Below are 114569 nucleotides of genomic sequence, written 5' to 3'. Positions count from 1 at the left end.
GGCGCTGTCGGCCTGATCGGGGATGGAAGTGATCAGCGCCGGCACCTCGAACAGGCCGAACACGCTGATCGGCCGGCCATCGGCGGTGGAGATCAGGTAACCCGAGATCATCACCAGGAACAGGCCGAGGTACAGCAGGCTGTGACCAAGCCTGGCCGCGATCCGGGTCAGCCGCCCCTGACTCGCCAGCGGCGCCGGCGCAGGGCTGACGAAACGCCAGAGCACCCGCAGCAGCATGATCAGAAACAGCGCGATGCCAATGCTCTTGTGCAGGTCCGGCGCGGTGCGATACCAGCTGCTGTAGTAGTTCAGCCCAACCATCCAGAAGCCCAGGCCGAACAGACCGAATACGGCGATGGCCACCAACCAGTGCAAGGCAATGCTGGTCAGCCCATAGTTCGTTGAGGAGTTACGCCAGTGCATTGAGTCTTCCTTCAAATTCAGGCCTAGAAGCGTAGCCGGTTACCTATCGGAATAGAGCGCATTTTTTCGCTTTGAAACATCGAGTAAATCGATGACTGATCGCATAAGTCATGCCCCAGCGCTTCTGCTAGGCTTCGCGACTCATTGCGGAGGAGTAACGATGAGCCTGAACGACAGCTGGATGCAACGCGACCTTGCCGTACTCTGGCATCCCTGCACCCAGATGAAAGATCACGAGCAGCTGCCGCTGATTCCGATCCGCCGCGGCGAAGGCGTCTGGCTGGAGGATTTCGACGGCAAGCGATACCTGGACGCGGTCAGTTCCTGGTGGGTCAACGTCTTCGGCCATGCCAATCCGCGCATCAATCAGCGCATCAAGGATCAGGTCGACCAACTCGAGCACGTGATGCTGGCCGGCTTCAGTCATCAGCCGGTGGTGGAGCTGTCGGAGCGCCTGGTCGCCCTGACACCGGCCGGACTGGACCGCGTCTTCTATACCGACAACGGTTCGACCGGTATCGAAGTGGCGCTGAAGATGAGCTTTCACTACTGGCGCAACAGCGGACGTGGCCAGAAGCAGCGCTTCGTCACCCTGACCAACAGCTATCACGGGGAAACCGTCGCCGCGATGTCGGTGGGTGATGTCGCCCTCTTCACCGACACCTACAAGCCGCTGCTGCTGGACACCTTCAAGGTTCCGAGCCCGGACTGCTACCTGCGACCCGAGGGGGTGAGCTGGGAAGAGCATTCGCGGCAGATGTTCGCGCACATGGAACAGACCCTTGCCGAGCACTACCAGGACATCGCCGCGGTCATCGTCGAACCGCTGATTCAGGGCGCCGGCGGCATGCGCATGTACCACCCGATATATCTGAAGCTGCTGCGCGAGGCCTGCGACCGCTACGAAGTGCACCTCATCCACGACGAGATCGCGGTCGGCTTCGGCCGCACCGGCAGCATGTTCGCCTGCGAGCAGGCTGGCATCACGCCAGACTTCCTCTGCCTGTCCAAAGCCTTGACCGGCGGCTATCTGCCGATGGCCGCAGTGCTCACCACCGACCGGATGTACCGGGCGTTCTACGACGACTATTCGACGCTGCGCGCCTTCCTCCATTCGCACACCTACACCGGCAACCCGCTGGCCTGCGCCGCGGCACTGGCGACGCTGGATATCTTCGCCGAAGACAACGTGATCGAAGCAAACAAGGCGCTGGCCGCGCGCATGGCCAGCGCCACCGCACACCTGGTCGAGCATCCGCACGTGGCCGAGGTCCGCCAGACCGGCATGGCGCTGGCTATCGAGATGGTTCAGGACAAGGCCAGCCGCACGGCCTATCCCTGGCAGGAGCGTCGCGGCCTGAAGGTCTATCAGCACGCGATGGAGCGCGGCGCGCTGTTGCGCCCGCTCGGCAGTGTGGTGTATTTCCTGCCGCCCTATTGCATCACCGAGGAACAGATCGACTTTCTCGCGGCAGTCGCCACCGAGGGAATCGACATCGCCACCCGAGATGCCTCCGGGGGATCGGTCCCGGTCGGTCCATACCCAGGCTTCAGAGACCCGGGTTGATGTGGAGCATCGGCAGCCTGCGAGCCAGGCTGCCGATGCTTTAGACTTGCCGCTTCCAACTCGCCGCCTGCAGCTGCCTCCATGCGCCTATCCCGTTTTTTCATCGACGCCCCCCTTTCCCTTGGCCAGCACCCACTGCCTGACGCATCGGCCCACTACATCAGCAGGGTGCTGCGGCTTTCGGCCGGCAGCGCGGTTCAGCTGTTCGATGGCAGCGGCAGTGAATTTCGCGGCGAACTGCTGGAAGTCGGCAAGAAGTCCGTCACCGTCGAACTGCACGAACGCCTGACGGGGATGCCAGAGTCACCTCTACAGATCCACCTCGGGCAGGGTCTTTCCCGCGGCGAACGGATGGATTGGGCCATTCAGAAGGCCACCGAGCTAGGCGTAACGCAGATCACGCCCATCGTCAGCGAGCGTTGCGAAGTGCGCCTCAACGATGAGCGTGCCGACAAACGTCTGGCCCATTGGCGGCAGATCGCGATCAGCGCCTGCGAGCAATGCGGCCGGTCGGTACTGCCGGTCATCCACCCGCCAATCAGCCTGCGTGACTGGTTGCCTGTCGAGGCAGACCTGAAGCTCGTGCTGCATCCAGTGGCCGCGCCGCTGACGAGCCATGCCAGACCGCAGACACTGGCTTTCCTGATCGGTCCGGAAGGAGGCTTGAGTGAGAGCGAAGTCGAACAGGCGGCCAATCAAGGGTTTCAGCCTGCTCGACTCGGCCCGCGAGTGCTGCGCACCGAGACCGCTCCGGTGGTGGCGCTGAGCGTGGCACAGCAGCTCTGGGGCGATTTCTGACGACGTACCGGGTGGCGGCCTCGATCAGATCAGGCCAGCATCGGCGAGCTTCTGCTCCAGACCGATCAGATCGGGGATTCGCGGCTGCACGTCGCCAAGGTTGACCGCATCCAGTTCGAGCGGGGCAAGCGTGACATCCGCGCGCGCGAGGCTGGCGTCGACCTTGATCGAGTGCGGGATGCCCTGCACCAGCAGCGCGATGAACTTGACGTGGTCGCGCCCACCAACCGCGTTGAGCACGGCAACCCGCGCCGAACTGCCAACCGGTTGTGCCTGGCCGCTGGACGCGGCCTCGAACGACAGCAGTGGTAGGCTCAGGTCACGCCACTGCACCTGCCCGAGAAACCATGCGGGCATGCCCTGCACCGCTTGCGGAGCGCGATAGGGAATCAGCTCGGCGACGGCCACGTTGGGCACCAGCAATACGCGATCGGCGAGCGGCATCAGCAGCCCGGTGAGGCTTTCCGCCTCCGGAGAAACGACCATTTGACTCATGAGTTATCCCGTTGAAAAGACGTGGCGGGCGTACCGACCTGGCTGACCAGATGATTGACCAAGGCTTGCGCCAGCTCGCGAGGGTCACCGCTGTAGGAGCTGTAGCCACCTTCGCGAAGATTGTCCGGCATACTTGAGCAGGCGCAGGAGTCGGCGCGCTGCGTCCAGACCCTGCCACCCTGACGCAGCACATATGCGGCCGCCGCACTGCCGTCGCTTCCCATGCCACTGAAGGCAATGACACCGCAACGCTGGCCGAACTGCTGGGCCAGGTTCAGCATCATCTGGTCGATCGACGGGCTATACGGTTCAGGCCAGCAACGACCGTTCAGGCGGGTGCTGCCATCGGACTCGAACCCGAGTTCCTCTCCGATCGGCGCGATGATCACTTCTCCGCAGCGCACCGGCTGGCCAGGGCGCACCTGTTGAACTTGCCACTGACTATGTCGGCCAACGGCCTGGGACAACGCGGACTCGAAGCTGGCTTCGATATGCTGGGCATAGATGAAACCGACTGGCAGGCCGCCAGGCAGCGCGTCCAGGAAGGCCTTCACGGCTTCCGGCCCACCGAGCGAAGCCGCCAGCAGCCATACCTGGGTCGCCGCTTCACCGGCATGCAGCGCGCTATCAGCCAGCAGCGGCGGTAGCGTCAGGCGCTCGGGGCGTTGTCCTTCACCCTGCAGTACGTCCAGACGCGGCCCGACTGCCCGTGATGGGTCACCGATCAGGCGCTTCAGCTTGCTGAACAGGCTGCGCTCCCAACGTGGGTAGAACTCCGAATGCCGCTCCGGCGCATGCCCCTCACCGAACAGCACCCGCGTGGTGTCGCGCTCAAGCAACGCATCCACAAGAGGCGAATCTTCGGTCTGCGCCAGATCGACCAGCCAGAGATCGGCCTCGGTGCTATCCAGGTCTGCCGGCTCGAGGCGCGCCGGGTCATTGTTCAATACCACCTGATAGCCACTGCCGGTCAAAGCCTGCTGCAGCACGTGACGCTGCAGAGAGGTGTCGGCGAGTACCGCAATGCGGGCGCAGAGAACGTCAGACATCGGCGTGAACCAAGCGCTGAATGGCCTCGAGCAACACCGATTCCTGATAGGGCTTGCCAAGGTATTCGTTAACGCCGATGGTCAGCGCGCGATCACGGTGCTTCTCGCCGGTACGCGAGGTGATCATGATGATCGGCAGATCCTTCAAACGCTCGTCGTGGCGAACCAGCGTGGCCACCTCGAAGCCGTCCATGCGCGGCATCTCGATATCCAGCAGCATGATGTCCGGCTTGCGCTCCTGCAGCTGAGTGATGGCATCCACCCCGTCCTTGGCGGTCAGAACGTTCATGCCATTGCGCTCCAGCAGACGACTGGTGACTTTGCGCACGGTGACCGAATCGTCAACCACCATGACCAGCGTCGGCCGTTCGGTTTCGACCTCGACCGGCTCCTGCACCTGATCGATAAGGCGCGGCTGTTGCAGCTGAATGAGCTGGTGCGCATGGAGCACACGGATGGTCGCCAGCAGGTCCAGAATCACCACGACCCGGCCATCGCCGAGGATGGTCGCGCCGGAAATGCCATGTACGCCGGCGAACTGCAGCCCGAGGCTCTTCACCACGATTTCACGAGAACCGGCGAGGCTGTCGACCTGTACCGCAACGCTGTGTTCTTTCGAGCGCACCAGGATCACCGGCAGCGGCAGGCTCTGTCCCACCAGCTTGGGCTTCTGGCCGTTGTTCAAGAGATCGCCAAGATAACGCAGCTCGTAAGCCTGACCGGCATATTCGAAGCGCGGCGCATCCGGCTGGTAATAAGCTTCCAGCTCGTATGGCGAGACACGCACGATACCTTCGATGGTATTCAGCGGGATCGCATACAGATCCTCACCGGAATAAACCATCAGCGCGCGGTTCACCGACACTGTGAACGGCAGGCGAATCAGGAAGCGCGTGCCCTGACCGAGCGTCGACTCGATGCTCATCGACCCGCCGAGCTGCTTCACTTCCGAGTGCACCACGTCCATGCCCACGCCGCGTCCGGAGATCTGCGTGACGCGCTCCGCGGTGGAGAACCCAGCTTCGAGGATGAACTGCAGGATTTCATGCTCGGACAGGTCGCTATCGGCGGACATCAGCCCGCGTTCGATAGCCTTGCGCCGCACCGCGTCCAGATTGATGCCACCACCGTCGTCGGCCAGCGTCAGCACGATATCGCCACCCTCACGGGCCAGATCCAGGCGTATCACGCCCTGCTCGGGCTTGCCGGCAGCACGACGACGCTCGACCGGCTCGATACCGTGATCGACGGCGTTGCGCAGCATGTGCTCCAGCGGCGCAACGATTCGCTCAAGCACGCTGCGGTCCATCTCACCGGTGGCGTTGCCGACCATGAACTCGACCTGTTTGCCGAGCTCGCCAGCGACCTGCCGCACGATTCTGCGCAGGCGCGGCACCAGGCGCTCGAAAGGAACCATGCGGGTACGCATGAGGCCTTCCTGTAGCTCGGTATTGACCCGAGCCTGCTGCAGCAGCAGCGTTTCAGCGTCGCGATTACGCGCAGCCAGGGTTTCCTTAAGATCGAGCAAGTCGGACGCTGACTCGAACAGTGCGCGCGAAAGCTGTTGCAGCTGCGAATGGCGGTCCATTTCCAGCGGGTCGAAATCGTCATAGCCGGCGCGCTCGGCTTCAGCCTGGTAACGGCTGAGAATCTGCGCCTGGGTTTCGGTATCCAATCGGCGCAGCTGGTCGCGCACCCGCTCGATGGTCGCTTCCATCTCGCCAAGGGTGAAGCCGACGTCGCTGACCTGCTGCTCGACTCGACCGCGGAAGATCGATGTTTCGCCCGCCAGGTTGACCAGACCCTCCAGCAGTTCTGCGGGAACCTTGACCAGCTCCTGCGGTGCCCGCCGCGCAGCGGCTTCCTGAGCGGCCAGCTGTGCGCGTCGAATGAATGGCAGCACCTTCGCCGGGCTGGTACTCGGCTTCGGCAAGGTACTGGCCGCGACGATCGGTTGTTCCAGAGTCACCGGCTCGCGCGGCAACTCTGGCTCGAGCTCCGGCGACTCAGGTTGCGAAGCGTCGCTTCCGTCGCTCGCCAGGCCCGCCCGAAGCAGCTCGACATCCCTCAGCAGCGCGTCGTAGCCGTGCTGCACATCGAGAAACAGGCTATCCGGCCACGGGGCGCCCTGCTGCTGCGCCTCGCTCAACCGCTGCTCCAGATCGTGGGCCATGTTGCCCAGTGCGGTCTGCCCAGCCAGCCGCGCACCGCCTTTCAGCGTGTGCAGCACACGGAGCATGTCAGCCAACGGAGCGGCATCCTCGCGGCCGGCATCCCAGCGACCGAGCGCTGATTCCATTTCCTCCAGCAGGTCGTCAGCCTCCTCGACAAAGATGTCGAGAATTTCGGCTTCGGCAGACTGCTGCGCATCTTCCTGAGCGGCCTTCAGCGACACGCTGCTGGGAATGCTCAGTTGCTCATCGGGGTTGTTGCGAAAGTGGCGAATCGTCTCGATCAGCGCACCACCCGATGGCACCGGTTGGTGGGCCCGCACCGCCTCGAGCATTTCCGCCAGGCGGTCCTGGCAGGCCTGCAGAAGGCCGAACAATTCCGGGCTGGCCCGGTAGCTACCGGCGCACAGGCCTTCGTAAAGAAACTCGAGCTCGTGGGAGAGATCACCGATTTCACGGATATCAGCCATCCGGGCCCCGCCCTTGAGGGTATGCAGATCGCGCTGCAATGCCTCGAGTTCGAAGCTGTTGTCGACATCCGCCATCCAGCGTTGCAAACCACCCGCAGCACTCTCGATGAGGTCGAAACCCTCCTCGAGGAAGATCTCCACTAATTCGGGATCGCGCTCGACTGCGTCGTGCTCCTCGGCGGCCGGCACAGCTTCGAACGCTTCCGGCACCTCATCCAGCTCGGGAAGGCTGAGGTCGATCTCATCCAACTCTTCGCTGAACGGGATATCCGAAGCGCGGCTATCGTCCGCTGCAGTTTCGTTGTCGCCTTCATCCGCCTCGGCAGAAGTCTCATCGACCTCGAGCAGCGGCAAATCAAACGCATCGGCGCTCAGCGGCTCATCCAGCGATTGAGCAGAATCGTTCTCCGGTCGGATCAGGTCAGGACCCGCAGCCGCCTCGAGTAGGGAAGCATCAGTCGAATCAACGCCGTCGAATGCCGGCAGAGCCCCCTGACGGAAGGCTTTCATCGACTCGATGAGTGCATCAGCACTGCTCATCGGCATCTCGCCCTGCAGCTGCTCGAGCTGCAGCGCCAGATGATCGTGGCTACGCTGCAACAGCGCTGCAAGCGGGGCGGAATGGACGTAGCGACCGTCGGAGAGCCCCTCGTAAAGCGACTCCAGCTCATGGGCGAGGTCGCCGATCGGACGGATTGCTGCCATCCGGGCGCCGCCCTTGAGGGTGTGAAGGTCGCGCAGCAGAGCCGAGAGCGCCATCTGGTTGGCCGGATCAGCGAGCCAGCGATCAAGCGCATGGCCGGCGCTTTCCATCAGGTCGACGGCTTCGTCGAGAAAGATCTCAACCATTTCGTGATCGAGATCGTCCTGCGCCTCGTCTTGCGGGGCGTCTTCTTCGGGCCAGGCTTCGGCTTCGGCTTCGGCTTCGGCTTCGGCTTCGGCTTCGGCTTCGGCTTCGGCTTCGGCTTCGGCTGGCAATTCTGTCAGCGAAATCTCGCCAGGAGCAGCAACCGAAACTGGGTCGCCCGGCTGCTCCAGAACCAATGGGTCAATGGCTTCGGCGAGCAATGCTTCGAGCCGCGCCACCAACTCCGACTGCTCACTCACCTGCAGCGCGGCAGCTACCTGATCCATCATGCCGACCAGCGCTTCATGGCCCTGCTCGACGTCGTCGAAGAAGCGCTCGCTGACAGCCAGTCGCCCCTCCTCAACCACCGCGTACAAACGCAGCAGCACCTGGCACAACGCTTCCATCTGCGGCAGGTCGGCCATTTTCGCGCCCTGTCCGAGCGTGGTCAGCTCCTGCAGCAGAGCGGAGAGTTCCTGACGCTCGGCAGGATGCTCGCGCCAGCTGCGCAGCAAATCTTCGGCATCCAGCAGGATGTCCATGCCTTCAGAGAGGAACAGCGCGATCACGCTCGGATCGCGGGCCTCACCAGCATCGTTATGCTGGCGGGCGCCGGCTTCGACCAATCTGGCCTGATGCAGGGCGTGCACCTTGGCCAGGAACTCCGGGGCGCCTTCTATCGGCGCCAACGGTTCATGATCGAGATTGGCCAGCCCCTGGCGTAACAACAGCTCGGCCTCATGCAGCAGCTCGGCTTCGGCCAGATCCATCTGGATCAGGTTGGTCTTGAATTCCTTGACCATTTTCTCCAGAGGCGTTGCGATTTCCGCCACCGGCAGGATGCCGGCCATGTGCGCACTACCCTTGAGCGTGTGCAGGGCACGTTGCAGTGCATCGGTCACCGGCTGCGGCAGGCGCTGGGCGCAATCGGCGAGAAAGCTGACCAGCGTGGTCAGATGCGATTCGGCCTCGTTGCGAAAAATTTCCAGCAACTGGGGGTCCAGTGCGTCGTCATCGTCTTGCGGCGCCGCGGACGGGGCAGGCTCGTCCGCAATCGCAGCAGGCGTCTCAGCAGGCTGCGAAAGCACCACTGACTGCCCCTTGGCCAGGGCATGCGCTGCTGCCGCAAGGTGATCGACGTCATCACGCTGGCGCTGGGCCTTGGCTGCGAACTCATCGACGAGGGCCGGCATCAGCGCAACGACATCGCACACGACCTGCCTCACCGAGTCGGTCGGCTGGATGCTGCGATCGAGAACCCGATTGAGCAGGTTCTCGATGGACCACGCCAACTCGCCGATGACCAGTGCACGCACCATCCGCCCACTGCCCTTGAGCGTGTGGAATGCACGTCGCACTTCGCCCAGGGCATCCTTGTTGTCACTGTCGGCAAGCCAGAGTGGCAACTGCTCGCCAATCGCCTCCAGAACTTCTGCCGCTTCCTCGATGAAGACTTCCAGCAGGTCCTCGTCGACCGCTTCTTCGTCGGCAGGAGGTGGCAGGAGGCTAGGCGGTACATCCTGAGCAGGCGGGTTGATGGCTGCGACCGGCGCCGCCATGACTTCCTCAAGGCTGAGTACAGGCTCGACTTCCACCTGCAGGCTTTCAGGTTCGGAATAATCTGGCAGGCTCACTTCCGGAAGATCGAGCTCGGCGACCTGCGCATCGCTCCACTCGCCCAGGTCCGACTCATCTTCAAGTGAGTCTGGAGGCGTTTCGGGCGCCGGCATCTCTTCTGGCAGGTTGAAAATGATTTCTTCATCGCCGGACAGGTCTTCCAGCGTCCACTCGCTTTCCTCGGCCTCCGCCGCGATCTCCGCATCACGGCTCTCGAGTGGCGCTTGCGCCTCGCTTAAGAAATCAGGGTCCATCGGTGCCGGAGATTCTTCCTGGTCGACCGCAACGGAGTCGAACGCTTCCAGACTTGCGTCCGGCTCCTCAGGCAGCACTTCGATCTCGTCCAGCGGATCGGCGAATTCGTTCTCGAGCGCCGCGACCTTCATCGGTGCATTTGCATGTCCCAGCGAGTAGCCGAGGTTCTGCAGGCTTTCTTCGGCCACATCCAGAATCAGATCGCCCTGGGTGCCGCAATCCTCGGACAGTCGCTCGAGGTAATACTCGACGCTGGTGATCGCGTCAGCCAGGGTATCCAGGCTCTGCCAGTCCGGCACGGCCTGTCGCGCCAGAAGCTGATCCTGGATGTAGCCATTGCAGGCTTGCAGCAGGGACGCAGCACGCTCCAGGGGAATCATCGCCAGACCGCCGCGAACCTGAGTGAGCAGATCCGGCACCCGGGCCAGATGCTCGTGGTTCCATTGCGAGGCAATGAATTCGATGATTGCGTCCTTGGCCTGCTCCAGCCCGTTACGCGCTTCGCGAATGACCAACTGGTGAATCTGGGCAACATCGGTGGTCGGCAGGTGGCTTGCTTCGCTGCGCTCCTCCGCGGGACCGCCGACCATGCCGGCCAACGTAGCCTCGACATAGAGCAACGCACCGGCGATATCCATCAGGATGGCGTCGTCGGGCGCCTGCTGCCCCTGCGCTACGGACTGGACGAGGACGATCTGATCGAGAATGATCTTGCGCGGTTGAGCGAAGCCGAGCACTGCCAAGGTATCGGCGATCTGCTTGAGCGGGACCTCAAGGCTGGACAGCTCGGCAATGACCTTGCGATCGCTGCGCACGAACAGGTCCAGGCTGTCCTTTACCCGCACCAGCTCTTCACAAAGGGCAGCGACCACCGAGCGCATCGCGCCACGGTCGGGACCAGCCAGCTGAGCACGCTCCTGATCGACCACGGCGCTGTCCGGCAGCGCTTCGTCGAGACGGTAAAGCTGCTTTAACGCCTGGATACGGGGCGTCTGCCCCGGCGCCTTGGCGACGTAGAAGAGCAGGTTCTTGATCAGCTCATCGGGCGCAGCCTGATTTAGGCCATCAGCGCCTTCCTCGACCAACCGCTTGAGCTGCTTGTCTACCTGTCGCAACAAGGTGCGGACGGAGGTGCCGTTGCTCACGCCGCCACTGGCCAGACCTTCGACCATGCCCGAGGCGATCTGCCATAGCGCCGCCAGTGGCGCATCCTTGCAGAGCATTTCCAGGCGGGCGAATACCCGCGCCATGTAGCCGAGATTGGTCGGCAGGTCCTGGTTGCGAATCACCCCAACCAGCGCAACCTGCAGCATCTGACGCAGCTTGCGCAGCAGGGCCGGCAGCTCGTTCGTACGCAGTCGCTCGACCGACTCCTGGGAAAGCGCCGGCGTGCGTCCGGACAGGTCGGGTGAAAATAGGCTGGTTTCAGAAAGCAGCTTTTCACCGCGAGCGGCGCGCAGGTCGTTAAGCAGCGGCAGCACCACCATCGGCAGGTCGCGGCGCGCACTCTGAATGCGGTCCAGATAGGCAGGCAGCTGCAGGATGGCCTGCATCATCACCTCGAGCGCCTCGCCCTGATTGGCCACCCGCTCGTCGAGCAAGGCCCGCGCCAGCTGCTCCATTTCCTCGGCGAGCAATGCTGCGCCGAAGAACTCCACCATCTGCAGAGTGCCGTGGACCTGATGCACATAGGTCAGGCAAAAGCGCATCCGGGTCGAGTCCTGTGGGTTCTCGACGAACGCCTCCAGAGCCTGACGCGCCTGCTTAAGCGTCTCGGCAATCTCGCCTTTCACCCACTCCAGGGCGACATAATCGTGCCGATCACCCATAGCGACTCCGCTCATAAACTTTTCCGGGTAAAAGCCAGAACCTGATCGTTGGCCACCGGAAGCAATCCCGGATGCTGCCAGCCGACCACTTCACCTACACCGATCACCAACAATCCCCCCGGAGCCAGGCAATCTGCCAGGCGATTGAGGATTTCTCGGCGACGCCAGCGGCGGAAATAGATCAGCAGGTTCTGACAGAAAATAACGTCCATGCTGGAAACGGGCGAGTTCGCCAGTTCCAGCACATTGAGCCTTGCAAAGCACACACGTGCGGCCAGGCCGGGAATCACTTGAAAACGATCATCGGATAGCGACAGGAAATAACGCTCACGCAACGCCGGTTCGACCTGCTCCAGCTTGCGCGCGCTGTAGACCGCTGTTCGGGACTTGGCCAGCGCGCTCAGACTGATATCCGTACCGGTGACCCCGAAGCTGCCGTCGAATTCGCGTCCCGCCAGCACCTCGGCGGTGGCCATGGCTAGCGAGTACGTCTCTTCACCACTTGCGCAACCAACGCTCCACAGCGCCAGGGGTCGCTTGATCGACTCCTGCTCCAGACGCTGGCGCAAGTAGGTTTCGAGCAGATCAAAAGAAGCGGGATGACGGAAGAAACGTGTTTCCTGAACGGTCAGCCTGTCCATGAGGGTCGACCACTCGACAGCACCACGGGGGCCGGAGGTGACCTGCCGATAGTAGCTGGCATAGTCGGGAGCACCGACCTCGCGCATGCGAGCGCTCAGATTGGTCTGCAGGAAGCTGCGCCTGCGTTCGCTGACGACCATGCCGGAGCGCTCTTCGAGGAGCGTCTGCCAGTCATGGAATTCCGCCGGCGACATATCGGCCAAGGGCTCCAATGCCCAGTCAAACCTCGGCTGCATGCCCTGCCCCTCGCTCATGATCATCGGCGGCAGCCATCAGATGACTGCCGCACTGCTCAAGTCAGGCCTGATCCGGAGCATCCGGCAGGGTAAAGCCAGAAACGGAATGGCGCATCTCGTTGGCCATCTTGGCCAAATTACCGATGCTCTTGGCCGTAGCGGTGGTACCCGACGAGGTCTGCGAGGTGATCTCCTGGATCACGTTCATGGTGTTGGAGATGTGGCCGGCCGAAGAAGCCTGCTGGCGTGCCGCGTTGGAGATGTTCTGGATCAGCGCCGCAAGCGTCTTCGATACCTTCTCGATCTCTTCCAGTGCCACACCGGCGTCCTGCGCCAGACGCGCACCGCGCACCACTTCGGAGGTAGTCTGTTCCATCGAGATGACCGCCTCGTTGGTGTCGGTCTGAATGGTCTTTACCAGTGCCTCGATCTGCTTGGTCGCCGCGGAAGAGCGTTCAGCCAGGCGCTGTACTTCGTCCGCTACCACGGCGAAGCCGCGGCCTGCGTCGCCCGCCATGGATGCCTGGATCGCCGCGTTGAGTGCAAGGATGTTGGTCTGGTCGGCAATGTCGTTAATCAGGCTGACGATGTCACCGATCTCCTGGGACGACTCACCGAGACGCTTGATCCGCTTGGACGTGTCCTGGATCTGCTCGCGAATGTTGTCCATGCCGGTGATGGTGTTGTGCACCACCTCGTTGCCCTTGTTGGCAATGGCTACCGAACGTTCTGCTACCGCCGAGGATTCCGCGGCGTTGGCCGATACCTGGTCAATGGAAACCGCCATTTCGTTGATTGCAGCAGAAGCACCGGCAATTTCCTGGGCCTGGTGTTCGGAGGCCTCGGCGAGGTGCATTGCAGTCGCCTGGGTTTCCTGCGCAGCGCCCGATACCTGAACAGCGGTCTGGTTGATGGTGGCTACCAGTTCGCGCAGCTGGTCGATGGAGTAGTTGATCGAGTCGGCAATCGCACCGGTGAAGTCTTCGGTAACGGTCGCGGCCACCGTCAGGTCACCGTCTGCGAGGTCGCCGATTTCATCGAGCAGTCGCAGAATCGCAGCCTGGTTACGCTCGTTCTTCTCAGCGGTTTCGCTCAGGCGGCGGCGTGCTTCCTGAACCATTACCAGACCAATCAGGATGATCGAGGCCAGCGCAATGGCGCCCAGCACGTAACCGAGGATGGTGTTGAGGTAACGGGCATCGGCGCGGCTCTGCAGGCCTTGCGACAGCGCGGAGGTCTTGTCGAGCAGGGTCTGCGAAACCTCGAAGATGCTGTTCGCCGACTCGCGCACCTGGAACAGTTCAGGCGACGTTTCGAGAATTTCGTCCACCGATCCGGATACGAACTGGAAGAGCTCAGCGATCTCCGAGAGACGATCCAGCGCCTCTTCGTCGGCCACCGCAGTGATGCCCATGGCGACGTTGCCTTCGATCATCGCATTCAGGACTCGACCGAACAGACTGGCATCACGACCGAACATATCGGCCGCCTGTACCGAGTCCTGGTCACCGGACAGCACCTTGTTCACCGAACCGAGGATACGCTCGGCCAGCAGCGACTGGCGCTGGGCAACCGAAACCTGAGCTGCTGGCGCACCACTTTCCAGCAGGATGTCGACGACCTCCTCGTACTCGACCTGGAGCTGAGGAATGGTTTCGGCGAGGGTGCTGGCTACCTGGTGGAGCGACAGGACAGTCTGCTCACTGGCCAGGATGGCGTCGGTATCGCGACGCAGCGTGTTCCAGTCCTGCTCCACCGCGTTGACTTCATCGCGCAACGATTCGGGAACCGCCGGCAGACCGATGTCCTCGTTTCCTTGCGAGAGATAGGCCCAGCGCTGGTTGAACTCGTTCCGGGCCTGCTTCAGAGACGCGAACGCCTCCTGCGTGCCGGTCGCCGCTTCCACGGCATCCTTGGCGATCTGCTGGGACAGTACGCGCAGCTCTCCTGCGTGAGCGATGTATTCGTTATCGTGATCGGCCTGAGTGTTGACGTACGCGAAGTTCGCGAACAGCAGCACGATCGATACGATCAGCACGATAAACAAACCGGTGGTCAGCGTATTGCTGCGCACCCCGCTCAACAAAGCATTAGCATTCATTTTGATCATTATCCGGCCCCCGCCTGGACCCCCGTCGTTTCCATCCAAGAACCAAAAGGCCGACCTTGGTCGACCCACCTACAACTAAAACGCGACGTCCAGAAACGCCTGATGCGTAGCCAACGCGTGCGGGCTGAAGACCAGCCAGGGCTGCTCGCGCTGGAACACACCATGAATGAATGGCTGAATTGATGCCTCGATCGGAGGCAACTCCTCCGAGAAGGTTTCCACCGCGAAATGCTGCATGCCGAAGACTTCATCGACAGTCAGTCCGGCGAACACTTCCTGGTGATCCACCACCAGCACCCTGCGCTGCTTACGCAGTGCCGAAAGCTCAAGCCCGAAATACCCACAAAGGTCCATCACAGGCAACAATCTGCCGCGCACGTTCGCCACGCCCTTTACCCAACTCTTGACGCCGGGAAGCAACGTATAGCGCGGCTCATGCAGGATTTCGCCAACCTCCCCCATTGGAGCGACGAACAAGCGCCCCCCCATCCGAAAGCCGATCCCTCCCCAGGTTTGCACGGCTTCCTGCTGAGAAGGCAGGCCTGCCGCGTACGTGCGGCAACGTTTATCTAGCTCCAGCAACTGCTGAAACGGCGTTTGCATGTCAGGCATGCTGGCCACGTCCCTTTGTCCGAGTGTTGGCTACCGCGGCGTCAGCCCGCCAGAACGGCATTCAGGGTCTTCAGCAATGTGGCTTCGTCCACCGGCTTGGTCAGGTAATCCTTGGCGCCTTGACGTTTGCCCCAGACCTTATCGGTTTCCTGATCCTTGGTGGTGACGATGATCACCGGAATGTGACTGGTTTCAGAATCTTTGGTCAGTTGGCGCGTAGCCTGAAAACCATTCAGCCCGGGCATGACAATATCCATCAACACGGCATCCGGCTTTTCCTGACGAGCCAGAGCGACGCCGTCAGCGCCATTCTCTGCTTTAAGCACCACATGGCCATTCTTCTCAAGCATGGCGGTGAGCTTGTACATTTCGGTCGGCGAATCATCAACAATCAGAACGCGAGCCATGATTTCTCCATAGGAAGGCTTCAGCGGCAAACAATGCCGAACTTCAGGATGCTTGCTCCACCGGTGCGAAATCAGGGACATGCGCCTTGATCGCACCGAGCAGCTCTTCTTTGCTGAACGGCTTGGTAAGGTATTGATCGGATCCGACAATACGCCCTTTGGCCTTGTCGAACAGGCCATCTTTGGAAGACAGCATGATCACCGGCGTCGACTTGAAGGAACTGTTGTTCTTGATCAACGCACAGGTCTGATAACCGTCCAGCCTGGGCATCATAATATCGACAAAGATGATGCGGGGATGAGTATCCGCAATCTTGGCGAGCGCATCGAAACCGTCCACAGCGGTGATGACATCGCAACCTACTTTCTTCAGCAGGGTTTCAGCAGTGCGACGAATCGTTTTCGAATCGTCGATCACCATGACCTTCAAGCCCTCGGAGTGCTGTTCCATTTCGCCCTACCATCGCCTCGGTGAGTCGTAGTTTATCGTTATGTCAGTGCGCCGGAGGCCCTGCCACCGATGGGCTGCACCCAATCGCCGGACCTTTTTAGCACACTCCTCATGCACACGCTATCAACCGGAAAAGCATCCGGATTTTCCTTGACCCAGTGCACAACCACAGCCAATCTGCAGCGACATTTTGAGCCACTGGCGGCGCTTCGCCGCCCATTGCCGGAGAACACCCCATGACCGTTCGCGTCGGGATCATCATGGACCCTATCGCGCAGATCGCCTTCAAGAAGGACAGCTCGCTGGCCATGCTGCTGGCTGCCCAGGCGCGAGGCTGGACACTGTTCTACATGGAGCAGCGCGATCTATATCAGCTCGGCAATCAGGCCCGGGCGCGCATGTGCCCGCTGCGGGTATTCAACGACCCACAACATTGGTTCGAGAAGGATGGGGAGGTCGATGCGGCCCTGACTGATCTGGACGTGATCCTCATGCGCAAGGACCCGCCTTTCAACAGCGAGTATGTCTACGCAACCTATCTGCTGGAACTGGCGGAAAAGGCCGGAACGCTGGTGGTCAATCGACCGCAGAGCCTGCGCGACTGCAACGAGAAGTTCTTCGCCACCCAGTTTCCACAATGCACCCCACCGACACTGGTCAGTCGGCGCGCGGACATTCTCCGCGAGTTCGCCCGCGAGCACCGTGACATCATTCTCAAACCCCTCGACGAGATGGGCGGTGCATCGATCTTTCGTCATCGCGAGGGCGACCCGAATCTGTCGGTTATTCTCGAGGTTCTGACCGAGCATGGCAGCCGCCAAATCATGGCGCAGCGATACATTCCCGCGATCAAGGACGGCGACAAGCGCATCCTGATGATCGATGGCGAGCCGATCCCCTATTGCCTGGCGCGAATCCCCGCCGCTGGCGAGACGCGCGGCAATCTGGCCGCGGGTGGTCGCGGCGTGGCACAGCCGCTGTCGGATCGCGACCGCGAGATTGCAGCGATCGTCGGCCCGGAACTACGCAAGCGCGGCTTGCTGTTTGTCGGCCTGGATGTGATCGGCGACTACCTTACCGAAATCAACATCACCAGCCCGACCTGCATCCGCGAAATCGACAATGCCTTTGATACCCGCATCGGCGAACGGCTCATGGACGCGATCGCGGCGAAGCTGCAAGGTTGAACCAGCTAACAGCTTTGAGCTTGGAGCTTGCGACTCCAAGCTCAAAGCCGGCAGACTGCGCGGCACTTCGAGCCGACCCGACCTGCGATGAACGCCGCTATCCGCCACCCCGTGCCTGAAACTACCCGAGTCCGCCCGGCGGACAGGCTCGGCTTCACGCTTTTTCTGGCTACCGCATTGCATCTGGCCTTGATTCTCGGGCTTGGCTTTACCCTCTCCGAGCCGAAGCAGATCAGCAAGACGCTGGAAATCACCCTATCGACCTTCAAAAGCGAAGAGAAGCCCAAGGAAGCGGACTTCCTCGCCCAAGACAATCAGCAGGGCAGCGGCACGCTGGAGCACAAGGCCACGCCGAAAACCACCGAGCAAGCGCAGTTCCAGGATACCGAGGTACGCAAGGTGACCCCACCAGCAGCACCGCCTCGCAGCACCCGGCCGGAACCGGCGAAGACCGTCGTCACCACTCGCAGCCCACAGCGCGAAAAGGCCGACGTCAAGCAACAGACGCCACCGCAGCCCGAGCCGCAAGCAGCGCCGGCATTCGACAGCTCACAATTGAGCGCGGAGATCGCCAGCCTCGAAGCCGAGCTGGCACAAGAGGTCGAGCGCTATGCCAAGCGCCCCAGGGTCAGCCGACAGAACAGCGCCGCCACCATGCGCGACATCAGTGCCTGGTATCGCGACGAATGGCGCAAGAAGGTCGAGCGCATCGGCAACCTCAACTATCCCGACGAGGCCCGCCGCCAGCAGATCTACGGCAGCCTGCGCATGCTGGTGACCATCAACCGCGACGGCACCATCCAGGAGCTGCGCGTGATCGAGTCATCCGGCAAGCCGGTGCTGGACGATGCCGCGCTGCGCATCGTGCGACTGGCAGCGCCTTTTGCGCCCTTCACCGGCGAACTGGCACAGAAGTTCGACCAGGTGGAGATCATCCGCACCTGGCGTTTCGAGCGCGGCGACAGGCTTTCGAGTCGCTGAAATCGGCAGCCTGGCGAACCGTCGCACCTGTAGCCGGAACGCGGTGCAACGCTTAAGCTAACGCGCATGAAAAGCACCGCGCCCAGCTACCTCAAGCATCACTTCCTGATCGCCATGCCGCAGATGGCCGATCCGAACTTTGCCCAGACGCTGATCTACCTGATCGAACACGGCGCAGAAGGCGCCATGGGCCTGATCGTCAATCGCCCGAGCGGGCTGAGCCTGGCTGATGTGCTGGAGCAGCTGCGCCCGGACGAGCCGATCCCCCCACTCTGCCAGAGCCTGCCGATATTCTCCGGCGGCCCAGTGCAAACCGATCGCGGCTTCGTTCTGCATTCGCCCGACCAGCAATTCCAGGCCACCCTCTCCCTCGGCCCGCTGGGCATGTCCACATCGCAGGACGTCCTGTTCGCCATTGCGGACGGCCAGGGGCCTGCCCGGCACTTCGTGGCCCTCGGTTATGCCGGCTGGGAAGCGGGACAGCTGGAAGCCGAACTGGCCGATAATGCCTGGCTCAGCTGCCCCGCGGATACCGAGATCCTGTTCGACCTACCTTATGACCAACGCCTGAACGCCGCGGCAGCATCACTCGGCGTCGACCTGCGCCTGCTCAGCACCCAGGTCGGCCACGCATGAGTGCGCCGCGACTGCTGCTCGGCTTCGACTACGGCACCAAGCAGATCGGCGTCGCTGTCGGCCAGGTCATTACTGGGCAAGCACGTGAACTCTGCGTACTCAAGGCGCAGAACGGCGTGCCGGACTGGCAACAGATCGAAGCGCTGATGCGCGAATGGCAGCCCGATGCGCTGGTCGTCGGCCTGCCGCTGAACATGGACGGCACGCCCAGCGACATGAGTGCCCGGGCGGAAAAGTTCGCCCGCCGACTCAACGGTCGCTTCAACCTGCCGGTGCACACTCACGACGAACGCCTGACCACGTTCGAAGCCAAAGGCGAGCGTCTGCGCCAGGGCCAGCACGGCGGCTATCGCGATCGCCCGGTGGATGCCCTGGCCGCAGCCCTATTACTGGAAGGCTGGCTGAGCGATCACCCTGCCGCCTGATCCAGACCTGTAAGGAGACCCCATGATTCTGCCCAATCCCGAACAGCTGCTGCCCGAGATGGTCGCCACACTGAAGCAACACCTGATTGATCGCGACATCCAGGAGCCGCGCTTCATCGGTATCCGTACCGGCGGCGTCTGGGTGGCCCAGGCGCTGCTCGCAGCCCGCGCGCAGAACGAACCGCTCGGCATTCTCGACGTATCCTTCTATCGCGACGACTTCACCCAGAAGGGCCTGCACCCGCAGGTGCAGCCGTCGGAACTGCCTTTCGAGATCGAAGGCCAGCACCTGGTGCTGATCGATGACGTGCTGATGACCGGCCGCACCATCCGCGCCGCGCTCAATGAACTGTTCGACTACGGTCGTCCTGCCAGCGTAACGCTGGTCTGCCTGCTCGACCTGAACGCGCGTGAGCTGCCGATTCGCCCTGACGTGGTCGGCGCCACCCTGTCGCTGGCGCCCGAGCAGCGCATCAAGCTGATCGGACCGGAGCCATTGGCCCTCGAACAACAGATGGAAACCAGCGGCTCCTGAGCGAGCCGGCAAGTCCGCCCCACAGCCCCGCCAACCGAGATACTGCGATGACGCCCACCGACGCCAAGCGCCCGCTACAGCTGAACGACCAAGGCCAGCTGCGCCATTTTCTCTCCCTCGACGGCTTGCCGCGCGAGTTGCTCACCGAGATCCTGGACACTGCCGATTCATTCCTCGAAGTCGGCGCCCGGGCGGTGAAGAAGGTTCCACTGCTGCGCGGCAAAACCGTCTGCAACGTGTTCTTCGAGAACTCCACACGCACCCGCACGACCTTCGAACTGGCGGCGCAGCGGTTGTCGGCAGACGTCATCACGCTGAACGTCTCGACCTCCTCCACGAGCAAGGGCGAGACCCTGACCGACACGCTGCGCAACCTGGAAGCCATGGCCGCGGACATGTTCGTGGTGCGCCACGCCGACTCCGGTGCCGCCCATTTCATCGCCGAGCACGTCAGCCCGGAGGTCGCGGTGATCAATGGCGGCGACGGGCGCCATGCGCACCCGACCCAGGGCATGCTCGACATGCTTACCATCCGCCGCCACAAAGGCAGCTTCGAGAACCTCTCGGTCGCCATCGTTGGTGACATTCTGCATTCGCGGGTAGCGCGCTCGAACATGCTGGCGCTGAAGACACTGGGCTGCCCGGACATCCGCGTGATCGCACCGAAAACCCTGCTGCCCGAGGGCATCGAGCAGTACGGTGTGCGCGTGTTCAACGACATGAACGAGGGGCTGCGCGATGTCGACGTGGTGATCATGCTGCGCCTGCAGCGCGAGCGCATGCAGGGCGGCCTGCTTCCCAGCGAAGGGGAGTTCTACAAACTCTACGGTCTGAACACCCAGCGTCTCGCACTGGCCAAGCCCGACGCCATCGTCATGCACCCGGGCCCGATCAACCGCGGCGTGGAGATCGAGTCGGCGGTGGCCGACGGCCCGCAATCGGTGATCCTCAATCAGGTCACCTATGGCATCGCCATTCGCATGGCCGTGCTGTCCATGGCGATGAGCGGCCAGGCGGCCCAGCGCCAGATCGATTCTGAATCCGTATCCGAGGAGCAGCAGTGATGGTGGCAACCCGAATCCTCGGCGCACACGTGATCGACCCCGTCAGCGGGCGCAACGAAATCGCCGATATCTACTTGCAGCACAACAAGATCGCCGCCATAGGCCAGGCGCCAGCCGGCTTCGAAGCACAACAGACAATCGACGCACAGGGTCTGACCGCCGCACCCGGCCTGGTCGATCTTGCGGTAGCCCTGCGCGAGCCCGGCTACAGCCGCAAAGGCAGCATTGCCAGCGAGACCCTGGCCGCCGCCGCTGGCGGCATCACCAGCCTGTGCTGCCCGCCGCAAACGCGACCGGTGCTGGATACCGCGGCAGTGACCGAACTGATCCTCGATCGCGCCCGTGAGTCGGGCCATGCCAAGGTGTTCCCCATCGGCGCGCTGACGCGCAACCTGGCCGGCGAGCAGCTTTCCGAGCTGGTCGCGCTGCGTGAAGCCGGGTGTGTCGCGTTCGGCAACGGGCTTACCGAATTTGCCAGCAATCGCAACCTGCGCCGTGCGCTGGAATACGCCGCCACCTTCGATCTGACGGTGATCTTCCACTCCCAGGACCGCGATCTGGCCGAAGGCGGGCTTGCTCACGAAGGAGCCGCCGCCAGCTTCCTCGGCCTGTCGGGGATTCCGGAGACCGCCGAAACCGTGGCACTGGCGCGCAATCTGCTGCTAGTCGAGCGCTCCGGCGTTCGCGCGCATTTCGCCCAACTGACCAGCGCCCGTGGCGCGGAAATGATTGCCCAGGCACAGGCTCGCGGCCTGCCGGTGACGGCCGACGTGGCCATGTATCAGCTGATCCTCACCGATGAAGCGCTGCACGGTTTCTCCAGCCTGTATCACGTGCAACCGCCACTGCGCAGCGCAGCGGATCGCGATGGCCTGCGTGAGGCGGTGAAGGCGGGCGTCATCTCGGCGATTTCCAGTCATCACCAGCCACACGAGGCCGATGCCAAACTGGCCCCGTTCGGCGAAACCGAACCGGGCATCAGCAGTGCCGAAATTCTGCTGCCACTGGCGCTGACATTGGTGGATGACGGCTTGCTCGACCTGCCAACCCTGCTGGCGCGCCTGACCAGCGGGCCCGCTGCAGCACTACGCCTGCCGACCAGCACCCTGCAAGCCGGCCAACCTGCGGACCTGGTGCTGTTCGATCAACACAGTTCGACCCTGGTCGGCGAGCGCTGGTATTCCAAAGGTCGTAACTGCCCGTTCATGGGCCACTGCCTGCCGGGCGCGGTGCGCTACACCATCGTCGACGGCCACATCAGCTTCGAAGGCTGATGCGAAAGATCTGCGCAGGCTGGACATCAACCCGTCCATGCCTGCCAGATTTCTAAAGTGTTTCCTGCCCTACTCGTTCAGCTCCGCGCCAGATTGCGCTCGGATATCTGCGAGTTCAGCGTCCAGAAGTCGTAAAGCACACCGATAAAGAACAAGCCACCGGTGAACAGGTAAAGGATTCCTGTGATCCACTTACCCTGATACATGCGGTGTACACCGAATACGCCGAGAAAGGTCAGCAGTATCCAGCCGACCGTGTAGTCGATGGGCCCCGGCTGGAAGCGCATGTCCGCTTCACGATCCATCGATGGGATCAGAAACAGGTCGATGATCCAGCCGACAAAGAACAGGCCGAGGGTAAAGAACCAGATGGTGCCGGTGATGGGCTTGCCGTAGTAAAAGCGGTGGGAGCCGAGAAAACCGAATATCCACAGGAGATAGCCGATCAGCGTGCTATGGGTGTTCTGCTGCATCCGAACCTCGATGTGCGATTGATGAGTGGCGTCCAGCTTATCCGATAATGCGCCTGAACCGCCCCGCCAGACGGGCCTTGTCGCCATGCGCAACCGTGATACTGTATATACAAACAGTATCACGGTCACCACCATGCAACTGATCGACAAACTCAGCGTGCTCGCCGACGCGGCCAAGTACGATGTGTCCTGCGCCAGCAGCGGCGCGCCGAAGCGCAGTTCGAAGGGCAAGAGCGGACTCGGCGCCACCAATGGCATGGGCATCTGCCACAGCTTCACGCCGGATGGGCGCTGCGTGGCGCTGCTGAAGATCCTGCTGACCAACTTCTGCCTGTACGACTGCCAGTACTGCGTCAATCGTCGCTCCAGCGATGTGCCGCGGGCGCGCTTCACGCCGGAAGAAGTGGTCAGCCTGACGCTCGACTTCTACCGACGCAACTGCATCAGCGGCCTGTTCCTCAGCTCCGGCATCATCCGCTCGGCGGACTACACCATGGAACAGCTGGTGCGGGTCGCCAGGCTGCTGCGTGAGGAGCACGAGTTTCGCGGCTACATCCACCTCAAGACCATTCCCGACGCCGACCCGCTGCTGATCGCCGAAGCCGGCCGCTATGCCGACCGGCTCAGCGTGAACATCGAACTGCCGACCGAAACCAGCCTGATCCGCCTGGCACCGGAAAAGCAGGTGGTGACCATCAAACAGGCCATGCACACCATCCACCAGGGCGAAACCGAGGCCAGCGCCGAGCGGCGGGCGCCGCGCTTCGCACCCGCCGGGCAGAGCACGCAGATGATCATTGGCGCCGACAACACCGACGACAGCACCATATTGCACACCGCCCAATCGTTATACGGCAGCTATCGACTGCGCCGGGTCTACTACTCGGCCTTCAGCCCGATTCCGCACAGCCCCAACACCGTGCCTTTCGCGGCACCACCGCTGATGCGCGAGCATCGCCTGTATCAGGCCGACTTCCTCATGCGTGGCTACGGCTTCAAGGCCGACGAACTGCTCAGCGGGCCAGGCAACCTCGCGCTGGATATCGATCCGAAGCTGGCCTGGGCGCTGGCGCACCGCGACCAGTTTCCGGTGGACCTCAACCGCGCCGAACCGACGATGATCGCCCGCATTCCCGGAATCGGCATGCTCAGCGCGAAACGCCTGGTGGATCTGCGCCGACAGAAGCGCATCCGCTTCGAGGATCTGACCCATCTGCGCTGCTCGCTCGAGAAAGCCAAACCCTTCGTCATCACTCAGGATTACCGGCCAAGCCTGGCAGGACAGGAGTCGGCCATGCTGCGCCAGCATCTGCGCGACACGCCCGCACAACTGGCGCTCTGGTAATGGTCACGGTGCGTTTCGATGGAAGCTTCCAGGAGTGGCGAGTTCGGGCTCGCGCGCTGCTGCAGAGCTGCGTCGCACCACATGAGCTGAACTGGGCCAGCGACGATGAATCGACAGGGCTATTCGACGATCCCTCGCCGGCACCTTCAACGGAAGGCGGACCGCGCATTCGCGTCCCCCGACAACTGCTGGACGAACTCGAAATGGCCGCGCGCTATCGCACCGAGCAGCGCTGGAGCCTGCTGTATCGCGTGCTCTGGCGGGTCACCCAGGGCAATTCGAGTGCGCGAATGGTCGGCGACATCGATGGCAGCGAACTGCATGGGCGCATCAAGGCAGTCCGTCGTGAGGCCCATCATCTGCATGCCTTTCTTCGCTTCAGCCCACTGCAGAGCAGTGATGGACCGCGGCACGTCGCCTGGTTCGAGCCTGCGCACGACATACTGCCCTGGGCGGCGGGACACTTCGCCGAACGGATGGGCGGCAATAGCTGGCTGATCGCGACGCCGGAAGAAGGGGTTTGCTGGGATGGCCAAGACATGTACTACACCCGCCCCTGCCCGCCACCGTGGCGGCAGCTGGCGCAGAACGCAGCGGACCCCGGCGACGAGCTATGGAAGGCGTATTACGAAAGCACGTTCAACCCGGCCCGGCTGAACCGCGGCGTACTGGAGAGCAACCTGCCTGTGCGCTTCTGGAAGAATCTGCCCGAAGGCATGTTGATCCCGCAGCTGATGAGCCGCGCGCGAGCCGGTGCGCAGCGTGACGGCCAGGCCGAGCGCGTCGCCGCGAGAAGCGGAAAGCGCATCGGCCGGGATGCAAAACAGGCCGACTAGCGGAAGCTGCGGCCTGGATCGTCGTCACTGACCTCAAGGCTCAGGCCTTGAGACACGCTGGTCAGATGCTCGCCATCGGTTTCCGATCCCAGCTTGATCAGCAGACGCAAATCGTTGGCCGAATCGGCGTGCAGCAACGCATCTTCGTAGGTGATTTCACCCTGCACGTAGAGGTTGTACAGCGCCTGATCGAAGGTCTGCATGCCCAGCTCGGTGGAGCGTTTCATCAGCGACTTGAGCTCATGCACCTCGCCCTTGCGGATCAGGTCAGCCGCCAGCGGCGTATTGATCAGCACCTCGATCACCGCACGCCGTCCCTTGCCGTCAGGCGTCGGCACCAGCTGCTGGGCGACGATGGCCTTGAGGTTGAGCGACAGATCCATCCACACCTGGTTGTGACGGTCGGGCGGGAAGAAGTTGATGATGCGGTCCAGCGCCTGGTTGGCGTTGTTGGCGTGCAGGGTCGCCAGGCAGAGGTGACCAGTTTCGGCGAAGGCCACGGCATAGTCCATGGTTTCACGGGTACGGATCTCGCCGATGAGGATTACGTCCGGCGCCTGGCGCAGGGTGTTCTTCAGCGCCACTTCGAACGAGCTGGTGTCGATACCGACCTCGCGCTGAGTAACGATGCAGTTCTGATGCTGGTGGATGAATTCGATCGGGTCTTCGATGGAGATGATGTGCCCGCTGGAATTCTTGTTGCGGTAGCCGATCATCGAAGCCAATGAGGTCGACTTGCCGGTACCGGTGGCTCCGACGAACAGCACCAGCCCGCGCTTGGTCATCGACAGCTTCTTGAGGACGTCCGGCAGCTTGAGTTCTTCGATGGTCGGAATGTTGGTTTCGATACGCCGCAGCACCATGCCGGCGAGATTGCGCTGGTAGAACGCACTGACCCGGAAACGGCCGATACCGCGGGCGCTGATGGCGAAGTTGCACTCATGGTTCTCGGTGAACTCGCGGCGCTGCTGCTCGTTCATAACGCCGTGCACGGTCTCGCGGGTCATTTCCGGCGACATCGCCGTCTTGCTGACCGGCATGATCTTGCCGTTGACCTTCATCGAAGGCGGCACGCCTGCCGTGATGAACAGATCGGAGCCGCCCTTTTCCACCATCAGGCGCAGAAGTTTCTCGAATTCCATCGTCGTACTCGCAATCGTGGCAAGCGCCGCATGAGGCGGCGCCCGGTAGTTGTCAGGCGTTTAGAAGTTCTCTGGCTGCTTGGCCTTTTCCTTGGCGCTGTCTCGCGAGATCAGCCCTTTGGCGAGCAGCCCCTTGAGGCACGAGTCGAGGGTCTGCATGCCCAGCGAGCCGCCGGTCTGGATCGAGGAATACATCTGCGCCACCTTGTCCTCGCGAATCAGGTTACGGATCGCCGGCGTACCGATCATGATCTCGTGGGCCGCGACACGGCCGCCGCCAACCTTCTTCAGCAGGGTCTGCGAGATCACCGCCTGCAGCGATTCGGAGAGCATCGAACGGACCATGGACTTTTCTTCGGCCGGGAACACGTCGACCACGCGGTCGATGGTCTTGGCGGCGGAGGTGGTGTGCAGGGTGCCGAACACCAGGTGACCGGTTTCCGCAGCGGTCAGCGCCAGGCGGATGGTTTCCAGGTCGCGCATTTCGCCGACGAGAATGATGTCCGGGTCTTCACGCAGTGCCGAACGCAGTGCCTCGGAGAAGCCCAGGGTGTCACGATGGACCTCGCGCTGGTTGACCAGGCACTTCTTCGATTCGTGAACGAATTCGATGGGGTCCTCGATGGTAAGGATGTGGTGGTACTTGGTGTTGTTCAGGTAATCAAGCATCGCCGCCAGGGTGGTCGACTTGCCCGAGCCGGTCGGTCCGGTGACCAGCACCAGCCCGCGCGGCACATCGGTGATCTTGCGGAAAACCTCGCCCATCCCCAGGTCTTCCATGGTCAGCACCTTGGAAGGAATGGTCCGGAACACCGCGCCGGAACCGCGATTCTGGTTGAACGCGTTGACGCGAAAACGCGCCACGCCCGGCACTTCGAACGAGAAGTCGGTTTCCAGGAATTCCTCGAAATCCTTGCGCTGCTTGTCGTTCATGATGTCGTAGATCAGCGCATGCACCTGCTTGTGGTCCATGGCCGGCAGGTTGATTCGCCGCACGTCGCCATCGACGCGGATCATCGGCGGCAGGCCGGCGGAAAGGTGCAAATCCGACGCACCCTGCTTGGCGCTGAAGGCCAGCAGTTCTGTGATATCCATGGGACTCCCCAATTACAAGCAAGCAGGTAGAATGCCGCGCAGACCCAAGGCGGCGGCGCAAGTAATGTCCACGATAGAGAAGAATATTGCAAAGGTCGCAGCGCGCATCCGTGAGGCGGCGCAAGCTGTGGGACGCGACCCTGCTTCGGTCGGCCTGCTGGCGGTGAGCAAGACCCAGCCGGCCGCCGCCATTCGCGAGGCCGCCGAAGCCGGCATGCGCGATTTCGGCGAGAACTATCTGCAGGAAGCGCTGGACAAGCAGGCCGAGCTGAGCGAGCTGCCGCTGACCTGGCACTTCATCGGACCGATCCAGTCGAACAAGACCAAACCCATCGCCGAACACTTCGACTGGGTGCACTCGGTGGATCGCCTGAAGATCGCCCAGCGCCTGTCCGATCAACGTCCAGCCGAACTGCCGCCGCTGAATATATGCCTGCAGGTGAATGTCAGCGGTGAGGCGAGCAAATCCGGCTGCGCGCCAGAGGAACTGCCACAGCTGGCACAGGCCGTCGCCGCGATGCCGCGTCTGCGCCTGCGTGGACTGATGTGCATTCCCGCACCGAGCGAAGACCCCGCCGAGCAGCGCGCCGCCTTTGCCCGCCTGCGCGCATTGCGCGATGAACTGCCACTGACACTGGATACGCTGTCCATGGGCATGAGCCAGGACCTCGAAGCGGCGATTGCCGAAGGCGCGACCTGGGTCCGCATCGGCACCGCACTGTTCGGCGCCCGCGACTACGGACGCCCTCAATAAAGGAATCGCTATGACCTCACCCCGCATCGCCTTCATCGGCGCCGGCAACATGGCTGCCAGTCTGATCGGCGGGCTGCGCGCCAAGGGCGTCGCAGCGGACGCCATTCGCGCCAGCGATCCAGGCGCCGAGCAGCGCGCGAAAATCAGCGCCGAGCACGGCATCCAGACGTTCGCGCAGAACGCCGATGCACTGGCCGGCGCCGATGTGGTGGTGCTGTCGGTCAAGCCGCAGGTCATGCAGGCGGTCTGTCAGGATCTGACTCCTCATCTGGCCCACGGCCCCCTGATCGTCTCGATCGCCGCCGGCATCAGCTGCGACAGCCTGCAGCGCTGGCTAGGCCCGCGCCCTCAGGCGATCGTGCGTTGCATGCCCAACACGCCGGCCTTGCTGCGCCAGGGCGTCAGCGGCCTGTTCGCCAATGCCCAGGTCAGCGACACGCAGAAGCAGCAGGCCGAGCAACTGCTGTCGGCCGTCGGTATCGCGCTATGGCTCGAAGAAGAGCTCCTGATCGATGCGGTAACCGCCGTTTCCGGTAGCGGTCCTGCCTATTTCTTCCTACTGATCGAAGCGATGACGGCTGCCGGACAGCAGCTCGGCCTGCCCCGCGAGACCGCCGCGCAACTGACCATGCAGACCGCGCTGGGCGCAGCTCGCATGGCTTGCGAAAGCGACGTCGATGCCGCCGAACTGCGGCGTCGCGTCACCTCGCCGAACGGAACCACCGAAGCGGCGATCAAAGCCTTCCAGGCGGGCGGCTTCGAGCAACTGGTGCAGCAGGCGTTGAACGCGGCCGCACAACGCTCGGCCGAACTGGCCGAACAACTGGGTCAATAGGTCTGTTGACGCTTCGCTCGCGACGAAACAACAGCCTCTAAGGAGCATTCATGTCCCAACTCTCGCAAGCCCTGATCCTCGTCATCCAGACGCTGGGCAGCCTCTATCTGCTGATCGTGTTGCTGCGCTTCATCCTGCAGCTGGTACGCGCCGACTTCTACAACCCGCTCAGTCAATTCATCGTCAAGGCAACCCATCCCCTTTTGCGGCCGATGCGCCGCATCATTCCGAGCATGGGCACGCTGGATATTTCTTCGCTGATCCTCGCGCTGATCGTGCAGATGGTGCTGATGGCGCTGATCCTGCTGATCGCCTACGGCACCATCGGCAATCCCTTGCTGTTGCTGGTCTGGGCGCTGATCGGCATCACTGGGCTGTTCCTCAACATCTTTTTCTGGGCGCTGATCATCAGCGTGATCCTGTCCTGGGTCGCGCCGGGCAGCCACAACCCGGGCGCACAGCTGGTCAGCCAACTCTGCGAGCCGGTCCTGGCGCCGTTCCGCCGCCTGCTGCCAAACCTCGGCGGGCTGGATATCTCGCCGATCTTCGCCTTCCTGGCGATCAAGCTGCTGGACATGCTGGTAATCAACAACCTGGCCACCATGACCCACATGCCGAACATCCTGCGCATGCTCATCTGAGACGCCGTTCATGCTTTGCTGCCAAAGCGGCACCGAGGAGCCAAAAGCGCCTCGGAATGCCGCATGGCTGCACGTAGACTTCAACTTCTCGGCTTTTTCCATCCTGCCTCGTACTTTGCTGCGGGGTGTGAACGAGGACATCGACTCGAACCCGAACCGCCCATGACCGCCCATGCCGCCAGCAAGGCCGCTCGGTCACGTCAGGCTTCGATTGAATTGACCTTGTACCGGCGGGTCCGATAATTCGCCGAATCACACCTCCGGGAGCTGGATGAGCATGGAACGTCTCGATCGACAAGTGGACGCCTACGTCACCTGGAAGCGTGACCTCATTCGTGAGATCACCCGCTACCGCAGCTGGCTGGCGCATAATCGGCTTTCCAGCGAGGGCGTCGAGGCGCGCCTGGAACGAGCGCTGCGGGTGTTACGCACCGATCACATCACCCTGGCTTTCGTCGGCGAGTATTCGCGCGGCAAAACCGAGCTGATCAATAGCCTGTTCTTCTCCAACTACGGTCAGCGCATCCTGCCTTCACGGGCTGGCCGCACCACCATGTGCCCCACCGAACTGCTGTTCGATCCGCGTTCGGAACGCTCCTACATCCGCCTGCTGCCCATCGAGTCGCGCCTGGAAGACACCAGCATCGCGCAACTCAAGCGCACACCGCGACTCTGGCTCAATCTCCCGCTCGACCCGCATGACCCGGAAAGCATGGCCGAAGCCTTTGCCCAGGTCGCGTTGACCAAGGCCATGCCGGTGGAACAGGCAATTCAGCTCGGCTTTGACCCGGCCGGCCTGGAAAGCAGCAGCAGTGGCGATACCGTACTGGTCCCGGCCTGGCGCCACGCCGTGGTCAACTTCGACCACCCGCTGTTGCGTCAGGGCTTGCGCATTCTCGATACGCCCGGGCTGAACGCGCTGGGCAGCGAGCCGGAACTGACCCTGTCGATGCTGCCCAATGCCCAGGCAATCGTGTTCCTGCTTTCTGCCGACACCGGTGTCACCGCCAGTGACATGCAGATCTGGCAGCAGCACATCCGCCAGCTCGACGAAGATACGCAGAACAGCCTGTTCGCCGTACTGAACAAGATCGACGTGCTCTGGGACGATGTTGCCGGCGAGACCTTCGTGCAGAAGGCCATCGAGGATATCCGTGACAGCACCGCGCAACAGCTGGGCATTGATTGCGCCGACGTCCTGCCGCTATCGGCCAAACAGGCACTGATGGCGAAGATTCGCGGTGACCAGGCGCTGCTCGAACGCAGCCAGCTGGCACGGCTGGAAGAATTGCTCAGCCAGCGCATCCTCACGCAGAAGGAACGCCTGCTCGAAGACCAGGTGGTGCAGCAGGTGATGGCGCTGCTGCAGAACAGTCAGCATGCCCTCAAGCTGCGCCTGGAAAAGGTCATCGAGCAGCGCGATGTGCTGGCCAGTCATCAGGAAGGCAGCGGGCAGATGCTGCTCGAACTCACCGCGCGCACGCGGCACGATCACAACCGCCACCACAAGCGCCTGCTCGACCTGAAGACCAATCAGCGCCTGCTGCAACGCCAGGGTGAGCTGCTGCGCACGGCAATACGAGCCGAACGCCTCGAGGAGCACCTGACCCGGTTGCGACGCAGCCTGACCGGCAGCCTGACCACGCTGGGCATCAACTTGGCGATCCTGCACTTCTTCCGCTCGGTGGAACAGGACTTGGGCATCCTCGAGCAGGAGGCGGAAAGGGCCAACAAGATGGTTTCGGCGATCTACCGGCGGCACAGCGAAGAAAACCCCCTACAGGGTATCGACCCGCCGTTGTTCCAGTTGCTGCCTTATCAGCGCGAGCTGCGCAGCCTGCAGGGCAAGGCCGATCAGTTCCGCCTGCAGTTGAAGACCCTGCTCACCGAGCAGCGAACACTCACCAGACGCTTCTTCTCTACCCTGGTGCAGGAGGTCATCGGCATGCACCAGCGGCTGCGCCAGGAAGCCGAACAGTGGGCTGGCGATGCGCTGACGCCGCTGCTGCAGTTTTCCCTGGAACACAAGCAACAGCTGGAAACCCACATCCTGCAGTTGAAGAGTCTGGCCAGGGAGAGCCAGCAGAACAGCCAGCGCGGACAATTGCTGACGCGCTACAGCGGCGAACTGGAGCTGCAACTGGCACAGGCCGCAGAAATGCTCCGCGCGCTGCGCCGACCGGCGCCGCTGCGGCGGCAGGGCAAGGTGGTCAGCCTGACCAGCGCGCAGATCAGCTAAAGCTGTCGCCATTTCGTCGCAGCCCGCGAGGAAATGGCGAGAGCCCCGCTCGCCGTTGCATTTCAGGATGAATTGCAACGCGCATACCTTTAGACTTTGCCGCCTTCTTCAAGCAAGAGCCAGGGTCGATGCCCACTGCAATTCCCGCCGATTCCGTTGGCCTGGTGAGTCCGCAGGTCGCGCATTTTGCCGAACCACTGACACTCGCCTGCGGCCGTACGCTGGCCGATTACCAGCTGATCTATGAAACCTATGGCGAGCTGAATGCCGCGCGCAGCAATGCCGTGCTCATCTGCCATGCACTCTCTGGCCACCATCATGCCGCCGGCTACCACAGCATGGACGACCGCAAACCCGGCTGGTGGGATTCCTGCATAGGCCCGGGCAAGGCCATCGATACCGATCATTTCTTCGTCGTCAGCCTGAACAACCTGGGCGGCTGCAACGGTTCGACCGGCCCGAGCAGCACCAACCCGGCCAGCGGCAAGCCCTACGGTGCAGACTTCCCAGTGGTGACAGTGGAAGACTGGGTGCACAGTCAGGCACTTCTGGCCGACCGCCTTGGCATCGCCCAATGGGCAGCGGTGATAGGCGGCAGCCTGGGCGGCATGCAGGCCTTGCAATGGACCATCAGCTACCCTGAGCGAGTCCGCCACTGCCTGGCCATCGCCTCGGCTCCCAGGCTGTCGGCACAGAACATCGCCTTCAACGAAGTCGCGCGCCAGGCCATCCTGTCCGACCCGGAATTCCACGGCGGCCATTTCCAGGAGATGGGCGTGATTCCCAAGCGCGGCCTGATGCTGGCGCGCATGGTCGGCCACATCACCTACCTGTCCGATGACGCCATGGGCACCAAGTTCGGTCGCGGACTCAAGAGCGAGAAGCTCAATTACGACTTCAACAGCGTGGAATTCCAGGTCGAAAGCTACCTGCGCTATCAGGGCGAGGAGTTTTCCGGGCGTTTCGACGCCAATACCTACCTGCTGATGACCAAGGCGCTGGACTACTTCGACCCGGCGGCAGCCCACAACGACGATCTGGCCAAGACCTTCGAGGGCGCCCAGGCGCGCTTCTGCGTGATGTCCTTCACCACCGACTGGCGCTTTTCGCCGGAGCGCTCGCGGGAAATCGTCGACGCCCTGCTCGCTGCGCGCAAGGATGTCTGCTACCTGGAGATCGATGCGCCGCAGGGCCACGACGCCTTCCTGATCCCCAATCCCCGCTACCTGCAAGCCTTCCGCGGTTACATGAACCGCATAGCCGTATAAGGAACGAAGATGCGCGCCGATCTGGACATCATCCAAGAGTGGATTCCGGCCGGCAGCCGAGTTCTCGACCTCGGCTGCGGCAATGGCGAGCTGCTGGCCTGGCTTCGCGATCACAAGCAGGTCAGCGGCTACGGCCTGGAAATCGACCCGGACAACATCGCCGCCTGCATCGACAAGGGCGTCAACGTCATCGAGCAGAACCTCGACCTGGGCCTGGGCAACTTCGCCAGCGACAGCTTCGACATGGTGGTGATGACCCAGGCGCTGCAGGCCGTGCATTACCCCGACCAGCTGATGAAGGAAATGCTGCGCGTCGGCCGCCAGTGCATCATCACCTTCCCCAACTTCGGCCATTGGCGCTGCCGTTGGTACCTTGCGAGCAAAGGCCGCATGCCGGTGTCGGAGTTCCTCCCCTACACTTGGTACAACACGCCGAACATTCACTTCTGCACGTTCGAGGATTTCGAGCGGCTGTGCCAGGAAAGCGGTGCCAGGGTACTCGAACGCCTGGCAGTCGACCGCGATCATCGGCATGGCTGGGCCAGTCGCATATGGCCGAATCTGCTGGGTGAAATCGGCATCTACCGCGTCACCGGGCCATCCCGCTGAGCGGCTTCAACGCTGGAGGTAAGCACATGAAACGCATCCTGATCGGTCTGTTGGCCGCACTGCTCACATTGCCGGCGCTGGCCGAGCGCAAACACAGCGTCGGCGAATACGACGTCCACTACAGCGCCTTCAATTCGGGCTTCCTGCAGCCGGACATTGCCGCCGCCGCCGGACTCACGCGCAGCAAGACCCAGGGCGTAGTCAACGTCTCGGTGATCAAGGACGGCAAACCGGTCGCGGCGCAGGTCAGCGGCGTAGTGAAGAACCTGCTCGGGCAGGATCGCCCGCTGGGCTTCAAGCAGCTCAAGGAAGGTGACGAGGCGATCTATTACCTCGCGCAGTTCCCCTTCGACTCGCAGGAAACCCTGCGTTTCGCCCTCACCGTTCAGCCGACCGGCGCCGAGCCGTTCAGCTTCGAGTTCAACCAGGAATTCTTCCCCGACCGATGATGCCTTTTTCCGAACTGGTACTGGCCAGCCACAACGCCGGCAAACTCAAGGAGCTCCAGGCCATGCTCGGTGACGCGGTTCGCGTGCGCTCGGTGGCCGAGTTCAGCACCGTCGAGCCGGAGGAAACCGGTCTTTCCTTCGTCGAGAACGCCATTCTCAAGGCGCGCAACGCCGCGCGGATATCCGGTCTACCGGCGCTCGCCGACGACTCCGGCCTGGCCGTCGACGCCCTCGGCGGCGCACCGGGCATCTACTCGGCGCGCTACGCCGATGGCCAGGGCGATGCCGCCAACAACGCCAAGCTGCTGGACGTCCTGCGTGAGGTTCCGGATGCCGAACGCGGCGCGCAGTTCGTCTGTGCCCTGGCGCTGGTGCGCCACGCCGACGATCCACTGCCGATCATCTGCGAAGGCCTCTGGCACGGCCGCATCCTGCATGCAGCACGCGGCGAGCATGGCTTCGGCTACGACCCGCTGTTCTGGGTGCCGGAATGCGACTGCTCCAGCGCCGAGCTGCCTGCAGCGCAGAAGAACCAGCTCAGCCACCGTGCACGCGCCATGACCCTGCTCAAGCAGCGGCTGGGGATATGAAAGCGGCAAACTCAGCCCCGCTAAGCGCCAGCGAACGCAACCACGGCGCGCCGACAACGGCAGGCTTCGAATTGCCCCCGCTGGCGGCGTACGTACATATTCCCTGGTGCGTGCGCAAATGCCCGTACTGCGACTTCAACTCCCACGCGGCCGGACCCGAACTGCCCGAAGACGCCTATGTCGCCGCGCTGCTGGCCGATCTTCGCGCGGATCTTGAGCACGTCGGGGACCGCCGACTGACTTCGATCTTCTTCGGCGGCGGTACGCCAAGCCTGTTTTCTGCCAAGGCACTGGCGGCGATCATCGACGGGCTGGAACGGCTGGTCGGCTTTTCCGAGGACATCGAGATCACCCTGGAGGCCAATCCGGGGACGTTCGAACAGGCCAAGTTCCGCGACTACCGCCAGCTCGGCATCAACCGGCTGTCCATCGGCGTGCAGAGCTTCCAGGCCGAGAAGCTCAAGGCGCTCGGGCGCATTCATGACGGCGACGAAGCGATTCGCGCAGCGGACATGGCCCGCGCCGCCGGCTTCGACAACTTCAACCTCGACCTCATGCATGGCCTGCCGGACCAGAGCCTGGAGGATGCGTTGAGCGACCTGCGCATCGCCATCGCCCAGCAACCGACGCACCTGTCCTGGTACCAGCTGACCTTGGAGCCAAACACGGTGTTCTGGAGCCAGCCGCCGCAGCTGCCCGAAGACGATATCCTCTGGGACATCCAGGAAGCCGGCCAGACGCTGCTCGCGGAGCACGGCTATCGCCAGTACGAGACCTCCGCCTACGCCCAGCCCGGGCGGCAGGCGCGGCACAACCTGAACTACTGGACCTTCGGCGATTTCCTTGGCATTGGTGCCGGCGCCCATGCCAAGCTCAGCCACGCCGACGGACGCATCCTGCGCAGCTGGAAGACCCGCCTGCCGAAGGACTACCTCGATCCGGCCAAGGCCTTCCGTGCAGGCGAAAAGCTGCTGGCAGCGGACGAATTGCCCTTCGAATTCCTGATGAATGTGCTGCGCCTCACCGACGGCGTACCGGCCATGCTGTTCACTCAGCGCACCGGACTGCCGCTGGATGTGCTCGCCAAGCCACGGCGCGACGCCGAAGCGCGCGGCCTGCTCTCGGCTGACCCAGCGCGCCTGGTGGCGACGCCGAAGGGCCAGCTGTTTCTCAACGACCTGCTACAGAGCTTCCTGCCTTAAGGACACCGCATGGATTTGCTACTCGACCTGATCGTCACGCTGTCGCGCTGGAGCCGCAGCCACCTGTCGGATATCTCCCTGGCGCTGATGGCCACGCTCTTCGTACTGTTCGGCCCGGCAATCAATACCTGGGTAAAGGGCGCCGTCAGCAGCCTGAACTTCTTTTTCCGCACGCTGATTTTCGTACTGGTCTGCGCGGTGGGCTATGGCCTGGCGATCGTCTTCCTCACCCCGTGGATGACCCAGGGGCTGGCCCACCTGAACAACTACAGCCTGGCGCCGGTGCTGCTGCTGATCTTCTTCCTCATCGGCGTGATCGCCGACCGCAACTAGTGGCCTGGTTGGTAAGGTCAGTTGGTCGACTCCGGCGCCCATGGCCCCGATACTGTGTTGCTGCTCCTTGCCATAGCCCCGCTATGACGCGTCGCAGCGCCTTCTCGGAGCCATGTACATCCGAACTTGCCTTGACCAACTGACCGCACAAGCCACTTACGCCGCTCAGCCTTCGCGAAGAAATCGATCGAGATCGACGGCCTCGCCCGGCCGATAGCACAGCTGCCGGCGCAGATCCTCGAACAGCGGGTCGTAGATGCCGTGCAGGCCGAAGAGGATATCGGTGTCCACCGGCACACCGTGGCGACGCAGGCACTGACGGACGCGTTGCAGGAAGTTGCAGGCGACATCGCGGTGCATTCGAAACTGCTCGTCCACCAGAGTTGCTCCGGCCTCGAAGCGCAGGTGAAAACACGCCCACTGCGGCGCCTCCGGCGTGCCCTCGACACGATAGTCGAGCTGCAGGTGATAACCCGGTTTCCCGGAAGCGGAAAGGCTGTGGTACTCCAGTTGTCCCGGTCTGAACACGCGGCTCCCTCCTTTTGCGAATGACGTGGCTGCTTGCCCGGCTGCCGGGCCGCCTTTGCAGCGCTACGCAGGCGATCATCCCACTGCCGCGCCAGCCCACTCTTGAGCGAAGTCACTACCCGTGCTCGGCCCCGCCGAACAGGAGCAACCTTGTAGCCTCACACCGCCGCAGCGACGCGCGACGGCAGTTCTGGTGGTACAAAAAAGGGCGCCAGCGGCGCCCTTTCGTGCATCTTCTGTTTCTGTCCTTCGTCAGTTGCCGCGACGCAGCGCCTGCGGCGAGAAATCACGCGGGCCGAGCTTGACGTTGAAGTCGTACATCGGCTCGTTGTTGTCCAGCCCATCGACGAAGTAGTTGCCGTCCTTGAGGTGGTAGAGCGTTTCCAGCGTGCTGTTGAACATCGGCACGTCGTAATAGCTGATCGGATGGCTTTCCTGCAGGCCGATCAGCTCGCCCTTCTCGTCGTACAGGTCGACGGCAAGGATCGCCCAGCTGTCCTCGTCGATATAGAACCGACGCTTGTCGTAGAGGTGACTGAAGCCCTTGCGCAAAGTCGCCTCGACAACCCACACGCGATGCAGCTCATAGCGCAGCAGTTCCGGGTTCAGGGTGCGTGCCTGGACGATGCTGTCGTAGGGGAGGCCCTTCTGATGCACGGCATAGCTGTTGTAGGGCATCAGCATTTCACGCTTGCCGAGCAGCTCCCACTCGTAGCGATCCGGCGCGCCGTTGAACGAGTCGACCACATCGGCCGTGGCCAAGCCGCTGGTGTCGGGCTGCAAGGAGTCATAGGCCAGCGACGGCAGACGGCGCACGCGGCGATCGTCCGGGCTGTAGCGCCACGCCTTGCGAGTGGTCAGCACCTGGTCGAGCGGGTCCTGCACCACCAGTGCCGTACCGGACAGCTTGGCCGGCGCGGTGACACGGTACTTGTAGTACAGCACGGTGTTGTCCAGGTCCGCGTGAGTCATGCCTTCGCGGTTGTAGACGTAATAGATGTGCCGATCGCGCTTGATGTAGTTGGCCCGGCCACCGATCACCACTGCCTGGTTATTGATCATGTGGCTCTGGTCACCCTTGTAATGCAGGATGTGATTCCAGATCACCTCGATGCCGCTCTGCGGGATCGGGAAGGGAATGCCGGCTGCCGCGCCCTGGATACCGTTGCCGTTGGCGATGAGCTCGGCGCTGACGGCGTTGTAGCGAGTGGCATCATAGATCCGCTGCGGCACCGAGGCGCTGCGGCGGGTCGGAAATACGCGCAGGTGGTAGTCGGGATAACGCTCCAGCAGCGCCTTCATACCGCCGGAAAGCTGGCCGCTGTACTCGTTGATATTGGTGTGATCGACGCGATAGAGCACTGTATCGGCCGCATACGGGTCGGGATGGTGCATCCCGGGCTGGTAGCCGGCGGGTGCTGCAACGCCCCCGGCCCAGGGCGGGATCGTCCCCGCGGGATTGCCGCCGCGCTCCGCTCCCAGCGGAGTCAGGTCCTGCCCCAGTCGCGCGGCCTGCGTGCTGTCTACCTTCGCCTGTGCCGGTAACGCGGTACAGGCTGCCAACAGCAGAATTCCGATCTTTCCGTACATCGTCTACTCCCCCAATTGCGCACGATGCTGGGCACCGCGTGGCGAGCCCGACTATCGGCGTTGCATTGTTATATGGTGTGGGCAGGCATGCCGTCCTGGCAGCACTCTTCCCTGGCCGCTGCTGCGGCTCTCGATCTGGGTGTGGCAAGCGACCTGGCTGCCTGGCGCCGCTGATAGGGCAGCCGGGACTAGGTCGCGGGCGTTTCGCTTTTACTGACCGCGCTCAGTCGATGCGCTGGAATTTCAGGTCCCAGACGCCATGACCGAGCCGTTCACCACGACGCTCGAACTTGGTGATCGGTCGCTCCGCAGGCCGTGACACGCAACGTCCATCCTCGGCCAGATTGCGGAAGCCCGGGGCGACGTTCATCACCTCGAGCATGTATTCGGCATAGGGCTCCCAGTCGGTAGCCATATGCAGTACGCCGCCAATCTTCAGCTTGCTGCGCACCAGCTCGGCGAAAGCCGGCTGCACGATACGTCGCTTGTGATGACGGCTCTTGTGCCAGGGGTCCGGAAAGAACAGCAATACGCGGTCCAGGCTGGCGTCGGCCACGCAATCGCGCAGTACCTCCAAGGCGTCGCAACTGTAGACCCTGACGTTGTTCAATTTCTGTGACACAAGTCCGCTCAGCAACGCGCCGACACCAGGTTTATGCACTTCCACGCCAATGAAGTCCTGATCCGGCGCCGCGGCGGCCATTTCCAAGGTGGAATGGCCCATGCCGAAGCCGATCTCGAAGGTGCGCGGCGCGCTACGGCCGAACACCTCGTCGAAATCGCGCAGACCGTTCTCGATCTCCAGGCCGAACTTCGGCCAGCCTTGCTCCAGGCCACGCTGCTGGCCTTCGGTCATGCGCCCGGCACGCATCACGAAACTCTTGATGGTACGGCGGTGCTCGGTTTGCTGCGCTTCGGCCGCGGGGTTCTGCTCTGTCATGGTCTACCTGCGAGAAATAAAAAAGCCGGCCCCTGACACAAGGTCGGGGCCGGCCACGAATCGGTTCAGCGAATCAGCCCGTCCAGCGGCGACGAGGCGCTGGCGTAGAGCTTCTTCGGCATGCGGCCGGCGAGATAGGCCAGGCGGCCGGCCTCGATGGCGTACTTCATGGCCTCGGCCATCAGCACGGGATTCTGCGCATGGGCGATGGCGCTGTTCATCAGCACCGCTTCGCAGCCCAGCTCCATGGCGATAGTGGCGTCCGAAGCGGTTCCGACACCGGCATCCACCAGCACGGGCACGGTGGCTTCCTCGAGGATGATGCGCAGGTTGTAGGGATTGCAGATGCCCAGACCAGTGCCGATCAGGCCGGCCAGCGGCATCACCGCGATGCAGCCCATCTCGGCCAGCTGGCGAGCGATGATCGGGTCGTCGCTGGTATAGACCATGACGTCGAAGCCGTCCCGGATCAGTACTTCGGCGGCCTTGAGGGTCTCGATCACGTTGGGAAATAGCGTCTTCTGATCGGCCAGCACTTCCAGCTTGACCAGCTTGTGGCCGTCGAGGAGTTCACGGGCCAGGCGGCAGGTACGCACCGCGTCCTCGGCGGTGAAACAGCCGGCGGTGTTCGGCAGGATCGTGTAGCGCTCGGGGCTGATCACGTCGAGCAGATTCGGCTCGCCCGGATTCTGGCCAATATTGGTGCGGCGCACCGCGACGGTGACGATCTCGGCACCCGAGGCCTCAATGGCCGCACGCGTCTCCTCAAGGTCCTTGTACTTGCCGGTGCCGACCAGCAGGCGCGATTGATAGGTGCGACCGGCCAGGGTGAAGGGCTTGTCGTGCGGAACTGGGCGCATGGGAATTCCTCGTTCGGACGTGTTGCTGCGGACTGGGCGCCGCAAGGCGGCGTACTTCGGATGAACGCGACCGGCTAGCCGCCACCGATGGCGTGCACCACCTCGACGTGATCGCCTTCGCTGAGTTCGGTGGTCGCGTGCGCGCTGCGCGGCACAATGTCCCGGTTGAGCTCGACGGCCAGACGGCGTCCGGTCAGGTCCAGACGCACCAGCAGGTCGGCCACCGACTCGCCGGCTGGCAGCTCATAGGGTTCGCCATTCAACTGGATGTGCATGCTGTTCGCCGCCATTGCGAAAAGGGGACGGCATTCTAGCCCGAAACATCCACGCCACCAACGCGAAGCCCGCGGCCGTTCGTCCCGCTCAGCTGCGTATGCGCCAGCCGGCCAGCGCCAGGCAGAGCCAGCCTGCGAGAAAGGACGTACCCCCTAGCGGCGTGATCATGCCCAGCTTGCCGATTCCGCTGAGGGTGAGCAGGTAGAGACTGCCGGAGAACAACAGGATACCGGCGACGAACAGGGCACCTGCCGCAGTCAGCAGGCGGCCGGGCCGATGCAACGAAAGCAGCGCGACGCCAAGCAGTGCCAGCGCATGAAGCATCTGGTACTGCACGCCCGTCTGAAACACCGCAAGATAGGCTGCGCTCAGCTGGCTCTTGAGGGCATGGGAAGCGAAAGCGCCAAGCGCAACGCCGGTCAAGCCGAACAGCGCGGCAAGGACGATATAAGCACGAATCATTGCCATTTCCGGTCGATGGCCTTAGCGGCCGCTATAATGCCCGCTCTTTTCGCCCACGACCAAGTGCCATGTTGCGAAACCTGCTGCTGCGCCTCTCCAAACTGCTGCTCTGGCTGATCGGCCTCTCGGCGCTGCTGGTACTGCTGTTTCGCTGGGTGCCACCACCGTTCACCGCTTTGATGATCGAGCGCAAGATCGAGTCATGGCGCACAGGCGAAACTATCGACCTGACCCGCGACTGGCGGCCTTGGAAAGTACTGCCGGACGATCTGAAGATGGCGGTGATCGCCGCCGAGGATCAGAAGTTCGCCGACCACTGGGGCTTCGATGTCGCAGCAATCCGTGCGGCGCTCAGCCACAATGAGCGCGGTGGCTCGCTGCGCGGTGCCAGCACGCTGAGTCAGCAGGTGGCGAAGAATCTGTTTCTCTGGTCCGGCCGCAGCTGGCCGCGCAAAGGACTGGAGGCCTGGTTCACTGCGCTGATCGAGCTTTTATGGCCCAAGCAGCGCATCCTTGAGGTCTATCTCAATAGCGTCGAGTGGGGCGATGGCGTCTTCGGTGCGCAGGCGGCGGCACAGCATCACTTCGGCACTGGTGCACCGTACCTGTCGACCCGACAAGCCAGCCTCCTCGCCGCGGTGCTACCCAATCCGCGACAGTGGAGCGCTGGCAAACCGAACGGCCATGTGAACAATCGCGCCGCATGGATTCGGAAACAGATGCGCCAGCTGGGTGGCAACCACTACCTGCAGCGGATCAAACCGGACCACCCGGACTGGTGGCCGGGCTGGCTCTGAACCAGCATGCAGAACAGCCGGCGCAGCAGGATGCAGCACCTCCGGTGCGAGATCACGTGCCTCCCGCTCGGTCAGTGCGATGGGGTTTGACTATGCAGTATCTGGATCGGACCCGAGAGCAACCATGAACACCTACCTCGTCCGGCTGAGTCTGGGCTACTTCTGCCTGGCCATGCTGTGGATTCTCCTCGGCGACACACTAGTCGGCTACCTCGCTGCAGGCGATAGCCAGACCTGGCAGACGGGCAAGGGAGCCCTGTTCGTAGCGCTTACCACCGCGCTGATATTCGTGCTCGGCAGACAGCACTTTCGACGCTTCGACGAACAACAGCGCGCACATCACCTGCAGGAGACCAGCCTGAAGCAGGCCGCCGCAGTCTTCGACAGCACTCAGGAAGGCGTGCTGGTCACTGATCCAAGCCAACACATCGTGCACGTCAATCCGGCGTTCAGCCGCATCACCGGATACAGCACCGAGGAAGTCCTTGGACAGACCCCTAGACTCTTCGCGTCTGGAAAGCACGACGCAGCCTTCTACAACCAGATGTGGCTGGCGCTGAAAGAGCATGGCGAGTGGAGCGGCGAGATCTGGAACCGACGCAAGAATGGCGAGGTGTACCCGCAATGGCAGAACCTGCGCTGCATCCATGACAACCAGGGCCAGCTCAGCCATTACGTGGCGGTGTTCTCCGATCTCTCGGCACTCAAGCGCTCGCGCGAAGAGCTCGACCAGCTCGCTCATTACGACCCGTTGCTCAAGCTGCCGAATCGGCTGCTGTTCACCGAACGCGCCAAGCAGGATCTCGAGCGCGCCAGGGCCAACAGACGCAGCGGTGCATTACTTCTGATCGACCTCGATCACTTCAAGGACATCAATGAAAGCCTTGGCCACAGCCTGGGCGACGCGCTGTTGCAGGCTGTCAGCACGCGACTGGGCGAGTACCTGGAAGAAGGCATGACGCTTGGCCGACTCGGCGGCGACGAGTTCGCCCTGCTCTGTGAAGGCTACGGCGCGGAGAAGGCCACCTCGCTGGCGCTGCGCATTCTCGACCGACTGAACGAACCCTTCCATATCGCCGGCCAGGAGCTGTTCAGCAGCGCCAGCATCGGCATCGTGCTGTACCCCTATCCGACCGACGTGCAGAACGTCGAACAGCTGATGCGCAACGCCGACTCGGCGCTGTTCAAGGCCAAGAACAGCGGCCGCTCAACCTATGCGTTCTATTCCGAGGAACTGACCAGCCAGGCCCGCCAGCGCGTCGAACTGGTCACCGCATTGCGCCAGGCCCTCGAGCAAGGACAGCTGCGCCTGCACTTTCAGCCGATCTACGACCTGCGCGAGGGCACGATCACCGGTTTCGAGGCACTGGTACGCTGGCTACACCCGGAGAAAGGCCTGATCGCACCGGGCATCTTCATTCCCGTCGCCGAGGAAACCGGGCTGATCAGCGCGATCGATCACTGGGTGCTGGAGCAGGCCTGCAATCAGGCTCGAGAGTGGCTTGGCCAGGGTCGCCCGCTGGGCTTCATTGCGGTGAACATCTCCAGCCGCCTGTTCGGCAACGGCGAGCTCGACCTGCAGGTCGCCACCATTCTGGCCCGCTGCGGGCTAGAGGCGCACCATCTGGAACTGGAGATAACCGAAAGCGCGGTGATGCAGGACCCGGACGCCGCCCTGGAGCTACTGCAGCGCCTGCGCGCACTCGGCGTTCAGCTGGCGATCGACGATTTCGGCACCGGCTACTCGTCGCTCCAGCGACTCAAGCGCATGAACGTGCACAAACTGAAGATCGACCAGGGCTTCGTCCGCGGCCTGCCCAACGACCGCGAGGACGCCGCCATCACCCGCTCGGTCATCGGTCTGGCACACAATCTGGGCCTCAAAGTCGTGGCGGAAGGCATCGAGACTGCAGACCAGGCGGCGTTTCTGCTGACGCAGAATTGCGACTATGGCCAAGGTTACGGCTTTGCACGACCGCAGCCTGCCAGCGACGTCGATTGGTGCCCTGCCGAACTCCGCTACGGGCAGAGTTGCCGCTCGTCCGGAGCCTGATCAGGCGCATATATCAATAGGCCATTACGGCAGGTAAGCTGACAGAACGGTCAACCTCGCCGTCATGGAAGGCCGGGCAACCGGCTTTTCGGCATACTGGCTCGTCTGCCGCAGACTGGCACCGATTCCAGGCCTCCGGCGTCCAATTGGTCAACCACCGCGTACCGCAGCGAAGACAATGAGCGATCCAGCGATACACCACAATCAGCCTCACGGCCTGCGACAGCTGTTCAGCTGGAGAAACGGCGTTGCCTGGGGAATGCTGGCGTTCACCCTGCTGGTCCAACTGGTGGTCTGGCAGAGTCTGCGCACCAACGAGGATCGCGCTGCCCGGCAGCAGTTCCAGATGCTCGGCGAGAAGGTCACTGAAGCCATTCGCAAGCGGCTGCGGGACCATGAGCAGATCCTGCTCGGCGGCGCCGGTCTGTTCGATGCCGTGGAGAACGTCAGCCGCGAGCAGTGGCGCACGTACGTCGAGCGCTTGCTGCTACCAGACCGTTATCCCGGCATCCAGGGTGTCGGTTTCAGCCAGGCAATTCCGCAGGCCGAGCGCGATGCGCACGTCGCACGCATTCGTGCACAGGGCTACCCGGATTACGACATCCATCCACCTGGCCAGCGCGACCTCTACACCTCGATCGTTTTTCTCGAGCCGTTCCTCAGGCGCAACCTGGCCGCTTTCGGCTACGACATGTATTCCGAGCCGACTCGCCGGCGCGCCATGCAGCGCGCGGCCCAGTTGGGCGAAACGAGTATTACCGGCAAGGTAACGCTTCTGCAGGAAACCCACGGCAAGGTGCAGGCCGGTGTGCTGCTCTATGTCCCGGTGTATCGGCCGAACGCGCCACTAACGACACCGGAGCAACGCATGCAGGCGCTGCGCGGCTTCGTCTACAGCCCTTATCGCGTCGAAGATCTGATGCGCGGCATTCTGCGTGCGGCCGACCTGCCGCTGGCGCTGCATATCTACGCCAGCCCCGGTGAAGAGCCGGAACACCTGCTCTACGCGTCGCACGAAGCCCCCGAGCCCGGCAGTGCGGGCTTCAGCCAGTTGCAGCAGTTGGATCTGTACGGCCAGACCTGGACGCTGCGCATGGATAGCCGGCCCGAGTTCGACGAGCGTTTCCACTCCAACGAGGCGCTGGTGTTCGGCCTGGGGCTCGGCCTGAGCCTGCTGGTTTTTTTCCTGACCTCGTCGTTGGCGCTGCGCCATAGCCGAGCCCAGGCGCTGGCGAACGAGATGACCCGGCACATTCGCCAGAGCAGGCACGACCTGCGGCTGAGCGAAGAGCGCCTGTCGCTGGCGCTGAAAGGCAGCAACGACGGCCTGTGGGATCTCGATCTGGAAGCCGGCAGCATGTTCGCCTCGCCCCGCGCCTGGGAAATGCTCGGTTATCGTCCCAACGAGCTGACCTGCGACCTCAAACTGTGGGAGCGGTTGACGGTTGCCGAAGACCTAGCGCAGCAGAAGGCGCGCCTGGCCCAAACCATGCTTTCCAATGTCGACCACTTCACCACCGAATTACGCCTGCAACACAAGCATGGTCATGTCGTCCCGGTACTGCTGCGCGGCCATATCCAGCGTGACCCGCAAGGCATGGCCCAGCGCATCAGCGGCACGCTGATGGACCTCACCGAACGCAAGCGCGTCGAGCAGATGAAGAACGACTTCGTTTCCACCGTCAGCCACGAGCTGCGCACGCCACTGACCTCCATCAGCGGTGCGCTCGGACTGATCGTCGGCGGCGCGCTCGGGGCAGCGCCTCCAGCCATGCAGCAGATGCTTGAGATCGCCTACCGCAATAGCCTGCGCCTGGGTCATCTGATCAACGACCTGCTGGACATGGAAAAGATTGCCGCCGGCAAGATGTCGTTCGAACTGCGCGAACATTCGCTTGGCGACCTGCTCGAGGAATCGCTGGCGAGCAACCAGGCCCTCTGCGAGCAGCATGGCGTGCGCTGTACGCTCGAGCATCCGACCGATGTGCTGGTCTGGGTGGACGGCCTGCGCCTGCAGCAGGTGCTTGGCAACTTCCTCTCAAACGCCGTCAAGTTCACCCCCGAGGGCGGAGAGATTCGCCTGCACAGCTCCCTGCGTGGGACCAAGGTTCGTATCAGCGTTACCGACCAGGGCCCCGGCATTCCCGAGGCGTTCCGCTCCCGCGTGTTCGAGAAGTTCGCCCAGGCCGATGCCTCCGACAGCCGGCAGAAGTCCGGTACCGGACTCGGACTTGCGATCACCAAGGAGCTGATCGAACGCATGGGCGGTACGGTCGGCTTCGACTGCGTACCCGGCCAGGGCACCACCTTCTGGTGCGAGCTGCCGATCCAGATACCGCCAGCCGAATCGGACTGCCGCGACGGCCAGCCGCGAATCCTGGTCGTCGAAGACGAGCCTGACACCGGCCGTCTGCTGCATATGATGCTGCGCGAGGGCGGCTACGGCGTGGAGCGCGTGCAAAGCCTGCATCAGGCCCGTGAAAAGCTCGCTGCCAGCCATTACGAGGCCATGACACTGGACCTGCACCTGCCCGACGGCAGCGGCATGCAGCTTATCGACGAATTGCGCGATCAACCGGCGATGCAGGATCTGCCCATCGTCGTTATCTCCGCCGCGCACCAGTTCGAGCAGGCACAGTTCCCCGCAGGGATCGTCTGGCTGCACAAGCCGATCACCAACGCCCAACTGCTGGTCGCGGTTGAACAGGCGCGAGACAACATCCGCCAGGCCAGAAGCAAGCCTCGATAGCCGGGCGGCACCCCGAGCGAACGACAGGCAAAAAAAACCGCGGGAGCCAATGGCATCCCGCGATTCTTTTTCAGCTGACGAGCATCAGGCCTGAATCGAGCCCTTCAACTTGTTCATCGCATTCTTCTCCAGCTGACGAATGCGCTCGGCCGATACGTTGTACTTGGCAGCCAGGTCGTGCAGGGTCGCCTTGTCTTCGTTCAGCCAGCGTTGCTGGAGAATGTCCCGGCTGCGCTCGTCGAGCCCCTCGAGCGCCGTATGCAGGCTGGAAGTGGAACTGTCGCTCCAGTCGGCATCTTCCAGCTGGCGGGCCGGATCGTAGCGATGATCTTCCAGATAGTGCGCAGGCGACTGGTAGGCGCTGTCGTCGTCGGCATCGGCGGCCGGGTCGAAGGCCATGTCATGGCCGGTCAGGCGGCTTTCCATTTCGCGCACTTCGTGCGGCTCGACGCCCAGGCTATTGGCCACGGCGGTGACTTCATCGTTGTTCAGCCAGGCCAGACGCTTCTTCTGGCTGCGCAGATTGAAGAACAGTTTGCGCTGCGCCTTGGTGGTCGCGACCTTGACGATGCGCCAGTTGCGCAGGATGAACTCGTGAATTTCGGCGCGAATCCAGTGCACGGCGAAGGACACCAGCCGCACACCCATTTCCGGATTGAAACGCTTGACCGCCTTCATCAGGCCGACGTTGCCTTCCTGAATCAGGTCGGCCTGGGCCAGACCGTAGCCGGAATAGCTGCGGGCGATGTGAACGACGAAACGCAGGTGCGCCAGCACCATCTGCCGAGCCGCTTCGAGATCCTGATGATAGAAGAGGCGCCCGGCCAGCTCGCGCTCCTGCTCGACGGTGAGCAGCGGGAGGCTGTTCACGGTCTGCACGTAGGCCTCGAGATTCGCTCCCGGGACTAGCGCTTGAACAGGTTGCAGAGTAGTTGTCATGCAGTACCTCCAATGACGAAGCTGCAGCAGTTTAGCATTGCCGCATGAGACTGCAAGCCTGTGGAAAAGTTCCCTGACACAACTGCCAAGTGATTGTTTTCAAATGAAATTTTATCGAGGAGCCAGCTCGCTCAGATGCCTTGCGACAGCCAGCCAGGCACCGATGTAGCCGAGCAGCACCGCACCGATCACCAGCGATAACGCATCGCCGGCCGGAACGCCTCCCAGGCCGAAATCGCTGCCGTAGAGGCCCGCCAGATTCACCACGGCCTCGTTCAGCCAGCCCAGTCCATAGACCAGCAGCAGCCAGGCGATCAGGCCGGCGCCCAGACCGTAGAGGGCACCCATGTAGAGGAACGGACGGCGGACGTAACCATCGGTGCCGCCCACCAGCTTGACCACCTCGATCTCGGTGCGGCGGTTCTCGATGTGCAGGCGGATGGTGTTGCCAATCACCAGCAGCAACGTCGCCACCAGCAACAATGTCAGGCCGAAGACGAAGCGGTCGCCAAGCTTGAGAATAGCGGTCAGCCGCTCGACCCAGAGCAGATCCAGCTGAGCCAACTGCACGCCGGGCAGTTCGGCCAGCCGCTGACGCAGCGCTTCGAGCTTGTCCTTGTCCACCACTTCGGGTGTCACGATGACCACGCCGGGCAGCGGATTCTCCGGCAGCTCCTTGAGCGCTTCGCCAAGCCCGGACAGCTGCTGGAACTCGTCCAGCGCCTGCTCGCGGCTGACCCAGTCCGCCGCTGCCACGTCGGGCATGGCGGCAACCTCGTCACGCAGGCGCTCGCCAGCGTCGCCATCCACCTCAAGCTGCATGAACAGCGATATCTGCGCGGCACGCTGCCACGAGCCACCGAGCCGTTCGACGTTGTCCAGCAGCAGCGCCAGGCCCATGGGCAGACTCAACGCCACGGCCATCACCAGGCAGGTGAAGAAGCTGCCGATCGGCTGCTTGATCAGACGCCCGACGCTGTCGACCAAACTGGCGCGATGACTTTCCAGCCAGGCGTGGAACAGCGTCTTGAAGTCCGGCTCGTCGCCGCGCGGCTGCTCAGGCTTCTTCACCGAACCGCCGACGCGCTCTGCCGTGCTCGGGTTGGTCTTGGGATTGCGTTCGCTGCTCATCGGCTGGCCTCCCCGTCGCCGATCAGGCGACCACGTTGCAGGGTCAGCATGCGATGACGCATCCGCGCGATCAGCGCCAGATCGTGGCTGGCGATCAGCACGGTGGTACCCAGGCGATTGATGTCTTCGAACACGCCCATGATCTCCGCAGCGAGTCGCGGGTCGAGGTTGCCGGTCGGTTCATCGGCCAGAAGCAGAGCCGGCCGGTGCACCACGGCGCGGGCGATGCCGACACGCTGCTGCTGGCCGGTGGACAGGTCCGCCGGATACTGCAGCGCCTTGTCCTTGAGGCTGACGCGCTCCAGCGCAGTCATCACCCGCTGGCCGATCTCGCGCTTGTTGAGCCCGAGGATCTGCAGCGGCAGGGCGACGTTGTCGAATACGGTGCGATCGAACAGCAGCTGGTGGTTCTGGAACACCACGCCGATCTGCCGGCGCAGGAAAGGAATCTGCGCATTGGTGATGCGCGACAGGTCCTGCCCGGCCAGCAGCAGCTTGCCGCTGGTGGGACGCTCCATTGCCAGCAACAGGCGCAGCAGCGTGCTCTTGCCGGCGCCGGAATGGCCGGTGACGAAGAGGAATTCGCCACGGCGCACCTGGAAGGAAAGCTCATGCAACCCGATGTGGCCGTTGGGGTAGCGTTTGCCGACCTGTTCGAAACGAATCATGCGCCGTCCCGCTGGGCGAAAAGCGCCTTGACGAAGGCATCGGCCTCGAACGTGCGCAGGTCGTCGATCCCTTCGCCGACGCCGATGTAGCGAATCGGCGTGCCGAACTGCTTGGCCAGGGCGAAGATCACCCCCCCCTTGGCGGTACCGTCGAGCTTGGTCAGCACCAGGCCGGTCAGCTCGACCGCCTGGTTGAATTGCTTGGTCTGGTTGATGGCGTTCTGGCCGGTGCCGGCGTCGAGCACGAGCAGGACCTCGTGGGGAGCCGACTCGTCGAGCTTGCCCATCACCCGGCGGACCTTCTTCAGCTCCTCCATCAGGTTGTCCTTGGTGTGCAGCCGGCCAGCGGTGTCGGCGATCAGCACATCGATGCCCCGCGCCTTGGCCGCCTGCACCGCATCGAAGATCACCGAGGCGGAGTCGGCACCGGTGTGCTGTGCGATCACCGGAATGCTGTTGCGCTCGCCCCACACCTGCAATTGCTCCACCGCCGCGGCGCGGAAGGTGTCGCCAGCGGCGAGCATGACCTTCTTGCCTTCGAGCTGCAGCTTCTTCGCCAGCTTGCCGATGGTGGTGGTCTTGCCGACACCATTCACCCCGACCACGAGGATCACATACGGGCGCTTGCCACTGTCGACCACGAGCGGCTGCTCGACCGGCTTGAGCAACCCAGAGAGTTCTTCCTGCAGCGCGGTATAGAGCGCGCCACTGTCGGCCAGCTCCTTGCGCGACACGCGGCGCGTGAGGTTCTGCATGATCGCCGTCGTCGCCTCGACACCGACGTCGGCGGTAAGCAGGCGGGTTTCCAGTTCGTCGAGCAGGTCATCGTCGATGGCCTTCTTGCCGAGGAACAGGCTGGCCATGCCTTCACCGATGCTCGAGCTGGTCTTGGACAGGCCTTGCTTGAGGCGGGCGAAGAAGCCGAGCTTCGCCGGTGCTTCGGCGGGCGCTGCCGCGGCGACCGGCACCGGCGCTATTTCTGGCTCTGGCTCTGGCTCTGGCTCTGGCTCTGGCTCTGGCTCTGGCTCTGGCTCTGGGAGTATTTCGGCTTCGACGGGCGGTTCGGGCAATAGCCCGGAGGTGGTGATTGCCGGTTGCTCGCTCTCGGCCTCAGGCTGCTCGGCGTGCGACAGGCTGTCTTCCTGCGGTTCGGCGGCAGGCTGCTCGGCCACCGGCTGCTGCGGTTTCTTGCGCAGCCAGCCGAACAGGCCTTTCTTTTCGCCGGGCTCGGCCGGTGTCTTCTTGTCGTCGTTGGAACCAAACATGGAGAAGGTATTCTCAAGGATGCGATACGCCGGCAGCCACGCTGCCGGCCAAACGGGCTCTATCCTAGCACCTCGCAAAGCGGGTGCGCTAAGCACGGGTTCCGGCATCAGGGCCGGTTCGGCTGCGGATATCCCGGCTTTGCCTGATTCGCACGCGCCAGTACCATGGCTGCCGTGTTGCCGCCCTGCCAGTCTGCCGTGGCGGACACCAACTGGACGAGTCCCGACTATGCCTCTGATGTTACGCCGCGCCGCCGCCCTGCTGCTCGGAGCGTTCTATCTGCCCCTGCTGGCAGCAGCAGACAGCCAGCCCACCCACGAGTTCTTCCTCGACAACGGCCTGAAAGTGATCGTGCGCGAGGATCATCGTGCGCCGGTAGTGGTATCCCAGCTCTGGTACAAGGTTGGCTCCAGCTACGAGACGGCTGGCCAGACCGGCCTCTCCCACGCGCTGGAACACATGATGTTCAAGGGCAGCCGCAAGCTCGATGCCGGCGAAGCCTCGCGCATCCTGCGTGAGCTGGGCGCCGAGGAAAACGCCTTCACCAGCGACGACTACACCGCCTATTACCAGGTCCTGGCACGTGACCGCCTGGCCGTTGCGTTCGAGCTCGAAGCCGATCGCCTGGCCAGCCTCAAGCTGCCGCCAGACGAGTTCACCCGCGAGATCGAAGTGATCAAGGAAGAGCGCCGCCTGCGCACCGATGACAAGCCGAGCTCGCTGGCCTACGAGCGCTTCAAGACCATCGCCTACCCCGCCAGCGGCTATCGCAACCCGACCATCGGCTGGATGGCCGACCTCAACCGCATGCAGGCCGACGAGCTGCGCGCCTGGTACGAGCAGTGGTACGCGCCGAACAACGCTACCCTGGTGGTGGTCGGCGACGTGTCCGCCGATGAGGTCCGCGGACTGGCCGAGCGCTTCTTCGGCGACATCGAGAAACGCGAAGTGCCAGCAGCCAAGCGGCCACTGGAACTGGCCGAACCGGGCGAGCGGCGCCTCAAGCTGCACGTGAAGACCCAGCTGCCGACGCTGCTCATGGCCTTCAACGCACCGAGCCTGGCGACCGAGGAGAACGCCCGCCAGGTGCACGCGCTGCGGTTGATTTCCGCCCTGCTCGACGGCGGCTACAGCGCGCGCCTGCCGGAGCGGCTGGAGCGCGGTGAAGAACTGGTGACCAGCGCTTCGGCCTGGTACGACGCCTATGCCCGCGGCGACAGCCTGTTCGTCCTCAGCGCCGCGCCAAACATGCAGAAGGGCCGCACGCTGGAAGAAGTCGAAGCCGGCCTCTGGCAGGAACTCGATGCGCTCAAGCAGACACCGCCCTCGGCGGACGAACTCGAGCGCGTGCGTGCGCAGGTCATCGCCGGCCTGGTCTACGAGCGCGATTCCATCACCCAGCAGGCCACCACCATCGGCAAGCTGGAAACCGTCGGCCTGTCCTGGCGCCTGATGGACGACGAGCTGAGCGCGCTGGAAGCGGTCACGCCCGAGGACATCCAGCAGGCCGCCAGCATCTATTTCACCCGCTCCCGCCTGAGCGTCGCCCATGTTCTGCCCGAGGAAGCCCGTGATGAGTGATTGCAAAGCGCTGCGCAACGGCCTGTTCGGCCTGTTACTGGCAGCCAGCCTCGGCCTGGCGGGCTGCGATGAAGGCTCCACCGCTCTGCCACAACCTGGCGAGCCGGTGAAGCAGGATGTCGCCCGCGAGGCGACCCAGCCTGCCGTGCCGACCGCAACGCCGGAAAAACCTCGTCTGGAGTCGCTCGCCGAGCTGGGCGATCAACCCCTGGCCCGGCGCAAGCTGGACATTCAGAGCTGGCAGACCGCCGAAGGCGCCAAGGTACTGTTCGTCGAAGCCCGCGAGCTGCCGATGTTCGACCTGCGCCTGACCTTCTCCGCCGGCAGCAGCCAGGACGGCGACGTACCCGGCCTGGCACTGCTGACCAACGCCATGCTCAACGAGGGTGTCGAGGGCAAGGACGTCGGCGCCATCGCCCGCGGCTTCGAAGGCCTAGGTGCGGACTTCGGCAACGGTTCCTACCGCGACATGGCAGTGGTCAGCCTGCGCAGCCTCAGTGCGCCGGACAAGCGCGAGCCGGCCCTGGCGCTGTTCAATCAGGTCCTCGGCCAACCGAGCTTCCCCGAGGACTCGCTGCAACGGATCAAGAATCAGCTGCTGGCCGGCTTCGAATTCCAGAAGCAGAACCCCGGCAAGCTCGCTAGCCTCGAGCTGTTCGAGCAGCTCTATGGCGATCACCCCTACGCCCACCCCAGCGAAGGTACCCCCGAGTCGGTGCCGGCGATCAGCGTCGCGCAGCTGCGCGACTTCCACGCCCGCGCCTATGCGGCAGGCAACGCGGTGATCGCGCTGGTCGGCGACCTCTCCCGCGAAGAGGCCGAAGCCCTGGCCGCCGGCGTCTCGGCCGCCCTGCCGGAAGGCCCGGCGCTGCCAACGACGCCGACACCCGAGGCTCCGGTTGCCGGCAAGCACCACATCGACTTCCCCTCCAACCAGAGCCATCTGATGCTGGCCCAGCTCGGCATTCCGCGCGGTCACCCCGATTACGCGGCGCTCTATCTGGGCAACCAGATCCTCGGCGGCGGCGGTTTCGGCACGCGGCTGATGGAAGAAGTGCGCGAAAAGCGCGGCTTGACCTACGGCATCTATTCCGGCTTCAGCCCGATGCGTGCCGAAGGGCCGTTCATGATCAGCATGCAGACCCGCGCCGAACTCACCGATGGCGCATTGGATCTGGTGCAGCAGCTGGTCCGCGACTATCTCGCCGAAGGGCCGACCGAGGCCGAGCTGGAGCGCAGCAAGCGCGAGATCGCCGGCAGTTTCCCGCTGTCTACCGCAAGCAATGCCGACATCGTCGGTCAGCTGGGCAGCATCGGCTTCTACGACCTGCCGCTGACCTACCTGGAGGATTTCATGGGCGAGGTGCAGGCGCTGACAGTCGAACAGGTCAAGACTGCGATGAACAAGCATCTGCAGCAAGACGCCTTCGTCATCGTCACCGCCGGCCCCAGCGTCGAGCAGCAACCGCTGCCGCCGCCTACCGATAAACCAGTCGAACAGCCCAGCGGCGTTCCGGAGCACTGATGGCCAATCCACCCATTCGCCCCAGCGCCCACGGCGGCCAGGGCCAGTTGCGCATCATCGGCGGCGAGTGGCGCTCGCGCCGCTTCAGCTTCCCCGATGCCGAAGGCCTGCGGCCGACGCCGGACCGGGTGCGCGAAACCCTGTTCAACTGGCTGGCACCCTACCTATCCGGCGCGCGGGTGCTCGATCCGTTCACCGGCAGCGGCGCGATCTATCTGGAAGCCCTGTCGCGTGGCGCCAGCATGGCCCTGGCGCTGGACGTGAACGCCAACGCCATCGCCAGCCTGCGCAAGCATCTGGACACGCTGAACTGCGGCCACGGCCAGCTACTGCAGAGCGATGCCCTGCGCTATCTGGAAACCCAGACGCCGACCGCCTTCGACCTGGTATTCCTCGACCCGCCGTTCAACAAGAATCTGTTGCAACCGGCCTGCGAGCTGCTGGAGACAAAGGGTTGGCTGGCCGAGCACGCCTGGGTCTACACCGAAAGCGAGGCACTGCCGTCCAGCCTCGGCCTGCCGGGGAACTGGCGACTGCATCGGGAGAAGCAGGCTGGCAAGGTGCACTACGCGCTGTGGGAGCGCAGCGCACCGTCCGACGCCGCGGCGAGCTGAGACCGAAGGTATCAGTAGAAGTCGACGGTCTGGCCGTTGCAATCAAAGGCCAGAAAGCGGCCGATATTGCCGGTCTCGATGGCGCTGACCATCATCTTCAGTGGCTGCTCGGTCTCGTCGGCGTTCGGCGTGATACCGGCCTGGCCGGGCAGCGCCGCGGCGAATAGCAGATCCCAGGCCACGCCCGTGCGCTCGGACTCTTCACGCAGCGCCGCGAAGTCGCTCAGTTCCTCGGGCAGCTTGTCGACGCAGAGCACCGGTTTCAGCGAGCCTCCGGTATTTTCCTCGAAGCGCTGGCGCTCGGCCTCGGTGGCGTCCTCGGGCAGTTCGGCGCTGACGAAGACGAACAGCAGGCGCTGGGGTTCGCGCTCATGGCGCGCGGCAGCCAGCAGTTGATCGAAGGGGGTAAGCGTCATGGGCAGGGTTCCGGATAAGACTATCGCGTCACTCTCCACCCCTTAGGCGGCGCTGACCATATCCCCAAAGACATAAGTCGCCAGGCGGCCAGCATCATTCAAAGCCTGCATCGTGCTTTTCTTCCTGCCGCCGAGGCTCTAACGTCGGAGCAAAAGAGGAACCCAAGCAACCGTGTCCGAATCCTTCCAACCCGCCTGGTGGCTTCCCGGGCCGCACCTGCAGACCCTGTGGAACGCATTCTTTCGCAAGGCGCCGCGCCTCGAACGCCGGCGTGAGCGACTGTGGCTGGCCGATGGCGATTTCATCGACCTGGACTGGCACGGCCCGCATGAAGCAACAGCGCCGCTGGTCCTTGTGCTACACGGGCTGACCGGCTCGTCGAATTCGCTTTACGTGCTCGGTCTGCAGCAACAACTGAGCGCGCAGGGCTGGGCGAGCGTCGCGATCAACTGGCGCGGCTGCTCGGGCGAACCGAACCTGTTGCCGCGCGCCTATCATTCCGGCGCCAGCGATGATCTCGCCGAAGTGATCGGGCATCTGCAGGCCTGCCGGCCCATGGCGCCGCTGCATGCGGTCGGCTACTCGCTGGGCGGCAACGTACTGCTCAAGTACATGGGCGAAATGGCAGCCAGTTGTCCGCTGCGTAAGGCTGTGGCGGTGTCCGTGCCGTTCCGCCTGGACCAATGTGCCGATCGCATCGGCCTCGGCTTCTCCCGCGTCTACCAGGCGCATTTCATGAAGGCGATGGTCGCCTACGTGAGGGACAAACAGCAGCGCTTCCAGCGCGAGGGGCTGCTGAACCACCTCGGTGCCCTGCAGAGCCTCGGACCACTGCACGGCATGCGTACCTTCTGGGATTTCGACGGCCGCTTCACCGCGCCGCTGCATGGTTACAGCGACGCCCAGGACTATTACCGCCGTGCCTCCAGCCGCTACTACCTGCCGACGATCACGACGCCAACCCTGCTGATCCAGGCCGAGGATGATCCCTTCGTGTTCCGCCACAGCGTGCCGGAACCAGGCGAGCTGTCCGTCACCACCGCCCTCGAGCTGCACGCCAACGGTGGCCACGTCGGTTTTGTCGAAGGCACGCCGCGTAGGCCGCGCTACTACCTGGAGCGGCGTATTCCGCAGTGGTTGGCGGAAGCCTGACTCCTTTCAGTCAAATGGCAGCAAGTCATGCGGAAAACGAGCCTTCAGGCCGAGCCGGTCGATCCGCCAGCGCTCCGGCAGATCATCTACTCGCGCGACCACCCTCAAGCTGCGCGTCGGTGCGCTGAACGGCGGGCGCAACTCGACGGGCACCGATGCCGCGTCGTCCACGGTTTGCACCACCTGTGCCGGGCGCTTGCTGCCATCCGGAAAGACTAGCGTCAGCGACTTGCCGATGGCCGCGTCGGCGGCATGGCGGGGGTTGAGATAAACCCAGACCTGCGCCTCGCCGTCGCGCTCCAGCCGCAGCAGAGGCGTGCCCGGGCCGACATTCTCACCAGGCGCGACGAGGATCTCGCCAACCTTGCCGTCCTCCTCGGCGCGCAGTTCCAGTGCCTGCAGGCGGCTGTCCAGCCAGGCAAGCTCCAGCTCACGCTGGCGTTGGTCAGCGCTCACGGCAGGCCGCGTACGCTGCGCCAGTTGGTAGAGATCGCGCAGACGCCCGTCGCGCTGATCTACGGCCGACAACAACTCGCCCCGAGTCGCCGCGCCAAGGTCGAACAAGCCCTGCATCTGGTCGACCCGTGCTTGCGCGCGCGACAGCTGGCTTTCGAGCAATGCCCGCTCGCGCTCCAATGCTTCACGTTCAACCGCATCAGGCGCAACGGCGGGGGCCGTCAGCATAAAGCGGCGCGCACGCCACTCCGGGTTGCCCAAGCGAACCAGCACTTCTCCAGCCTTCACGCGCTGTCCCGGTTGAACCAGAACCTGATCGACCTGGGCGCCATCGCGCGCGCGCAGCTCCGCACTCGGCAAATGCAGCTGAGCCGGCGCCTCGATCAACCAGAGTGCCAGCGCCGAGCGTGCCACCAGCCAGAGCAGTGGGCTGACAACGGCCAGGAGAATGAGGTACCAACGCAACCGGAACGCCATGCGTTTGCCCGGCGCATAGAGCACCTGGAGCCCTTGCTCCTGGGTCGGCTGCTGCTCCTTGGCACTGGAAAATTTGATCTTCATGCGGTTCAGCTCAATGAGGGAAGTAGGACCAGTCCTGCCAGTCGATGCCGGTCACCGACACCGCCTGCAGGCGGTGTCGCCAGTTCGCGACCTGTTTTTCCAGCTGAAGTCGGGTGGCGTCCTTCCAGCTTTCCTGCGCAGACAATTGCGGCTCCACGCTCTGCGCCAGGCGAAACTGGAGCCCGGGCCAGCGCCGGGCAATGCCCTGCGCCAGTTCAGCACTGCGGTCCGGGTTGCGGGTGTAGATCATCAGGCTGACCTGGCGAACGCCGCGTTGCTGCAGGCGGCAGGGAACGCAGAACTCCCCGGCAGCAGGTTGAGCAAACCAGCGATGATGGCTCGACAATTCCAGCGGCCAAGGGCTGACCTGTGTCACGGCCTCGAGGGTGTCCATCCAATCGCGCAGACGGTCCGGCGGCACCGGCCAGCCGAGCTGCTCGACTTCGAGATCCAGATGCAGGGCATCGAAAGGCAGTGACGCCAGGGTTTTCAGCAACTCGATGAGCGCAAGGCGTGGCTCCGGCAGGATCCACTGCGGATCGCCGAGCAGAAGCGTTACCTCCAGCCCCCGCGCATGCGCGTCACGCAGAGCATCGGAAAGCTGACTGCGCAGTTTCGTGGGTTCGGCCACCTGGGCCGCGCTGAGACCGAGATGGACGCGCTGCATGCCGGCTGCTTGCAACGCCTGCAGGGCTTCGCTGCGGGTGTTTGGATCGAGCAGGATTCGGCTGTCCCAAACATAGACGCCCTGACGCCAGGCATCTTTCTGCACGGCGGTCGATTGGTCGGTGGTTTTGCCCTGGCCTGGCCAGTCCGCTTTCAACGGCCCCAGCAAGGCCGACGCCGCGCCAGTTTCCTCGACAAACAAGCGCAGCGCGGCCTCGCGCAGCCAGAGGCCGTGCCAGGCAGCGATCAGTCGCAACTCGGCATAACCCTGTTCGAGTTCAGCGGTAATCGCGCCAAGAAACGCCTGATCGATCTCACCTTCACGGCGCAGACGCTGTTCGTGTAGCGCCAGCGCAGCAGCTTCCAGCTGCCCGCGCGCCTGGGACATCTCATCGGCGGCCAACCGTTGGGCTCGTAGCGCCTGCGCCAGGGCTAGCACCATCTGCTCACGCTCGGCTTTAAGCTGTGCCTGTGCCGATTGCCGCCGGGCTTCACCCTCATCGCCTCGCGCTCGGCGATAGCCAAGCGGATCGAAGGGTGTCGATAGATTGATGCTGGCAACCAGACCGTTACCCGGCTTGCTACTGCCGTTGCGGTCCTCGTAGCTCTGCGCGACGCTGAAATTGGAATCGACCCCTGCATACCACGGCGACTCGCGGTTCTGCTCGGCGCGCCGCAACTGCTCGCGGCGCTGTTGTAGACGCGGGTGCGCTTCTAGCGACTGCAGCCAGGCGTCCACCGGCTGCGCAGAAAACGCGAGCGCCTCGGCACCCGCCTGATGCCGCGGCTCGATCGGTCGTCCGGCAAGCGCCTGCAGGCTGAAACGGGTTTCGTCCAGTACCAGTTGATTGCCAGCGCATTTCTGCTCAAGTGCTTGCCAACGAGCGTCCAGCAAACGCGCTTCCGAGGCCAGTAGCCAGCCACCGCGTACACGCTCCGCCAAACGAGAACGGGCCTGCTCGGCACTGCCGGCAATCGACCGACACCACTGTTGTTCCTGTTGCGCTCGCCACCAATCGGCATAAGCGCTGCGCAGCGCCAAGCGTTGTTCGAGGCGATACAGTTCGCGCCGCGCTTGCTGTTGCACACGATCGGACTCCACGTTGCGAACGGCGTCGAGCTGCCGGTGCAGGCTGCCCAACAGCGGGTGTCGCAGCCCGAGGGCCAGATCGCGCCCGTAGTAATCGTCACGCAGATCGTCCGTTACCAGCTCGCGGTAGTGCCCTGCCCCGGCTGAGGCGAACCATTGCCAGCCGGCCTCGGCTTCACGCTGCTGCTGCAGCGCCTTGAGCGCTGCAAGCTCTGCGTCCACGGCACGTACTGAAGCGCTGGCCTCGGCGCCTTCAAGCAACGTAGACAACGGCAACACCTCAGCCCGTGCGACGAGCGCCGTACAGAGCAACAGCACACTTGCACATGCCCTAAGCATCAAAACCTCTTCGCCTTGCGCAGCACCCACCAGGGTGCCATGGATGTTTCCTCATGACCGCGACGCAGCATCTCGTTGAGGATGGCGACCGCGCTCCAGCAACGCATGACAAACATAAACAGAGGAAATATCGGCACGGCCCACCACAGCCACAGATCCTGCCGTGGCCGCTCGGAAACCATTGTCAGCAGAACTATGTAAGCCAGTAGCGTATTGGCCAGGTAAACCAGGTAGACCAGAAGCGCGAGCACCATGAAGGTCGAGAAGGTCAGGGCGTAGAGACCCACCAGGAAATAGCCGACGATGATGAACGGCAGCACCAGCTGGAAGAAAAAGCCGCTCACCAGCACCACGATAAAGTTGGGCCAACCCAGCAGTCGCGGCGTAAAGCTGTGACGATGCTTGCGCACGTAGAGAAAGAACAGGTCGCCGTCCCAGCGCAGGCGCTGCATGAGGAACTGGCTGAAGGTCGCCGGTGCGTCGGTATGCCCAATTGCACAGGGTTCGAATGGAATGCGCAGCGGTTTGCGGCCGAAGTAGTTCTTGATGCGAAGCGTGAGGTCGAGATCTTCTGCTGTGTGCGTATCCCACCCGCCTATTTTTTCCAGGAAACTGCGCCGGAAGGCACCGAACGCGCCTGAGACGTTGTTCACTACGTTCCACTCGCTTAGCCCGATTTTCGCCATCTGGATCGACAGCAGGTATTCCAGCGCCTGCATCGCGGTGGTGAGCGACTTGCGCGTGTTGCGCACCCGCAGGCTACCCGCCACGGCAGGCACCTGTGGGTCCTGGAAGTGCCGCACGACGTTGACCACCATGTCGTTGTCGAAGGAGGTGTCGCCGTCCAGCGCCATGACGATCTCGCCGGTGCTGTATTCGAGCCCGGCATTGAGCGACGACACACGCCCCCCGCGCTGCCACTTGGCGATCGGTCGCAGAAAACGGTGCGGATACAACCGGCCATCCACGCGGAAGTCCCGCACGGCCTGCATTGTCGCGAGGTTGACGGCCGCACCGTCGACCACCGGGATCATCTCGATCTCACCGCGGTAGGTCTGCTCGCAAAGGCTGAGCAACGTGGTCTGAACGTCACGACCCTCGCTGTAGCAGGTGATGATGCAGGAGACTCGAGGGCGATAGCTGTTGCCTTCCGGCAGCTCGAACGGCTTGCGCACGAACCAGCGCAGTACGCCGAGCAACGTGATCAGGTTGAGCGGCACTTCCAGCAGCAGGAACGCCGGAAACAGCATCACCAGCAGATAGCCGAGCCCGTCGGGCTTGTCGATTTCACCCAGAATGCCGAGCCATTGCAGCCAGAAAGCGTCCATTTCAGCCCAACTCGCCATTGAGTCGAGCGATTAGCAAGGCGGCGTCTTCGTGCTCGAGCAGATCGGCCGGAGCCGTGAAACTTGCCTGGCGCAGCTGCAGCGAACCGATCTGTGCACTGGCCAGTTGCTCAGCGCCCTGTGCCAGTCGCTTGCGTACGACCTCGACGCCTTCCGCCTCAGTGTGCGGCATCATGATCCAGAGGATTTCTTCGCTGACCCGACAACAGCGATCCGTATCGCGGACGGCTTCCTGAAGCCGCTCCACCAAGCTGTCGACCAGCGCGTGGCCGCGCAGCTCGCCCAGCTCATTGATGGTCGCCGCCAGGTTGACGAAGCGAAGCCCCAGCAACGAAAACCCAGGCTTCTTGTAGCGTCGAACCATCTGCAACTGCCAGTTGAGCAGTTCATGAAAACTCTTCTGGCTCAACAGGTTGAGCTGGGCGAACTGGTCACTCTCGACGATGCTCGCACTGTAGCCCTGACGACACCGCAGGCGACCAGCCTCGGCCAGGCGATAGTTGCGTACCTCGCGAACCCGCAGTTTGTCGGGAGCATGGCCATGCCCACAGTCCAGGCAGCGGGCCTCTACTTCGGCGTCAACGAAAAATGCGTAGCAACTGCGGCAGCGGTAGTTTTCCAGCGGCCTGTCGTAGTCACTGCCGATATGGCGCAAACGGCTGAGACAATTCGGGCACAGCAGCAGGCCATCTTTCAGAAAATGCTCCTGAGGCCCGACGTGGCCGCATGTAAAACAGTGCAGCGACGGTTGCCGTGCAATTTCGAGTGTCTGGCATTCCGGGCAGACGTCGACGTAGTTCAGACGCCCCGAGCCGCAGCTGACGCACAGTCGCACGCGGTCGAGCAGCTCGGCTTCTTCAAACCATCCCTGCTGGGTCATCAACTGCAGCCAGGCGAACGCATTAGGCGTCTCGTCGTCTTCCAGCGCTTCCAGCAGTGGATAGCGGTAATGCTGGGCGACGCTCGAATCGCGTACGGCCAGCACGCTGCCACGCGGCCGCAGCCAAAGCCAGGCCAGCACCCTTGCCTCGAAGCGCTCTGGAGCACTGCCACGATTGAACAAACCGAACCGCTCGCACCACAGGCGCCACAATGGCACCAACGCGCTGAGATCAGGCGGCGGCGCACCATCGCCCAAAGCGACGCACCATGGGTCCTGGTCCTGGCAGCAATAGATCAGGCTGAATCGATAGCGCTTGTCCATCCGCAGGCTGCGTAGCGCCTCACCGGCGCGGGCGCCCGGCAGGTCAAGCAGAATCACGTCGTAGGTTGGCTCACCCTGCAATGCAAGGAGGTCGGCGTGCCGCTCGACGTCCACACCGGCCAACGGCAACGATGAAACACCTAATACGCCGACGCGCGGCATTGATGATGGCATGACGTCTGACAGCCCAAGTGACGATATTGAATTGCCATCATTGTAGTGTGTTTGTTGTCGCTATAGCTCCCCTTCCGTCAGCGCAGGACAGGATTTGTGCAGCTCAAGGACGCAGCGTTCGATCAGGGCAATATCTGCTCGCTGGCGACAAAATATCGCTGCTGCAGGGCGCGCACCGATTCCGCAGCGTCAGCGGCAACCAGGCCACTTTCCAACGCCAGCACTTGATAGATACCACGCCGCAGGTGCAGCCGATCGAGCTGGCCCGAGCCTGCGCCGGCTGTACCTAAGAAGCGCACCCAGGACGTCAGCACGATCCAGGCGTTGAGTGCCAGCGCGTCGATTTCCATTTCGTCAGCCAGCAATATGCCGGCCTCAACGAAACCCAGGTAAATGCTGCGGGCGTGCTGCAAACAGCGGCCTGCAAACAACCGGTAGCGCTCCGCAAGTTCGATGTCAGCATCCAGCAGGCCTTCCAGATCACGATGGAGAAATCGGTAATCCCACATCGCGCCCAGCAGCGCTTCGAGGTAAAGCGCTTTGTCCTGGACTTGCATTTCCCGCTCCGGCGGCAAGCGCAGGAACTGGTCGACACGCGATTCGTACTGCCCGAACAGCTCTGCGACGATCGCCTGCTTGTTGGGGAAGTGGTAGTACAGATTGCCCGGCGAGATGCCGAGATGGGCGGCGATGTGGTTGGTCGTAACGTTCCGCTCGCCCTGGGCGTTGAACAGCCCCAGGCTGGCTTCGATGATGCGGTCACGGGTCTTGGTGCGGGATGCCATGAGGCGGCGAGTTCTCGGCGGCGAAGCGAAGGAAGCAACGGTACACGCCAGCAGGCGGGTAAGCACGTCTCGTTGACAGTTTAGAGTAATTACTCTAGAAATCCTCCAGCACATCGCATCAGGAGCCCGCATGTCAGCCGAAATCCCGCAAGCGCTGGTCGCCATGGAGGCCCTGTTCGCCCGCCAGCGTTTGGCCTTCACCGCCGCACCGATGCCCTCGGAAGAGGATCGTCTGCGTTGGCTCGACGCCCTGCGCGATGTGCTGGCCGGCCATCAACCGGCGCTGATCGAGGCAATCGCTGCGGATTTCGGTCATCGTTCGGCCGACGAAACCCTGCTGGCGGAAATCATGCCCAGCCTGCACGGCATCCGTTACGCCAGCCGTCACCTGCGGCGCTGGATGAAACCCTCACGCCGGCATGTCGGCCTCGCCTTCCAGCCAGCCAGCGCACGGGTGGTCTACCAGCCGCTGGGCGTGGTCGGCATCATCGTGCCGTGGAACTACCCGCTCTATCTGGCCATCGGGCCGCTGATCGGCGCGCTCGCCGCCGGCAATCGCGTGATGCTGAAAATGAGCGAATCGACGCCTGCCACCGGGCAGCTGCTCAAGGAGCTGCTGGCGCAGATCTTCCCTGAAGATCAGGTAGCGGTGGTGCTCGGCGATGTAGAGGTCGGGCAGGCCTTCGCCCGGCTGCCGTTCGATCACCTGCTGTTCACCGGTTCGACGCACATCGGCCGCGAGGTGATGCGCGCGGCAGCGGAAAATCTGACACCGGTGACGCTGGAGCTCGGTGGCAAGTCGCCAGCGATCGTCTCGGCCAGCGTCCCGTTGGCCGATGCCGCCGAGCGCATCGCCTTCGGCAAGTGCATGAACGCCGGACAGACCTGCGTCGCGCCGGACTATGTGCTGGTGCCGCGCGAGCGTGTCGAGGGCTTCGTCGGTGCCTACCGTGAGGCGGTACAGCGTCTGTATCCGAGCCTTGCGGACAATCCCGACTACACCGCGATCATCAATGTGCGTCAGCTGACGCGACTGCAGGGCTACCTCGACGATGCGCAGGCCAAGGGCGCGCATGTCGTGCCGCTGTTTTCCGAGGCGCAGCAACGGCGCATGCCGCACTGCCTGCTGCTGAACACCACAGACGACATGCGCGTGATGCAGGAGGAAATCTTCGGCCCGCTGTTGCCGATCGTGCCCTACGACGATCTCGAAGAGGCGCTGGCCTACGTCAACACGCGCCCACGACCGCTGGCGCTGTACTACTTCGGCTACGACCGCAGCGAGCAGCAGCGCATGCTGCAAACCACCCACTCCGGCGGCGTGTGCCTGAACGATACCCTGCTGCACGTCGCCCAGGACGGCCTCCCCTTCGGCGGCATCGGCCCCTCCGGCATGGGGCACTACCACGGCCACGAAGGCTTCCTCACCTTCAGCAAGGCCAAGGGTGTATTCATCAAGCAGCGCTTCAATGCTGCCCGGCTGATCTACCCGCCCTACGGCAAGTGGTGGCAGAGGCTGATCTATGCGCTGTTCATCCGCTGATGCGTGGCTGAAGCAATGCACGACCTGTCTCTCAATCGCCGCGGCCTGCTCAAGGTCGGGCTACTCGGCGGCGCGCTCCTGGCCGGCGGCGGCTTGCTCAGCCGGACCCTCAGCGCCTCGGCGAACGGCGCGGCGAGCGGCTTCTTCGTGCTGCGTGACAGCGATCTGCCCATGCTGCGCCGACTAACGCCGTTGCTGCTGGAAGGCTCGACGGCGCCCAGTAACATGCCGCAGGCCGTGCAGACCACCCTCGTCAGCCTTGACCTGGGCCTGCACCACTTGTCGCCCGCGCTGCTAAGCCAGGTACGCCAGCTGTTCGACGTACTCAGCCTGCCACTGACCCGCGGGCCGCTGACCGGAATCTGGAGCGGCTGGGAGGTAGCCTCCGATGATCAAATACGCGCGTTCCTGCAGCGCTGGCAAAACAGCTCGCTCGCCCTGCTGCGCCAGGGCCTTGCCTCGCTGCTGCAGATGATCCTCATGGCCTGGTACGCCTGCCCCGCCGCCTGGGCGCACTGCGGTTATCCCGGACCGCCGAAGGTCTGACTGACAGGAGGCATCCGTGCCCGTTCCCGACTTGTTTGCTGCAGGCCTTGCCCGTGGCTGGACCACATACGACGGCTCGCGACTGGAGGACGATCTGACCCTGGAGGCCGACGTCGCCATCGTCGGCAGCGGCGCAGGCGGCGCCACAAGTGCGGAGGTGCTGAGCGCCGCGGGCTACAAGGTGCTGCTGATCGAAGAAGGCCCGCTGCGCACCAGCAACGACTTCGACATGCAGGAAGCCAGTGCCTACCGCTCGCTCTATCAGGAAGCCATCGGCCGCACGAGCAAGGACGGCGCCATCACCATCCTGCAGGGCCGCGCGGTCGGCGGCACCACGCTGGTGAACTGGACCTCGAGCTTTCGCACACCGCCGCAAACATTGCAGCACTGGGCCAGCGAGCATGGCGTCAGCGGGCTGTCGGTCGAGGCGCTGCAACCCTGGTTCGAACGCATCGAACAGCGCCTCGGCATCGCGCCCTGGGCCGTGCCGCCGAATGCCAACAACGCGGTGTTGCAGCGCGGCTGCGAAAGCCTCGGCCAGCACTGGGCGGTGATCCCGCGCAACGTGCGTGGCTGCTGGAACCTAGGCTATTGCGGCATGGGCTGCCCGACCAACGCCAAGCAGTCGATGCTGGTCACCAGCATTCCGGCGCTGCTGGATAAGGGCGGCGCACTGCTCTACCTCGCGCGCGCCGAACGCCTGTTGATGCAGGGCGAGCGGGTCGTCGGCCTGGACTGTCTGGGCATGGACGACCGCTGCGTGGAACCGAACGGGCGGCGCATCCACGTCGTCGCCAGGCACTACATACTCGCCGGCGGCGGCATCAACACACCGGCACTGCTGCTGCGCTCGCAGACGCCCGACCCGCACCAGCGCGTCGGCAAGCGCACCTTCCTGCACCTGACCAACTTCTCCGCGGCGCAATTCGACGAGCGCATCGACGCCTTCAGCGGCGCGCCACAATCGATCTATTCCGACCACTTCCAGTGGCGCGACGGGATTGCCGGGCCGGCGGGCTACAAGCTCGAAGTACCGCCCATCCATCCCGCGCTCGCGGCCACCCTGCTCGGCGACTTCGGCCCGGAGAATGCGCAGCGCATGGCCGAGCTGCCGCATACCCACGCGATGATCGCCCTGCAGCGCGACGGCTTTCATCAGGACAGCGCCGAGGGCACGGTCGAGCTGCGCAGCGACGGCAGCCCGGTGCTCGACTACCGCATGACCGACTATGCCTGGAACGGTATCCGCCGTGCCTTTCTGAGCATGGCCGAGATCCAGTTCGCCGCCGGTGCGCGCGCCGTGCTGCCCCTGCATGCCGACGCCCATTACGTGCGCACGCCCCGCGCCGCCCGGGAGCTGATCGAGGGTCTGGAACTTGCGCTGTACCGCACCCGTCTTGGCAGCGCCCACGTCATGGGCGGTTGCGCCATGGGTGATGACCCACGCCGGGCCGTCACCGACAGCCTCGGTCGGCACCATCAGCTGGCCAACCTGTCGATACACGACGGCTCACTGTTCCCCACCAGCATCGGCGCCAATCCCCAGCTGTCGATCTATGCGCTGTGCGCCAAACTCGCCACGGAACTGGGTGATCGCCTGCAGAAGTCCTGAGATTGACTGTCATTCACGACAGATCGCGGCATGGCATTCAGGCTTTACGCTGTCGACACCGAGCCGCTACCATCCACACCCCCACGCATGCGTCAGGACGCCGCGATGAATCGAGTGTTGTATCCGGGAACCTTCGATCCCATCACCATGGGCCACGCCGATCTGGTGGAACGCGCTTCGCGCCTGTTCGACGAGGTCATCATCGCCGTGGCGGCCAACCCCAAGAAGAACCCGCTTTTCCCGCTCGAGCAACGTGTGGCGCTGGCTCAAGAAGTCACCAAGCACCTGCCGAACGTGAAGGTCATGGGTTTCTCCACGCTGCTGGCGCACTTCGTCAAGGAGCAGCAGGCCAATATCCTGCTGCGCGGGCTGCGTGCGGTTTCGGACTTCGAGTACGAGTTCCAGCTGGCCAACATGAACCGCCAGCTGGCGCCCGATGTGGAAAGCCTGTTCCTCACGCCGTCGGAAAAGTACTCCTATATTTCCTCGACGCTGGTTCGGGAGATTGCCTCGCTCAAGGGTGACGTATCCAAATTCGTCCATCCGGCGGTGATGAGCGCGTTGCACGAGCGCTTCGGCCAGAACTGACGATGCCCGCCGGGCCGCGTCGAGTGCACGCTGGCCGGCGATGCGGCACAATTGACCGGTCGTAATATTGCTGTGCCGTGGTTCGAGCCACGGCAGGAGTTCGCTGGATGTCCCTGAAAATCACCGATGACTGCATCAACTGCGATGTGTGCGAGCCAGAGTGCCCGAACAGCGCCATTTCCCAGGGCGAGGAAATCTACGTCATCGACCCCAACCTCTGCACCGAATGCGTCGGCCACTACGACGAGCCACAGTGCCAGCAGGTCTGCCCGGTAGACTGCATCCCGCTCGACGAGAACAACGTCGAGAGCAAGGACGAACTGATGCAGAAGTACCTGATCATCACCGGCAAGGCGTGATGCTCTCGCGGCGACCGACCCGAAGGACCCGCCTGCTCAGGGGCCTCCAGGGTTGTCTCGCCGCCCTCCTGCTGCTGGCCTGCGCGGCCCAGGGCAACCCTCTTGCAAACGGCGCCGTCGCCACGGCCCATCCGCTGGCCAGTGAAGTTGGCCGGCGCATTCTCGAAGCCGGCGGCAACGCCTTCGATGCCACCGTTGCAGTCAGCGCCGCCCTGGCCGTGGTCGAGCCATACGGCTCCGGACTTGGCGGCGGCGGCTTCTTTCTGCTGCGCGAAGCCGGCGAATCCCCCCACCACAGTTTCCTCGACGCCCGCGAGCGCGCACCCGCCGCCGCCACGCCGGACCTGTACCTGCGCGAGGGCAAGATCCGCCGCGAACTTTCGCTGAATGGCCCGCTGGCCGCGGCGATACCTGGCACGCCGGCCGCACTGGTCGAGCTCGCGGAGAAGCGCGGCCGCCTGCCCCTGAAGACTACCCTGGCGCCGGCCATCGCCCTGGCCCGCGACGGCTTTGCGGTGGATGCCGTCTATCGCCAGCGCGCCGGCTGGCGCCTCGCGGCGTTGCGTGACGATCCGGAGAGCGCGCGGCTGTTTCTCCACGACGGCGACCTGCCAGCCGAAGGCCATCTGCTGCGCCAGCCGGAGCTGGCGCAAACCCTGGAGCGCCTGGCCAGGCACGGTCACGACGGTTTCTACCGCGGCGAGTTCGCGAAGAAATTGGTGCAAGGCGTGCGCACCGCCGGCGGCATCTGGTCGCTGGAGGATCTGGCCGACTACCACACCGTCGAGCGCGAGCCACTACGCTTCACCCTCGCCAATGGTCGTGAGCTGATCGGCGCACCACCGCCGTCAGCCGGCGGCATGATCCTCGCGCAGAGCCTGGGCATTCTCGAACGCCTGTCCTGGCGCGACGCCGAACCGCTGCAACGCAGTCACCTGGTGGTCGAGGCGTTGCGCCGGGCCTATCGCGACCGCGGGCAACTGGGCGATCCGGATTTCGTCGCGTCACCACTGCGACATCTACTTTCAGACCAGTACCTCGACCAGCTCGCCAGCTCCATCGACCCTGATCGGGCCACGCCGAGCAGCGCATTGCCGCCCGCGCCACGCTGGCGCGAGGGCGAGCACACCACTCACTTCGCGGTGATCGATGCCGAAGGCAATGCGGTGGCGGCGACGCTGTCGCTGAACATGATGTTCGGCGCCGCCTTCACCGTGCCCGGCACCGGTGTGCTGCTCAACGACGAGATGGACGATTTCGCCGCCGACATCGATGGCAGCAATGCTTATGGCCTGAAAGGCAGCAGCGCCAATGCCATCTCCGGCGGCAAGCGGCCGCTGTCGAGCATGAGCCCGACCTTCATCGAAAGCGCCGAGGAGTTCGCCGCCTTTGGCACGCCCGGCGGCAGCCGCATCCCGAGCATGGTGCTGCTTTCGGCACTGTCTTACCTGGATGGCGAACCGGTGCAGGCCTGGCCGGCAGTGCCGCGCTATCACCACCAGTACCTGCCCAACGTACTGCAGTACGAAGCCGATGCCTTCACCCCGGCGCAGCTGGACGCCCTGCGCGCGCGCGGCCACCAGCCCAGGCTGATCGAACGCGACTACGGCAACCAGCAGGTGCTCTATTGGCACAAGCCGAGCGGCACGGTCGAGGCGGCCAGCGACCCGCGCGGCATCGGCCAGGCACTGATGGTGCCGGCACGCCGCGAGCCGGTTACAGCTGCAGAATGACCGGGCCTTCGTCCTCAGCGAGCTGACGCAGCTGCCGCGTCAGCTCATGGCCCTCGCCGAGCAGCAAGGCGTTGCGCAGACTCTGGATGATACGGCTGGCGTAGCCCAGGTCGTTCATCAGCGAACTGCTCTGCAAGCCGTCCAGCTTCTGGTTGCGGATCGACTCGAACAGGCGCCGGCGAAACTCCGCATCGAACTTCGCAGCGCGCTCGTCCAGCCAGTTCAAGCGCTCGCGCCATAGCTCATCGGGCAGCTCCGAGTGGTTGAGCGCGCGGATCTCGCGCAACGACTCCAGCAAATGCCGACGCAGCTCGACATACGCCTGGCGCGCCGCGGAGTCATCGGTGCGCAGGTAGTGTCCGAGGTTCTTCTGCAGGTGCTTGGCATCCTTGACCGCGTCCACCAGCTGCAGCGCCGCAACCTGGCAGCTCAGCCAGAACGCCTGGTGGCTCTCGTCCAGCGGCAGCTCCAGACGCCCCATGAAGGTCAGCAGATCGGAATACACGCCCTTGATGTGCCGCTGATACAGCCGCTCGGCATCCAGGGCCTGGGCGTCGGGCTTCGCGTTGATCAGCGCCTCGTCAATCCGTCCCTGCTGGCGCAGCTGGTCCACCGGCAGATAGGTGGCATGGCAGATCACCTCGAGGCTCAGGCGCGCCAGATGCTGCAGCTCCTGCGCCACGGCGCTGGCGGCAGCATCCGCGGAGTCCAGCGCACGGTCATTCAGGTAGCGCGCGCGGGTCGGCTCCTCCGGTCTAGCAGGCGCAAGTTCGGTGATCAGCACCGTCGGTTCGACTCGCTCGGGCAACACGCGCAACAGCAGGTTTGCCAGCTGCGCCTGCCACGGCCAGAACAGCAGCACACCCATGGCGTTGAACAGCGTATGGAACAGCGCCAGCTGAATCAGGCGGTTTTCAGCCAGGCCCAGCGGCGCGACCAGCCACTCGACCAGCCAGGTCAACGGCAGCAGCAGCGCGATGGCCAGCACGGCGGTAGTCACGTTGAACAGTACATGGGCCAGCGCCAGGCGCTGACCACTGCGGTTGCCGCCGAGCGAGCCGACGAACGCAGTGGTGACGCTCGTGCCGACATTGGCGCCGATCGCCGTCGCCAGCGCCTGGCCGAGATCCAGCTGGCCGGTAGCCAAAGCGGTCAGCGTCAGCATCAATGTGGCATGGCTGGACTGCAGCACCACCGTGGCAAACAGGCCGATCGCGACGAACATCAGCTGCCCGGCCAGACCGCCAGCGTGATACTGCGACAGGTCCATGCCACCGAAGCTGGAGAAACCGGTCTTGATCTGATCGATGCCGAGAAAGATGAAGGCGATGCCGAGCACGATACGACCGGCCGCCTTGCCCTTGTCGCCGGTGAAGCTGGCCAGCACCCCGAAAACCAGCAGCGGCAAGGCCAGCGGACTCAGGCTGACGTTCTGCCCGGCCAGTGCCAGCAGCCAGATACCCGTGGTGGAGCCGAGATTGGCGCCGAACAGAATGGCGATACCGCCGGCAAGCTTGATCAGCCCGGTGCTGATGAACGCGATGGTGAGCAACGAGACCAGCGTGCTGGACTGCAGCAGCATGGTGCCGCTCATGCCGAACATCAGGCCCTTGAGCGGCGTCGCCGTACTGCGCGTCAGCAGCTGTTCGAGCTTGCTACCGGCCAGTTGGCGCAGCCCCTCTTCGAGGCATTGCATGCCGAACAGGAACAGGGCGAGTCCCGCGCACAGCTCGAGCCATCCGTCACTGGCCCAGAACGACCAGGACAACATCAACAGGCCCACGATGGGCAAAAATGTCTTGAAGAAGCGGCTGTTCAAGGAGGGGGCTTCGCGGCGCGGGATGGGAGGCGAAGCCTACTGCAGCAACACCGCGACCGGAAGGCTCAGGCCCTGCCAGTCGCGATGCGGATGACGTCGATCAACGCTGGGCGTTGTAACCGCTGGTGGTGCAGCCCAGGCAGCGTACGAACGCCGCTTTGCCCGGCTCGACGACCAGAGCCTTGCCAGCCTCGCCGACGTTGCCGCCCAAGGCGGTGAACGGCAGGCTGACAACGAAAACACCGGCGCCGATGGCAGTCGCGGCGATCAGCAGCGGGCGGGCGATGATCAGGTCACCGACCATGGAGTAGGCCTTGGGCGCTTCTACGGAGTACATCGGATCACCACTGGCGTTCTGCGGGACCGACTCCGCATGTGCCGGCAGCGCCAGCAGGCCAGTGGTCAGTGCCAAGACAGCAGCGGTAGAGCGGAACAGATTCATGGTGTGGTCCTTCAGATGTGCGAAACGCGGCAATTTTTAGTTGTGGCGGCCACTATAGCAGTGGCCGGGGCACGCTGAGCGTGAACGCCGTCAACGCATGCACAGTTCCGCCAGCCGCTCAACGCTGGCAGCGAGCGCAATACACGCTGGCGCGCTGACCGAGGCGAATCTCACGCAGCGTGCCGCCGCAGTTCTTGCAGAATTCGCCGGCCCGCCCGTAGACGAACAGCTCCTGTTGAAAATAGCCGGGCTTGCCATCGCCGCCGACGAAATCGCGCAAGGTCGTGCCGCCACGCTCGATGGCCATCGCCAGTATCCGCCGGATTTCCTCGCCCAGTTTCAGGTAACGCGCTCGCGAGATGCTCCCGGCCGGCCGCCGCGGATCGATCCCGGCGGCGAACAGTGCCTCGCTCGCATAGATGTTGCCGACGCCCACCACTACCGCGTTGTCCATGATGAACGGCTTGACCGCCATGCTGCGCCCACGCGACAGCCTATACAGACGGTCACCGTCGAAATCCTCGCCGAGCGGCTCGGGCCCGAGACTGGCGAGCAACACATGGGCGAGCGGCTCGTGGCTCCAGAGCATCGCGCCGAAGCGCCGCGGATCGGTGTAGCGCAGCGCCTGGCCGGACTCCAGCAGGATATCGACGTGCTCGTGCTTGGCCGCCGGCAATTCCGCGTCAACCAGACGCAGGCTTCCGGACATGCCCAGATGAACGATCAGCGTGCCGCTCTCGGCCTTGATCAGCAGGTATTTGGCACGACGCTCGACGGCTTGGATGCGTTGGCCGGACAGACGCACATCGAGGTCTTCCGGGATCGGCCAGCGCAACCGCCGGTCACGCACCAGCACGCGGCTGACACGCTGACCGACAAGGTATGGCTCGATACCACGGCGGGTAGTTTCGACTTCGGGAAGTTCGGGCATGGCGGGACGTTGGATACAGCGAAGGGATGCCGACCTTAGCAGGCCGGCGCCGGGCCGTCAGCCCACGCCAAGCTCGCGGATGCTTTCCTTGAGGCAGACGAAATCGTATTCCGACAGCCCGACGTACTCGAGCACCAGCTGCGACACGCTGTCCCACTCGTGATCGTCCGGCTGCGCGCCCAACACCCGATGACAGGCGCAGATGTGCTCGGCCATCTTGAGGATCGCCAGCAGCGTCTTGATCGGCGCGTCGCGTCCCGAGTCGTCGGCGAACAGCGACAGCGCGTTATGGTGATTGGCGATGGCATCGCACAGGTGCAGCGGCAGGTTCCACGATTTGGCGGTGAAGTAGCCGACCACCGCATGGTTGGTGCTGAGCACGCGATTCTCGATATCGACGATGCGCTGGCCGTCCCCGGTGCTGGCATAGGCCTCTTCCAGCACACTCATGTAGCCGGGGAAGCGCTTGAGCATCAGGGGGATGCCGCAATTGTGGAACAGCCCGAGGGTGTAGGCCTCGTCCGGCGACTGGTAGCCGATGCGCTTGGCCAGGGTCAGGCAGGCCATGGCCACGTCCTGCGCGCTGTCCCAGAAGCGGCTGAGCGTGACGATGGTCTCGTCGCTCATCTCGCCCTTGATTGACTGCGCGTTGATCAGGTTGATCACCGAGTTGCAGCCCAGCAGGTTCACCGCCTGCTGGATGGAAGCAATGCGGTTGGCCAGACCGAAATGCGGCGAGTTGACCAGCTTGAGCAGCGCCCCGGAAAGCCCCGGGTCCTGACTGATCAGCCGGGCGATGGCTTTCAGATCGGGCACCGGCATGACCTGTTCCATCTGCAGGTCGACCATGATCTGCGGTTGCGGCGGCACGCTGATGCCTTGCAGCACCCGGCGGATCTGTTCGGCGGAGAGTTCAACGGCCATGAGGGGTCGCTCGACGAGAAGGCAAAGTGCCATCGGCACGAAAGGGCGAACTTTGGCTGAGATGCGGGTCCCATTTCAAGTGACTCGCATTCGGCGAGCGTTACCGACAGACAGACGGAGGCATGCTCATGACCCACCCCCTCAACGGCAAGCGCGTGGCAATCCTGGTGACCGAAGGCTTCGAGCAGGTCGAGCTGACCGGGCCGCAGGAAGCGCTGGAGAAGGCCGGTGCGACAGCCCAGATCGTCTCCGCCAAGAATGGCGAAGTGACCGGCTGGAACCACACCACGCCGGCCAGCAAGTTTCACGTGGACAAGACCTTCGACGACCTCGATATGAATGACTATGACGCCGTGCTGCTGCCCGGTGGGGTGGTCAACTCCGACACCATTCGCACCGACGAAAGCGCACAAAAGCTGGTACGCGACGCCGCCGCGGCGAACAAGCCGATCGCGGTGATCTGTCACGGCGGCTGGCTGCTGATCTCGGCCGGACTGGTCAAGGGCAAGCGCATGACCAGCTGGCCATCGCTTACCGACGACCTGAAGAACGCCGGCGCCGATTGGGTGGACCAGGAGGTGGTGGTGGACGGTCAGCTGATCAGCAGCCGCAAGCCGGATGACATCCCAGCGTTCAGCCAGGCGCTGATTCAAGCCCTGTCCGCCTGACCGGACGATGCGCGGCAGGCGCTGCGAGGAATTTCCGGCAGCGCCGGCGCGCGTGGCCTGCCGCTCGTTTAGAATGCCCGTCTTTTTCCCGGAGCCCCGCCGATGACCCTGCCCAGCCTGCGCCTCAAAGCCAATGCCGATCGCCGCCTGCGCGCCGGCCATCTGTGGGTCTACAGCAACGAGGTGGACACCGCGGCCACGCCGCTGGCGGGCTTCGTTGCCGGGGATCAGGCCGTGCTCGAAGCCGCCGGCGGCAAGCCGCTGGGCATCGTCGGGGTATCGCCGAACAACCTGATCTGCGCGCGCCTGCTGTCACGCGATCTCAAGCACAGCCTGGATAAGTCATTGCTGGTGCATCGCATCCAGGTCGCCCTGTCGCTGCGTGATCGCCTGTTCGATCAGCCGTGCTACCGCCTGATCTATGGCGATTCCGATCTTCTGCCGGGCCTGGTGGTGGATCGCTTCCACGACCATCTGGTGGTGCAGCTGGCGTCGGCCACCATGGAGCGCAACAAGGATGCCGTGCTGGAGGCGTTGGTCCAGGTGCTCAAGCCGCGCGGCGTGCTGTGGAAAAACGACTCCAGCGCCCGCGATGCCGAAGGTCTGGAGCGTTACGTCGATACGGCGTTCGGCGTGGTGCCGGAGTGGGTCGCGCTGGAAGAGAACGGCGTGAAGTTCGAGGCGCCGGTGCTGCAGGGCCAGAAGACCGGCTGGTTCTACGACCACCGCATGAATCGCGCGCGCCTGGCGCCCTACGTGAAGGGCAAGCGCGTACTCGATCTGTTCAGCTACATCGGCGGCTGGGGCGTGCAGGCGGCGGCCTTCGGTGCCAGCGAGGTGTTCTGCGTCGACGCCTCGGCTTTCGCCCTGGATGGCGTGGAGCGCAACGCCGCACTCAACGGCATGGCGGAGAAGATGACCTGCGTCGAGGGTGATGCCTTCGAGGCGATGAAGGAACTGAAGAACGCCGAGGAACGCTTCGACGTGGTCATCACCGACCCGCCGGCCTTCATCAAGCGCAAGAAGGACATCAAGAACGGCGAGGCTGCCTACCGCCGCCTCAACGAAGCCGCGATGCGCCTGCTGAACAAGGACGGCATCCTGGTCAGCGCCAGCTGCTCCATGCACCTGGAAGAAGATCACCTGCAGAACATCCTGCTCGGCAGCGCGCGCCATCTGGACCGCAATATCCAGCAGCTCGAACGCGGCGCCCAGGGTCCGGATCATCCGGTGCACCCGGCGATCCCGGAAACCCGCTACATCAAGAGCCTGACCTGCCGCATCCTGCCCAACAGCTGAGGAACGGCACACGCGCCTACCGTATCGCCATGAAACCTTCGCCCGGCAGTGCGGGCGAAGGTTTCAACGTGCGGTGCTACTCGATGCCCTTGCGCTGATCGCTCCACAACAGGCTGGTGCACAACCCGCAGAAACGTCCGTAGAAGGTGCCACGCGCACTCTCGTCGTCCATCAGGTGATAACGGAACCAGGCCGTCGTCGGTCCGCGATAGGCCCCGCCATCACCCACTGGCTCGAAGTGGCTAACATAGCGCCTTTCCCCCCAGAAGATCGGCACATTGGCGCGGGTATAGACCGGCTGCGCATTCAGATAGGGGATGGCGATCGTGTCGGCACCGCCGGACATCAGGAACATCGGCCCGCGCTGATTGCGCTGCGACGACGAGTCATGGCCAAGACCGATGGTGTACGGCTGGATCGGCGCGGTGACCTTCACGCGATCATCCTGCCCGGCCATGATCGAGCCACCGCCACCCTGGGAATGGCCCGATGTGGCGACGCGTCCGGTGTTCAACACGCCGACGTAGGTGCCGTAGGTGCGATTGCTTTCCTGTACCAGGTAATCGAGGCAGGCCAGCATGTCGCGCCCGGTGCCGGCATTCGAAGTTTCCGCCGCGGCCACCACGAAGCCATGGCTGGCCCAGTGGGTCAGCAGCCCTGAATAAGTCGTCGGCCCGGTGCCGGTACCATTGCCCCAGAGGATGACCGGATGCCTGACGCCATCCTGGCCCAGCGTGCGTGGCCGGTAGATGCGGCAGCTCGGCCCTTCGCTCTGACTGGTGACGGCGTAGGGGCCGGAATTGTCGAAGCTCGAAACCGAGGGGAATGGCGCTCCGGGTGTGTCCGGCAGGGGTGCGGCGACGGCGGTTGCGGATAGGGCCACCAGAGCAGCGGCGCTCAGGTATCGACGTGTGAATTTGTGCATCTGCATTCCTCGTTCTTATCGTTGGTATAAGGACGCCTCGCCCATCATCGGCTGCCCGCTACTCCGCAGAACGCGCACCCATGGCGAGGCGACCGCTCGCTGGCCAGCGGCAAGACAAGGTGCAGTCACCAGCGAAACGGTCGGGTTTGGACTCTAGCGAGCGATCCTCGACCTGCCAGTCAAGTGGACCGGCGGTCATACGCCGAAAAAGGCGGCCGATGCGCAGGCCTCACGCCCGATCCAGCCGCTCCGGGCCGCTGGCATGCGGGGTAGCGCAGGACCGGCAATCGTCCCGCCTGGCCCGGCTGCCGGAACGTGCGTAGAATCGGTGATATCTCGCCATTCACCACACGGCGGACTCTGAGCCCAGGCCCTACGAGCGTCTACCCGCCTCGACCCGGCCCCTTCCGAACGCACGGTCATCCTCCGTTGCATCCGGCACAGGCGTTGCTCACCATACGCATACCTCCGATTACCTGATTAGCCGCAGGAACCGTCATGCCTGATTACCGTTCGAAAACCTCCACGCACGGCCGCAACATGGCCGGCGCCCGCGCGCTGTGGCGCGCCACCGGCATGAAGGATGAAGACTTCAAGAAGCCGATCATCGCCATCGCCAACTCCTTCACCCAGTTCGTGCCCGGCCACGTGCACCTCAAAGACCTGGGCCAGCTGGTCGCCCGCGAGATCGAAAAAGCCGGCGGCGTGGCCAAGGAATTCAACACCATCGCGGTCGACGACGGCATCGCCATGGGCCACGACGGCATGCTCTATTCGCTGCCTTCGCGCGAGATCATCGCCGATTCGGTGGAGTACATGGTCAACGCGCACTGCGCCGATGCCATCGTCTGCATCTCCAACTGCGACAAGATCACCCCCGGCATGCTGATGGCCGCGCTGCGCCTGAACATCCCGGTGGTGTTCGTCTCCGGCGGTCCGATGGAAGCCGGCAAGACCAAGCTGGCCAGCCACGGCCTGGACCTGGTCGACGCCATGGTCATCGCTGCCGATGAAAGCGCCTCGGACGAGAAGGTCGCCGAATACGAGCGCAGCGCCTGTCCGACCTGCGGTAGCTGCTCCGGCATGTTCACTGCCAACTCGATGAACTGCCTGGCCGAAGCCCTTGGCCTCGCCCTGCCCGGCAACGGTTCGACCCTCGCTACGCACAGCGACCGCGAGCAGCTGTTCCTGCGCGCCGGCCGCACCATCGTAGAGCTGTGCCAGCGCTATTACGGCGAGGGCGACGAATCAGTCCTGCCGCGCAACATCGCCAGCCGCCGCGCGTTCGAAAACGCCATGACGCTCGATATCGCCATGGGTGGCTCTACCAACACCATCTTGCATCTGCTGGCAGCGGCTCAGGAAGCCGAGGTCGATTTCGACCTGCGCGCCATCGACGCGCTGTCGCGCAAGGTGCCGCAGCTGTGCAAGGTCGCGCCGAACATCCAGAAATACCACATGGAAGACGTGCACCGCGCCGGCGGGATCTTCTCCATTCTTGGTGAACTGGCCCGTGGCGGCCTGTTGCACACCGACGTGCCCACCGTGCATAGCCGGACGCTTGCCGAAGGCATCGCGCAGTGGGACATCACCCAGACCCAGGACGAAGCGGTGCACACCTTCTTCAAGGCAGGCCCGGCCGGTATTCCGACGCAAACGGCGTTCAGCCAGTCGACCCGCTGGGACAGCCTGGATGACGACCGCGAAAACGGCTGTATCCGCAGCGTCGAGCACGCCTACTCGCAGGAAGGCGGCCTCGCCGTGCTGTACGGCAACATCGCACTGGATGGCTGCGTGGTGAAGACCGCCGGTGTGGACGAATCCATCCACGTCTTCGAAGGCACGGCGAAGATCTACGAAAGCCAGGACAGCGCCGTGAAGGGCATCCTCAATGACGAAGTGAAGGCCGGCGACATCGTCATCATCCGCTACGAAGGCCCGAAGGGCGGCCCAGGCATGCAGGAAATGCTCTACCCGACCTCGTACCTGAAGTCCAAGGGACTGGGCAAGGAGTGCGCCCTGCTCACCGATGGCCGCTTCTCCGGCGGCACGTCGGGCCTGTCCATCGGCCATGCCTCGCCGGAAGCGGCTGCTGGTGGCGCCATCGGCCTGGTGCAGGACGGCGACAAGGTGCTGATCGACATTCCTAACCGCAGCATCCAGCTGCAGGTCAGCGATGAAGAACTGTCCCACCGCCGCATCGAGCAGGACAAGAAAGGCTGGAAACCCGCCCAGCCACGCACCCGCAAAGTGACCACGGCGCTCAAAGCCTACGCCCTGCTCGCCACCAGCGCCGACAAGGGCGCGGTGCGCAACAAGGCGATGCTGGACGGCTGAGTCCAAACGGGCGCCAGCGCCCGGTAGAAAAAGCCGCGATCCCGATGGGGCTCGCGGCTTTTTTTTGCGTAGCGTATTCAGCCGCTAACGCCAAAAAACAAACAGGTAGCTAATCGCAGGTGACTGACGTAGGCAAGACAAGCACGCCGCGGAACACAGTATCCGGGAACGGAATATTGCGCCTAGAGCTCCAGCTTGTAGCCGACACCATAGATCGAGTGGATAAGCTCCTGTTGCGGCGCCACTTGTTCCAACTTGCGCCGCAGGTTCTTTACGTGGCTGTCCACAGTGCGGTCGGTGACCACGCGGTGGTCGTCGTACAGCCGATTCATCAACTGGTCGCGTGAATACACTCGGCCCGGAGTCCCCGCCAGGCAATGCAGCAGGCGAAACTCCACGGGCGTCAGGTCCAGCTCCACCCCTGCGTAGCTGGCACGGTAGGTCGCTGTATCCAACTGCAGGCCGCCGCTAGTCTGCGGTGGTCGGCGGCGCAGGATGGCACGCACGCGCGCCATCACCTCCCGCGGGCTAAAGGGTTTGCAGATGTAGTCGTCGGCACCCAGGTCCAGACCTAGTAGACGGTCTACTTCCTCGACACGCGCAGTGATCAGCATGATCGGAACCTCGCTGAAGCTGCGCAGCTCGCGGCAGATATCCAGGCCGTCGCGGCCGGGCAGCATGATATCGAGCAGGATCAGCTGCGGCTCGGCCGCTCGCACCGCTGGCACCACCGTCAGGCCGTCGTCCAGGCAGGTCACCCGGTGCCCGGCAGCCTGCAGGTAGTCGCGCAGTAGGACGGCCAGCTTGGGTTCATCTTCCACCACCAGGATGTCGGCGGGGTTCAGCTCGTCGTTGTTTAGCATCAGCGTGCTTCCCGCGGCAGACTCAATCGCAACCACAGCCCACCGAGCGGCGAAGGACGAGCTTCCAGTGTGCCGCCGTGAGCCTCGGCAATGCTGTGACAGATCGCCAGCCCCAGCCCCGAGCCGCCGCTGGCCCGACCGCGTGAGGTTTCGCCGCGGAAGAAACGTTCGAACAGGCGTGGCAGGTCGGCTTCGTCCACGCCCGGCGCCGAGTCGAGCCAGTCCAGCAGAATAAGACCGTGCTGCTCTTGCAGGTGGATGCGCAATTGCCCACCTGCTGCGGTGTAGCGCAGGCTGTTCTCCAATAGGTTGCCGAGCAGCTGACGTAGGCGTGCGCTATCGGCAAGTACGGGAATGGCCGTCAGGGGTAACTGCAGTTCCAGGCTCAGGCCCTGTTCCTGGCAACGCTCAGCGGCTCCGCGCAGGCTCTCATGCAGCAGTTCCACCAGATCCAGTGGCTGCTTGCGGTAAGTCAGCGCGCCGACGTCGGCCATCGACAATTCATAAAGGTCATCGACCAGTTGGGTGATCTGGCCTACCTCCTGCTGCAGCGAACGCAGAGAAGCGCGGTCGAGTGTACGGATCCCGTCTTCCAACGCCTCCAGCTCACCGCGCAGCACCGCCAATGGGGTGCGCAGTTCATGGGAGATGTCGGCCATGAACTCGCGGCGCATCTGCTCGTTGCGCTCCAGGGTATGAGCCAGCTGGTTGAAGTCGGCAGCCAACTGGCCGACTTCGTCGTCGCTGCTGACGCTGACCCGCTCGGCGTAATCGCCAGCTGCCAGACGATGAGTCGCCGCCGCCACTTGGCGCACCGGGGCGAGCAGACGGCGCGTCGCCCACCCTGCGATCAGCGCGGCCAGCAGCAGAGAAATCCCTGCGACCACCAGGCTGGCCAGCAACTGATTGCGCAGCAAGCGTTCGCCGCCGACCTCCGTGACGCTCTGGAACGGCGCCATGGCCAACCAGCCAACGGTCTTGCCGTCCACCTCTACAGGCATGCGTACAGCATCAGCACCCATCTCAATAAAGCCCATGACCTTGCGCTGTTGCATATCCAGCAAAGAGATGCGGAACACCGCACCAGTGAGGTCGGAAACCGGCAGATCCCAGGTCGCACCCGCGCGTATCTGGGCATCTTGCGGGTGAATCATGTGGAACCATTCATCGTGATCGTCCCGCAGAAAATCCCAACTGCCGTGGCTGCGATAGGCCTCGCTGAAGCGCGGCAGCACCACGGCCATGCGCTGCTCGGTCAGCTCGTTGATGTAGCCGATAAAGCCGCGCCCAAAGCTCCAGCCACCGGCCACGAACATGGCCAGGGCGACGAACAGGGCTGTACTGAGCACTGCAAGGAAGAGTTTGCGCGACAGGCTGAGTTTCATGATGGACCAGAGCAGCGGGCGAGGCGTTATTAAGGGCGACCACACCGAGGTATTCAACATACCTGCTGCAATCTCCAAATTCTCTGCACATTTGCTCCGCAGCATCTCCAGCCTATGGTCTGCCGTTGGTTGGAGAAAATGATGCTCAGCACGTTCAGTAAAGTCGTGGGTTGCCTCGCTCTGCTCGGGGCGCTTGTGCTCCTGGCTCTGTTTGCTCTGCCGCTGCACGCTCCGACCAAGGTTGATTTCATGCCTGTGTCAGCCGAAGTAGGCGTCATGACCCTGCAACCGCAGACCCAGCGCCTTACCAGCGAATTGCCAGGGCGCACCAAGGCCTGGCTGAGCGCGGAAATTCGCCCGCAGGTCGGCGGCATCGTGCAGCAACGCCTGTTTACCGAAGGTGCGCAAGTAAAGGCCGGCGAGGTGCTCTACGTGATCGACCCGGCTAGCTATCAGGCCGCACTTGATCAGGCCCGTGCTACTACCGCCGAAGCGCTTGCCGCGCTCGACTCGGCACGACTGAAGGCGACTCGTTACGCCGAACTGGTGAAGATCGACGCCATCAGCAAGCAGGACCACGAAGATGCCCAAGCTAGCCTGCAGAGCGCCCAGGCGGTCTATCAAGCGGCCCAGGCCGCAGAGAAAAGCGCGCGCATCAACCTGGCCTACACCCGCATCACGTCACCTATCACTGGGCGTGTAGAAAGCTCCAGCGTCACTCCAGGCGCGCTGGTTACTGCTAGCCAGGATACGCCGCTGACCACAGTTCAGCAGCTCGATCCGCTTTACGTCGACATCACCCAATCCAGCACCGAGGTGCTGCGTCTAAAGCGCGAACTCGCTGCGGGCCGCCTGAGCAAGGCTGGCGACGATGAGGCACGCATTATGCTGCGCCTGGAAGACGGCAGCGAATACAACCACGCTGGGCGTCTGCAGTTCAGCGGTGCAAGCGTTTCGCAAAGCACCGGCAGCGTCACCCTGCGCGCCGTGGTACCCAACCCGGATGGCCTGCTACTGCCGGGCATGTACGTACGCGCCGTGCTTGAGGAAGCGGTGGATAAAAAGGCGCTGCTGGTGCCGCAGCGTGCCGTGACCCGCGGGCACAGCGGCACCACAAGCGTGTTGTTGGCAGTCGATGGCAAGGTCGAACAGCGGCAGATCAACATCGGCCGCAGCGTCGGCAACCAGTGGTGGGTCGACTCGGGGCTCGCTACCGGCGACCAGGTGATAGTCGAGGGCGGACAGAAGGTGCGCGTCGGCGACAGCGTTCGCACGGTCGCCATCGAAATCCCGGTCGCCGCGGCGCCCCTGGCCAGTCACTGAGGAACTCGACATGGCACGCTTCTTCATCGACCGACCTATTTTCGCCTGGGTTATCTCTATCGTCATCATGCTCGCCGGCGGACTGTCCATCAGCCAGCTGCCGCTTGAGCAATACCCGGACATTGCCCCACCGACCATCAATATTTCCGCCACCTACACCGGTGCCTCGGCCAAGACCATCGAAGACTCGGTGACCCAGGTGATCGAACAGCAGATGAAGGGCCTCGATGGCCTGATGTACATGTCCGCCAGCAGCAGTTCGGCCGGTAGCGCCAGTCTCAGTCTGACGTTCGCCGCAGGAACCGATGCCGATGTGGCGCAGATGCAGGTACAGAACAAGCTGCAGCAGGCCGAATCGCGGCTGCCGCAAGCGGTGCAGAACCAAGGCATCACGGTGACCAAGGGCGGCGGCGACTTTCTGATGATCGTCGCCTTCGTGTCGAGCAGTCCGAGCGTAACCAATACCGATATCGGCGACTTTATCGACAGCCAGTTGCTGGACCAGATCAGCCGTGTCGACGGGGTTGGTGAAGTGCAAACATTGGGCTCCGGCTACGCCATGCGTGTCTGGCTGGACCCGGCCAAGCTCGAGCAGTACGCGCTGATGCCGTCAGATGTCAACAGCGCCCTGGAGGCGCAGAACACTGAGGTTTCCGCCGGCCAACTCGGCGCACTGCCAGCCTCGGCCGGGCAGCAGCTGAATGCGACCATCAGTGCACGCAGCAAGCTGCAGACGGTGCAGCAGTTCCGCGACATCGTGCTCAAGAGCGCTAGTGACGGCTCGCTGGTGCTGCTTTCGGACGTCGCTCGGGTCGAACTCGGAAACGAAAGCTACGATGTGGTCACCGCGCTCAACGGCATGCCTTCCGCGGCCATGGGCATCAAGCTGGCTACTGGCGCCAACGCGCTGGACGTGGCCGAGGCAGTCAAGCTCAAGCTCGCCGAGATGCAAGCCAAATTCCCAGACGACATGCAGCTGGAAATGGCCATCCCCTACGACACCACACCCTTCGTCAGCCTATCGATCGAGGCTGTAGTGCAGGCACTGTTCGAAGCGACCGTGCTGGTGGTGTTGATCATGTACCTGTTCCTGCAGAACTGGCGCGCCACCCTGATTCCCGCCATTACAGTGCCCGTGGTATTGCTCGGTACCTTCGGCGTGCTCGCGCTGTTCGGCTACTCGATCAACACCCTGAGCATGTTCGCCATGGTGCTTGCCATCGGCCTGCTCGTGGACGATGCCATCGTTGTGGTGGAGAACGTCGAGCGAGTGATGGCTGAAGAAGGGCTATCACCACTGGAGGCCACGCGAAAGTCGATGAACGAAATCAGCGGCGCACTTGTGGGCATTGCCCTGGTGCTGTCGGCAGTGTTTATCCCAATGGCCTTCTTCGGCGGCTCCACCGGGGAGATCTATCGGCAGTTCTCGGTGACAATCGTCAGCGCCATGCTGCTTTCGGTGCTGGTAGCAATGAGCCTCAGCCCGGCGTTGTGCGCCACTCTGCTCAAGCCGGTCGTCAGGGGCGAGGCGCATAAGGCCCGAGGTTTTTTCGGCTGGTTCAATCGCACATTCGAACGCAGTGCTGCGAGCTACCAACGTGGCGTTGCAAACGTACTGCGACGCGGCTCGCGCATGCTTGTGCTGTATGTACTGGTTCTGGTCGCGCTGGCAGTCGGTTATACAAACCTGCCTGGCGCCTTCCTGCCGGATGAGGACCAGGGCATGTTGATGGCCATGATCCAGCTGCCGGTCGGTGCTACCGACGAGCGCACCCAGGCCGCCACCCAGCAGCTCGTCGAGTACATGCTCACGCAGCCTGAGGTGGATTCACTGGTGACCATCACCGGTATGGGCATGGGCGGCAATGCGCAGAACTCAGGTCGTGCCTTTATCAAGCTGAAAGACTGGAGCCTGCGCGAAGGGACCGAGCAGAGCGCGGCAGCCCTGGCCCGGCGGGCCACCGGCGAACTGTCCGGCTTGCGCGATGCGAGCATCTTCGTGATGCAGCCGCCGGCTATCCGCGGCCTCGGCGACAGTTCCGGCTTCAACCTGCAACTCAAGGACGTCGGTGGCGTAGGCCACGAAGCGTTGGTCGCCGCCCGCGATCAGTTCCTTGCCCTGGCCGCGCAGAGCGACAAGCTGGTGGGCGTGCGCAGCAACGGCCTGGAGGATGCACCCGAATTCCAGATCGCCATCGACGATCGAAAGGCCGGCGCATACGGTCTGACCCCCAGCGATGTCAACAGCACCCTGGGCACCGCCATGGGCGGCAGCTACGTCAATGACTTCGTCTACAACGGTCGGGTGAAAAAGGTCTACGTGCAGGGCGAAATAGAGAGCCGCATGCAGCCCGAACATGTCGGTCGCTGGTACGTACGCAATGAAGCCGACGAAATGGTGCCGTTCAGCGCAATCGCCGGCAGTGCCTGGAGCTTCGCCTCGCCATTGCTGGAGCGCTACAACGGCAACGCCTCAATGGAACTGGTCGGTGACCCTGCAGACGGCGTCAGTTCGGGCGAAGCCATGGACGAAGTCGAGCGGCTGGTCGCTCAACTGCCGTCCGGCATCAGCTACGAGTGGTCCGGGCAGTCCTATCAGGAGCGGCTTTCCGGCTCGCAGGCGCCGCTGCTCTATGCGGTTTCCATCCTGTTCGTGTTTCTTTGCCTGGCAGCCTTGTATGAGAGTTGGTCGGTACCCTTTGCCGTGATGCTGGTGGTGCCGCTCGGGGTGCTCGGCACAGTGCTCGGCAGCTGGCTGGCGGGACAAAGCAACGATGTGTACTTCCAGGTTGGGCTGCTGACCACCGTCGGCATGGCCGCGAGGAACGCCATCCTTATCGTCGAGTTCGCCAAACAGTTGCACGAGCAGGGTCAGGACCTGGTCAGCGCGGCGATGGAAGCCTGTCGTCAGCGTCTACGGCCGATTCTGATGACCTCGCTCACGTTCATGTTCGGCGTGCTACCGCTTGCACTGAGCAGCGGTGCTGGCGCCGGTGGGCGTCAGGCCATTGGAACCGGCGTGCTGGGCGGCATGTTCAGCTCTACGGTGTTGGGCATCTTTTTCGTCCCGCTGTTCTTCGTTCTGGTGTCTGGCCTGGCTGCACGACGCGTGCCGGCTGAGACTGGCACAGGAGTAGAAGCATGATCCGTCCATCTCATCTGACCGCGCTGCTGGCGGCCCTGCTACTGGCAGGCTGCGTAAACCTGGCCCCCGATTATCAGCAACCCGAGGCGCCAATCCCCCAGCAATGGCCGACCCGCGCCGAGCTGGGCAGTGCATCCCCGCAGATCGGCTGGCAAACGTTCTTCCTCGATGCGCGGCTGCGACAGGTCATTGATCAGGCCCTGGCCAACAATCGCGACCTGCGCGTGGCCGCCCTAAATGTCGAGAAGGCCCGGGCCCTGTACCGGGTACAGCGCGCCGAGCAACTGCCGACCATCAATGCCAGCGGCAGCGGTACTCACAGCCGCACCCCAGCCGGTCTGAGCGGCACGGGCGACGCCAGCACCACGCACCAGTACAGCGCTGAACTGGGCCTGAGTGGCTATGAGCTGGACCTGTTCGGGCGTATTCAAAACCTCAGCGATGCCGCTCTGGAAGACTACCTGGCGCTGGAGGAGACCCGGCGCAGCACGCAGATCAGTCTGCTCGCGGAGGTGGCCAATGCCTGGCTGACCCTGGCCGCCGATCGCGATCTGCTCAAGCTGGCCGAGGACACCCTGACCAGCCAGCAGTCCAGCCATGAACTGCAGCAGCGCAGTCATGCTCTGGGCAACACCTCGGGTCTGGTTCTGGCTCAGGCGAAGACAACTGTGGAGTCGGCTCGGGTCGACGTGGCGGCCTACCAGAGCCAGGTGCAGCAGGACCTCAACGCTCTCCAACTGCTGGTGGGTGCCCCCTTGAGCGAGGAGTTATTGCCCAGTGGACTGACCGAAGACAGCGCCGAGCTGCTGGATGTCCCTGCCGACCTGCCCTCCAGCCTGTTGCAACAGCGCCCCGACGTGCTAGCTGCCGAACACGGCTTGAAGTCGGCCAACGCCGATATCGGGGCCGCGCGCGCAGCCTTCTACCCCAGCATCAGCCTGACCACCAGCGCCGGCACCAGCAGTACGGCATTGAGCGGGCTGTTCAAGGGTGGCAGTGGCGCCTGGAGCTTCGCCCCGAGCATCAGCGTGCCGATCTTCGACGCCGGTGCCAACCGCGCCAATCTGCAGGTCGCCGAGCACGAGCTGGACATACAGCACGCCACCTATGAAAAGACCCTGCAGAGCGCCTTCCGCGAGGTGGCCGATGTGCTTGCCGAGCGCGGCACCTTGCGCCAGCGCATGGAGGCGCAACAAGCGCTGACCGAGGCGACGGCCAGAAGCCAGCAACTTGCCGACGCGCTGTATCGCAACGGGGCCAGCAGCTATCTGGATGCCCTGGATGCGCAGCGCGAGCTGTATGCCGCGCAGCAGGACCTGATTAGCCTGCAGCTGACCGAGCAGAGCAACCGTATCGCGCTGTACCGAGTGCTAGGCGGCGGAATCTCCGAATGACGAGACATACAGCCCCCTCTTTCAGTTACCTCCGAGGAACAACAAGATGAATAAAAACCTGATTGCCAGTTTGACCATCGCCTTGCTATTCATTAGCTCGCTGCTATCGGCAGCACCGCAGGGCCACGATGAGATGCGCCAAGGCCGTAACGCGCAGAGCGGTGGCAAAGCCCCCAGCAACCAGTCGCAAAGTCAGAAACAAGGGCAGAGCAAAACAGGACAAACGCCGCAGAAAAGCCCGGCGAAGAGCCACGCCCAGCAACCGCCCAAAGACTTCAGCTCGGTACACCAAGCCTTCCATGAACGTCGTGAACAGATCGGCAGGGGCGGACCGCTCCCGGCCGAGATCAGAATTCAGCAAGGCAAGCCGCTACCCAAGGGATATGGCAAGCGTCTGGATGCCAAGGTGCTGAAAGGATTGCCGCAGTATCAGGGTTACGAGTGGCGTCGGGTCGGCAGCGACATCGTACTGGTCGCGGTAACCACAGGCATCGTCTATACCATTCTGCAGGGGGTGCTGAACTGACGTAACACCGCGATGATCGGCCGCCTGCACCTGAGGATGCCGGCCGAGAGATCACGGCCCTCAAGGCCTGCGCCCTGCTCGCCACCAACGCCGACAAGGGCGCGGTGCGCAACAAGGCGATGCTGGACGGCTGATCACCTGCCGCAGCCGCATGGAAAAGCCCGACCTTGTGTCGGGCTTTTTCATGCGCGCTATTCGGTAATCGCCGGCTCCAGCCGTATGCCGTCGATCTCCAAGGCATTGAAACGCGGCGCCACCACTCGCCAGGCACCGCGCTCGATCTGCTCCTTGAGGGTCTCGCCGTCGAGGGTCTGCTCGTCGGCGCTGCGAAGGTGGCCGATCCAGCGCCAGTTGCCGTTCGCCTCACGCCCCAGCACCGTCACGATCCGCGGCCGCGCACCGCGCAGCAGCAGCACCTCGGACTGGCTGTCGTCATCCAGATCGACGGCAAACAGGGAGCAGTCCTCGTCACAGCCCTGTGTCGCGATGGCCTGTGCCAGCGCGCCACCGGCATCCTCGAGAGGCTCGCCGATCCATGGCACGGGAGCGGTGTTGGCCATGTCGTGCGCGTGTCGCCAGTTCCAGTAGTTGTCCGCGCCGTCCAGTCGTTGCAGGTCCGCCTGCAGTTGCTCCCGACGCGCGTCGGCGACGCCCGGTTGGCTCAGGCGCTGGCGCAGTTTTTCGAGATGGTCGCGACCGGGTTGCCCCAGCTGAAAGCGCAGTGCGCCGAGATCGGTGCGTTCTGCCGGCACCTGCTCGTCGAGCAGGCGCTGGTACTGGTTGGCTGCGCTGAGCTGCAGCGGGCTCAACGGTGGCAGATGCATGAGCAGCAACAGCGCCACTGAAACCAGCGCCAGCAGCGGGTTGCTCCGGCGCAAGCCCGCCAACCAGCCATCCCGCCGTTGCAGCACCGCTGCCATCAGCGCCAGCGCATGCAGCAGGGCAACCAGCGTCGCACCGACCGCCACCACCCGATCAGGCGTGAGTCCGTACTGACCGATCCGCAGCCACAGTGCGTAAACCGCAAGACCAGCCAGAAGCGGCAGGCACAGGGAGCTGGCGTCGACCAGCACGCGCAGCGCACGCGGGTAATGCACCGCCTGCCGGCCATCCTGAATGACGCCGTTGAGCAGGGCGACATGGGCGAACACCATGGCCAGCAGGATCGGCGTCGCGTGGCGCGTTTCCCACAACGGCTGCAGACCGGTGAACGGCAGGCAGACCACGAAAATCAGCAGGATCAGCACCGTCAGCGGCAGCAGGAAGCGACACATCGCCTGCAGCACGTTGCGCAGCGCATCGACCACCTGGCCACGCTCGAGACCGATCCACAGCCCGATGGCGACGACCGTCGCGCTGGCCACCCAGATAAAGCCGGAGGACTCGAACAGCGTTGCGAAAAGCCTGATGCCGACCAGCTTGAACAGGCCGGCCCAGAGCCAGATCAGCAGCCAGAACGCCGCCAGCATAAGCAGCGCCATGAACAGCAGCAGGCCGTTGTTGATGGCATGCCGGTATAACGCGGCGTAGTCGACACGCCAGCGATGACCGATATCCCGCGCCTGGATGAAGGGTGTCAGCACATAGGCCAGGATCAGGTTGCTCCAGAGCAGCAGGGTGCCGACGGTTTCACCCAGGTAATACCAGCGCGGCTGCTCGAACTGCAACGCGAGACCGCCCGCCAGCACGGCCGGCAACGCGGCAGCGGCAAGCACCAGGCGCCAGCGTCCGGCCTCGCGCAGCCCGCCCCAGAGCAGCTGCACCTGCCAGCCGCCAATCACCGTGAAGGCCAGCAGTGCCGAGCACAGAACCCGCCAGCCAGCAGCGTGCGGCCACGCCTCGCTGGCCGCCCAGAGCGCCAAACCCTGGAGCAATCCGACCGCCAGATAGACTTTCAGCGGGCGGGCTTCGCCTGTCAGTTCCATGCACGTTCCTTTTGCCGGTGATGCGCCGTCCGATCGCGGCGGGTTGCAGTGTGCTACCCGCCTGGACGGGCCGCAACGTGGGGGGCGACAGCCCGTGATCAGGTTGCCAATGCCGTGGGCTCGAGCAGCCCAAGGACGTGTTCGGCAATCGCCAGGCAGGCAGTCAGGCCCGGCGATTCGATGCCGAACAGGTTCACCAGGCCGGCGATGCCGTGCTGCGCCGGGCCGTCGATGCGAAAGTCCGCGGCCGCCTCGGCGGGGCCGCTGATCTTCGGGCGGATGCCGGTGTAGGCCGGTTGCAACGAAGCGTCCGGCAACGCCGGCCAATAACGGCGGATCGCGGCGTAGAAGCCCTCGGCCCGTTCAGGCTCGATGCGGTAATCCAGATCCTCCACCCACTGCACGTCCGGGCCGAAACGCGCCTGGCCGGCCAGATCCAGGGTCAGGTGCACGCCGAGGCCGCCGGGCTCGGGTAGCGGATAGACCAGATGGCGAAACGGCGTGCGCCCGCTCAGGCTGAAGTAGCTGCCCTTGGCAAAGTACTGCCGCGGCCGCGCCACCGGGTCCAACCCCAAGGTGTTCGCGGCGAGGATGGGCGCGCCATGCCCGGCACAGTTCACCACGGTGCGGGCCAGCAGCTGCAGCGGATCGGCGCCGCCCACCTCGACCTGCAAGCCTTCGCTGCCAGCCGTGATCGCCGTTACCGGCGCGTTCAGCGCCAGCACCGCGCCGTGGCGCTCGGCATCGCCCAGCAGTGCCAGCATCAGCGCGTGGCTGTCGATGATGCCGGTGCTTGGCGAAAGCAGCCCAGCCACCGCATGTAGCTGCGGTTCCAGCGCCAGCACCTCGTGCCCATCGAGGTACAGCAGGTCGTCGACGCCATTGGCCTGCGCGTGCCGCTGCAATTGCTCCAGCGCAGCGATCTGGGCCTCGTCGGTGGCAACGATCAGCTTGCCGCAGCGGCGATAGGCCACGCCATGGCTGTCGCAGAAATCGTAGAGCTGACGGCGCCCGGCGACGCACAGCCGGCCTTTGAGCGAGCCCTGCGGGTAGTAGATGCCGGCGTGGATGACTTCGCTGTTGCGCGCGCTGGTAGCGGTGCCGAAAGCCGCCTCGGCTTCCAGTATCAGCACCTCGCGCCCAGCCAGCGCCAGCGCGCGTGCCACCGCCAGCCCGACCACTCCCGCACCCACCACCACGCAATCCACTCGATCCATGCCAGACTCCTCGACCCGAGGGTCCCAAGCCTGCCGCAACCACAGCGGCCGGCCAAGGGTCGGATGCCCTAACGATGTCTTTTCAAGGAAAACCGACATGCGCATCGGCCTGATCTCCGACACCCACGGCCTGCTCCGCCCTGAGGCGTTGGCGGCGCTGCAGGGTTGCGCGCAGATCATTCACGCTGGCGATATCGGCAAACCGCAGGTGCTCGACGGGCTGCGCGCCATCGCGCCGCTGGAGGCGATTCGCGGCAATATCGATACGGCTGACTGGTCGCTAGAGCTGCCCGAACGCCTCGACCTGCGCATCGAGGGCCTCACCCTGCACGTGCTGCACGACCTCAAGCAGATGGATATCGATCCGCTCGCCGCCGGCATCGACGTGGTGATCGCCGGCCACTCGCACAAACCGAAGGTCGAGCGGCGCGACGGCGTGCTCTACATCAACCCGGGCAGCGCCGGTCCGCGACGCTTCAGCCTGCCGATCAGCCTGGCGCTGCTGGAGTTGAACGACGGTGATGCACAGGTCGAGCTGATCAGCCTCAGCTGACGCCCATGTAGCGATCGGCGCGGTGATTGATCGCCAGCACCAGATTCAGCGCCACGGCGCCGAGTACCGACAGCAGCACCTTGTCCGCCGGCACGACGAACACCGCGGCCATGACGATCAGCGCGTCGATGCCCATCTGGAAGGTGCCGGCGCGCAGGCCGAAACGCTCCTGCAGGAACAGCGCGAGGATGTTCACCCCACCAAGACTGGCGCGATGGCGGAACAGGATCAGCAGGCCGATGCCGATGGCGAACCCGCCGAACACCGCGGCGTAGACCACATTCAGCTCGGCGAAGCGCACCCATTGCGGGGTCAGTTCGGCGAACAGCGAGACCAGCCCCACCGCGCAGACGGTGCGCAGGGTGAACTGCCAGCCCATGCGCCAGATCGCCAGCGCGTAGAACGGCAGGTTGAGCAGGAAGAACACTGGGCCGAACGACCAGCCGGCCAGGTACTTGAGCAGGAACGCCAGCCCAACGGTGCCGCCGGTAAGCAGCCCGGCATGGCTGTAGAAGGCAATGCCAAGGGCGACCAGTGCGGTGCCGGTAAGCAGCGCCAGACCATCCTCCCACAGCGGGTGGCGGACGAAGATCGCGGCAACGCGCTCGGCTTCCGGGGCGTCGGATTTGTCAGGTTGCATGAGATTTCTCGTTACGACAGCGACGGGCCAGCATAGAAGCTGCGGCCCGCGAAAGATTTGGCGCCGATCAAGCGAAGAGGGTGCCGGTCAGCTCTGTTTTTGCCAGGTTTCGAAACGGTAGCCTGGTGCCTCGCCCTCAGCCGGATGTGGCTGGCTTTCGACGCACTGCCACTCAGCCTCGTCGAAGGCCGGAAAGAATGCATCGCCTTCGGGAGACGCATCGATACGCGTGAGGTACAGCCGCTGCGCCTGCCCCAGCGCCTGGGCGTACAGCTGCGCACCGCCGATCAGCATCAGCTCGTCGACGCCCTGCTCACGCGCCCACTGCTCGGCACGCACCAGCGCGGCATCCAGGTCGGTGAAGGTTTCCGCGCCGTCGAGCTGCAGATCCGCCTGGCGACTGACCACCAGGTTGAGCCGCCCCGGCAGCGGACGGCCGAGCGAATCCCAGGTCTTGCGGCCCATGATGATCGGTTTGCCGAGGGTCATGGCCTTGAAATGCTTGAGATCGGCGGGCAGGTGCCAGGGCATGATGTTGTCACGCCCGATCACGTGCCGCTCAGCGAGAGCAGCGATCATGGCGAGGGGAAGGCGGGTCTGATTCATGGCGGCGAGAATATCAGAGGGCCGTGTCTTCCTGCAGCGCTGTTGGCCACATTGAGTCGAACAGAAATCGCAGCGTCAGCCGTTCGTCGGCTTCATCGCCTTGCAATACAAGCGGCACCGCAGCGTCAACGTCCGGTCATGCAAGTGCCTCAGGCTGTGACATCCAAACCGAGGAGATGCCGAAATGGCCCGCAAGACCACCGCTCCCCTTCGCCGCTGGCTCACCGCCTGCACCCTGCTGCTTCCACTGGCCGGCTTCGCTGCGGCGGATGAACACGCCGCGAAACACCAGGCCGCGCGCGGCGAGCCGACCCCGCTGGTGATCGCCCACCGCGGCGCCAGCGGCTACCTGCCTGAGCACACCCTGGCCGCCTATGCGCTGGCCGTTTTCCAGGGCGCCGACTATATCGAGCCGGACCTGGTGATGACCCGCGACGGCCAGATCGTCGCCCGACACGACAACGAACTGGGCCTGACCACCGACGTCTCGCAGCGCCCCGAGTTTGCCGATCGCAAGCGCACCCAGCAGGTCGATGGCGCGACCCTTACCGGCTGGTTCAGCGAAGACTTCACCCTCGCCGAACTGAAGACCCTGCGCGCCATCGAGCGCATCCCGGATATTCGCCCAGGTAACGCACGCCTCGACGGCAGCCTGGAAATCCCGACCCTGCAGGAGATCATCGACCTGGTGAAAACCCTGCAGCTCAGTCAGGGCCGGCGCATCGGCCTGTACCCGGAAACCAAGCATCCGACGCACTTCCAGCAGCTCGGCCTGGCGATGGAAAAGCCGCTGGTGCGCATCCTCACCCGCAACGGCTACGTCGGGCGGCAGGCGCCGGTGTATATCCAGTCGTTCGAAGTGGACAACCTCAAGACCCTCAGCCGCCTGACCCAGCTGCGCCTGGTGCAGCTGTTCAGCTCCGGCCAGCCGTACGACCAGCAGGTGCGCGGCAGCAAGCTGACCTATGCGCAGATGGCCACGCCGGCCGGGCTCAAGGACATCTCCCGCTACGCCGCCGGCGTCGGTCCGGAGAAGAGCTACATCATCCCGCGTGATGCCAACGGCAACCTCGGCACGCCGACCGGCTTCGTCGCCGCCGCCCATGCCGTCGGCCTCAAGGTCCACCCGTACACCTTCCGCGCCGAGAACGCCTTCCTGCCGGCCAATCTGCGCAGCAGCGACAAGCGCCACGAGCGTGGCGACAGCGAAGCGGAGATTCGTGCCTTCCTCGACGCCGGGATCGACGGTCTGTTCATCGACCAGCCGGACATCGCCGTGCGCGTACGCAACGTCGACTGACGGCCACAGCGGGGAGCCGCAACGACTCCCCGTTTTCCCGTTCCCCACGGCAGCGGTTATCCTCAGGGCACGACCCGCCAGCGAGATGCCGTGTGATAGCCCGCCCCGCCCCTGATCTCGATACGCTCGACCGCCTCTGGCTGACCGAAGCCGTGCGCCTGCGCGAAGAGCATGCCGGGCCGCTGGAGGATGACGAAGCCAACCGCCAGGCCCGCGCCCAAGGCGGCGATCTCCCCATGCTGATCGAGCAGCGTGCACTCTGGCTGGCGCGCCGTGACGGGCTGGTCGAAGCGCTCCTGCACTGGCATCAGGGCGCACGCCTGGGTGGCTTCGTGCTGGCGCTGCTGGCGGTCTTCACCGGTGCCGGCCTGGCCTTCACCGCGCTCGGCGACGGGCAGCGACCGGTCAACGTATTCTGGGCGCTCGGCAGCCTGCTTGGGCTGAATCTGCTGACCCTGCTCGGCTGGCTGCTCGGCCTGCTTTTCGCGCGCGACAGTGGCGGTGCGTTGGGACGCTTGTGGCTTTGGCTGAGCGAAAAACTCGCCCGCGATGCCAGCGCCGCGCAGCTGGCGCCGGCCTTGCTAACCATCCTGCACCGACATCGGCTGGGCCGCTGGCTGTTGGGCGTCGGCGTACACGGCCTCTGGCTGCTGGCCATGGCCAGCGCCCTGCTTACCTTGCTCGCCCTGCTGGCAACGCGGCGCTATGGCTTCGTCTGGGAGACCACCATTCTCGGTGAAAGCGCCTTCGTCGGCCTGACCCAGGCCCTGGGCGCGCTGCCGGCACTGCTCGGCTTCAGCGTGCCGGATGCCGGGCAGATCCGCGCCAGCGGCGCACTCGGCGGTGATCTGGAAGGTGCCCGCCAGCTCTGGGCCGGCTGGCTGGTTGGCGTGCTGCTGATCTACGGGCTGCTGCCGCGACTGCTATTGGCCGGCTTCAGCCTGTGGCGCTGGCGCCGCGGCCGTGCCGCGTTGAAGCTCGACCTGAACCTGCCGGCCTATCGTCTGCTCCGCGAACGCCTGCAGCCGCCGAGTGAGCGGCTAGGCATCAGTGATGCGGCACCGGCCCTGCTGCACGCGCCGAGCGCCGGCGCTCAGCTCGACGGCAGCGAGGGCGCCGTACTGGTGGCCATCGAGCTGGACGGCAGTCGCCCCTGGCCACCGGCTCTGTCCAAGGGCATCGCCGATGCCGGCATCCTCGACGACCGCGAGGGGCGCCGGCGCCTGCTCGATCAGCTCACCCGCTTTCCACCGGCGCGCCTGGCCATCGCCTGTGACCCCCGACGCTCGCCGGATCGCGGCACCCTGGCGCTGATCGGCGAGCTGTCGCGCTGCGCCGCAGCCACTCGCGTCTGGCTGCTGCAGGCGCCGCCGGGCGAGGCGCTGGACAGCGCGCGTCTGGATGACTGGCACCAGGCACTGGACAGCCTTGGCCTTCCCCACTCAAGCGCTGCGCCTCTGGGCTGGCTGGAGAGCGGACATGACTGAAGCCCTGAAGCTCGCAGTGGTCGGCCATACCAATGTCGGCAAGACCTCGCTGCTGCGCACCCTGACCCGCGACATCGGCTTCGGTGAGGTCTCGCACCGGCCGAGCACCACCCGCCACGTCGAGGGTGCGCGGCTGTCGGTGGACGGCGAGCCGCTGCTGGAGCTCTACGACACCCCCGGCCTGGAAGATGCCATCGCCCTGCTCGACTACCTCGAACGGCTGGAGCGCCCCGGTGAGCGCCTCGACGGCCCGGCACGCACCGCGCGCTTTCTCGACGGCAGCGAGGCACGCCAGCGCTTCGAGCAGGAAGCCAAGGTGCTGCGTCAGCTGCTGGCCAGCGACGCCGGGCTCTACGTGATCGACGCCCGTGAGCCGGTGCTGGCCAAGTACAAGGACGAGCTGGCGGTGCTCGCCGGCTGCGGCAAGCCGCTGTTGCCGGTGCTCAACTTCGTCGCCCAGCCGGGGCACCGCGACGAGGAATGGCGTCAGGCCCTGGCCCGCCTCGGCCTGCATGCACTTGTGCGCTTCGACAGCGTGGCGCCACCCGTGGACGGTGAGCGCCGGCTGTACGAAAGCCTGGCGCTGCTGCTGGAACAGGCGCGCCCCAAGCTGCAGCGGCTGATCGAGGATCACGAGGCCCAGGCTGCCGCACGCCTGGCCAGCGGCCAGCGACTGATCGCCGAACTGCTGGTGGATGTCGCCGCCTGCCGACGCAGCGTGGCCGCACAGCCGGAACTGGAGCGCGGCGCCATTCGTGAATTGCACGATGCCGTGCGCCGCCGCGAGCAGCGCTGCGTCGAGGCGCTGCTGCGCCTGTATGCCTTTCGCCAGGACGATGCAGCGGCCAGTGATCTGCCGCTGCTCGACGGGCGCTGGGGCGACGACCTGTTCAACCCCGAGACCCTCAAGCAGCTGGGCGTGAAGATCGGCGGCGGCATGGCCGCAGGTGCCGCGGCCGGTGCCGGGGTCGACCTGATGGTCGGCGGCATCACCCTCGGCGCCGCGGCGCTGCTCGGCGCCATTGCCGGCGGCGGCGCGCAGACCGCGCGGCACTATGGCAATCGCCTGCTCGGCAAGCTCAAGGGGCAGCGCGAGCTGAGCGTCGACGACGCCGTACTGCGCCTGCTCGCCCTGCGCCAGCGTCAACTGCTGGCCGTGCTCGCGACTCGGGGGCACGCCGCCACCGAGGCGATCCGCCTGGCCACGCCGCAGGATCAGGGCTGGCGCGAGGGCAAGCTGCCCGAAGCCCTGCAACGCTGTCGCGCGCATCCCGAGTGGTCCTCGCTCAACCCCGGCGCCCGCCTGCAGGATGGCGAGCGCCAGACGGCGCTGGACGAGCTGCAGACCGAACTGCGGCAGGGCTGACCAGCCTGTCGCCGTGCCTGCACGCTAGGCACGGGCCGGCGCACCATCGCCGGCCGTGCTCGGCGCCGGCTGGCGGCCGATGCCCAGGGTGCACAGCGTTGCCAGCATGATCAGCAACCCACCCGCCCAGCCCATCGGCCCCAGCCGCTCACCCAGCCAGAGACCGGCGATGATCGCGCCGAACAGCGGTTCGGAGCCCATCAGCAGCGACACCCGCGTTGCGCTGCTGCGCCCCAGCGCGCGGTTCTGCGCAAACATGGCGAACAGCGTGGCGAACAGCACCAGATACAGCGTGCCGAACCAGAAGCCCGGCTCCACCGGCAGCGCCGGCAGTCCGCCCGGCAGCGACACGGCGAGCAGGATGCAGCCCGCCGCAACGACTCCACTCTGCACCGCAGTCAACGCCAGTGCCGGGATTTCCCGGCCGGCCGTCAATCGCCGAGTCAGGCAGACCAGCACCGCGCGCAGCAACGCGGCGGCCAGCATCAGCGCATCGCCGAGATTGAGCGACAGCTGCGGCCCGCCGGTCAGCAGCCAGACGCCCGCCAGCGACAGCGCGCAGGCGAGGAACAGCGTGTTGTGCGGCCGCTGGCGCAGCAGCAGCCATTCCATGAACGGTGTGATCACCACGCACAGGCTGATCAGAAACGCCGCATTGCTGGCGCTGGTCAGCATCACGCCCCAGGTCTCGCAGAGAAAGATCGCCAGCATCACCAGCCCCAGCGGCAGGCCGGGACGCAGCGCCCGGCGACCGGCGCCGCGCAGTTGCGGCAGCAGCAGGACAAAGGTCAGGCCGAAGCGGATCGCCAGAAAACCCAGCACCGGGTAGAACAGCAGCGCCTGCTTGGCCACCGCATAGCTGCTGCCCCAGATCAGCGCCACCGTCAGCAGCATGCCATCGGCCAGCCACAGCCCCTGTCTCAACGTGCCTTTCATGTTCGAATCCCCGCACCAATCAGGCGCTGATTGTCGGGCCTGTCGCGGCAGTCGATAATCCAGCGAAACAGCACAGGACCTGTTCCGCATGGGAACGAATGACAGCGCAGCCCTGCTGCCCTACATGGCCGTGTTCGTGCGGGTGGTCGAGGCCGGCAGCTTCTCCGGCGCCGCGCGCCTGCTGGGCAGTACACCGTCGGCGGTGAGCCGCCAGGTGGCACGGCTGGAGCAGGCCCTGGCGCTGCGCCTGCTGGAACGCACCACACGCCAGCTGCGGCTGAACGAGGCCGGGGCGGAGTTCTACCAGCATTGCCGGGATATGCTCGATGCGGCCGACGCGGCCGTCGCCATCGGCGAACGGCTGATGCGCAGCCCACGCGGGCTGGTGCGCCTGAGCGTACCCAAGGCCTATGGCAAGTTCGTCGTCGGGCCGTTGATGCCGGCCTTTCTGCAGCGCTACCCCGAGGTCGATGTGCAGCTGCGGATCAGCGACCAGAGCCCGGACCTGATCGAGGACGGCTTCGACCTGCTGATACTGGTCACCGACAACCCACCCGAAGGCCTGGCCGGCAAGCCACTCGGACCGGTACGCCAGCTGCTCTGCGCCAGCCCCGAATACCTGCAGCGTCACGGCGAGCCGCAACATCCGCAGGACCTGCTGCGCCATAGCTGTCTGTATCTGGGGGAAACGGCGGGAGACAATCGCTGGCACCTGCGCCGCGGCGAGCTGCAGGAGACGGTGACGGTGCGTGGCCGCTACATCAGCAACCACAGCGAGGCGCGGTTACTGGTGGCGCTGGCGGGTCTGGGCATCACCTGCCTGCCGCATTTCACCGCCGCCCAGGCGCTGGCCGACGGGCAGTTGCGCGAGGTGCTGCCGCAGTGGCGCTACACCGGCTCCTACCAGGGCGCGGCCTGGCTGCTGTGGCGACAGAATCACCACCTGCCGCCGAAGACGCGGGCGCTGATCGATTATCTGAGCGAGGCGCTGATCCGCACCTGAGCGGCATCCGTGCGGGCGCACCGATGCCGGTGGATGGGTCGAGCCTCAACGCCAGCGGCGGCTCTGTCCGCAGATTTTGGCGCCGGGCGGACATCGCTGCCCGCCCCGCGACCGCGAATCAGCGCTCCTTCGAGCCTTCCACTTCCTCGGCCATGCGCGCCAGGCCCAGATGGCGCACGTCGGTGCCGCGCACCAGGTAGATCACCAGTTCGGCGATGTTGCGTGCGTGGTCGCCGATGCGTTCCAGCGAGCGCAGGGCCCAGATCACGCTGAGCACGCGGGAGATCGAGCGCGGGTCTTCCATCATGTAGGTGACCAGTTCGCGCAGCGCGGTCTTGTATTCGCGGTCGACGGTCTTGTCGTACTGCGCCACCGACAGCGCGAGGTCGGCATCGAAGCGGGCGAAGGCGTCGAGCGCTTCCTGCACCATCTTGCGTACCTGGTCGCCGATGTGGCGCACCTCGACATAGCCCTTGGGCGACTCGCCTTCCTCGCACAGCTGGATGGCGCGGCGGGCGATCTTGGTCGCCTCGTCACCGATGCGCTCGAGGTCGATCACCGACTTGGAAATGCTGATGATCAGACGCAGGTCGGAGGCCGCCGGCTGACGGCGGGCGAGGATGCGCACGCACTCCTCGTCGATGTTGCGCTCCATCTGGTTGATCTGGTCATCGACGTCGCGCACCTGCTGAGCGAGGCCCGAATCGGCCTGGATCAGGGCGGTCACCGCGTCATTGACCTGCTTCTCCACCAGCCCGCCCATGGCCAGCAGGTGGCTGCGCACCTCCTCGAGCTCGGCGTTGAACTGCTGGGAAATGTGTTGGGTGTGGCTATCTTTACTGATCATTGTTCTCGCTCCGAGGAGACTGCCGCTAGGCGGATCTGGTGCGCAGCGCACCCAGGTAGATTGAATACCACGCCAGCCCGTCTGGGCTTTGGCAGAGTGTGTCAGGCAAGGAGGCGGAACGCAGGCAGTACGATTTGTACGGCAAGTTCCGCCGACGCCGCCTGGCGCGCTCTGACATGGCCAGACTAGCCGTAGCGGCCCGTGATGTAGTCTTCCGTCTGCTTCTTGGCCGGGTTGGTGAACAGCGTATCGGTATCGCCGTACTCGATCAGTTTGCCCATGTACATGAACGCCGTGTAGTCGGAAACCCGCGCGGCCTGCTGCATGTTGTGGGTGACGATGACGATGGTGTACTTGGCCTTCAGTTCGTAGATCAGTTCTTCGACCTTCAGCGAGGAGATCGGGTCGAGGGCCGAACTCGGCTCGTCGAGCAGCAGTACTTCCGGCTGCACGGCGATGGTGCGGGCGATGACCAGACGCTGCTGCTGACCGCCGGAGAGGCCAAGCGCCGATTCGTGCAGACGGTCCTTCACCTCATCCCAAAGCGCAGCGCCCTTGAGCGCCCATTCGACGGTCTCGTCGAGCACGCGCTTCTGCTTGATGCCCTGGATGCGCAGGCCGTAAACGACGTTCTCGTAGATGCTCTTGGGGAACGGGTTGGGCTTCTGGAACACCATGCCGACACGGCGACGCAGGTCGGCCACGTCCTCGCCCTTGCGGTAGATGTTATGGCCGTCGAGGTTGATGGCGCCTTCGATGCGGCAGCCGTCGACCAGGTCGTTCATGCGGTTGAAGCAGCGCAGCAGGGTCGACTTGCCGCAGCCGGACGGGCCGATGAAGGCGGTCACGCGCTGCTTGGGAATGTTCATGCTGACGTTGAACAGTGCCTGCTTCTGCCCGTAATAGAGGCTCAGATCGGGCACTTCGATGGCCACGGCTTCGTTGTTCAGGCTCAGCGCTCGCTTTTCACGACCCAGCGCCGAAATGTCGATGGAATGCGTCTTTGCTTGTGACATGAGATGTCTCCGTATCGCTGGAGGCTAGAAGCGGGCCGCGATCGCGGCACCGGCCTCCAGCGTGTTATCGGCTGTTAGTGGTCGAGCGCTTTGTATTTTTCGCGCAAATGGTTACGAATAACGACCGCAGTCAGGTTCAAGATGGCGATCACCAGCACCAGCAGCAGCGCTGTGGCATAGACCAGCGGCCGCGCGGCCTCGACGTTGGGGCTCTGGAAGCCGACGTCATAGATATGGAAGCCCAGGTGCATGATCTTCTGATCCAGATGCAGATACGGGTAGTTGCCATTGAGCGGCAGGCTCGGCGCCAGCTTGACCACCCCGACCAGCATCAGCGGTGCCACTTCGCCGGCGGCACGCGCAACGGCAAGGATCAGGCCGGTCATCATGGCCGGGCTGGCCATTGGCAGCACCACCTTCCACAGGGTCTCGGACTTGGTCGCCCCGAGTGCCAGCGAGCCTTCACGCAGAATCCGCGGAATGCGCGCCAGGCCTTCCTCGGTGGCGACGATGACCACCGGCAGGGTGAGGATCGCCAGGGTCAGCGAGGCCCACATCAGACCTGGCGTGCCGAACACCGGTGCCGGCGCCGCTTCGGGGTAGAAGATGCGGTCCAGCGACCCGCCCAGGACGTAAACGAAGAAGCCCAGGCCGAACACGCCGTAGACGATCGAGGGAACGCCGGCGAGGTTGTTCACCGCGATCCGGATGATGCGGGTCAGCACGCCCTGCTTGGCGTATTCGCGCAAGTAGACCGCGGCGATCACGCCGAATGGCGTCACGATCACCGCCATGATCAGGGTCATCAGCACGGTACCGAAGATCGCGGGGAAGATGCCGCCCTCAGTGTTGGCCTCACGCGGCTCGTCGCTGACGAACTCCCAGAGCTTGGCAAAGTAGAAACCCATCTTTTCAGGCAACGACATCGCGTTCGGACGGTACGCTCGGACAACCTTGCCCAGGCTGATTTCCTTTTCCTGGCCGTCCATGGTGCGCATGGTGACGCTGTCGCGGTTGAACTCCCCGTACAGCGCGACCAGTTGGCTTTCCAGCTGTTTGTATTCGGCGTCCCACTCAGCACGCTCGGCATCCAGAGCGGCTTGTGCAGCCGCATCGAGCTGCCCATCCAGCTCAAGTTTGCGGGTCTTCAGACGCAGGCGCTCCAGACCGTGGTTGATCCGGCCGATGTCCACCGCCTCCAGCCGAGCGATCCGGGCATGCAGCTCGTCGATGCGGTCGATGCGCTGTTGAAGCTCGCCCCAGGCGGCCGCGCCCTCTGCAACCAGACTGCCCTCTTCCTTCACAGCGAGCAGCTCGCCATAGAAGTTTCCCCATTCGCGGCGCTCCAGCGCCACCAGATCGGCAGGCTTGCGCTGATTGCTCAACCACTCCCCGACGACCCAGGAGAAGTCCGCACCGTAGACTTCACGGTTACCAACCTTGAGCAGCTCGCGAGTCATGAACTCGCCGCCCTCGACGTCGACCGGAAGCCCGCTGGCTGCCAGACGTGCCCGCGGCACTTCTTCTACCTGCACCACCTCACCAGCCATCACGCGCGGCTCTGCACCGGGAATCTGGTAATCAGCCACAACAACGTCGGACGGCCAGAAATGCTCCAGACCACGCACCGCTATCACCGCCAGCAACCCGAGCGTCATGATCACAGCGATGGAAACGGCGCCAGCGTTCATCCAGATCCAGGGGGTGCCGCTCTTGATCCAGGTGTTCAGCGAATCCTTTTTCACGGATCGATACCTTTGTCGAAATCTTTCGTAGCCACATTCGGCTGCGTCTGCGCCCGAAGGCGCGGCTCTTGTTACAGGCTGGCGTACTTGCGGCGCAGGCGCTGGCGGATGACCTCAGCCAGCGTATTCATCACGAAGGTGAACATCAGCAGCACCATCGCGGCGAGGAAGAGCACGCGGTAATGCGTTCCACCTACTTCCGACTCAGGCATCTCCACTGCCACGTTGGCCGCCAGGGTGCGCATGCCTTCGAAGATGTTGGCCTCCATGATCGGCGTGTTGCCGGTGGCCATCAGCACGATCATGGTTTCGCCCACAGCCCGGCCCATGCCGATCATCAGCGCGGAGAAGATGCCAGGGCTGGCGGTCAGCAGCACCACGCGGGTGAGCGTCTGCCAAGGCGTGGCACCGAGCGCCAGGGAGCCCAGGGTGAGGCTCTTGGGCACGCTGAACACGGCGTCTTCGGCGATCGAATAGATGGTCGGGATCACCGCAAAGCCCATTGCCAGGCCGATGACCAGGGCGTTGCGCTGATCGAACGGAATACCCAGATCGTTGGACAGCCAATGACGCATGTCGCCATCGAACAGCCAGTTCTCCAAGTGACCGCTGGCGGCAATCGAGCCCCATCCAACCAGCAGGATCACAGGAATCAGCAGCACGGCTTCCCAGCCATCCGGAACGCTAAGCCGCAGACGCTCAGGCAGCCGACTCCAGGCCCAGCTGGCGAGTAGAACGCCGATCGGCGTCAACAGCAGCAGGCTGAAGGTGCCCGGCAAGTGGTTCTCCAGGAAGGGAGCCAGGAACAGGCCGGCGAAGAACCCGAGAATCACCGTCGGCAGCGCTTCCATCAGTTCGATGACCGGCTTGACCTTGCGACGCAACGTAGGCGCCATGAAGTAGGCGGTGTAGAAAGCCGCGCAGATCGCCAGCGGTGCGGCCAGGAGCATCGCGTAGAAGGCAGCCTTGAGCGTGCCGAAGGCGAGCGGCGAGAGACTCAGCTTGGGTTCGAAATCACCGTTTGCCGAAGTGGACTGCCAGACGTAATCCGGTTCCGGATAGCTCTCGTACCAGACTTTGCCCCACAGCGCGCTCCAGGAGATCTCCGGGTGCGGGTTGTCGATGACGAAGCGCTGCAGCTGGTCACCCGATTCCACCAGCAAGCGGGTGGCACGCGGTGACATCGCGGCAACAGCGGCGCCGTCAGCCACCTGTTCAGTCAATAGGGTGCGATGGGCCGTGCTATGGAAGATGCCCAAAGTGCCATCGCTGTCGAGGGCGAGGAAACCTTTACGTCGCTCCTCCGGAAGGATCTGCCTGACCGGCTGATCGGCCAGCTTGAAGTTGCGTACGTTCTTCAGCTCCGCCTGGCCATCGTCCCCGCGCACCATGAACCACTGGCCGATGCCACCGGAAGAGTCGCCGACCATCAGCGATATGCCACCGAGCAGCGAGGCTACCGTGGTGATTTCACCCGTGCCACCGAGCAGCTTGTAGCGGCCATTGAGTTGCTTGCGGCGCAGGTCGAAGACATCGACACTGGCCCGCCCGCTTACGGCGAACATCCACATGTGACGCGGGTCGATGCGCAACGCCTTGATCGGCTCCGATAGCTGGGGGAGCTCCATGCGCTCCTCTTCCAGCGTGACTTCGCCAGTCATCAGGTTTTCGCTTGAGGCGATCTTCAACGCGTGCAGCGCCACGTCGCTTGCCCCGGCGACCATAAGCGTGTCGCCGTTCAGGCTGATGGCGGCGTGCTCGATTGGCCGACCTAGCGGGTCCAGGTTCAGCGGTTCTTCACCAAAGGGGTAGTCCAACTGAGGCGTGATGGTTTTCTTACCGTCCGGATAGCTGACCTTGTAGTTGTGTTCGATAACCAGGACCTGGCCGTTGCTCAGGCCCAGCACCATGCGGCGGTTGCCTGGCGTGTCCTGGCCGACCGAAACAATCCGGCTGTCCGCTGGCAATGGCAGCTCGACGCTGCGTATAGCCTCGCCGGTTTTCACGCTGAAGAAGCGCACAGTGGCATCGCTGCCCAGGCGCATCGCAACCTGATTCTGCTCTTCCATGGCCAGGAGCAGCGGTTCGCCAGCACCGGCCAGCCAGGCAGGCTGTTGCGCGTCGCGCGCGTCCAGCTCGGCGCCCTGAAACATGGGCGTCACGACCTGAGCAAGATAAAAGAAGATCAGGCAGATCGCGCCGAGCACGGCGAGACCACCAATGGAGACATACCAGCGCGCCAAGTTATCTTTCAGCGCACGGATGCGACGTTTGCGCTGCAGAGCCGGGGTGTTGAAGTCCAGCCGTTGCACATCGGAATTCGCGCTCATGGTCTCTATATCGTTCATGCGAAGGTCCTGGCCGCTCGGGCCGCTTAACTGCGCTGCTTGGCGCGAGTCGTTTCCAGGCTTGATGGCCGGTCGGTCGCTAATTTAATGCAGCCGTGTGACAGAAAAATTACAGCCGGGTGACACGACGACGCCCGCCAGCGCATTAGCGTGGCGGGCGTCGGCTCAGCTCGTAGCTTGCGCCACGAGCCAGGCCTGGTCTCAGTTGAGGCCCAGATCCTTCAGCGTCTTCTCGACGACTTTCTTCGGCAGCGGGATGTAGCCATCCTTGACCACAACTTCCTGGCCCTGCTTGGAAAGCACCAGCTTGAGGAACTCGGCATCGATCGGGCTCAGCGGCTTGTTCGGCGCCTTGTTGACGTAGACGTAGAAGAAGCGCGCCAGCGGGAACTTGCCAGCCAGAGCGTTCTCTTCGTTGGCCTCGAAAGCCTCGCCACCCTTGGACAGCGGCACGGCACGGACGCTGGAGGTCTTGTAGCCGATGCCCGAGTAACCGATGGCGTTCAGGGTGCTGGAGATCGACTGCACCACCGAGGCGGAACCCGGCTGCTCGTTGACGTTGGACTTGAAGTCACCCTTGCACAGGGCTTCTTCCTTGAAGTAACCGTAGGTGCCGGATACCGAGTTACGGCCGAACAGCTGAATCGGCTTGCCGGCCCACTCGCCCGTCAGACCAACGTCTCCCCAGGTTTTGATGTCCTTCTCGCCACCGCACAGGCGGGTGCTGGAGAAGATCGCGTCGACCTGCTCGATGTCCAGCGACTTGATCGGGTTGTCCTTGTGCACGAACACCGCCAGGGCGTCGATGGCCACCGGCACTTCGGTCGGCTTGTAGCCATACTTCTCTTCGAAGGCCTGGATCTCGTTGTCCTTCATCGGGCGGCTCATCGGGCCCATGTTGGAGGTGCCTTCGGTCAGAGCGGGCGGTGCGGTGGAAGAACCGGCTGCCTGGATCTGGATGTTGACGTTCGGGTAGCTGCGCTTGAAGTCTTCGGCCCACAGGGTCATCAGGTTGGCCAGGGAGTCGGAACCAACGCTGGACAGGTTGCCGGAAACACCGGAGGTCTTCTGGTAGCTCGGCAGGGCCGGGTCTACAGCAGCGACCGCGCTCGCGGCGCCAACGCCAGCGGCTACAAAGGTCAGGGCCGCCATCAAACGATTCAGTTTCATACCTTGCTCCTAGCAGGTGTGTGCTCGAGTGTGTTGGAACGGGGGCCAGTATCTGCAGGCCGTGTGAACACTCTATGAAGCAAGTGTGACAATCTGATTACCAAGCGCACCGTTGACCTGGTTCGGTCGCTGTAGCGCAACACAGCCGCTATACTCGGCGCCGTCGCCCGTGCCAGAGCGGGCATTTCGCGCCAGAACAACAACGCGCCGCGAGTCCGACCGAATGAAAGAATACGAACAGGAAGATCCGATCCCGCAGGGCGACCTGGCCCTGCAGCTCACCGCATTACCGCGGGAAACCAATGGTTTTGGCGATATCTATGGCGGTTGGCTGGTGTCGCAGATGGATCTGGCCGGCACCGCGATGGCAAGCCGCGTGGCCGCTGGCCGTGTCGCCACGGTCTCCATCGATCGCATGGCGTTCATGGTTCCGGTAGCGGTTGGCGCGCAGCTGTCCTTCTATACCCAGACGCTGGAGGTCGGGCGCAGCTCGATCCGCATGCTGGTGGAAGTCTGGAGCGACGATCCGCTGTCCAGCGAGTGGCGCAAGGTCACCGAAGCCGTCTTCGTATTCGTCGCCATCGACGGCAGCGGCCGCACCCGCTCGGTGCCACCGCGCCGCTAAGCCATCCGCTAGTGAGGCTGTGGCTCGGGTCGCAGTAGCCCGGCCGCGACGGCAAAGCGATTCTTGCCACCACTCTTGGCCTGATACAGCGCGGTATCGGCGCAGTGATAGAGCTGCTCGGCCTGCTGGCCGTCCTGCAACGTGGCGATCCCGATACTGACCCCCACCCGCGCCGCTGGATCATGCGGATGTCTGATATCCAGCGCGGCCAGCGCGTTGATCACCTGACGGGCAATGCGCTGTGCAGCGGCGTTGTCGCAGTTGTACAGCAGCAGTGCGAACTCCTCACCGCCAACCCGTGCCGCCTCGTCCAGCGGTCGCCGTGCGAAGCCGGCGAGCAACTCGCCGAACGTGCGGATCAGTGCATCGCCGGCCGGATGGCCGAATGTGTCGTTATAGGCCTTGAAATCATCCAGATCGAGCAGCAGAAGGCTCAGCGGGCGCCGGTCTCGGCGGGCCTGGGCGATCCGCTGGGGCAGCGCGCGATCATGACTGCGCCGGTTGGCCAGACCGCTGAGCGCGTCGTGCTCGGCGACCCAGCCCAGCAGTTGGCGGGTGAGGAACTGGTCGCGCTGCGAGTACTCATGAACATAGCGACTGATCGCGCCGATGATCAGTAACAGCAGGTAGTAGCTGACGGCGATCCAGTGTTCCGGCATCTGCTCGGCCGACAGGATCAGGCTGGCCATGCACACGTCGGCCAGCACGATCAGCACCGCGCACAGCAGCGCCCACCAGAAGGTCACGCCGAGAAAGAAGAACGACGCGACGATCAGCAGCCCGGCGCCGTAACGGAAATTCAGCTCCGCATCGAGCGTTTCGAAGCGGATGTCGATCAACGCGGCCAGCATGCCGACCATCACCAGCAGCACCGGAAATATGCGGTTGGCCTGCGCGCGAAACCTGCGGCTGTAGAAGGTCAGCACCAGCACGACGACGCCCGGCAGAATCTGCAGGAGGCGCAACAGCGTCAGCGTTGTCAGCCAGCCGGTATCGGCAAGATCGAACAACCGGTGTTCGCAATACAGATAACCGCTGACCGCGAAGATCAACAGCAGGGCGGCGAGGCGTTGCGATAGCCGCGCATGACGATCCAGATAGCGCCGAAACTCCCTCTCCAGCTCCGGCGCGAAGCGCAGCAGACGGAACCCGCCATGCAACTGCCGGCCATAAGGCGTATCGCGGAAGTCCTCGGTAGAGGCCTGGGGGGATATATGGCGCATCGGAAGCTCGCAGGTTCGATGGCGGATGATATCACCAAGCCACCACGCAACAGACAGCCGTCCGACCGACGTAGCACCGCTGCTGCCACGCCAGCTCGAAGATGAAGGTTGCACTGAACGTTGGCAGCATCGAAGATCGCGCTACATGCACTGTTGGATGTATCCGTGACCGCCCTGCTACTCGCCCTCTGGCCCCTGTTCGCCCTTATCGTCGCCGGCTATTTCCTGCGCCTGCGCGCCTTTCCCAGTGCCGAATTCTGGCCCGGCGCCGAGCGCATCAACTACTTCATCCTCTTCCCCGCTCTGCTGTTCAGCAGCCTGGCAACCGCACCGCTGGATAACCCAGCACTGCCGCGCCTGGCCGGTGCCGTGATGCTCGCCCTGGGCCTGGCCTGGATCGGGCTGCTGATCGCCAAGCGGGTGCGCGGCTGGTCTGCCGGCCGCTTCGGCGCCATCACCCAGGGCGTGCTGCGTTTCAACACCTACCTCGGCCTGGCCGCGGTGGGCAGCCTGTTCGGCAAGGAAGGTCTGGCGCTGGCCGCACTGATGCTGGCGCTGATGGTGCCGACGGTGAATGTGATGTCGGTGTGGGCGCTGACCGCCGAGCGCGGCGTCAGCGTGCGCGGTCTGCTGCTGCCCATCGCCAAGAACCCGCTGATTCTCGCCTGTGTCGCCGGCGCGCTGGTCAATCTGTCGGGCCTGGGTCTGCCCGGCGGCACCGACCGCCTGCTGAGTCTGCTCGCCGCCGCCAGCCTGCCGTTGGGCCTGCTCTGCGTCGGCGCGGCGCTCAAACCCCAGGAGCTGGGCGGGGAAATCCCGGCGCTGGGCTGGAACAGCGCGGTGCGCCTGCTGGCCGTTCCGCTGCTCGCCTACGGTGTGGCGATGGTGCTCGGCCTGCCCGATATGGAAACCACCATCCTGGTGCTGTTCTTCGCCCTGCCCACCGCCCCCACTGCCTACGTGCTCACCCGCCAGCTCGGCGGCGACAGCCATCTGATGGCGGGCATCATCACCTTGCAGACCCTGCTCGCGGCGGCCAGCCTGCCGCTGGTGCTGACGCTGCTCAACGGCTGATCAGCGCGCGACCTGCCCGCGTAGCAGACGCAGCAGCATCAGCGCCATGCCGACACCTAGCGCGCCGAGCACCAGCAGCGGGCCGAGATAACCGAGGGCGTCCTGCAGCCAACCGAGCAGCAGGTGCAGCCATTCGGTGTGCAACGAGGCTTCGACTGCAACGTAACCGCCCTGCTCCCAAATCTGGTAGGCGGCGTACAGCGGAATTAGCGTCAGCGGCAGCAGGATCAGGCACAGCCAGTAGCCGCTGCGCCGGTACGCACCCAGCAGCCCCCATGGCAGGTAAGCAGCACGAATCAGCTGGAAGAAGCAGACGATGTAATAGACCACCAGCAGCAGGGCGAAACCGCTGGCCACGGACGGCGCGAGCCAGAGTTCACGCAGCGCCGCGGTGCTGATGAACAGGCTGAGCGCGCCCCATAGCAGAAGAAAGAAGGTTCTCATCGCAAGTCCCGGTGTCGGCTTTTGGCGAAAGCGCATCGGAACAGAATTCCGAGCGCCATACGCACAACCGCTTCACGAAACAGGCGGCGATGAGCAGCGATCATGCCGGCTTCGAGCAGGCGCGCACGGTTTAGAACAGGCTGAGCTGATCGCTTTTTGGCTCATCTGGCTTGGCCTCCGGCACTGCCTCTGTGGCTCTGGTCTGAGCGCAGGGGAGCGCCAATCGCTCGGCCAGTCCTGCGGCGCGCTCGGCGCGGGTATTGACCGCTTCGGCCAGCCGCGCCGGCAGCGCCCAGATCTCCACCTTGCGCTTGGCGCGGGTGATGCCGGTGTAGAACAGCGAGCGCGTCAGCAGCGGGCTGGGCTGTTCCGGCAACGCCAGCAGCACCTCGGTGAACTCCGAGCCCTGGCTCTTGTGCACGGTCATGGCGAAGGCACTGTCATGACTCGGCAACCGTGCCGGGGCAAAGCCGCGATAGCCCTCGTCGCCCTCGAAGAACACCCGCAGGCCCTGCTCGGTTTTCAAGCACAGGCCGATATCGCCGTTGAACAGGCCCAGGGCGTAGTCGTTCTGCCGGACCATCACTGCGCGGCCGGGGTACCAGCGTTCGCGGGCGGGCACACCGAGGCGGCGCTTGAACCGCGCTTCCAGCGCCTCGTTGATGCCGGTGACGCCAAAGGCACCCTCGCGCTGGGCAGTCAGCGCGCGGAAGCCGTTGAAGGCCTCGAAGGCAGCCTCCGGATCGCCTTGCCGTGCAGCCTGCAGATAAGGCGAATAGCCCTGCTCCAATCGCTCGATCAATGCGGCGGACGTTGGCGTGGCATTCCAGGCAAGATCGGCGCGCCCTTCCTGCAGCAGCGCGATCGTGCCCTTGGCATCGCCACCATTGATTCGCCGCGCCAGCTCGCCGATCCCGCTGTCGCCGGCGAAGCGGTGGCTGTGGGTGAGCAGCACAACCGCATCGCCGAGGCGCGAGCGCGGCGTCTCGACCGGTACGGCCTGCCCGGTAATGCGTTGCAGATCGGTCGCGGCCTGACTATCGAAACCGCGCCCTTCACAGAGTTCGGCGAACACCGCACCAGCTTCCACGGCGGCCAGCTGGTCCTTGTCGCCGAGCAGGATCAGCCTCGCCTTCGGCGGCAGCGCGGCGACCAGCTTGGCCATCAGTGCCAGGTCGACCATCGATGCCTCGTCCACCACCAACACGTCCAGCGCCAGTGGATGGGCCGCGTCATGCCGCACCTTCGGGCTGTCACCGCGGCTGCCGAGCAGGCGGTGCAGCGTGCGCGCCTCGTCCGGCAGGGCGTCCTTGACGGCATCGCTGACCGGCAGATCGGCCTTGGCGTTGCGGATCGCTTCGGCCATGCGCGCCGCGGCCTTGCCGGTGGGCGCGGCGAGGCCGATGGCCAGGCGTTCGCCGCCGGGCTGCTCCAGCAACGCCGCCAGCAGGCGTACCACAGTGGTGGTCTTGCCGGTGCCGGGACCGCCGGAGATCACTGCCAGTCGCCGGCGTACCGCCTGAGCCGCGGCGAGGCGCTGCCAATCGGGGCTTTGCTGATTGAAGGCGAACAAGCGCGCCAGGCTGTCGCTCAGCTGAGCCTCGTCGACATCGGGTGCGTCCGCTGCACGAGCCAGCAGCTGTTCCGCCAACTGCTGTTCATAGGCCTGGTAACGGGCGAGGTAGAGCCGTTCCCCGACCAGAATCAGCGGTGCGTAATCCCCCGGCGCACCGATCAGCGATGAGGCGTTCAGCTGCGCTCGCCAGGTCGCAAGCGGCGGCAGGCTGAAATCCTGATCCGGCCATGGCCGCTTGCCGGCTAACCGACCCAGCGGCAGGCAGACGTCGCCGGAGGACAGGACTTCACAGCACAGCGCGGCGGCGAGCAGCACCGGCTCGGACGCATGCGGGTCGAGGCGCTGCAGGCTGGCGACAAAGGCGCGCTCCAGTGGGCCGAGGGGCAGATCGGCAAGGGTCATATGTCGCTCCTGAAATGCATGAAGGCGCCGCTAAGCCCACATTCGCGGTCAAGACCGCTAAACCGCGTCATCAATGCCCCTCCTCGAACAACCGATCCAGCGCATCGAGCAACGCATCGTCCGGCCGGGCGAAATACACTCCGGCCTCCGGCATGCCGCGCAGGAACAGGTAGAAAGCGCCGCCGAGCTGCTCGTCTTGAAAATCCGCCAGCCGCTGGCGCAGGAAGCGGCGCAGCGCTACCAGGTAGATCAGGTATTGCAGGTAGTAATGCTCGCCTGCCAGCGCCTGCAGCAGCCGTTCGCCGCCGTAGTAACTGGCATCCGGCCCAAGCCAGTTGGATTTGTAGTCGGCGATATACCAGCGGCCGTCGTGCTCGAAGGTCAAATCGATAAAGCCCTTGAGAAAGCCCTTGAGACTGTCGAACTCCAGCCGCGCCGCCGCTTCGCGCAACGGTTCGGCGAGGCCGTTGGCCGGATCGACCAGGAGGCTGCGCAGCCGCGTCACGTCGAGGTCCCGTACCGGGAAGGTGAAGCCGAGTTCGGGCAGGCGTCTGGCCGATTGCAGCGCGGCGAGGGTTAGGCCGGCGCCATCCATATCGGTGTCGAGCACCTTTTGCAGATGGCTGATGGCGATTTCCTTCCACTCCAGCGGCAGACCGTAGGCCTGCAAAGCGGGTTCGACCAGCACCTCCAGATCGCCTTTGCCTCGCGCCCAGTCTTCGAGGATCGCGTGCAGGCAGGTGCCGGCCCGCGCACCCCGGGGAAACGCGAAGAAGCCGCTGCCCGGCTCGCCGGCATCGGGGATGGCCAGGGCGTCGCGGTCGGGCGCTTCCATATGCATGCCGGCTGCAAGACCGGAAAAGCTGCCGATACGCCAGGCACTGTGCAGGCTGCGATTGAGCTGCGACAGCCGCTGAGGCGGCGCGGCGCGGCCGGGGCCCTGTGCATTGGCTTCGCGCGACTCCAGCGGAAGGCAGGCCATATGGCCGTCGCTTCCCTGCACCAGTCGCTCGATGGCCAGGCGAAGGCTGCCGCCGTTGAGGTCGGCCAGATGATTGCCCAGTTCACTCAACGGTTGCTCGCCAGGCAGTTCGCGGCCGTGTAGTAGCCAGGCCAGGGCGCTGCTGTGCAGACCTTCGTCCGCTAGGCTGCCATCCTTTTTTGGTTTGCAGAGATTCACGGGCCCCCAGTGCAACCAGAGCCGGTCGCGCGCGCGAGTCAGGGCCACATAGGCCAGGCGCAGCTGCTCGGCGAAGACCTCCTGACGGGCGCGTTCGAGGTTGTCTTCCAGCTCGCCGCTGCCCAGGTCCAGCAGCGGCTGGCCATCGGCATCGTGACAACGGGCACTGTCGCGGTTCTTGCCGAGCAGCTTGCCGTCCCAGAGGAAAGGGCAGAACACCAGCGGGTATTCCAGGCCCTTGCTGGTGTGGATGGTGACAATCTGCACCCGCTCGGCATCGCTTTCCAGGCGCAGCAGGGCTTCTTCGCCGGCGCCTTCGCTGCCGCGCTGCAGGTTGAACCAGGCGAGCAGCGGCTCAAGACCCGGGCGCAGCTGGCTTTCGGCTTGCAACAGTTCTCCCAGATGCAGGAGGTTGGTCAGCCGACGTTCGCCATCGACACGCGCCAGCAGCCGTTCGGCCACCGCCTGCTCGTCGAGCCAGGCACGGAATACGCGCATGAACCCCTGCTGCTGCCAGAGCTGGTGATAGCGTTCGGCGGCTTCGCGCTCTGCGTCCCACTGCTGCTGATCGTCCTGGCAGCGGGCCAGATCGGCGGCGCTGCGGCCCAGTAGGCGCGTGGCCAGTGCATAGCGCAGCAGACCTTCGCGACCGGGCTCCGCATAGGCGGCCAATACCGCGGCGAGTTCTGTAGCCTCTTCGCTGCGCCAGACACTGTCGCGCCCGCGGCGCACGCTGGGCACGCCTCGCGCCGCCAGCTCGTCGGCGATCATCCCCGCCTGTCGATGGTTGGCGACCAGCACGGCAATGTCACCGCCCTTGAGCGGGGTAAACACGCCGTCCTTGTCGAAGCCAGCACGGCCCTCGGCGGCGCCCGCCAGTTGCAGGGCGATACGCCGGGCGGTGTCGCTTGCGGCCAGCTGCGCGGCTTCGCCCTTGCCCAGCGGATCGTCACCCAGCCAGACGAGCGACAGCGGCGCCGCCTCGCCCTCCTCCACCAGCCGCAAGCTCGCACGCGGCTTGTCGGCCGCGCCTACTGCTGGATAGCGCAGATCAGGTTGGGCGAACGGCTGTGGATGATCGAACAGCTGGTTCAGCGCAGCGATCAGCTCGGGCGTCGAGCGGTAGTTGATCGGCAGGTTGAAGGGCTCGCGATCGGCCTGCTGCTTGGCCGTCATATAGGTCGCAAGGTCCGCCCCGCGGAAGGCGTAGATCGCCTGTTTGGGATCGCCGACAAAACACAGCGACGCCTCGCCCGCCTTGGCATAGATGCGGTTGAAGATGGCGTACTGGATCGGGTCGGTGTCCTGGAATTCGTCGATCAGCGCCAGCGGATAGGTGGCGCGCAGCGAGGCCGCCAGGTCTTCGCCGACCGGGCCTTTCAGTGCCAGATCCAGGCGATTGAGCAGATCATCGAAGGCCAACAGCCGCTGCGCCGCCTTGCGCTCCGGCAGCTCGCGGTTGAGCCGTTCCAGCAGCGCGACCTGCAGGGCGATCAGCCGTTGCTTGCCCGCTGGCAATGCCTCGGCCACCTGATCGGCCAGCTCGTCCAGCGCATGGGCCAACTCGCACACCGGCGCGTCGAAGCCCTTCTTGCAGGCCTTGCTCAAGGCGCGCACGCCGAACTTGGCCGCGCCATCGGGTAGATCGAACATCACGGCCGGGTCGGCAAAATAGGCGTCGAGCTCGCTCCGCCAGGGCTCGAACTTAATGCCTTTGTGGGTGCTTTGGCTGAGCCCACCGTGGGCCTGAAGCTCGGCGATCCAGGCGGTACCCGCTTCTCTCCACAGATCGGCGGCGCGTTGCCAGGCGGCCTCGACCGGACGCAGGTCGGCGGCAACCGGCGCACCCTGCGGTTCCACGCGCAAGTAAGGCTTGCCCAGGTGACTGCGCAGCCGCTGGCGCAGCCACACCGGTGTGATGCGGCTCTTGGCCAGGAAGCGCGCCCAGGCCGGGTCGGCATCGGCCAGCTCGCTGCGCCAAGCGTCGGCGAGCAGCGCATCGATCATCTCGCGGTCATCGGCGGTCAGCTCGCTGTCGAAATCGCCCCCGGCCTCGAAGGCGGCGTCCTGCAAGGCGCGCTGGCAGAAGCCGTGAATGGTGAAGATCGCCGCCTCGTCAAAACCGTGCACGGCCAGCAACAGGCGCCGCCGCGAGGCTTCGTCGGGATAGCGGGCGTGTAGGCGGTTGAGGAAATCGTCGCTGCTCGGCGTGCCTTCATAGACGGCCAGCAGGTCGGCCAGCCGCGCCCGGATACGCTCGCGCAGCTCGGCGGTGGCGGCGGTGGTGTAGGTGACCACCAGGATCTGCCCCACCGACAGCTGCCGCTCCAGCAGCAGGCGGGCGTAGAGCGCGGTGAGCGTCCAGGTCTTGCCGGTGCCGGCGCTGGCCTCGATCAGCGAGCGGCCGTCGAAGGGCGAATCGAGCAGGTCGAGTTTCATGCTTCCTCCTCGTCTTGCGCCAAGGCATCCAGCGCAGGGCCGATCAATTCCTGAGCCAGCGTTTCGAAACGCTCGTCCAGCGGATCGCGGTCGCAGAAGGCCAAGGCGTTCCAGGGGTCTTCGGCCTCGGCGGCGATGGGGCTGAATTCCGCGCCGAGCCAGGCCTCTCGGGCGCGTTTACGGGCGCAGTCGAGCGGTTCACTGCCGCGGGCCGGCTTGCGATAGCCCTTGGCGAAGGCATGGCTGCTACGCGGCAGCAACGGCAGCGGCTCACGAATCGCACAGCGATAGGCCGCCAGCCAGGGTTCGAGGAGCTGCGCGGCATTGGCCAGCGGCCCCAGCTGCCAGTCACCGGCGGGCGATAGCATCAGGCTCTGGCGCTCGATACCGGGCGTGGCGGACAGGTTGAGCAGCAGATGGCGCAGCCAGAATGGTGGCAGGTCCCATTCGCCGAGGCGGCCGAGCTTCCAGCCGAACAGCCCGGCCGGGGTCACGCCGTCGAGCCAGCCATGCACGCGCACGCCGGCCAGGGTGATATCCACCGGCAGCGGCTCGGGCACGGCGTCCGGGCGCAGTTCGAACAGGCGCGGCGCGAAGGCACGCACCGGCCCGCGCAGCTTGCCCCACAGTGCCTGGCCCAGCTCGCCCGTCGGCAGCCAGCCGGCCGCACAAGCCATGCGCCGTTCGTCTTCATCGCTCCAGCCGTGCTCCATGGCCTGCAGCGACAGCCGACGCAGGCCGTTCCAGGCTGGCATCTCCAGATCGAACGGCTCATCACTGGCGAGCGATTCCTGGTCATCGGCCAGACGCAGACCAAGGCGTTGCTCGAGCAGGAAGCGCGCCGGGTGGCGGAAGCACTGCAGCAGCTGGGAGGGTTCGATGGTCAGCCAGGCCTCGTCGGGCTCTGCGAGCAGGCTGGCAAACGGCTGCGGCTGAGTCTGCGGCGTCTCGGCCAGACGCCCGGCGGCGCGAAACCACGGCAGCGAGAAACCGGCGCACAGCCCGTCGCCGAAATTGCGCGGCG

The 114569-nt window shown here is 64.2% G+C and carries 98 protein-coding genes and 1 pseudogene (2 of these 99 cut by a window edge); 49 read left to right on the top strand and 50 right to left on the bottom strand.

Going from position 1 to position 114569, the window contains the following annotated elements:
• On the bottom strand, positions 1-423 hold the 5' portion of the coding sequence (locus LLJ08_RS01570) for a cytochrome b (protein WP_023446062.1). 132 nt of this gene lie to the left of the window's left edge; only the first 423 of its 555 coding nucleotides appear in the window; it begins with the start codon at positions 421-423; the stop codon falls past the left edge of the window.
• A 160-nt stretch (positions 424-583) separates the two neighbouring features.
• Here LLJ08_RS01570 and LLJ08_RS01565 point away from each other — a divergent pair, with 160 nt between their 5' ends.
• Complete coding sequence (locus tag LLJ08_RS01565; protein WP_228208029.1) at positions 584-1990, top strand: adenosylmethionine--8-amino-7-oxononanoate transaminase; 1407 nt, start codon at positions 584-586, stop codon at positions 1988-1990.
• A gap of 81 nt (positions 1991-2071) precedes the next feature.
• Positions 2072-2788 (top strand): 16S rRNA (uracil(1498)-N(3))-methyltransferase, encoded by a 717-nt coding sequence (locus tag LLJ08_RS01560; RefSeq protein ID WP_023446064.1) that lies wholly within the window; start codon positions 2072-2074, stop codon positions 2786-2788.
• Positions 2789-2812: 24 nt separating this feature from the next.
• On the opposite strand, the gene LLJ08_RS01555 is transcribed toward LLJ08_RS01560, so the two are convergent.
• From LLJ08_RS01555 to pilG, 8 genes are all read right to left on the bottom strand, one after another.
• Positions 2813-3283 (bottom strand): chemotaxis protein CheW, encoded by a 471-nt coding sequence (locus tag LLJ08_RS01555; protein WP_031298038.1) that lies wholly within the window; start codon positions 3281-3283, stop codon positions 2813-2815.
• Entirely contained in the window at positions 3280-4332 is a 1053-nt protein-coding gene (locus tag LLJ08_RS01550; RefSeq protein WP_023446065.1) for a chemotaxis protein CheB, read from the bottom strand. Before LLJ08_RS01550 ends, LLJ08_RS01555 begins: the two co-directional genes overlap by 4 nt.
• The gene (locus LLJ08_RS01545; RefSeq protein ID WP_228208889.1) at positions 4325-11521 is read right to left on the bottom strand and encodes an Hpt domain-containing protein; all 7197 of its coding nucleotides are present in this window, start codon (positions 11519-11521) and stop codon (positions 4325-4327) included. The genes LLJ08_RS01550 and LLJ08_RS01545 overlap by 8 nt, the downstream gene beginning before the upstream one ends.
• Before the next feature lie 11 nt (positions 11522-11532).
• Positions 11533-12399: a CheR family methyltransferase gene (locus LLJ08_RS01540; protein WP_101275430.1), complete on the bottom strand. Its 867-nt coding sequence runs from the start codon at positions 12397-12399 to the stop codon at positions 11533-11535.
• 61 nt (positions 12400-12460) lie between these two features.
• Positions 12461-14509: a methyl-accepting chemotaxis protein gene (locus tag LLJ08_RS01535; protein WP_014818753.1), complete on the bottom strand. Its 2049-nt coding sequence runs from the start codon at positions 14507-14509 to the stop codon at positions 12461-12463.
• Between the two features lie 75 nt (positions 14510-14584).
• Positions 14585-15121 carry a chemotaxis protein CheW gene (locus LLJ08_RS01530; RefSeq protein ID WP_023446068.1) on the bottom strand — a complete coding sequence of 179 codons (537 nt, stop codon included), beginning with the start codon at positions 15119-15121 and terminating at the stop codon, positions 14585-14587.
• Between the two features lie 41 nt (positions 15122-15162).
• Positions 15163-15528: a twitching motility response regulator PilH gene (gene pilH / locus LLJ08_RS01525; RefSeq protein ID WP_003303135.1), complete on the bottom strand. Its 366-nt coding sequence runs from the start codon at positions 15526-15528 to the stop codon at positions 15163-15165.
• Positions 15529-15571: 43 nt separating this feature from the next.
• Positions 15572-15979 carry a twitching motility response regulator PilG gene (gene pilG, locus LLJ08_RS01520; RefSeq protein ID WP_003282729.1) on the bottom strand — a complete coding sequence of 136 codons (408 nt, stop codon included), beginning with the start codon at positions 15977-15979 and terminating at the stop codon, positions 15572-15574.
• 236 nt (positions 15980-16215) lie between these two features.
• On the opposite strand from pilG, the gene gshB reads away from it, so the two are divergent.
• The 7 genes from gshB (at position 16216) to LLJ08_RS01485 (ending at position 22081) form a co-directional block, all read left to right on the top strand.
• On the top strand, positions 16216-17166 hold the full coding sequence (gene gshB, locus LLJ08_RS01515) for a glutathione synthase (RefSeq protein ID WP_023446069.1): 951 nt from the start codon (positions 16216-16218) through the stop codon (positions 17164-17166).
• Positions 17167-17253: 87 nt separating this feature from the next.
• Positions 17254-18147 carry an energy transducer TonB gene (locus tag LLJ08_RS01510; protein WP_031298040.1) on the top strand — a complete coding sequence of 298 codons (894 nt, stop codon included), beginning with the start codon at positions 17254-17256 and terminating at the stop codon, positions 18145-18147.
• Positions 18148-18213: 66 nt separating this feature from the next.
• The gene (locus tag LLJ08_RS01505) at positions 18214-18783 is read left to right on the top strand and encodes a YqgE/AlgH family protein (RefSeq protein ID WP_044315557.1); all 570 of its coding nucleotides are present in this window, start codon (positions 18214-18216) and stop codon (positions 18781-18783) included.
• Positions 18780-19208: a Holliday junction resolvase RuvX gene (gene ruvX, locus LLJ08_RS01500; protein ID WP_003297208.1), complete on the top strand. Its 429-nt coding sequence runs from the start codon at positions 18780-18782 to the stop codon at positions 19206-19208. Before LLJ08_RS01505 ends, ruvX begins: the two co-directional genes overlap by 4 nt.
• A 22-nt stretch (positions 19209-19230) precedes the next feature.
• A complete protein-coding gene (gene pyrR / locus LLJ08_RS01495; protein ID WP_023446072.1) occupies positions 19231-19743 on the top strand; it encodes a bifunctional pyr operon transcriptional regulator/uracil phosphoribosyltransferase PyrR in 513 nt (170 codons plus the stop codon).
• Positions 19744-19790: 47 nt separating this feature from the next.
• Complete coding sequence (locus tag LLJ08_RS01490) at positions 19791-20807, top strand: aspartate carbamoyltransferase catalytic subunit (protein ID WP_042927198.1); 1017 nt, start codon at positions 19791-19793, stop codon at positions 20805-20807.
• Positions 20807-22081, top strand: coding sequence for a dihydroorotase (locus LLJ08_RS01485; protein WP_023446074.1), 1275 nt, complete (start codon positions 20807-20809; stop codon positions 22079-22081). Before LLJ08_RS01490 ends, LLJ08_RS01485 begins: the two co-directional genes overlap by 1 nt.
• A gap of 77 nt (positions 22082-22158) precedes the next feature.
• On the opposite strand, the gene LLJ08_RS01480 is transcribed toward LLJ08_RS01485, so the two are convergent.
• Positions 22159-22554 carry an NINE protein gene (locus tag LLJ08_RS01480; protein WP_003282737.1) on the bottom strand — a complete coding sequence of 132 codons (396 nt, stop codon included), beginning with the start codon at positions 22552-22554 and terminating at the stop codon, positions 22159-22161.
• Positions 22555-22687: 133 nt separating this feature from the next.
• On the opposite strand from LLJ08_RS01480, the gene LLJ08_RS01475 reads away from it, so the two are divergent.
• Together LLJ08_RS01475 and LLJ08_RS01470 are read left to right on the top strand one after the other, a co-directional pair.
• Positions 22688-23899 carry a putative DNA modification/repair radical SAM protein gene (locus LLJ08_RS01475; RefSeq protein WP_042927256.1) on the top strand — a complete coding sequence of 404 codons (1212 nt, stop codon included), beginning with the start codon at positions 22688-22690 and terminating at the stop codon, positions 23897-23899.
• Positions 23899-24735 carry a TIGR03915 family putative DNA repair protein gene (locus LLJ08_RS01470; protein WP_228208028.1) on the top strand — a complete coding sequence of 279 codons (837 nt, stop codon included), beginning with the start codon at positions 23899-23901 and terminating at the stop codon, positions 24733-24735. Before LLJ08_RS01475 ends, LLJ08_RS01470 begins: the two co-directional genes overlap by 1 nt.
• Here the strand turns inward: LLJ08_RS01470 and LLJ08_RS01465 are convergent.
• Positions 24732-25877 carry a PilT/PilU family type 4a pilus ATPase gene (locus tag LLJ08_RS01465; RefSeq protein ID WP_014818747.1) on the bottom strand — a complete coding sequence of 382 codons (1146 nt, stop codon included), beginning with the start codon at positions 25875-25877 and terminating at the stop codon, positions 24732-24734. The two genes, LLJ08_RS01470 and LLJ08_RS01465, sit on opposite strands and share 4 nt — an antisense overlap.
• Before the next feature lie 60 nt (positions 25878-25937).
• A complete protein-coding gene (pilT, locus tag LLJ08_RS01460; RefSeq protein WP_003303153.1) occupies positions 25938-26972 on the bottom strand; it encodes a type IV pilus twitching motility protein PilT in 1035 nt (344 codons plus the stop codon).
• Positions 26973-27036: 64 nt separating this feature from the next.
• Between pilT and LLJ08_RS01455 the strand changes: the two genes are divergently transcribed.
• The 10 genes from LLJ08_RS01455 to LLJ08_RS01410 all read left to right on the top strand — a co-directional run bounded on the left by LLJ08_RS01455 (position 27037) and on the right by LLJ08_RS01410 (position 35892).
• Positions 27037-27726: a YggS family pyridoxal phosphate-dependent enzyme gene (locus LLJ08_RS01455; RefSeq protein WP_228208027.1), complete on the top strand. Its 690-nt coding sequence runs from the start codon at positions 27037-27039 to the stop codon at positions 27724-27726.
• 10 nt (positions 27727-27736) lie between these two features.
• A complete protein-coding gene (gene proC / locus LLJ08_RS01450; protein ID WP_228208026.1) occupies positions 27737-28561 on the top strand; it encodes a pyrroline-5-carboxylate reductase in 825 nt (274 codons plus the stop codon).
• 50 nt (positions 28562-28611) lie between these two features.
• Positions 28612-29202, top strand: a complete 591-nt coding sequence (locus LLJ08_RS01445) for a YggT family protein (protein ID WP_041015113.1) — start codon at positions 28612-28614, stop codon at positions 29200-29202.
• Positions 29203-29473: 271 nt separating this feature from the next.
• The gene (locus tag LLJ08_RS01440; protein ID WP_041015112.1) at positions 29474-31441 is read left to right on the top strand and encodes a dynamin-like GTPase family protein; all 1968 of its coding nucleotides are present in this window, start codon (positions 29474-29476) and stop codon (positions 31439-31441) included.
• Between the two features lie 128 nt (positions 31442-31569).
• The gene (gene metX, locus LLJ08_RS01435; RefSeq protein ID WP_014818742.1) at positions 31570-32709 is read left to right on the top strand and encodes a homoserine O-succinyltransferase MetX; all 1140 of its coding nucleotides are present in this window, start codon (positions 31570-31572) and stop codon (positions 32707-32709) included.
• A 9-nt stretch (positions 32710-32718) separates the two neighbouring features.
• Positions 32719-33318, top strand: coding sequence for a methionine biosynthesis protein MetW (metW, locus tag LLJ08_RS01430; RefSeq protein WP_023446081.1), 600 nt, complete (start codon positions 32719-32721; stop codon positions 33316-33318).
• Positions 33319-33344: 26 nt separating this feature from the next.
• The gene (locus tag LLJ08_RS01425) at positions 33345-33767 is read left to right on the top strand and encodes a DUF4426 domain-containing protein (RefSeq protein ID WP_023446082.1); all 423 of its coding nucleotides are present in this window, start codon (positions 33345-33347) and stop codon (positions 33765-33767) included.
• Complete coding sequence (gene rdgB / locus LLJ08_RS01420; protein WP_228208025.1) at positions 33764-34357, top strand: RdgB/HAM1 family non-canonical purine NTP pyrophosphatase; 594 nt, start codon at positions 33764-33766, stop codon at positions 34355-34357. Before LLJ08_RS01425 ends, rdgB begins: the two co-directional genes overlap by 4 nt.
• Positions 34354-35559 (top strand): radical SAM family heme chaperone HemW, encoded by a 1206-nt coding sequence (gene hemW / locus LLJ08_RS01415; RefSeq protein ID WP_228208024.1) that lies wholly within the window; start codon positions 34354-34356, stop codon positions 35557-35559. Before rdgB ends, hemW begins: the two co-directional genes overlap by 4 nt.
• A 9-nt stretch (positions 35560-35568) precedes the next feature.
• Positions 35569-35892: a DUF3392 domain-containing protein gene (locus tag LLJ08_RS01410; RefSeq protein WP_003303164.1), complete on the top strand. Its 324-nt coding sequence runs from the start codon at positions 35569-35571 to the stop codon at positions 35890-35892.
• A 165-nt stretch (positions 35893-36057) separates the two neighbouring features.
• On the opposite strand, the gene LLJ08_RS01405 is transcribed toward LLJ08_RS01410, so the two are convergent.
• From LLJ08_RS01405 to LLJ08_RS01380, 6 genes are all read right to left on the bottom strand, one after another.
• The gene (locus tag LLJ08_RS01405; protein WP_173425583.1) at positions 36058-36420 is read right to left on the bottom strand and encodes a DUF5064 family protein; all 363 of its coding nucleotides are present in this window, start codon (positions 36418-36420) and stop codon (positions 36058-36060) included.
• Between the two features lie 252 nt (positions 36421-36672).
• Positions 36673-38010, bottom strand: a complete 1338-nt coding sequence (locus LLJ08_RS01400) for a DUF1329 domain-containing protein (RefSeq protein ID WP_044314787.1) — start codon at positions 38008-38010, stop codon at positions 36673-36675.
• 223 nt (positions 38011-38233) lie between these two features.
• Positions 38234-38950, bottom strand: coding sequence for a tRNA (guanosine(46)-N7)-methyltransferase TrmB (trmB, locus tag LLJ08_RS01395; protein WP_179485472.1), 717 nt, complete (start codon positions 38948-38950; stop codon positions 38234-38236).
• Between the two features lie 65 nt (positions 38951-39015).
• Positions 39016-39810 (bottom strand): thiazole synthase, encoded by a 795-nt coding sequence (locus LLJ08_RS01390; RefSeq protein ID WP_014818734.1) that lies wholly within the window; start codon positions 39808-39810, stop codon positions 39016-39018.
• Positions 39811-39884: 74 nt separating this feature from the next.
• Positions 39885-40100: a sulfur carrier protein ThiS gene (thiS, locus tag LLJ08_RS01385; RefSeq protein WP_023446088.1), complete on the bottom strand. Its 216-nt coding sequence runs from the start codon at positions 40098-40100 to the stop codon at positions 39885-39887.
• 73 nt (positions 40101-40173) lie between these two features.
• Positions 40174-40548, bottom strand: a complete 375-nt coding sequence (locus tag LLJ08_RS01380) for a DUF423 domain-containing protein (RefSeq protein WP_014818732.1) — start codon at positions 40546-40548, stop codon at positions 40174-40176.
• Positions 40549-40616: 68 nt separating this feature from the next.
• On the opposite strand from LLJ08_RS01380, the gene mtgA reads away from it, so the two are divergent.
• The 3 genes from mtgA to LLJ08_RS01365 all read left to right on the top strand — a co-directional run bounded on the left by mtgA (position 40617) and on the right by LLJ08_RS01365 (position 46147).
• On the top strand, positions 40617-41345 hold the full coding sequence (mtgA, locus tag LLJ08_RS01375) for a monofunctional biosynthetic peptidoglycan transglycosylase (protein WP_228208023.1): 729 nt from the start codon (positions 40617-40619) through the stop codon (positions 41343-41345).
• Between the two features lie 124 nt (positions 41346-41469).
• Positions 41470-43398 carry a phosphodiesterase DibA gene (gene dibA, locus LLJ08_RS01370; protein ID WP_228208022.1) on the top strand — a complete coding sequence of 643 codons (1929 nt, stop codon included), beginning with the start codon at positions 41470-41472 and terminating at the stop codon, positions 43396-43398.
• Between the two features lie 178 nt (positions 43399-43576).
• Positions 43577-46147 (top strand): hybrid sensor histidine kinase/response regulator, encoded by a 2571-nt coding sequence (locus LLJ08_RS01365; RefSeq protein ID WP_228208021.1) that lies wholly within the window; start codon positions 43577-43579, stop codon positions 46145-46147.
• Positions 46148-46231: 84 nt separating this feature from the next.
• Here LLJ08_RS01365 and rpoH read toward each other — a convergent pair whose 3' ends face one another.
• The 4 genes from rpoH to ftsY form a co-directional block, all read right to left on the bottom strand.
• Positions 46232-47086: an RNA polymerase sigma factor RpoH gene (rpoH, locus tag LLJ08_RS01360; protein WP_031298050.1), complete on the bottom strand. Its 855-nt coding sequence runs from the start codon at positions 47084-47086 to the stop codon at positions 46232-46234.
• A 111-nt stretch (positions 47087-47197) separates the two neighbouring features.
• Positions 47198-48217, bottom strand: a complete 1020-nt coding sequence (gene ftsX, locus LLJ08_RS01355; protein WP_023446093.1) for a permease-like cell division protein FtsX — start codon at positions 48215-48217, stop codon at positions 47198-47200.
• Entirely contained in the window at positions 48214-48885 is a 672-nt protein-coding gene (gene ftsE / locus LLJ08_RS01350) for a cell division ATP-binding protein FtsE (protein WP_003297174.1), read from the bottom strand. The genes ftsX and ftsE overlap by 4 nt, the downstream gene beginning before the upstream one ends.
• Positions 48882-50150, bottom strand: a complete 1269-nt coding sequence (gene ftsY, locus LLJ08_RS01345; protein ID WP_228208020.1) for a signal recognition particle-docking protein FtsY — start codon at positions 50148-50150, stop codon at positions 48882-48884. The genes ftsE and ftsY overlap by 4 nt, the downstream gene beginning before the upstream one ends.
• A gap of 229 nt (positions 50151-50379) precedes the next feature.
• Between ftsY and LLJ08_RS01340 the strand changes: the two genes are divergently transcribed.
• From LLJ08_RS01340 to rsmD, 3 genes are read left to right on the top strand one after another with little or no spacing between them, the layout of a single operon-like run.
• On the top strand, positions 50380-51732 hold the full coding sequence (locus LLJ08_RS01340) for a M16 family metallopeptidase (protein ID WP_228208019.1): 1353 nt from the start codon (positions 50380-50382) through the stop codon (positions 51730-51732).
• Entirely contained in the window at positions 51725-53257 is a 1533-nt protein-coding gene (locus tag LLJ08_RS01335; RefSeq protein ID WP_228208018.1) for a M16 family metallopeptidase, read from the top strand. Before LLJ08_RS01340 ends, LLJ08_RS01335 begins: the two co-directional genes overlap by 8 nt.
• Positions 53257-53871: a 16S rRNA (guanine(966)-N(2))-methyltransferase RsmD gene (gene rsmD / locus LLJ08_RS01330; protein WP_041015101.1), complete on the top strand. Its 615-nt coding sequence runs from the start codon at positions 53257-53259 to the stop codon at positions 53869-53871. The genes LLJ08_RS01335 and rsmD overlap by 1 nt, the downstream gene beginning before the upstream one ends.
• A gap of 11 nt (positions 53872-53882) precedes the next feature.
• On the opposite strand, the gene LLJ08_RS01325 is transcribed toward rsmD, so the two are convergent.
• Positions 53883-54287, bottom strand: a complete 405-nt coding sequence (locus tag LLJ08_RS01325) for a ribonucleotide reductase subunit alpha (protein ID WP_228208017.1) — start codon at positions 54285-54287, stop codon at positions 53883-53885.
• Positions 54288-54459: 172 nt separating this feature from the next.
• Here LLJ08_RS01325 and LLJ08_RS01320 point away from each other — a divergent pair, with 172 nt between their 5' ends.
• Positions 54460-55440 (top strand): hydrolase, encoded by a 981-nt coding sequence (locus LLJ08_RS01320; RefSeq protein ID WP_228208016.1) that lies wholly within the window; start codon positions 54460-54462, stop codon positions 55438-55440.
• Positions 55441-55446: 6 nt separating this feature from the next.
• On the opposite strand, the gene LLJ08_RS01315 is transcribed toward LLJ08_RS01320, so the two are convergent.
• The 5 genes from LLJ08_RS01315 to LLJ08_RS01295 all read right to left on the bottom strand — a co-directional run bounded on the left by LLJ08_RS01315 (position 55447) and on the right by LLJ08_RS01295 (position 62061).
• Positions 55447-56457, bottom strand: a complete 1011-nt coding sequence (locus LLJ08_RS01315; protein ID WP_228208015.1) for an HlyD family secretion protein — start codon at positions 56455-56457, stop codon at positions 55447-55449.
• Positions 56458-56467: 10 nt separating this feature from the next.
• Positions 56468-58492: a TolC family protein gene (locus tag LLJ08_RS01310; protein ID WP_228208888.1), complete on the bottom strand. Its 2025-nt coding sequence runs from the start codon at positions 58490-58492 to the stop codon at positions 56468-56470.
• A gap of 59 nt (positions 58493-58551) precedes the next feature.
• Complete coding sequence (locus LLJ08_RS01305) at positions 58552-59880, bottom strand: glycosyltransferase family 2 protein (protein WP_228208014.1); 1329 nt, start codon at positions 59878-59880, stop codon at positions 58552-58554.
• A 1-nt stretch (position 59881) separates the two neighbouring features.
• On the bottom strand, positions 59882-61264 hold the full coding sequence (locus tag LLJ08_RS01300; RefSeq protein WP_419585754.1) for a TackOD1 domain-containing metal-binding protein: 1383 nt from the start codon (positions 61262-61264) through the stop codon (positions 59882-59884).
• Positions 61265-61398: 134 nt separating this feature from the next.
• Entirely contained in the window at positions 61399-62061 is a 663-nt protein-coding gene (locus LLJ08_RS01295; protein WP_228208012.1) for a TetR/AcrR family transcriptional regulator, read from the bottom strand.
• A gap of 130 nt (positions 62062-62191) precedes the next feature.
• Here LLJ08_RS01295 and LLJ08_RS01290 point away from each other — a divergent pair, with 130 nt between their 5' ends.
• The 6 genes from LLJ08_RS01290 to ggt all read left to right on the top strand — a co-directional run bounded on the left by LLJ08_RS01290 (position 62192) and on the right by ggt (position 68442).
• Entirely contained in the window at positions 62192-63604 is a 1413-nt protein-coding gene (locus LLJ08_RS01290) for a coniferyl aldehyde dehydrogenase (protein WP_228208011.1), read from the top strand.
• Between the two features lie 15 nt (positions 63605-63619).
• A complete protein-coding gene (locus tag LLJ08_RS01285) occupies positions 63620-64150 on the top strand; it encodes a twin-arginine translocation pathway signal protein (protein ID WP_221103535.1) in 531 nt (176 codons plus the stop codon).
• 16 nt (positions 64151-64166) lie between these two features.
• The gene (locus LLJ08_RS01280) at positions 64167-65762 is read left to right on the top strand and encodes a GMC family oxidoreductase (protein ID WP_228208010.1); all 1596 of its coding nucleotides are present in this window, start codon (positions 64167-64169) and stop codon (positions 65760-65762) included.
• A 105-nt stretch (positions 65763-65867) separates the two neighbouring features.
• Positions 65868-66350, top strand: coding sequence for a pantetheine-phosphate adenylyltransferase (coaD, locus tag LLJ08_RS01275; RefSeq protein WP_014818712.1), 483 nt, complete (start codon positions 65868-65870; stop codon positions 66348-66350).
• Positions 66351-66457: 107 nt separating this feature from the next.
• On the top strand, positions 66458-66709 hold the full coding sequence (locus tag LLJ08_RS01270) for a YfhL family 4Fe-4S dicluster ferredoxin (RefSeq protein WP_003303200.1): 252 nt from the start codon (positions 66458-66460) through the stop codon (positions 66707-66709).
• On the top strand, positions 66709-68442 hold the full coding sequence (gene ggt / locus LLJ08_RS01265) for a gamma-glutamyltransferase (RefSeq protein ID WP_228208009.1): 1734 nt from the start codon (positions 66709-66711) through the stop codon (positions 68440-68442). The genes LLJ08_RS01270 and ggt overlap by 1 nt, the downstream gene beginning before the upstream one ends.
• On the opposite strand, the gene LLJ08_RS01260 is transcribed toward ggt, so the two are convergent.
• From LLJ08_RS01260 to LLJ08_RS01245, 4 genes are all read right to left on the bottom strand, one after another.
• Positions 68426-70213 (bottom strand): Na/Pi cotransporter family protein, encoded by a 1788-nt coding sequence (locus tag LLJ08_RS01260; protein ID WP_374366993.1) that lies wholly within the window; start codon positions 70211-70213, stop codon positions 68426-68428. The two genes, ggt and LLJ08_RS01260, sit on opposite strands and share 17 nt — an antisense overlap.
• 148 nt (positions 70214-70361) lie before the next feature.
• The gene (locus LLJ08_RS01255; protein ID WP_014818709.1) at positions 70362-70703 is read right to left on the bottom strand and encodes a hypothetical protein; all 342 of its coding nucleotides are present in this window, start codon (positions 70701-70703) and stop codon (positions 70362-70364) included.
• Positions 70704-70821: 118 nt separating this feature from the next.
• A complete protein-coding gene (mutM, locus tag LLJ08_RS01250) occupies positions 70822-71634 on the bottom strand; it encodes a bifunctional DNA-formamidopyrimidine glycosylase/DNA-(apurinic or apyrimidinic site) lyase (protein ID WP_228208007.1) in 813 nt (270 codons plus the stop codon).
• A gap of 57 nt (positions 71635-71691) precedes the next feature.
• Positions 71692-72558 carry an HDOD domain-containing protein gene (locus LLJ08_RS01245; protein ID WP_014818707.1) on the bottom strand — a complete coding sequence of 289 codons (867 nt, stop codon included), beginning with the start codon at positions 72556-72558 and terminating at the stop codon, positions 71692-71694.
• A 128-nt stretch (positions 72559-72686) separates the two neighbouring features.
• Between LLJ08_RS01245 and LLJ08_RS01240 the strand changes: the two genes are divergently transcribed.
• Together LLJ08_RS01240 and LLJ08_RS01235 are read left to right on the top strand one after the other, a co-directional pair.
• The gene (locus tag LLJ08_RS01240; protein ID WP_228208006.1) at positions 72687-73226 is read left to right on the top strand and encodes a type 1 glutamine amidotransferase domain-containing protein; all 540 of its coding nucleotides are present in this window, start codon (positions 72687-72689) and stop codon (positions 73224-73226) included.
• A gap of 102 nt (positions 73227-73328) precedes the next feature.
• Positions 73329-74525, top strand: coding sequence for a class I SAM-dependent rRNA methyltransferase (locus tag LLJ08_RS01235; RefSeq protein WP_228208005.1), 1197 nt, complete (start codon positions 73329-73331; stop codon positions 74523-74525).
• Between the two features lie 76 nt (positions 74526-74601).
• On the opposite strand, the gene LLJ08_RS01230 is transcribed toward LLJ08_RS01235, so the two are convergent.
• Entirely contained in the window at positions 74602-75450 is an 849-nt protein-coding gene (locus LLJ08_RS01230) for a poly(ethylene terephthalate) hydrolase family protein (RefSeq protein WP_228208004.1), read from the bottom strand.
• Positions 75451-75948: 498 nt separating this feature from the next.
• On the opposite strand from LLJ08_RS01230, the gene ilvD reads away from it, so the two are divergent.
• Positions 75949-77787, top strand: a complete 1839-nt coding sequence (gene ilvD, locus LLJ08_RS01225) for a dihydroxy-acid dehydratase (protein WP_228208003.1) — start codon at positions 75949-75951, stop codon at positions 77785-77787.
• Between the two features lie 182 nt (positions 77788-77969).
• Here ilvD and LLJ08_RS01220 read toward each other — a convergent pair whose 3' ends face one another.
• Positions 77970-78650, bottom strand: a complete 681-nt coding sequence (locus tag LLJ08_RS01220) for a response regulator (RefSeq protein WP_228208002.1) — start codon at positions 78648-78650, stop codon at positions 77970-77972.
• Positions 78650-80035: an ATP-binding protein gene (locus LLJ08_RS01215; RefSeq protein ID WP_228208001.1), complete on the bottom strand. Its 1386-nt coding sequence runs from the start codon at positions 80033-80035 to the stop codon at positions 78650-78652. The genes LLJ08_RS01220 and LLJ08_RS01215 overlap by 1 nt, the downstream gene beginning before the upstream one ends.
• Before the next feature lie 138 nt (positions 80036-80173).
• Between LLJ08_RS01215 and LLJ08_RS01210 the strand changes: the two genes are divergently transcribed.
• From LLJ08_RS01210 to LLJ08_RS21055, 5 genes and pseudogenes are all read left to right on the top strand, one after another.
• Positions 80174-81358: an efflux RND transporter periplasmic adaptor subunit gene (locus tag LLJ08_RS01210; RefSeq protein ID WP_336512824.1), complete on the top strand. Its 1185-nt coding sequence runs from the start codon at positions 80174-80176 to the stop codon at positions 81356-81358.
• Positions 81359-81368: 10 nt separating this feature from the next.
• Positions 81369-84503 carry an efflux RND transporter permease subunit gene (locus LLJ08_RS01205; protein ID WP_228207999.1) on the top strand — a complete coding sequence of 1045 codons (3135 nt, stop codon included), beginning with the start codon at positions 81369-81371 and terminating at the stop codon, positions 84501-84503.
• The gene (locus LLJ08_RS01200; RefSeq protein ID WP_272877191.1) at positions 84500-85897 is read left to right on the top strand and encodes an efflux transporter outer membrane subunit; all 1398 of its coding nucleotides are present in this window, start codon (positions 84500-84502) and stop codon (positions 85895-85897) included. The genes LLJ08_RS01205 and LLJ08_RS01200 overlap by 4 nt, the downstream gene beginning before the upstream one ends.
• 46 nt (positions 85898-85943) lie before the next feature.
• Complete coding sequence (locus LLJ08_RS01195) at positions 85944-86423, top strand: anti-virulence regulator CigR family protein (protein WP_228207998.1); 480 nt, start codon at positions 85944-85946, stop codon at positions 86421-86423.
• A gap of 44 nt (positions 86424-86467) precedes the next feature.
• Positions 86468-86557: pseudogene (locus tag LLJ08_RS21055) on the top strand (hypothetical protein); the annotation flags it as partial.
• Between the two features lie 57 nt (positions 86558-86614).
• On the opposite strand, the gene LLJ08_RS01190 reads toward LLJ08_RS21055, so the two are convergent.
• Together LLJ08_RS01190 and LLJ08_RS01185 are read right to left on the bottom strand one after the other, a co-directional pair.
• Entirely contained in the window at positions 86615-88348 is a 1734-nt protein-coding gene (locus LLJ08_RS01190; protein ID WP_228207997.1) for a DUF4153 domain-containing protein, read from the bottom strand.
• A gap of 98 nt (positions 88349-88446) precedes the next feature.
• Positions 88447-89565, bottom strand: a complete 1119-nt coding sequence (locus LLJ08_RS01185; protein ID WP_228207996.1) for an NAD(P)/FAD-dependent oxidoreductase — start codon at positions 89563-89565, stop codon at positions 88447-88449.
• Positions 89566-89662: 97 nt separating this feature from the next.
• On the opposite strand from LLJ08_RS01185, the gene LLJ08_RS01180 reads away from it, so the two are divergent.
• Positions 89663-90118 carry a metallophosphoesterase family protein gene (locus LLJ08_RS01180; RefSeq protein WP_228207995.1) on the top strand — a complete coding sequence of 152 codons (456 nt, stop codon included), beginning with the start codon at positions 89663-89665 and terminating at the stop codon, positions 90116-90118.
• Here the strand turns inward: LLJ08_RS01180 and LLJ08_RS01175 are convergent.
• A complete protein-coding gene (locus tag LLJ08_RS01175) occupies positions 90111-90758 on the bottom strand; it encodes a YitT family protein (protein ID WP_014818699.1) in 648 nt (215 codons plus the stop codon). The genes LLJ08_RS01180 and LLJ08_RS01175 overlap by 8 nt on opposite strands.
• 87 nt (positions 90759-90845) lie before the next feature.
• Positions 90846-91364 (bottom strand): dihydrofolate reductase, encoded by a 519-nt coding sequence (locus tag LLJ08_RS01170; protein ID WP_228207994.1) that lies wholly within the window; start codon positions 91362-91364, stop codon positions 90846-90848.
• Between the two features lie 184 nt (positions 91365-91548).
• Between LLJ08_RS01170 and LLJ08_RS01165 the strand changes: the two genes are divergently transcribed.
• The 3 genes from LLJ08_RS01165 (at position 91549) to LLJ08_RS01155 (ending at position 95517) form a co-directional block, all read left to right on the top strand.
• Complete coding sequence (locus tag LLJ08_RS01165) at positions 91549-92664, top strand: glycerophosphodiester phosphodiesterase (protein WP_228207993.1); 1116 nt, start codon at positions 91549-91551, stop codon at positions 92662-92664.
• A gap of 92 nt (positions 92665-92756) precedes the next feature.
• On the top strand, positions 92757-94151 hold the full coding sequence (locus tag LLJ08_RS01160; RefSeq protein WP_228207992.1) for a DUF2868 domain-containing protein: 1395 nt from the start codon (positions 92757-92759) through the stop codon (positions 94149-94151).
• Positions 94144-95517, top strand: a complete 1374-nt coding sequence (locus LLJ08_RS01155) for a DUF3482 domain-containing protein (protein ID WP_014598033.1) — start codon at positions 94144-94146, stop codon at positions 95515-95517. Before LLJ08_RS01160 ends, LLJ08_RS01155 begins: the two co-directional genes overlap by 8 nt.
• Positions 95518-95541: 24 nt before the next feature.
• On the opposite strand, the gene LLJ08_RS01150 is transcribed toward LLJ08_RS01155, so the two are convergent.
• Positions 95542-96453 (bottom strand): DMT family transporter, encoded by a 912-nt coding sequence (locus tag LLJ08_RS01150; protein ID WP_014598034.1) that lies wholly within the window; start codon positions 96451-96453, stop codon positions 95542-95544.
• Positions 96454-96541: 88 nt separating this feature from the next.
• Here LLJ08_RS01150 and LLJ08_RS01145 point away from each other — a divergent pair, with 88 nt between their 5' ends.
• The gene (locus tag LLJ08_RS01145; RefSeq protein WP_228207990.1) at positions 96542-97456 is read left to right on the top strand and encodes a LysR family transcriptional regulator; all 915 of its coding nucleotides are present in this window, start codon (positions 96542-96544) and stop codon (positions 97454-97456) included.
• Positions 97457-97574: 118 nt separating this feature from the next.
• Here the strand turns inward: LLJ08_RS01145 and phoU are convergent, their stop codons facing one another.
• From phoU to LLJ08_RS01120, 5 genes are all read right to left on the bottom strand, one after another.
• Positions 97575-98303, bottom strand: a complete 729-nt coding sequence (gene phoU, locus LLJ08_RS01140; RefSeq protein WP_003303228.1) for a phosphate signaling complex protein PhoU — start codon at positions 98301-98303, stop codon at positions 97575-97577.
• 185 nt (positions 98304-98488) lie between these two features.
• Positions 98489-99319 (bottom strand): phosphate ABC transporter ATP-binding protein PstB, encoded by an 831-nt coding sequence (gene pstB / locus LLJ08_RS01135; RefSeq protein ID WP_041015083.1) that lies wholly within the window; start codon positions 99317-99319, stop codon positions 98489-98491.
• A 74-nt stretch (positions 99320-99393) separates the two neighbouring features.
• A complete protein-coding gene (gene pstA / locus LLJ08_RS01130) occupies positions 99394-101064 on the bottom strand; it encodes a phosphate ABC transporter permease PstA (RefSeq protein WP_256445896.1) in 1671 nt (556 codons plus the stop codon).
• 71 nt (positions 101065-101135) lie between these two features.
• Positions 101136-103412: an ABC transporter permease subunit gene (locus LLJ08_RS01125; RefSeq protein ID WP_090520761.1), complete on the bottom strand. Its 2277-nt coding sequence runs from the start codon at positions 103410-103412 to the stop codon at positions 101136-101138.
• A gap of 201 nt (positions 103413-103613) precedes the next feature.
• The gene (locus LLJ08_RS01120; RefSeq protein WP_023443980.1) at positions 103614-104582 is read right to left on the bottom strand and encodes a PstS family phosphate ABC transporter substrate-binding protein; all 969 of its coding nucleotides are present in this window, start codon (positions 104580-104582) and stop codon (positions 103614-103616) included.
• 223 nt (positions 104583-104805) lie between these two features.
• Between LLJ08_RS01120 and LLJ08_RS01115 the strand changes: the two genes are divergently transcribed.
• Positions 104806-105207, top strand: coding sequence for an acyl-CoA thioesterase (locus LLJ08_RS01115; protein WP_003303235.1), 402 nt, complete (start codon positions 104806-104808; stop codon positions 105205-105207).
• An 8-nt stretch (positions 105208-105215) separates the two neighbouring features.
• On the opposite strand, the gene LLJ08_RS01110 is transcribed toward LLJ08_RS01115, so the two are convergent.
• Positions 105216-106430: a GGDEF domain-containing protein gene (locus LLJ08_RS01110; RefSeq protein ID WP_041015081.1), complete on the bottom strand. Its 1215-nt coding sequence runs from the start codon at positions 106428-106430 to the stop codon at positions 105216-105218.
• Positions 106431-106595: 165 nt separating this feature from the next.
• Between LLJ08_RS01110 and LLJ08_RS01105 the strand changes: the two genes are divergently transcribed.
• Positions 106596-107504, top strand: a complete 909-nt coding sequence (locus LLJ08_RS01105; protein ID WP_041015120.1) for an AEC family transporter — start codon at positions 106596-106598, stop codon at positions 107502-107504.
• On the opposite strand, the gene LLJ08_RS01100 is transcribed toward LLJ08_RS01105, so the two are convergent.
• The 4 genes from LLJ08_RS01100 to recC all read right to left on the bottom strand — a co-directional run.
• Positions 107505-107948, bottom strand: a complete 444-nt coding sequence (locus LLJ08_RS01100) for a hypothetical protein (protein WP_023443983.1) — start codon at positions 107946-107948, stop codon at positions 107505-107507. It abuts the gene before it with no gap.
• 130 nt (positions 107949-108078) lie between these two features.
• Positions 108079-109926: an exodeoxyribonuclease V subunit alpha gene (gene recD / locus LLJ08_RS01095; RefSeq protein ID WP_041015080.1), complete on the bottom strand. Its 1848-nt coding sequence runs from the start codon at positions 109924-109926 to the stop codon at positions 108079-108081.
• A gap of 70 nt (positions 109927-109996) precedes the next feature.
• On the bottom strand, positions 109997-113545 hold the full coding sequence (gene recB, locus LLJ08_RS01090; protein ID WP_042928220.1) for an exodeoxyribonuclease V subunit beta: 3549 nt from the start codon (positions 113543-113545) through the stop codon (positions 109997-109999).
• A protein-coding gene (recC, locus tag LLJ08_RS01085) for an exodeoxyribonuclease V subunit gamma (protein WP_228207989.1) crosses the window boundary here: on the bottom strand, positions 113542-114569 show its end. It continues 2272 nt past the right edge of the window; only the last 1028 of its 3300 coding nucleotides appear in the window; the start codon falls outside the window, past its right edge — the gene reads right to left on this strand; it ends in the stop codon at positions 113542-113544. Before recC ends, recB begins: the two co-directional genes overlap by 4 nt.

Source organism: Stutzerimonas chloritidismutans (assembly GCF_020783375.1).
Taxonomy (GTDB): domain Bacteria; phylum Pseudomonadota; class Gammaproteobacteria; order Pseudomonadales; family Pseudomonadaceae; genus Stutzerimonas; species Stutzerimonas kunmingensis.
Note: the sequence above shows the minus strand (reverse complement) of the source record. Positions and strands in the feature narration are given on the sequence as shown.

Excerpts from the sequence above, each read along its gene's own strand:
- LLJ08_RS01565 (WP_228208029.1), top strand. The coding sequence starts at position 584 with ATGAGCCTGAACGACAGCTGGATGCAACGCGACCTTGCCGTACTCTGG.
- LLJ08_RS01560 (WP_023446064.1), top strand. The coding sequence starts at position 2,072 with ATGCGCCTATCCCGTTTTTTCATCGACGCCCCCCTTTCCCTTGGCCAG.
- LLJ08_RS01555 (WP_031298038.1), bottom strand. The coding sequence starts at position 3,283 with ATGAGTCAAATGGTCGTTTCTCCGGAGGCGGAAAGCCTCACCGGGCTG.
- LLJ08_RS01550 (WP_023446065.1), bottom strand. The coding sequence starts at position 4,332 with ATGTCTGACGTTCTCTGCGCCCGCATTGCGGTACTCGCCGACACCTCT.
- LLJ08_RS01545 (WP_228208889.1), bottom strand. The coding sequence starts at position 11,521 with ATGGGTGATCGGCACGATTATGTCGCCCTGGAGTGGGTGAAAGGCGAG.
- LLJ08_RS01540 (WP_101275430.1), bottom strand. The coding sequence starts at position 12,399 with ATGCAGCCGAGGTTTGACTGGGCATTGGAGCCCTTGGCCGATATGTCG.
- LLJ08_RS01535 (WP_014818753.1), bottom strand. The coding sequence starts at position 14,509 with ATGATCAAAATGAATGCTAATGCTTTGTTGAGCGGGGTGCGCAGCAAT.
- LLJ08_RS01530 (WP_023446068.1), bottom strand. The coding sequence starts at position 15,121 with ATGCCTGACATGCAAACGCCGTTTCAGCAGTTGCTGGAGCTAGATAAA.
- pilH (WP_003303135.1), bottom strand. The coding sequence starts at position 15,528 with ATGGCTCGCGTTCTGATTGTTGATGATTCGCCGACCGAAATGTACAAG.
- pilG (WP_003282729.1), bottom strand. The coding sequence starts at position 15,979 with ATGGAACAGCACTCCGAGGGCTTGAAGGTCATGGTGATCGACGATTCG.
- gshB (WP_023446069.1), top strand. The coding sequence starts at position 16,216 with ATGACCGTTCGCGTCGGGATCATCATGGACCCTATCGCGCAGATCGCC.
- LLJ08_RS01510 (WP_031298040.1), top strand. The coding sequence starts at position 17,254 with ATGAACGCCGCTATCCGCCACCCCGTGCCTGAAACTACCCGAGTCCGC.
- LLJ08_RS01505 (WP_044315557.1), top strand. The coding sequence starts at position 18,214 with ATGAAAAGCACCGCGCCCAGCTACCTCAAGCATCACTTCCTGATCGCC.
- ruvX (WP_003297208.1), top strand. The coding sequence starts at position 18,780 with ATGAGTGCGCCGCGACTGCTGCTCGGCTTCGACTACGGCACCAAGCAG.
- pyrR (WP_023446072.1), top strand. The coding sequence starts at position 19,231 with ATGATTCTGCCCAATCCCGAACAGCTGCTGCCCGAGATGGTCGCCACA.
- LLJ08_RS01490 (WP_042927198.1), top strand. The coding sequence starts at position 19,791 with ATGACGCCCACCGACGCCAAGCGCCCGCTACAGCTGAACGACCAAGGC.
- LLJ08_RS01485 (WP_023446074.1), top strand. The coding sequence starts at position 20,807 with ATGGTGGCAACCCGAATCCTCGGCGCACACGTGATCGACCCCGTCAGC.
- LLJ08_RS01480 (WP_003282737.1), bottom strand. The coding sequence starts at position 22,554 with ATGCAGCAGAACACCCATAGCACGCTGATCGGCTATCTCCTGTGGATA.
- LLJ08_RS01475 (WP_042927256.1), top strand. The coding sequence starts at position 22,688 with ATGCAACTGATCGACAAACTCAGCGTGCTCGCCGACGCGGCCAAGTAC.
- LLJ08_RS01470 (WP_228208028.1), top strand. The coding sequence starts at position 23,899 with ATGGTCACGGTGCGTTTCGATGGAAGCTTCCAGGAGTGGCGAGTTCGG.
- LLJ08_RS01465 (WP_014818747.1), bottom strand. The coding sequence starts at position 25,877 with ATGGAATTCGAGAAACTTCTGCGCCTGATGGTGGAAAAGGGCGGCTCC.
- pilT (WP_003303153.1), bottom strand. The coding sequence starts at position 26,972 with ATGGATATCACAGAACTGCTGGCCTTCAGCGCCAAGCAGGGTGCGTCG.
- LLJ08_RS01455 (WP_228208027.1), top strand. The coding sequence starts at position 27,037 with ATGTCCACGATAGAGAAGAATATTGCAAAGGTCGCAGCGCGCATCCGT.
- proC (WP_228208026.1), top strand. The coding sequence starts at position 27,737 with ATGACCTCACCCCGCATCGCCTTCATCGGCGCCGGCAACATGGCTGCC.
- LLJ08_RS01445 (WP_041015113.1), top strand. The coding sequence starts at position 28,612 with ATGTCCCAACTCTCGCAAGCCCTGATCCTCGTCATCCAGACGCTGGGC.
- LLJ08_RS01440 (WP_041015112.1), top strand. The coding sequence starts at position 29,474 with ATGAGCATGGAACGTCTCGATCGACAAGTGGACGCCTACGTCACCTGG.
- metX (WP_014818742.1), top strand. The coding sequence starts at position 31,570 with ATGCCCACTGCAATTCCCGCCGATTCCGTTGGCCTGGTGAGTCCGCAG.
- metW (WP_023446081.1), top strand. The coding sequence starts at position 32,719 with ATGCGCGCCGATCTGGACATCATCCAAGAGTGGATTCCGGCCGGCAGC.
- LLJ08_RS01425 (WP_023446082.1), top strand. The coding sequence starts at position 33,345 with ATGAAACGCATCCTGATCGGTCTGTTGGCCGCACTGCTCACATTGCCG.
- rdgB (WP_228208025.1), top strand. The coding sequence starts at position 33,764 with ATGATGCCTTTTTCCGAACTGGTACTGGCCAGCCACAACGCCGGCAAA.
- hemW (WP_228208024.1), top strand. The coding sequence starts at position 34,354 with ATGAAAGCGGCAAACTCAGCCCCGCTAAGCGCCAGCGAACGCAACCAC.
- LLJ08_RS01410 (WP_003303164.1), top strand. The coding sequence starts at position 35,569 with ATGGATTTGCTACTCGACCTGATCGTCACGCTGTCGCGCTGGAGCCGC.
- LLJ08_RS01400 (WP_044314787.1), bottom strand. The coding sequence starts at position 38,010 with ATGTACGGAAAGATCGGAATTCTGCTGTTGGCAGCCTGTACCGCGTTA.
- trmB (WP_179485472.1), bottom strand. The coding sequence starts at position 38,950 with ATGACAGAGCAGAACCCCGCGGCCGAAGCGCAGCAAACCGAGCACCGC.
- LLJ08_RS01390 (WP_014818734.1), bottom strand. The coding sequence starts at position 39,810 with ATGCGCCCAGTTCCGCACGACAAGCCCTTCACCCTGGCCGGTCGCACC.
- thiS (WP_023446088.1), bottom strand. The coding sequence starts at position 40,100 with ATGGCGGCGAACAGCATGCACATCCAGTTGAATGGCGAACCCTATGAG.
- LLJ08_RS01380 (WP_014818732.1), bottom strand. The coding sequence starts at position 40,548 with ATGATTCGTGCTTATATCGTCCTTGCCGCGCTGTTCGGCTTGACCGGC.
- mtgA (WP_228208023.1), top strand. The coding sequence starts at position 40,617 with ATGTTGCGAAACCTGCTGCTGCGCCTCTCCAAACTGCTGCTCTGGCTG.
- dibA (WP_228208022.1), top strand. The coding sequence starts at position 41,470 with ATGAACACCTACCTCGTCCGGCTGAGTCTGGGCTACTTCTGCCTGGCC.
- LLJ08_RS01365 (WP_228208021.1), top strand. The coding sequence starts at position 43,577 with ATGAGCGATCCAGCGATACACCACAATCAGCCTCACGGCCTGCGACAG.
- rpoH (WP_031298050.1), bottom strand. The coding sequence starts at position 47,086 with ATGACAACTACTCTGCAACCTGTTCAAGCGCTAGTCCCGGGAGCGAAT.
- ftsX (WP_023446093.1), bottom strand. The coding sequence starts at position 48,217 with ATGAGCAGCGAACGCAATCCCAAGACCAACCCGAGCACGGCAGAGCGC.
- ftsE (WP_003297174.1), bottom strand. The coding sequence starts at position 48,885 with ATGATTCGTTTCGAACAGGTCGGCAAACGCTACCCCAACGGCCACATC.
- ftsY (WP_228208020.1), bottom strand. The coding sequence starts at position 50,150 with ATGTTTGGTTCCAACGACGACAAGAAGACACCGGCCGAGCCCGGCGAA.
- LLJ08_RS01340 (WP_228208019.1), top strand. The coding sequence starts at position 50,380 with ATGCCTCTGATGTTACGCCGCGCCGCCGCCCTGCTGCTCGGAGCGTTC.
- LLJ08_RS01335 (WP_228208018.1), top strand. The coding sequence starts at position 51,725 with ATGAGTGATTGCAAAGCGCTGCGCAACGGCCTGTTCGGCCTGTTACTG.
- rsmD (WP_041015101.1), top strand. The coding sequence starts at position 53,257 with ATGGCCAATCCACCCATTCGCCCCAGCGCCCACGGCGGCCAGGGCCAG.
- LLJ08_RS01325 (WP_228208017.1), bottom strand. The coding sequence starts at position 54,287 with ATGACGCTTACCCCCTTCGATCAACTGCTGGCTGCCGCGCGCCATGAG.
- LLJ08_RS01315 (WP_228208015.1), bottom strand. The coding sequence starts at position 56,457 with ATGAAGATCAAATTTTCCAGTGCCAAGGAGCAGCAGCCGACCCAGGAG.
- LLJ08_RS01305 (WP_228208014.1), bottom strand. The coding sequence starts at position 59,880 with ATGGACGCTTTCTGGCTGCAATGGCTCGGCATTCTGGGTGAAATCGAC.
- LLJ08_RS01300 (WP_419585754.1), bottom strand. The coding sequence starts at position 61,264 with ATGCCGCGCGTCGGCGTATTAGGTGTTTCATCGTTGCCGTTGGCCGGT.
- LLJ08_RS01295 (WP_228208012.1), bottom strand. The coding sequence starts at position 62,061 with ATGGCATCCCGCACCAAGACCCGTGACCGCATCATCGAAGCCAGCCTG.
- LLJ08_RS01290 (WP_228208011.1), top strand. The coding sequence starts at position 62,192 with ATGTCAGCCGAAATCCCGCAAGCGCTGGTCGCCATGGAGGCCCTGTTC.
- LLJ08_RS01285 (WP_221103535.1), top strand. The coding sequence starts at position 63,620 with ATGCACGACCTGTCTCTCAATCGCCGCGGCCTGCTCAAGGTCGGGCTA.
- coaD (WP_014818712.1), top strand. The coding sequence starts at position 65,868 with ATGAATCGAGTGTTGTATCCGGGAACCTTCGATCCCATCACCATGGGC.
- LLJ08_RS01270 (WP_003303200.1), top strand. The coding sequence starts at position 66,458 with ATGTCCCTGAAAATCACCGATGACTGCATCAACTGCGATGTGTGCGAG.
- ggt (WP_228208009.1), top strand. The coding sequence starts at position 66,709 with ATGCTCTCGCGGCGACCGACCCGAAGGACCCGCCTGCTCAGGGGCCTC.
- LLJ08_RS01260 (WP_374366993.1), bottom strand. The coding sequence starts at position 70,213 with ATGTTGTCCTGGTCGTTCTGGGCCAGTGACGGATGGCTCGAGCTGTGC.
- LLJ08_RS01255 (WP_014818709.1), bottom strand. The coding sequence starts at position 70,703 with ATGAATCTGTTCCGCTCTACCGCTGCTGTCTTGGCACTGACCACTGGC.
- mutM (WP_228208007.1), bottom strand. The coding sequence starts at position 71,634 with ATGCCCGAACTTCCCGAAGTCGAAACTACCCGCCGTGGTATCGAGCCA.
- LLJ08_RS01245 (WP_014818707.1), bottom strand. The coding sequence starts at position 72,558 with ATGGCCGTTGAACTCTCCGCCGAACAGATCCGCCGGGTGCTGCAAGGC.
- LLJ08_RS01240 (WP_228208006.1), top strand. The coding sequence starts at position 72,687 with ATGACCCACCCCCTCAACGGCAAGCGCGTGGCAATCCTGGTGACCGAA.
- LLJ08_RS01235 (WP_228208005.1), top strand. The coding sequence starts at position 73,329 with ATGACCCTGCCCAGCCTGCGCCTCAAAGCCAATGCCGATCGCCGCCTG.
- LLJ08_RS01230 (WP_228208004.1), bottom strand. The coding sequence starts at position 75,450 with ATGCACAAATTCACACGTCGATACCTGAGCGCCGCTGCTCTGGTGGCC.
- ilvD (WP_228208003.1), top strand. The coding sequence starts at position 75,949 with ATGCCTGATTACCGTTCGAAAACCTCCACGCACGGCCGCAACATGGCC.
- LLJ08_RS01220 (WP_228208002.1), bottom strand. The coding sequence starts at position 78,650 with ATGCTAAACAACGACGAGCTGAACCCCGCCGACATCCTGGTGGTGGAA.
- LLJ08_RS01215 (WP_228208001.1), bottom strand. The coding sequence starts at position 80,035 with ATGAAACTCAGCCTGTCGCGCAAACTCTTCCTTGCAGTGCTCAGTACA.
- LLJ08_RS01210 (WP_336512824.1), top strand. The coding sequence starts at position 80,174 with ATGATGCTCAGCACGTTCAGTAAAGTCGTGGGTTGCCTCGCTCTGCTC.
- LLJ08_RS01205 (WP_228207999.1), top strand. The coding sequence starts at position 81,369 with ATGGCACGCTTCTTCATCGACCGACCTATTTTCGCCTGGGTTATCTCT.
- LLJ08_RS01200 (WP_272877191.1), top strand. The coding sequence starts at position 84,500 with ATGATCCGTCCATCTCATCTGACCGCGCTGCTGGCGGCCCTGCTACTG.
- LLJ08_RS01195 (WP_228207998.1), top strand. The coding sequence starts at position 85,944 with ATGAATAAAAACCTGATTGCCAGTTTGACCATCGCCTTGCTATTCATT.
- LLJ08_RS01190 (WP_228207997.1), bottom strand. The coding sequence starts at position 88,348 with ATGGAACTGACAGGCGAAGCCCGCCCGCTGAAAGTCTATCTGGCGGTC.
- LLJ08_RS01185 (WP_228207996.1), bottom strand. The coding sequence starts at position 89,565 with ATGGATCGAGTGGATTGCGTGGTGGTGGGTGCGGGAGTGGTCGGGCTG.
- LLJ08_RS01180 (WP_228207995.1), top strand. The coding sequence starts at position 89,663 with ATGCGCATCGGCCTGATCTCCGACACCCACGGCCTGCTCCGCCCTGAG.
- LLJ08_RS01175 (WP_014818699.1), bottom strand. The coding sequence starts at position 90,758 with ATGCAACCTGACAAATCCGACGCCCCGGAAGCCGAGCGCGTTGCCGCG.
- LLJ08_RS01170 (WP_228207994.1), bottom strand. The coding sequence starts at position 91,364 with ATGAATCAGACCCGCCTTCCCCTCGCCATGATCGCTGCTCTCGCTGAG.
- LLJ08_RS01165 (WP_228207993.1), top strand. The coding sequence starts at position 91,549 with ATGGCCCGCAAGACCACCGCTCCCCTTCGCCGCTGGCTCACCGCCTGC.
- LLJ08_RS01155 (WP_014598033.1), top strand. The coding sequence starts at position 94,144 with ATGACTGAAGCCCTGAAGCTCGCAGTGGTCGGCCATACCAATGTCGGC.
- LLJ08_RS01150 (WP_014598034.1), bottom strand. The coding sequence starts at position 96,453 with ATGAAAGGCACGTTGAGACAGGGGCTGTGGCTGGCCGATGGCATGCTG.
- LLJ08_RS01145 (WP_228207990.1), top strand. The coding sequence starts at position 96,542 with ATGGGAACGAATGACAGCGCAGCCCTGCTGCCCTACATGGCCGTGTTC.
- phoU (WP_003303228.1), bottom strand. The coding sequence starts at position 98,303 with ATGATCAGTAAAGATAGCCACACCCAACACATTTCCCAGCAGTTCAAC.
- pstB (WP_041015083.1), bottom strand. The coding sequence starts at position 99,319 with ATGTCACAAGCAAAGACGCATTCCATCGACATTTCGGCGCTGGGTCGT.
- LLJ08_RS01125 (WP_090520761.1), bottom strand. The coding sequence starts at position 103,412 with ATGAACGATATAGAGACCATGAGCGCGAATTCCGATGTGCAACGGCTG.
- LLJ08_RS01120 (WP_023443980.1), bottom strand. The coding sequence starts at position 104,582 with ATGAAACTGAATCGTTTGATGGCGGCCCTGACCTTTGTAGCCGCTGGC.
- LLJ08_RS01115 (WP_003303235.1), top strand. The coding sequence starts at position 104,806 with ATGAAAGAATACGAACAGGAAGATCCGATCCCGCAGGGCGACCTGGCC.
- LLJ08_RS01110 (WP_041015081.1), bottom strand. The coding sequence starts at position 106,430 with ATGCGCCATATATCCCCCCAGGCCTCTACCGAGGACTTCCGCGATACG.
- LLJ08_RS01100 (WP_023443983.1), bottom strand. The coding sequence starts at position 107,948 with ATGAGAACCTTCTTTCTTCTGCTATGGGGCGCGCTCAGCCTGTTCATC.
- recD (WP_041015080.1), bottom strand. The coding sequence starts at position 109,926 with ATGACCCTTGCCGATCTGCCCCTCGGCCCACTGGAGCGCGCCTTTGTC.
- recB (WP_042928220.1), bottom strand. The coding sequence starts at position 113,545 with ATGAAACTCGACCTGCTCGATTCGCCCTTCGACGGCCGCTCGCTGATC.